The sequence below is a fragment of the Neisseria sp. HMSC061H08 genome (genome assembly GCF_001836795.1).
In the GTDB taxonomy this organism is placed as follows: domain Bacteria; phylum Pseudomonadota; class Gammaproteobacteria; order Burkholderiales; family Neisseriaceae; genus Neisseria; species Neisseria subflava_A.
Genome location: NZ_KV830588.1, coordinates 215,676 through 305,004, shown reverse-complemented (window position 1 = coordinate 305,004; position 89,329 = coordinate 215,676). Strand labels below are relative to the sequence as shown.

Here is an 89,329-nt window from a genome sequence, read left to right as displayed (position 1 = left end):
GGCGCGAACAGCAAATCGCACCGATTTTGCCCGCTTTCAATTCAGGCAGGCTCTCCAGCGCGTCAAAGTCCACGCGGTATTTGAAGAAGCCTGCTTCGCCTTAAAAAAGGCCGTCTGAAACTTTATTTTGCGTTTCAGACGGCCTTATTTTTAGTTAAAACAAAGGGTTATTTATCCAGTTTGGCTTTGCGTTCTTCCAGCCAGTGTTCCAAGTAGTGGATGCTGACACCACCTTTTTGGAAACCTTGATCACTGAACAAGTCGCGGTGCAGCGGCGTATTGGTTTTGATGCCGGTAATCGCCAGCTCATCGAGGGCAACGCGCATTTTGGCCATGGCTTGGTCGCGGTCTTTACCGACGACACAGACTTTGCCGATCAGGCTGTCGTAGTAAGGAGGGATGCGGTAGCCTTGGTAAATATGGCTGTCAACGCGGACGCCGAAGCCGCCGGGCAGGTGGCAGCTTTCAATCAGGCCGGGGCTTGGAATGAAGTTGTACGGGTCTTCGGCGTTGATACGGCACTCAAACGCGTGGCCTTCGACTTGAATGTCTTCCTGTTTGTATTGCAAAGGCAGGCCGGATGCGATGCGTAATTGCTCTTGGACGATGTCTACGCCGGTGATGAGCTCGGTAACCGGATGCTCAACCTGAACGCGTGTGTTCATCTCGATAAAGAAGAATTCGCCGTCTTCGTACAGGAATTCAAACGTACCTGCGCCGCGATAGCCGATGCGTTTGCAAGCGTCGGCACAGGCTTTGCCGATTTTGGCGCGTTCTTCTTCAGTGATGAACGGAGCCGGTGCTTCTTCGATGACTTTTTGGTGGCGGCGCTGCATGGAGCAGTCGCGCTCGGCGAGGTAGATGGCGTTGCCGTGTTCGTCGGCAATCACTTGGATTTCGACGTGGCGCGGACGTTGCAGATAGCGTTCCATGTAAACCATCGGGTTGCCGAATGCCGCGCCTGCTTCGGCTTTGGTCATTTCGACAGACTGGAGGAGGTCTTCTTTTTTCTCGACGACGCGCATACCGCGACCGCCGCCGCCGCCGGAGGCTTTGATAATGACGGGATAACCGACTTTATCGGCGATTTTGAGGATTTCTTCGCCATCGTCCGGCAATGCGCCGTCAGAACCGGGAACGCAAGGCACGCCGGCTTCGATCATGGCGTGTTTGGCGGATACTTTGTCGCCCATCAGACGGATGGTGTCGGCTTTCGGGCCGATGAAGACAAAGCCGGATTGTTCGACTTGTTCGGCAAAATTGGCGTTTTCGGCGAGGAAGCCGTAACCTGGGTGGATGCCGTCGGCTTCGGTTACTTCGGCGGCAGCAATGAGGGCGGGAATGTTGAGGTAGCTTTGTGCAGATGCGGCAGGGCCGATGCACACGGATTCGTCGGCGAGTTTGACGTGCAGGCTGTCTTTGTCGGCTTCGGAATGGACGGCGACGGTGGCGATGCCCATTTCACGGCAGGCACGCAGGACGCGCAGGGCGATTTCGCCCCGGTTGGCGATCAATACTTTTTTCAGCATGATAATCTTTCCGGATGGTTCAGACGGCCTCAGCGGCCGCCTAATGCGTTGCGGATTTTTTGGTCGGTTTTGTATTGGCTCAAGGCGTAAACCGACCACATGGCTGCCGGTATCCAGCCAACCAGCGTACACTGCAGAATCAGACAGATGATGCCTGCAAACGGACGGCCGATGGTGAAAAACTGAAGCCATGGCAAGAAAATAGCCAAAATCAGACGCATGGTTTGTCCTTAATGAACAGAAAAAGGAATTTCAGACGGCCTTGAAGATAAAGGCCGTCTGAAAAAGCGGATTATTCAATGATAAAGAGCGGCTCGCCGTATTCGACTGGGGTACCGTTTTCAACCAGAATTTCTTTAACGACACCGGATTTCTCGGCTTCGATTTCATTCATCAGCTTCATGGCTTCGATAATGCACAAAGTATCGCCGGCTTTTACTTGTTTACCTACTTCAACGAAAGCTGCGGCGTTCGGGCCGGGAGCGCGATAGAACGTACCTACCATAGGCGATTTTTGCGCGTTGGACAAATCGCGAGCGGCAGGGGCGGCGGCCGGAGCGGCTGCGGCCGGAGCAGCAGGGGCGGCAACCGGAGCGGCTGCGGCAGGTGCCGGAGCAGCATAAATAGGCGCTGCGGCGGCAGTGGTACGCGTAATGCGGACTTTTTCTTCGCCTTCGGTAACTTCAATTTCTGCAATGCCTGATTCTTCGACCAAATCAATCAGTTTTTTTAATTTACGCAAATCCATTGCTTTTCCTTTTTAGCGCGGCATAAAGTGCATATTGGGTATGCGCCGCTGTGGTTTTAGATGATTTCCTGAGACGTCGGAAGGTAGGTTTGCCATCCGGCGTTTAAATAATGTCGGAACAGGGCGGAGCCTGAGAAATGAATCTGGTTATTTTCCCGAACTTGTCGGTAAATGTCCAGTAAAAGATAGAAAAAAGGCGTTTTTCGGCGAAAAAAGAAAGGAACGCTGATTTTCGTTAAAAAGTGATTTTTTCAAGAGCGTTTATTCTAATTTATTGGTTTTTCGACAAAACATGCCGTCTGAAAACCAACTTTGCGCGTATAATGGCGCCTGTTTTTTTAAAGTATGCACGACAATGGATATTTCCGATTTTGATTTTGAATTGCCCGAAAAACTGATTGCTCAGCATCCTCCGGAAGTGCGCGGCAGTAGCAGGCTTCTGGTTGCCTTGCCTACATTGCCGATTGAAGACAAACATTTCGGCGATTTACCCGATTATGTCGCACCGGGCGATGTGCTGGTGTTTAACAATACCAAAGTGATGAAGGCACGCCTGTTCGGCCAAAAAGCCAGTGGCGGAAAAATCGAAGCCCTGATTGAGCGGGTATTGGACGCGCATACCGCATTGGCGCATATCCGTTCGTCCAAATCGCCGAAACCGGGTACAGAATTGATTTTTGAAGGCGATATCCGCGCCGTCATGCTGGAGCGTGCGGAAGAATTGTTTTGCCTGAAATTTGAAGGCGAGCAAACCGTTTACGAACTTTTAGAGCAAAACGGCCATCTGCCCTTGCCGCCTTATATCGAACGCGCGGCCGATGATGAAGACGACAGCCGCTATCAGACCGTGTACGCAAAATATCAAGGCGCAGTGGCCGCGCCGACGGCAGGCTTGCACTTTACCGATGAATTATTGGGTCGTCTGAAAGCCAAAGGCGTAGAAACCGCAGAAGTAACCCTGCACGTCGGTGCCGGCACATTCCAACCCGTGCGCGTCGATAAAATTGAAGAACACAAAATGCACAGCGAGTGGTTTGACGTACCGGCCGAGACCGTTGCCGCCGTTGAAGCCGCCAAAGTACGCGGCAATAAAGTGTGGGCAGTGGGCACAACCTCCATGCGCGCCTTGGAATCCGCCGCACGCGAAACAGGCCGTCTGAAAGCAGGTCGCGGCGATACCGATATTTTCATTACGCCGGGCTACCGCTTCAATGTTGCCGACCGATTGATTACCAACTTCCACCTGCCCAAATCAACCTTGCTGATGCTTGTCAGCGCGTTTTCGGGCATGGAGCATATCCGCAGCGTTTACCGTCATGCCGTGGAACAGGAATACCGCTTTTTCAGCTATGGCGATGCGATGATTTTAGGGAAAGCGGAATAAATCGGAAATGGATTGGAGCGTTTCAAACAGGGTATTTGGGATTGTCCCGAATCCGAATCAGTTGGAACGCTCTACTAAAATACGTGAAGTTGTTGGAATTTGAGTTGTAAGAAATAAAGTACAAAAACAAAAAGGCCGTCTGAAAATCGTTTTTCAGACGGCCTTTTATCTTTCCATGCTTAGGCGTCGATGTTTTGTGCCAGCAGGGCGTTGTTTTCAATGAAGGCGCGGCGCGGTTCGACTTCGTCGCCCATCAGGGTGACGAACACTTCGTCGGCGGCGATGGCGTCTTCGATGCGGACTTTCAGGAGGCGGCGGACGGTAGGGTCCATCGTGGTTTCCCAAAGTTGTTCCGGGTTCATCTCGCCCAAGCCTTTGTATCGTTGGATGGACATACCTTTTTGGGCAACGCTCATCAAGATGTCCAAAGCGGCTTCAAAGCTGTCGATGTCGTATTCGTTGTCGCCTTTGTAGAGCTTCGCCCCTTTGCCGACCATGCCTTTGAGTGCGGCGGCGGTTTGGGTAAGGGTTTGATAGGCTTTGCTGTTGAGGAACTTAGGCTCGAGGTAGCTCACCATCACATTGCCGTGCAGCTTGCGTGTGATTTTGATGAACTGGTGTCCTTCGTGGCCTTCGATGCGTTCGAGTGCGACTTCTTTTTCGTCCAAGAGGCCGCTCAATTCGGCAACGGCACGGTCTGCGCTTTCTGCCGTGCTGAGGTCGACCGGCGAAGCGTGCAGCATGGCATGCAGGACGAGTTCGTCAATAATGCGGCTTTCTTGCTCGATGACGGTTTTGGCCAACAGGAATTGTTTGGCGGTATTGGCAAGCTCTTCGCCTTCGATGGTGCGGCCGTCTGAAACGATTTTGGCTTTTTCCAAGGCCAAACCGAGCAGCCATTGGTCTTTTTCCAATTCGTCTTTGAGATAGCGCTCTTGTTTGCCGTATTTGGCTTTGTACAAAGGCGGCTGGGCGATGTAGATGTAGCCGCGTTCGACCAGCTCGGGCATTTGGCGGTAGAAGAAGGTCAGGAGCAGGGTGCGGATGTGCGCGCCGTCCACGTCGGCATCGGTCATGATGATGATGCGGTGGTAGCGCAGTTTTTCGGCATTGAATTCTTCTTTGCCGATGCCTGCACCTAGAGCGGTAATCAGCGTGGCAACTTCTTGGCTGGCCAGCATTTTTTCAAAACGTGCTTTTTCGACGTTCAAAATTTTACCTTTGAGCGGCAAAATCGCTTGGAATTTGCGGTCGCGGCCTTGCATGGCGGAGCCGCCTGCGGAGTCGCCCTCGACGAGGTAGAGTTCGGACAGGGCAGGGTCTTTTTCTTGGCAATCGGCGAGTTTGCCCGGCAGGCCCAAACCGTCCATCACGCCTTTGCGGCGGGTGATTTCGCGGGCTTTTCGTGCGGCTTCGCGCGCGCGCGCGGCATCGACGATTTTGCTGGTGATGATTTTGGCTTCGGTCGGGTTTTCTTCAAGGAAGTCGGTCAGGGCTTGGTTGATGACTTCGTTGACGACGGGGCCGATTTCGCTGGAAACCAGTTTGTCTTTGGTTTGCGATGAGAATTTCGGGTCGGGCAGTTTGACGGACAAAACGCAGGTCAGGCCTTCACGCATATCGTCGCCGGCGGTTTCGACTTTGGCTTTTTTGGCTACTTCGTTGGCTTCGATATAGTTGTTGATGGTGCGGGTCATCACTTGGCGCAGCGCGGTCAGGTGCGTACCGCCGTCGCGTTGCGGAATGTTGTTGGTGAAACATTGCACGCTTTCTTGGTAGCTGTCGTTCCACTGCATCGCGCATTCGACGCTCATGCCGTCTTTTTCGCCGAACGCGTAGAAGATTTTTTCGTGCAACGGCGTTTTTTTGCGGTTCATGTATTGCACGAAGCCGGCCACGCCGCCGGAGAGGGCGAAGCTTTCGTGTTTGCCGTCGCGTTCGTCGGTCAGCTCGATGTCCACGCCGTTATTCAGGAAGGAAAGTTCGCGGATGCGTTTGGCGAGGATGTCGAAGCTATATTCGACATTGCCGAAGGTTTCCGCGCTGGCGAGGAAGCGCACGGTCGTGCCTTTTTTGTCGGAATCGCCGACAACCTTCAACGGCTCTTCGGTTTCGCCGCGTACGAAGCGGACGAAGTGTTCTTTACCGTCGCGGTAGATGGTCAGCGTTACCCAGTCGGACAGTGCGTTGACGACGGATACGCCCACGCCGTGCAGGCCGCCGGAGATTTTGTAGCTGTTGTTGTCGAATTTGCCGCCTGCGTGCAGGACGGTCATGATGACTTCGGCGGCGGAGCGGCCTTCTTTCGGGTGGATGCCGGTCGGCATGCCGCGGCCGTTGTCGGCCACGCTGACGGAATTGTCGGCATGGATGGTTACGGTGATTTTGTCGCAATGTCCGGCGAGCGCTTCGTCAATGGCGTTGTCGAGCACCTCGAACACCATGTGGTGCAGGCCGCTGCCGTCCTGCGTGTCGCCGATATACATACCGGGGCGTTTGCGTACCGCTTCCAAGCCTTCCAGCACTTGTATGCTGTCGGCGCCGTATTCTTCGTGTTTTTGGTCAGTCATGGTCTTTTCTTGCTGAATTTCAAGGAATTTTTCCGTGCGCGCGATGAAATGTCAAACGGGCGCGGCGGATGTGTTCCGAAAGGTCAAAATAATAGGCAATTATACCTGATTTTGCTGGAATATTCAGCGTTTTAAGTGCAAAAAGGCCGTCTGAAAGCTTAAATTTCAGACGGCCTTTGTATCGGAAAACAGCTTTAGCGTTTGACGCCGCTCAATCGCGCCCAGCCTTCTTCGATTTCGGCAGGCTCGATGTCGAACCATTGGCTGTAAATGCCGCTGAGTTCTTCGACTTGTTCGTCCAAAAGGCCGGACAAAACAATGCGGCCGCCTTGTTTGGTACGCGCGGCAAGCATTTCGCCGAGCATACGCAGGGGATTGGCCAAAATGTTGGCGACAACGACATCAAATTGGCCTTGCGGCAGGCCGTCCGGCAGGTAGAACTGCGCGTCGACGTTGTTTTGCGCGGCATTGTCTTTGCTGGCACGGATGGCTTGTTCGTCAATATCTACGCCGATGGCGGAGCCTGCGCCGAGTTTGAGGGCGGCAATGGCCAAAATGCCTGAACCGCAGCCGTAGTCCAACACGCTTTCGCTGCCTTTGAGCTGCGTGTCGAGCCATTTGAGGCAGAGGCGGGTGGTCGGATGGCTGCCGGTGCCGAAGGCAAGGCCCGGGTCGAGTTGCAGGTTGACGGCGTTGCCGTTGGGCGCTTCGTGCCAAGACGGGGTAATCCACAGGCGGTCGGAAATTTGAATCGGGTCGAATTGCGCTTGGGTCAGGCGTACCCAGTCTTGATCTTCAAGGATTTCGCCGGTGTATTTCAAATCGTTCAAACCGCATTCCTGCGCGGCGGCTTCGATAATGGAAGCGGCGTCGTCGCTTTCGCCGAAAAGGGCGATAACTTTGCTTTGTTGCCAGATTTGCTCGGTCGGCATGCCCGGCTCGCCGAAAATGGCCTGCTCGTTTTCTGTACCGGCGTAGGCATCTTCAATGGCGGCGGACAATGCGCCGTGTTCCATCAGCGCGTCGGCAAGGCGTTCGGCGACGGCATCGTTGACGTTGATGGTAATTTGTTGATAGGACATGGTGGGGCTTTCTTTTTAATAAGGCCGTCTGAAAATCGACGTTGTGCTTTCAGACGGCCTTGTCAGGGATGAAACCTGATGATGCGGGTTTATCGGTTTTTCAAACCCAGTACGTCTTGCATATCGTACAGGCCTTTTTTGCCGTTTGCCCAAACTGCGGCGCGTACGGCACCGGCGGCAAAGGTCATGCGGCTGCTGGCTTTGTGGGTGATTTCCACGCGCTCGCCGTCGGTGGCGAAGAGGGCGGTGTGGTCGCCGACGATGTCGCCTGCGCGGACGGTGGCAAAACCGATGGTGGATGGATCGCGCGGGCCGGTGTGGCCTTCGCGGCCGTAAACGGCGCATTCTTTGAGGTCGCGGCCGAGGGCGTCGGCAATGACTTCACCCATGTGCAACGCGGTACCGCTTGGGGCATCGACTTTGTGGCGGTGGTGGCCTTCGATGATTTCGATGTCGTAGCCTTCGTTTAACACGCGGGCGACGGTGTCGAGGATGTGGAAGGTCAGGTTGACGCCGACGCTGAAGTTGGCGGCGAAGACAACGCCTATTTTCTCGCCTGCGGCTTGGATAGCGGCTTTGCCTGCGTCGTCAAAACCGGTCGTGCCGATGATGATGTTGACGCCTTTTTCCACGCATTTTTGCAGGTGTTTCAGGGTTGGTTCGGGGCGGGTAAAGTCGATAAGGACATCGCTTTGAGCCAGTACGGCATCCACGTCGTCTGAAATGGCAACGCCGGTTTTGAGGCCGGAGGCGAAGCCTGCATCCAAACCTAATACTTCCGAGCCGGAATGCTCGAGTGCGCCGGAGAGGACGGCATCGGGATGGTTGTTGACTGCTTCAACCAAAACGCGCCCCATGCGGCCGTTGACGCCGGCAATGGCGATTTTCAATGCGCTCATGGGGCTTCCTTATTTCGGCTTGGTTTCGGTGGTCGGAACGATGTTTTGTCCGGCTTGAACCGCTTCGATGGATTTTTGAATGGCATCGCCTTCGGCGCGTGCGAGGACGTCGTTTTCAAAGTACAGGGTCAGGTTGCTTTGTTCTTTGATGATGCCGTTGCGGCTGGTGTTGAAAGTGTAATCCCAGCGGTCGGCATGGAATGCGTCGCGCAGGAGCGGCGTACCGAGCAGCAGTTGGACTTGGTCGCGGGTCATACCTTGGCGCAGGGAAACCACGGCGCGGGGATTGAGCTCGTTACCTTGAATGATTTTGAGTTTGTAGGATGGAAAGTTGGATACGCGCTCGGCACTGCATGAGGCCAGACCTAAAATAGCGGCGATGGCAAGGCATAAGGCTTTATTCACGGGCTTACCTTTCTGTGTCATTTCGGGAAAGATGTTTATCATCGCTTGAATATTTTCAAAAAGCAAACGATAATCATCTTCTTAATTTTTCTTTTCGCCGATTTTCAATTGCAAGACCGGCGGCAGATTGCCGCCCTTTAACGGCCCAATAGTGGGCAAACGGGCGGAAAGTGCGTATTATAACGGTTATTACCTTACAGGGATATTGAATATTATGGAAAAATTCAGCAACATTGCGCAATTGAAAGACAGCGGTTTGAAAGTTACGGGTCCACGTTTGAAAATTTTGGACTTGTTCGAGACTCATGCCGAGGAGCATTTGAGTGCGGAAGATGTGTACCGTATCCTGTTGGAAGAGGGCGTGGAAATCGGCGTGGCGACGATTTACCGTGTGCTGACCCAGTTTGAACAGGCCGGCATTTTGCAACGCCACCATTTTGAAACCGGTAAAGCGGTTTACGAATTGGACAAAGGCGATCACCACGACCACATCGTCTGCGTAAAATGCGGCGAAGTAACCGAATTCCACAATCCGGAAATCGAAGCGCTGCAAGACAAAATCGCCGAAGAAAACGGCTACCGCATTGTCGACCACGCATTGTATATGTACGGCGTATGCGGCGAATGCCAAACCAAAACCAAACGTTAATCAGTTTGTATGTTGATTTTTCAGACGGCCTTGGGCATTTTCAGCCTGAGGCCGTCTGAAACTTTATGGGCTTTGCGATGAAGATTCCTTTACTTGCGCCACGGGATTATCGTTTCCCCGACCCGTCTTACGCTTTGGCAGAATGCGACGGCTTGGTCGGCGTCAGCGGCGATTTGGATACGGGGCGGCTGTTGTCGGCGTATGGGCAGGGGATTTTTCCGTGGTTTAGCCGCGACGGTTGGTTTTTCTGGTATGCGGTTGCGCCGCGTGCCGTGATTGTGCCGGAAAGCCTGCATATCGGCCGATCGCTCGCCAAAACTTTGCGCAACAAGCCGTATCGGGTAACGGTCAACCGCTGCTTTGAAAAAGTGATTGCCCATTGCGCCGATGTGCCGCGTCCGGAACAGGACGGAACGTGGATAGAACCTGCGTTTCAGACGGCCTATTTGAAGCTGCACCATCAGGGGCATGCGCATTCGTTTGAATGTTGGCTGCCAGATAAGCAAGGCGAAATGCAGTTGGCTGGCGGGTTTTACGGCGTGCAAATCGGCTGCGTGTTTTATGGCGAGTCGATGTTTGCTTTGCGTCCCGATGCATCCAAGATTGCGTTTGCCTGCGCCGTACCGTTTTTGGCGGATTTGGGCGTTGCGCTGATAGACTGTCAGCAGGATACCGAACATATGCGCCGTTTCGGTTCACAGTTGATGGATTTTGCCGATTTTCAGATGGCCTTGAAGGATTGGAACGCGAAACCGTTAAAGCGGAATATCGAATGCGGCGCGGTGGCTGAAAATCTGCTGCAAAAGATTGGCGGTAATTGATTTATCGGCACGGCGTGTCGGCAGAATCGACAGTCTGTATATCTTAGCTGGAAAATTAGTTAGAAAATAAATGCGATTCAATTCATTTGAACAGGCCGTCTGAAAACCTTGGCTTAGCCGAAATCCGGTCGTGTAACGCTCGGCGCTCATCATGTTAATAGCTGACGAAATCGCTTTTACATGGCAAAATAACGAGTTAAATATTTGTAATAGGGTGGCCTGAATAGGTTTCAGACGGCCCTGATCTCTTGAAGGAATCAACATGTCTTTGCAAAACATCATTGAAACGGCTTTTGAAAACCGTGCCGAAATCAATCCGAATACCGTTACCCCGGAAGTGCGTGAAGCGGTTTTGGAAACCATTCATCAACTCGACTCCGGCAAACTGCGCGTTGCTGAGCGTTTGGGCGTGGGCGAATGGAAAGTCAACGAATGGGCGAAAAAAGCCGTATTGCTGTCTTTCCGCATTCAGGACAATGAAATCCTCAACGACGGTGTGAACAAATACTTTGACAAAGTGCCGACTAAATTTGCCGACTGGTCTGAAGACGAATTCCGCAGCGCAGGTTTCCGCGCAGTTCCGGGTGCGGTTGCCCGCCGCGGCAGCTTTGTAGCGAAAAATGTCGTGTTGATGCCTTCTTATGTCAACATCGGCGCATACGTTGACGAAGGTGCGATGGTCGATACATGGGCGACTGTCGGCTCTTGCGCGCAAATCGGTAAAAACGTGCACTTGAGCGGCGGCGTCGGCATCGGCGGCGTACTCGAACCTCTGCAAGCCAGCCCGACCATTATTGAAGACAACTGCTTCATCGGCGCGCGTTCTGAAATTGTCGAAGGTGTGATTGTCGAAGAAGGCAGCGTGATTTCTATGGGCGTGTTCATCGGTCAATCCACCAAAATCCTCGACCGTACTACCGGCGAAATCTATCAAGGCCGCGTACCGGCAGGTTCGGTTGTCGTATCCGGCAGTATGCCTTCCAAAGACGGCAGCCACAGCCTCTATTGCGCGGTTATCGTCAAACGTGTGGACGCGCAAACCCGTGCGAAAACCAGCGTGAATGAATTGTTGCGCGGTATTTAATCGGATAACGATGACGCCGACTGAGGGTGGATGGAAAAGCCTGCTTTACGGTCGGGTTTGAACAAAAAACAGGCAGAATGTTCTGCCTGTTTTTTTATGGCTTAAAGGCCGTCTGAAACGATTTCAGACGGCCTTTTGTTTTTAATGATGGGTTGTTTAAGAGTCATCGAAGGAGAGGGGCTTTGCCTGAAATTATGCTTTCGGCCAGTCGGCGCAATAGTATTGCCAATAGATTTCGATAAAAGGAATCTCGCCATAATCGCACAACCACGGTTTGGCGCGTGTGGTGTAGTGGATAACGGGCGGAACGGTGTCGGGTTTGGGGAATACTTCGCTGAGGTTTCGTTTTTGGAAGTATTCGACTGCGCCGGTTTGGAAGTTCCAAGATTCTTCTAGTTGCAGCCAGTTTTTTTGAAATACGGTGTTTAGAAAGCATTGGTCGCCGTAGGGAACGGATTTGTCAATGGTGGTAGCAGTTTGCAGCAGTTGCGCCGCGATATTCTGTTCCCGCCATTGCGCCAGGTCGACCAACAACATACCGGAATTGAAATAGGGCGTGGTGTGCAGGCCGGTCGGGTGGTTCCAATCGGTACGGGCAAGAAAGGAATCTTGTACTGCCGCAACGGGATAGCCGCGCATATCGAGGTTGAACAAATCGTGCAGGGATTGGGTAACCACCATATCGCTGTCGAGATAAAGGGCGCGGTCGACGGGCAGGTGCTGCATCATCAGGCGGAAAAATGCGGCATCCGAAATATGGGACAGGCGGCGATATTGGCTGAAGTCCATTTCGATTTTGACATCATTCAGACGGCTGCCGCTGGCGGCGAGTTTTTGGTTGGTATAGTTGATCCATTCTTTCCTGAAGGTGTTGTGCATAAGGTAGAAATTGACACCTGTATTGTGCGTACAGACGGACTTCATCAGGGTATGAACCTGCTCGGCGTAGCCGGTATCGGCGGCAAGGACGATGGTGATGTTGCTCATTGGTTAAATTCCCTTTATTTGCAATGTCTTAAATTTTGTCAGTCATTTTCTTGGTCTTGTGCGGTCGGCAAGGCGGCATGGTCTTCAGTTTCTGACACGGCCTTTTCTACTAAATCCCGTTGCAGCTGTTTGCCGGCTTTGATGCCCAATTTGCGCAGTTTTTCGGTGCTGCTGATGAGGTTGCCCCTGCCGGAAACCAAGCGGCCATAGGCCGTCTGAAACTGAGATTGAGCCTGACCGAGCGCTTTATTGATGCCGTCCATGCTTTCGACAAAGCCGACAAATTTATCATAGAGTTTGCTGCCGGCTTCGGCAATCGCCAGCGCGTTTTGGTTTTGCTGCTCGTTGCGCCAGATATTGGCAACGGTGCGCAGGGTGGCGAGCAGGGTGCTGGGGCCGGTCAGCATGATGCGTTTGTCGAAACACTCTTGGAAGAGGTTCGGATCGTGTTGCAGGGCGAGGAGGTAGGCTGGTTCGACAGGGACGAACATAAAGACGAAGTCCAGCGTTTTGACGCCCTCAAGGTCGGTGTAATCTTTCGCGGCCAAGCTTTTGATGTGGGCGCGAATACTGGCGACGTGGTTGGCAAGCTCGCGCTCTGCTTCTGCGCCGGTGCTTTGCGTATAGCGGACGTAGGCGGTAAGCGATACTTTGGAGTCGATAACGATTTGTTTGTTGTCGGGCAGATTGATGAGGACGTCAGGCTGGAGGCGGCGTTGGGTGCCATCTGCTTCATGGCGGATGCTGGAAGCTTGGACGATGTATTCGCGACCTTTTTGTAGGCCGGAATTTTCCAATACGCTTTCCAAAATCATCTCGCCCCAGTTGCCTTGGGTTTTGTTTTGCGTGCCGGTCAGCGCGGTGGTCAGCGCTTTGGCATCGTGGTGGAGCTGGGTGTTGAGGGTTTGCAGGCGTTTGAGCTCGTTTTCGATGGTCAGGCGTTCTTTGGCTTCTTTTTCATAAGTCTGTTGAACCAGCTCGCTGAAGCCGTGTATGCGTTCGTTGAGCGGATTAAGCAGTTGCTGAAGGTGGTCGTGGTTTTGCTCGGTAAAGCGGCGGCTTTTCTCTTCCAGAATAGTGTTGGCGAGGTTTTGGAACTGGTCGCTCAGGTTTTTACGTGCATCTGCCAGCAGGGACAGCTTTTCTTCGGCAGCCTGACGGTCTTTTTCCGATTGGGTGTTGAGGCGCTCGTTTTGTACTTGAAGCGCGTGGTTTTGCTCCAAAAGGGCGGCGTATTCTTGTTTCAGACGGCCTTTTTCGGCTTCCTGTTGCTGTAAAAGGCTGTTTTTGTCGTCGATATTGGCTTTTTCTTGCGTCAGTTGTGTGGAGAGGCGTTCGTTTTGGACTTGCAGCGCATGGTTTTGCTCCAACAGCGTGTCGTAGTCTTGTTTCAGACGGCCTTTTTCCGCTTCTTGTTGTTGCAAAAGCGTATTTTTATCCGCACTCAATGCCTGCTCTTGAACCAGCTGCGTGTTTAGGCGCTCATTGTTGATTTGCAGGTTTTGCGCGCTTTGCTGCCATTTTGCACATTCGTGTTTTAAAGCTTCGGCTTCTGCCTCGCAATCTTGCAGATAGGCAATCTGTTTTTCGGCTGCGGCAAAGCGGTTGCCTGTCTCCTGCAATTCGTCTTGCAATTCTTGCACGGTATGGCGGCTTTGCGCCAAGTCCGCCGCAGTTTGAGCCTGCACCTGTTCAGCAAACTCATGCAGGCGGCGGCTTTCGGTCAATTCTTGCAAAACAATAAAGTGTCGGCTTTGGGCTTGGTAGCGTGTTATCAGCCAAGCAAACAGCGCGCCGATAAAAAATGCGGCCGCTCCGGTCAGGATTAGGGTGGTGTTCATGCTGGAAATAGTCAATACGCAGAATGTTTCACTATATCATATATTTGCAACGCATTTTATGGTCGGATATGCGCTAGAAACGTGTGTTTTCTTTAAAAGAAGCTATTAAAGGTATTGGTTTTGACTAATTGAATATTTTTGTGGTAATAAATATAAATTTATAAGATATTGAATTTTAAAATGTATTTTATTTAGAGTGCAATTTTGCAACAAAAAAAGCGCGATTTTATGGGGGAAATGAAACACATTTGTAGTGCGTATGTAATCAAGACATCGGTGTCATTTGGTAAGACATCGGTGTCATTTTCAAAACATAATGTAAATTAACAAAAAATATCTTTATGTTTGATTTTTGCGCTATATATTTACGATTAATCTGCATTAGTTTACATTTAAAACGGTATGATTCGCCCTGTCGGTAGCGCAGATGCCGATGAAAAAATGTGTATGTTGTTAAATAACATTTTGTTTCTATGAAAAAGGATTAATGAAAATGGGACATTTAATAACGCTTGCTGCCGCTTCTTTAATCGGTATGTCCGGAATATCCGCTTCTGCCATCGGCATCTCCCGTAATATTGAAACGGCCGTACACAAATAATTCAATTATAAACGAATCAATTATAATACCTTAGAAAACGCAACTTAGGCCGTTTTTCGGCCGACAGACAAGAAAGTGAGACAAACAATGAAAACTTTAATCAAACTGGCTGCAGCCTCTTTAATTGGCATGTCCGGCCTGACCGTCGGCGCAACCAATATCGCACACAATATGGCTGATGCCGACAAATAAAAAATACACAACACACCCTTAAATACACAGAAAAGAGTTAAAATGAAAACATTAATCAAAATGGCAGCGGCTTCTTTGATCGGTATGTCCGGTTTGACAGTTGGCGCAACCAAAATCGCAAAAAATATGGCAGAAGCTGCCAATAAATAAACGCAAGTGAAATTAAGCTTGTTTTGGTGATAAAAAAGGCCGTCTGAACATTCAGACGGCCTTTGTCTTTGATGGTAAACCGTTTTATTTGCCGATACAGAAGCGCGAGAAAATCACGCCCAGCAAATCGTCGGCGGTGAATTCGCCGGTGATTTCGCTGCAGGCGTTTTGGGCGAGGCGCAGGTGTTCGGCGAAAAGCTCGATTTGGTTGTTGTTGCAGAGTGCGGCGTTTTCCAGCTCGGCTTCGGCTTCGTGCAGGGCGTTGAGATGGCGGCTGCGGGCGAGGAACAGGCTTTCGCTTTCGCCCTGCCAGCCGACTTCCTGCAACAGTGCGTGTTTGAGCAAATCGAGGCCTGCGCCGGTTTTGGCGGATAGGCTGATGACACTTTCCGCGCCGGTTTGCGCGATGCCGTCTGAACGCACGGCGACGGGTTCGCCGGTCAGGTCGGCTTTGTTGTGGATTTCGATTTTTTTCAAACCTTCGGGCAGGCTGTTCAAAATGGCTTGGGTTTTGGCGTTCACACCTTCGCGCGGGTCAATCAGAATCAGGGCGACATCGGCTTCGGAGACGGCTTTGCGGCTGCGTTCGATGCCGATTTGTTCGACCACGTCGTCGGTTTCGCGCAGGCCGGCGGTGTCGATGATGTGGACGGGCACGCCGTCGAGGGTGATTTGTTCGCGCACGGTGTCGCGGGTGGTGCCGGCGATGTCGGTTACGATGGCGATGTCGTCGCCCGCCAAGGCGTTGAGCAGGCTGGATTTGCCGACGTTGGGCGCGCCGACGAGGACGACGTTCATGCCTTCGCGCAAAATCGCGCCTTGTTCTGCGCTGGCGAGTACGGTTTTCAGACGGCCTTGCAGGGCTTGGAGCTTGCCGCGCGCGTCGGCGGCTTCGAGAAAGTCGATGTCTTCTTCGGGGAAGTCCAGCGTGGCTTCAACTAGCATCCGCAAAGTAATAAGGTCGTCTACCAGCTCGTGTATGTGTTGGGAAAACGCACCTTTGAGCGAACGCAACGCCATGCGTGCGGCGGACTTGCTGGAGGCGTCGATAAGGTCGGCGACGCTTTCGGCTTGGGCAAGGTCGAGTTTGTTGTTGAGGAAGGCGCGTTTGGTAAATTCGCCCGGCTCGGCCATGCGTGCGCCCAGTTCGAGGCAGCGCGAAAGCAGCATGTCCATCACCACGGGGCCGCCGTGTCCCTGCAACTCAATCACGTCTTCGCCGGTAAAGCTGGCGGGGGCGGCGAAGTAGAGCAGGATGCCGTTGTCTATCGGCTGCCCGTCGCCGCCGAGAAAGTCGGTGTAAAGCGCGGTGCGCGGTTTGGGCGTTTTGCCACCGCTGAGGGTTTGCGCCAAAGGCAGCAGGTTTTTGCCGGAAAGACGGATGACGCCGACGCCGCCGCGTCCGGGTGCGGTGGCGATGGCGGCGATGGTGGGTTGGGTTGCGGACATGAGAACTCGCGTATAGATAAATTTAATGTGCGTATTATAGCAAAAGGCCGTCTGAAACTTTGGGTTTTGGGGTTTCAGACGACCTTTTTAGCAGATTGGCAATGTGGGTGTACTACTTGAATGGTTCAAGTATTTTTAATTTCCAAATCATCCGGCAGTAAGTCGTGTACGGAACAGTTTAAAGCAGAAGACAGTTGATATAGTTTATCAACCGTTATGTTGACCTCCCCCCTTTCTATTCTACCCATATAGCTTCTGTCTATATCGGCAAGTAAGGCTAAGCTTTCTTGGTTGATATTGGACTGTTTGCGGATTTCTCGGATTTTTATACCTATCAAAACACTGATTTTACTCATGAGATTTGTCTTCACAAATCTCAAAATATCCAATTTTGACGTTTATTTATCCACGGATTATAATCCGTATTTTTAGAAAATATCTAATGTGGAGAACGTCAAATGGTAAGTTATGTTGAAAACTCTTTAGGGCGGAATGAACGTATTGTTTATAAAGCGCAAGTATCGTGGTTTTCCCAATTCTGGAGGATTTTTTTCGGTATCCTGCTGTTGATGTGGGTAATCGGTATCGTATTTATAGTGTTCGCGGTATTGAATGTAATGACAACCGAGCTTGCTTTAACTAACAAAAGGGTTATCGCTAAGTTTGGCTTTATCCGCCGGCAAACAATTGAGATAAATATCAACCGTATCGAAAGTATTTCGGTAAATCAAGGTTTTTGGGGCAGGATTTTCAATTATGGCTCCGTAGTGGTCAGAGGGACGGGCGGCAGTCATGCTCCAATTCCTTATATCGCCCGACCAATGGAGTTCCGTCAACAATTCAATGATTTTATAGATAACGAAATTGGTGGTGGCTCGAAAAATCAAATTGAATTAAAACCGCCTGCCGTTTGAGGTGGGTGGAAACGGGGGTTTTTGTTTTATATAGCCCAATTACTTTATTTTCGATACGCAATACCTATTGCCGTCATTTCCGCGCAGGTGGGACTGACGAGGTTGGAAGCCTTGAAATATCGGAAGTTAGTTATGTTTGCTATAGCAAAATTGTAATTAAATATTTATTTCTATCGATCCGAATATGAAAAGGCCGTCTGAAACTTTGGGTTTCAGACGGCCTTTAAATTGAGACGATTAAACAGCGGCGACGGTAAAGCGTTCAAACAAATGCGCTTTGTTTTCCACATCGTCGGCGATGGCGACTGCCAAATCAGCCACGCTGATGCCTGCCGGAATTTCACCGTCCATCAGCAAATCGTCTTTGCCCAAGCGGTATTTGCCGGTTTTGTCTTCGCTGAAACCGCCGGTCGCACCCAGTCGTGCAGGAGGGGAAACGAAAGACCAGTTTACATCGCGGCGCGGCAGGAGTTCTGCCAAGAGATGGCGTGCGGCATTGGCGCCGTCGAAAATTTCTTTTGGGAAGTCAGGCGTATCGATAACTTGCAAACCGGGTGCCACATACAGGCTGCCCGCGCCGCCGACGACCAACAAATAAGGCACTTGCGCTGCTTTTGCCGCTTCGACGATGCTGTTTGCGCCGCGTGTGAAATCCGCGCCGATGTTCGGATTGGTCCAGCCCGGGTTGAACGCGCTGACCACGGCATCAAAACCGGCCAGTTTGTCGGCAAAATCTGCTGCGTTGACATCTGCGGAGACTGCGGCAACATTTTGCGCTTGGAATACTTTGTCCGTATTGCGGGCGAAAGCGGTCACTTCATGACCGCGGCCTGCCAATTCTTGAACGACTGCGTTGCCGACATAACCTGTTGCACCGATAACTGCGATTTTCATGTTTGACTCCTTGTGGGGATGTGATTGATTAGATGAGTGCATTGTAAGGCCGTCTGAAACGCTTGATAACCCCTGATTTACTGTTATGATTGTGAAGTTTAACTAAACAATCAAAGCAGAATGCAAGACATCAAACCCTTACTTGTTTTTGCCGCCGTCCTCGAGCACAGCAGCATGAATGCCGCCGCTGCCGCGCTGGGCATGACTCCGTCTGCCGTCAGCCAGCACATCAACCGCCTCGAAACCTTGCACGGCATCAAGCTGTTAAACCGCAGCACGCGTAGCCTTGCGCCTACCGATGCCGGCAGAGCCTTGGGCGAATACTGCCGCCGCCTTGCCACGACTGTTGCCGATACGCATACCGTTATCGACAACCTCAAAACCGAACCCGTCGGCGAATTGCGTATTTCCCTGACTTCCACCGTCATCGAGTCCCGCGCTTTTCAGACGGCCTTTTCGCGATTGCAAGCCGAGTTCCCAAAAATCCGCCCTGTCCTCAATTTCAGCGATACTTTGGACGACCTGCAACATAATCAGACCGACATCGCCATACGCGGCGGCGACCGGGCTTTAGACGATCCCAATTTGGTTGCGCGCCATCTCGTGACGTGGCCGTATATGATTTGCGCTGCGTCCGATTATCTCGACCGGCATCCGTCCATTACCCATCCCTCGCAGCTTCACTCCCACCGCTGGCTGCATTTTTTACCTGTCCGCACGACCTTGCAAAATGGTGAAGAAAGCTATTTCCTCGACATCGCCGACAGCATTGCCTGCACGCATCTTGCCGCCGTGTGCAGACTGACCGAAAGCGGTTTCGGGTTGTCTTTACAAGTGGGCGGCGAAGTGAGGGAGAAAATTGCACAAGGCCGTCTGAAAGCGGTTTTGCCTGAATGGACATTGCCGCCGGTCAGCCTTTATTTGGTCACGCCTTATCGTGTGCAGTCTGCCAAAACCGAGGTTGCCGTGCGCATTTTTACCGAGAGTTTTGCCAAGGAAGGGGATTTATGAACGCGGAAAATTGGAGCGTTTACCTGATTTTGTGCGAAAACGGCGCGTTTTATTGCGGCATCAGCAACCGTCCGCAAGAGCGATTTGCGGCGCATTTGTCAGGAAAAGGCGCGAAATACACGAGGTTGAACAAGCCTGTCGAGATGCGCATCGTTTCAGACGGCCTGAACAAAAGTGAAGCGCTGAAACGGGAAATCGGCATTAAGAAATTGACGGCAGAGCAGAAGCGGGGATTGTGGGTTGAAGCTGAAACATTGGCAAAAGGTTAATGGCGGTACTGGATTAAATCGTAGTCGGGATATGAATAACCACATAAATAGATAAGCCTGCTGGTGTCTTTTGCATAGCCAAGCGGCAAATATTTATTAACATGATTCAAAAAGGCCGTCTGAAACCTGATTTGGGTTCAGACGGCCTTTTTAGGATAAGAGTCGGTTTAATGCTTATTGTATTATCTTGAAAGTTTGTAAAAAGTTGAATTTAAAAAGAAACTTTAAAAATTAAGAGGATAACTGGTTGAACAATAAAATGAAAATTATTACACTAAATGACAAATGGGCGTGAATTTCTATCTGAGTAGAGGTGTGGTGTCAATATGTTTTTCCTGTTTTTGTGACAAAATCTGATTTATGCCAATATTTATTATAGTGTAGGTCGAAGGTATTAGTTTCTATGCTAGAATTTTTAAGCTGTTTATATAAAACAGTGATTTAAACTAAAACTAAGGAAAGACAGAACATGAACAAATTACTGATTGCCGTAATGATGATGGCTGGTTTGACAGCTTGTTCCCAAGAGGCTAAACAGGAGACACAAGAGACTGCTCAAGCCGTTGCATCTGAAGTGAAAAACGAAGCCGCTTCTGCTGCCGATGCGACTGCATCTGCCGCTCAAGAAGCAGCCGATAAGGTTGAAGCTGCTGCCAGCAAAGCAGAGGAAGCCGCCAAACCTGAAGAAGCCGCCAAGCCCGAAGAGAAAGCCGAAGCGCCTGCCGCTGAAGCCAAGCCTGCCGAATCCGCCAAAGTGGACGGCAAAGCTGTTTTTGAAGCGAACTGTAAAGCATGCCACGGCGGCTTGATTCCCGGTGCTCCGGCCGTAGGCAAAAAAGAAGACTGGGCGCCTCGCATTAAACAAGGCAAAGACACCTTGCACAAACACGCCCTCGAAGGCTTTAATTCCATGCCTGCCAAAGGCGGCAACAGCAGCTTAAGCGACGACGAAGTGAAAGCCGCAGTTGACTACATGGCCAACGAATCCGGCGCTAAATTCTAAATCATGCCGATTGAAACGCACCTTGCCGCAAGGTGCGTTTTTTATGGGCAGGCGGATGAAAGTTGAAATAGGGCCGATAAACAGGCAAAGGCCGTCTGAAACATTTTATTTTGAAGCGCAATCGGCTAAAATCAGGCGAATGATTTTATGCAGGAGCAAACCATGAGCAATCAACACGACAACGTAGATGCCGGCGAAATCGCCAAGTTCAGCCAAATCGCCGACAAATGGTGGGATAAAAACGGCGAATTCAAGCCCCTGCATGACATCAATCCCTTGCGCCTCGACTATATCGACGGCTATGCCGGATTGGCAGGCAAACGCGTGCTGGATGTAGGCTGCGGCGGCGGTATTTTGTCGGAGAGCATGGCCAAACGCGGCGCAGAACACGTTACCGGCATCGATATGGCGGAAAAATCCCTGCAAACCGCCGCTGCCCATGCGGCCGCCCAACACGTTGCCAATATCGATTACCGCTGCATCCGCGTCGAAGACCTCGCCGCCGAGCAGCCGCACAGCTTCGATGTGGTAACGTGTATGGAAATGATGGAACACGTTCCCGATCCGGCCGCCATCGTTCAAGCCTGCGCGAAACTGGTCAAACCCGACGGCATGGTGTTTTTCTCCACCATCAACCGCAATCCCAAATCTTATCTGCATCTGATTGTCGGTGCGGAATATCTGTTGAAATTCGTCCCCAAAGGCACGCACGACTGGAAAAAATTCATCACGCCGGCAGAACTTGCGCGCATGTGCCGCCAAGCCAGATTGGATACCGTCGGCAGCAAGGGCATGACCTACAATTTGTTGAGCGGCCGTTATTCCTTATGCGACTCGACCGAAGTCAACTACATGGTTGCCTGTCGTCCGGCGTAAGGTTACACGGATAAAACACACGGACTTGCCCGATATTTGAAACGGTATGTCAAAAGCAGCTCGATGCAAATATCGGTAAGGCAAATCAGGCCGTCTGAAAAGAAAAAAGGCATGTGCGATACATGCCTTTTTTGTATGTGGGTCGTACTCGTTATTCCGTCCAAGACGAATACGGATGTTTGCTTAAATACGCATTAGTAAATTTTCCGTCTGCCGTGATTTCCTTGCCCAACCAAGACGGTTTGGGGAACTCGGTATCTTCAGACGGCAATTCGATTTCCGCCACAATCAAGGGCGCATTGTCGCCGAAATATTCGTCGATTTCATACACAAAGCCTTCAAATTCGACACGATAGCGGTATTTTTCCATTTTAAACGGGCACATATCCGCCATCATCGCCTGCGCATGAGCCAGCGGGATTTCGTATTCAAACTCGCTGCGCGTCATGTCGGAAATATAGCCTTTCAGGGTCAGCCAGGCTTGCGAACCGATAATCCGCACACGGATGGTGCGCTCTTTTTCCACGCTCAAATAACCTTGTTGCAACACCAGCGGCTCGCCTGCCGCTTCGCGCCAACTGTCATCCGCTAGCAAAAAGCGGCGTTCGATTTCAACCGTCATGAATTCTTTCCTTATTTACCAAACAGGCCGTCTGAAAATTAAAACGGCTTGAAAACCACCATATAAAGCGCGGCCACCATCATCAAAACGGGGAGTTCGTTGAATACCCGATACCAGCGGTGCGAATACACATTGCTGCCGTTTTGAAAACGGCGCAGCAACAGGCCGCAATAAAGCTGGTAAGCCAAGAGCAACAGGCCGCACAATAATTTAACCGCCAGCCAGCCGTTGCCCCACCAATTGTTGACAAAGCCGATGGCCGCGCCGAATATCAGCGTTCCCCAGCCCAAAGGCGACATAAAGCGGTACAGCCGCCGCGACATATCTGTCAGCCGTACATATTCCGCGCTGCCGGGTTCTAATTGCGCCAGATTCACATAAATCCGCGGCAGATAAAACAGTCCTGCAAACCAAGAAATCACAAAAAATATGTGCAACAGTTTAAACCACAAATACATTTCAGACGGCCTCAACACCTAAAACCGTTATTTTATCCGCAATGCGGCCCAAGCCGAAACAAAATAGTCAAAACAATCCGACAGGGTGCACCGCAACAATGTGTTGCAGGCATGATTTTACCCAAAAGCCAAATTGTAAATTCCGCAATAATATGCACGTTGAGATATGCACAATGCAAAAAACTTGCTAGAATCCTATGCTATTTAACTATAAAAGCATTATGGACGGAAAACATGAAACAATTTGAAATCAGCAGCAGCGTCAGAAAAGCGCTTTGCGACTACCTGAATACGCACAATCTAAACCTCAAAGCCGCCATGGACAATGAAACAACCAATGGCGAAGTCGCGGCCATCGTTTACGCAGGATTGCCGGCGATGATTCGGAAAATCTATTCTTTGGAAAAAATGAAATCCTTTTTCTGGACGAAAAAAGATTTGATGATGGAATTTATCAATATGCGTTTGGCCGCCGGCGATAAAAAGGGCAAAAACTAATTTTAGCGATGGCAGGGGAGATAGGAGTTTGAAATGCGGACTTCTGTTTTTCTCGAAGTCTTGTTAGGGATAGGGCTTGCTCATTGTTCCTAATAAGTTTTGACAACCGAAAGGCCGTCTGAAATTCAAATGATAGGGCATGGGGAACATGCCCTGTTTTTATGGGCGGTTTGTTTGCATTGGGAAAATATTGAGCTTGGCAAACGCTGCGGCGTTCTGCACTGGGTGGTTTTATCGGCTGAATATTTTTATATTTGTTTTGCTGAACATATTGAATGGATTATAAAAAGGCCGTCTGAAACATTTCAGACGGCCTTTAGCGTTGAATCAGCAATTAAAACGGCGGGTTTTCAAATCAAGCTGCGTTGTCGAAACCGCTGTGGCGGAGCAGGGCATCCAGGCTTGGTTCGCGGCCGCGGAAGGCTTTGAAGGATTCGGCTGCGCTGCGCGAACCGCCGACGGCCAGTATTTCTTCCCAGAAGCGGCGGCCGGTTTCGGCAACGTCGTCGCTTTCTTCAAAAGCGGCGTAAGCGTCTGCACTCAAAACTTCCGCCCATGCGTAGCTGTAATAGCCTGCGGAGTAGCCGCCGGCGAAGATGTGGCTGAAGCTCAAGGCAAAGCGGTTGTATGCCGGCGGTTGGGTTACGGCGACTTCTTGACGCACTTTGTCCAAGATTTGCGGCCATTCTTTCAGACGGCCTTCATCTTCCTGATGGTAGATTCCCATGTCGAAGAGGGCAAATTCCATTTGACGGACGAGGAACATACCGCGTTGGAAGTTTTTAGCCGCGTGCATTTTGTCGAACAGCTCTTTCGGCAATACCGCGCCGGTTTCTTCGTGCGAAGACATTTGCGCCAATACGTCGTATTCCCAGACGAAGTTTTCCATGAATTGGCTAGGCAGCTCGACCGCGTCCCATTCGACGCCGTTGATGCCGGATACGCCCACTTCGTCAACCTGGGTCAACAAGTGGTGCAGACCGTGGCCGGTTTCGTGGAAGAGTGTGATGATTTCGTCGTGGCTCAAACGCGCTTCTTTGTCGCCAACAGGCGGAGTGAAGTTGCAGACGAGGTAGGCGGTCGGCAGTTGCAGCGTACCGTCGGCGAAACGGCGGCGGCTTTTGTAGCCGTCCATCCATGCGCCGCCGCGTTTGCCTTCGCGTGCGTACAAGTCCATGTAAACGCCGCCGATGGTTTGGCCGTCTTGTTTCAGCTCGAAATAGCGCACGTCTTTGTGCCAAACGGGGACGGTTTTTTCAGCCAGTTCGATGCCGTAGAGTTTTTTGATTTGGGCAAACAGGCCTGCCAATACTTTGCTGATAGGGAAGTATTTTTTCACTTCGGTTTCGCTGAAGGCGTATTTGGCTTGGCGCAGTTTTTCGGCGGCGTAGCTCAAATCCCAAGATTGCGGATCTTCGATATTCAGGTTTTCTCGCGCAAAAGCTTTGATTTCGGCAAAGTCTTTTTCGGCAAACGGTTTGGCGCGGCGGGCAAGGTCGTGCAGGAAGTTTAAAACCTGTTCGGGCGTATCCGCCATTTTGGTTGCCAGCGACAGCTCGGCGTAGGTTTTGAAGCCGAGCAGTTTGGCGGTTTTCAGCGCGTTTGCAAGCGTTTGTTCGACGTTGGCCGTGTTGTCGAATTTGCCTTCGTCAGACAATTCGCTGGCACGGGTAACGTAGGCGCGGTAGATTTGTTCGCGCAGTTCGCGGTTGTCGGCGTATTGGATAACGGCGAGGTAGTGCGGAATCTGCAGGCCGATTTTGTAGCCTGTTTTGCCTTCGCTTTGCGCGGCGGCGGCAAACATGGCGATGGAGTCTTCGGGGATGCCGGCAAGCGGCGCGGCATCGTCAAAGTAAATGCCGAAAGCGTCGGTCGCGTCTTGGACGTTTTGTGCGAATTTGGCACCCAGTTGCGCGCCTTCGGTTTGCAGTTGCGCCAGTTCTGCCTGCTGTTCGGGCGGCAATTCGGCACCGCTGAGGACGAAGTCGCGCAAGTCGTGGTTGAGCTTGGTTTGCTGCGCTTGGGAGAGGGTGTCGAATTCGGCAGAATTTTTGATGATTTTGAAGCGGTTGTACAACTCGATGTCTTGACCGATTTCGGTGAAGAAAATGGTGATTTCAGGCATCAGTTCGTTGTATACGGCACGCAGCTCGGGCGTATCGACCACGGAGTTGAGATGGGAAACCACGCTCCAAATGCGGCCGACGCGTTCGGTAATGTCGGTCAGTTTTTCGACGGTGTTGGCCCAATCGGTGTGCGTTTGCGCTTTGATGGCGGCGATTTGTTCGCGCGCTTCGGCGATGGCGGTTTGCAGGGCGGGTTTGATGTCTTCGGTTTTGATTTGGTCGAAACGGGGTTCTTCGCCCAAGTGGAGTAGGACGTTGTCGCTCATATGGTTTCTCCTGAATAAGATGGATTCAGACGGCCTTGTGGCCGTCTGAAAAGAAAACGATAGGCGTTATATGGTGGCAGACAGATAGAATTAAAGTGTCTTGTCTGCCTGTCGGCCAATTTTATTCTGCGCCACGCGGATTGGCGTGTAATGGCGCAGCCAGCTCGAGGCGCATCGGTGTGCCTTTCGGAGCGAATACGGCATTGGCAACATTAGTTTGCAGGGATTCAGCAAATGAGCCGCAATACACTTTTGCACCTTGGTGGGTCAGGTTGGATTGTACATCGACGTACACTTCGCCGCCGATTTGACGCCAGAGGTGGCAGAAGGTGTAATCTTCGGACAGGTAGCGTTTGCTTTCAGGATCAACCATGCAGTCGAAGAAGCGGTAGTGCAGGCCTTTGTTTTCCGGGCTGTAGTCGCTGTCGGACACGTAGTTCAACTCGGGATAGGCCTCTATCATTTTTTCAAATACGCTGCGCTTGATAACCATGAAACCGGTTGGCGCGTCATGAACTTTCATAAAACCGTCTTCATCGACTTTCAGTACGATTTCACCGTTTTCATTTTTTTCGCTGGTGTTGACGGTATAAGAAGTGTACATGCGCTCGAAGTCGGCTTGAGTCGTGCCGGCCGGAACACCTTCTTCAGGCCAGTTGTCGCGTTTGAGCGGGTAAATGCCTGCCACAACGTCTTTGTCGGCCAAAAGCAGACGGTAGAATGAATCGGGAGAGAAGCCGATATCGGAGTCAATCCAAAATAAATGCGTCCATTCTTTGTTTTCTAAGAATGTGGCCACGCAGTTGTTGCGCGCGCGCGTAATCAGGCTTTCGCCGCGCTGCATCATCACTTGAAGCGGCAGGCCGTGTGCGGCATTGGTGTGGACGATGTTCAGAAGTGAGAGGGTGTAGTTGTGGAAATATTTGCCGTCATGGCTGGGGGTCATGATTACAGGGTACATTTCGGCAAGGGCTGATTCGGGCAACATGACTTTTCCTTATTGTTTATTGTGAACCTCGGTATTGTAAGGTATTTGATAGTATATATAAACTGGACTATTTTAACTTATTGATTAATCGGCATTGCGTGCGTAAGAATTCGTCCAAAACCGCCTGTTGGATTTCCAAGCGTTTGGCCACGGGTGAGGCAAAGCGCACGATGATGTTGTACACTTTGTCATCATGTGGCACTCGGGATACACGCGGCTGGGCGGCGGGCGTGATAAACAATTTTTGGGTTTGCACGTTTTCCAAATGCTGCTTGATGGCAGGGACATAAGGCTCGCACAATGGCTCAAGAACATCTTTCAGACGGCCTATGATTTCGTCCGAATCCAAATGAATCGGTACGGGGATTTCCACCGTATGAATCACATAATCGCCCAAAATATTGTCGCGGCGCACGGTATGGCTCAAAAGCAGGCTGTTGGGAAACGAGAGCGTTTTGCCGGAAAGCTGGCCGATCAACGGATTAGGGCCGATTTGCATCATCAGCGTGTTCAGCATATTGATATCGACCACCCGTCCGCGCAGGCCGTTGATTTCGATGTAGTCGCCGATGGAGTATTGTTTGGTTACCGAACGCAGGATGCTGCCGGACAAACACATAATCAGCTCTTTGGTTGCCACCACAATCGCCGCGGCCACTGCAAACATCGACAAGGCCAAAGTTTGAATCTGCGCCGCCCAAATCATCGCCAGCCCGAGCAGGATCAGCAGCATGGTTACGTTGCGGCTGAACACCAGCGAGCGGCGTTTGTTTTCGATGCTCAAATCCGGATGGCTGCGAAAATGCGCCGAGAGCAAAATGCTGCGCCCGGCAATAACGGCCACAATCATCAATACCGACATCAATGTCGATTTAATGATTTCTTCACTGACAGGCAAAGCGTTCAGCCATTCATGCATGGTGTTCCACATAATCCTGTTTCCTTTCCCTTCTTAGGCCGTCTGAAAACCCACGCGTTCAAAAATTTCTGCCGCACACGTTTCCGATACCGCAAACAAAGTCGCCACGCTGCCCAAAGCCCGTTGCGCCGCCGCACTCAAATCGTCGCGGCACACTTCGCCCAGCCACTCAACCGGCCGCACCAGCGACATTTTTTCATCGTCCCATTGCGGACAATGTACCGCGCCGCCCGTAATCCTGCCGACCCGATAACGGCGCAGGGCAGGCGAGTAGGTCAATACGGCATCTCCATCGGCCAACTCGTTGACAAACCGCCACATCTGAGCTGCCCCCGATTGCGCCGTTCTCAACTTCACATCCGGCACGGCCGAACGGTAAATATCCGTTAGTTCCTCACGGCCAAAACCCTTGGCCGCCGCTTCGGCCAGCATAGGCCAGGCCAACGCCGCCACACCGCGTTCAAAAAATACGTCATAAAGCGCACCTTGCGTGCTGCGAACCATATAAAGTCTGGCTTGTTTTCCCATTGCAGTACCTGTTTGTTTGAAGAACCCATCCCTTTGTTTCCATGTTACCTGTTACGGCTGAAAAATTCGATATTTTACATTGCCGGAAGGGTTTGAAGTTCTCGCTGAAAATAAATGAATTATAGATGAAAGGCCGTCTGAAAAATAAAATAGGCTTATATATCAACAGATGATATATCGTAACAATATATTAATAACTGTAAAATTTTTTACGTTTGTATCAAAAAAAAGATAAAATGAAAGAATCAATCGCGAAAAATTGCTATTCACTGAACATTAGGAGAGAAAAAATGACCTGCAAAACCCACGAACATCATGACCACGTCCACGGCGCAAACTGCGGCCACACTGCCATCAAACATGAAGGCCACGTCGATTATCTGCACGACGGCCACCTGCACCATGAACACAACGGCCATTACGACGAGCACGCCCTGAGCGTTAATGAAACCAACCCTGACGGCTGCCATCCGGTTGACACCTGCCACGGCCACGTTCACGGCGAAGGTTGCGGCCACGAAGCCGTACCGCACGGCGATCACGTCGACTACATCGTCAACGGCCGTCTGCACCACCAACACGGCGACCACTGCGACGACCACGGCCCGGTTGAAATCGTTAAATAAAACTGTTTTTCAGACGACCTTTAATATGGGGCATTTGTAGAAAAAGGGGGGGTGTATTTTCCCCCCCCCTTTGCTTGGTTTGCCCTGTATTTCAAACTGCTGCGGCTTACCGCCTCAAAATCTGTACTGAACCAATGTATTTACTGGGTGCTTGGCATGATTTCGGGATTGTCGCTTACCTTTGTTTTGGGCTACCTTTACCTATTGGCCAAAAGCTTTTTGCAGTAAACTTTTCAGATAATCTCTCTATACAATAAGGCCGTCTGAGAAGGGGTAAGTTTTATTGGCAGAAAAAGCCGTTTGGGTAAAGCGGTTTGTTGTATGAACGAAGCCGTCTTTCAGACGGTTTTTTTATTTCTGTATAATGGGTAGGCCTTCAGTAAATCTTATTGATTTTATGATACAATTTCGCCTCGTTTTTATTAACGGTAGGACTTTTGCAACGTGGACTGGATGAACAATCTGTTTTTGCTCGGCGGGGCGTTATTGTTTTTAAGCGTGGTTTCGACCACTTTGTCGGCAAGGCTGGGGATGCCGCTTTTGTTAGTGTTTCTGGCGGTTGGAATGTTGGCGGGTGAGGACGGTATCGGGCGCATCGATTTTGACAATTTCGTTTTGGCCAACGTCATCAGCCAGCTTGCGTTAGCCGTCATTTTGCTTGACGGCGGGTTGCGGACCCAGCTTTCAAGTTTCCGAATTGCATTGAAGCCTTCTGCGGTATTGGCGACATGGGGCGTGTTTGCCACCGTGTTGCCTTTAGGATTGTTCGCCACGTTCTATTTGGGTTTGGATTGGAAATTCGGTGTACTGATGGCGGCGATTGTCGGCTCAACCGATGCGGGGGCCGTGTTCAGTCTGCTGCGCCACAGCGGCGTGCGCCTGAATGACAGGGTACAGGCGACTTTGGAAATCGAATCCGGTGCGAACGATCCGATGGCGATTTTTTTAGTTACTGCCCTGATTACCATGATTACCAACCCCGAACAATCAGGTGTGTTGGCGTTTTTATGGATGCTGCTGCTCCAAATCGGCTTCGGCCTGCTGATGGGGTGGGCGGGCGGAATGGTGTTGGCGAAACTCGTACGTCGTCTGAACCTTGCGGAAGGATTGTACGCGCTGATGATTGTGTCAGGCGGCCTGTGGGTATTCGCATTTACCAATACCATCGGTGGCAGCGGCTTCTTGGCGGTTTATCTGGCAGGGATTATCGTCGGCAACCAGCATACCCGCGCAACCGAACACGTTTGGCGCGTGATGGACGGCCTGGCGTGGCTGGCGCAGGCGACTTTGTTCGTCGTACTGGGTTTGTTGGTAACGCCCAGCAGCGTTTGGGAAAAAAGCGTCGATGCCTTGGTTATCGCCGTATTCCTCATGCTGGTCGCCCGTCCGCTTGCCGTTTTCAGCGGCTTGTGGAAATTCGGATACAGTGTGCGTGAAAAAGCCTACATCAGTTGGCTCGGGTTGCGCGGCGCAGTACCGATTTCTTTGGCGATGATGCCTTTAGTCATGGGCGTGCCGAATTCTGAACTGTTGTTCGATGTCGCCTTTGCCGTCGTCGTACTTTCCCTGCTGATTCAAGGAACGACGATACCCGTCATGGCGCGTCTGCTCAAGGTCGCCATGCCGCCCAAACCCGAGCCGGAAGGAATGCACGACATTTGGCTGTCGGAACGCGAAGCTGTGGCTTTGTTTTCTTTCAAGGTAACGAAGGAATCTGAGGCGGAAGGCAAGCATCCCGATGCCGTTGCCCCCATTTCGGAATCGTTTGACTTGCGCTGTTTCGCGCTGATACGTGACGGGCGGAAAATCGAAATGCAGAATGATACGGTTTTGAGGGAAGGCGATACGGCTTGGTATATCCTGCCTGACAGCCAAGTGGACAAAATGGCGAAATACTTCAGTGAAACCGGGCAGAATGTGCGCGAAAATTTCGATTTCTTCGGCGAATTTGCTGTCGACCCGTATGTCAATACCGGCGATTTGGCAGCGGCGTACGGGTTGAAGCTGGAAGACGGCGAAGCCGGTATGAGCCTGCTCGAATGGTTTCAATCCAGAGGAGGCAGCGCGCAGCCCGTCGAGGGCGACCGCATTGTCGTTGACGGGTTTTCATTGACGGTTAAAGAAACCGATCAGAACGGTGTCGTGAAGAGTATGGGGTTGAAAGTACCACGTCGGGAAAGCTAGGCTATGTCGTGATTTCTACACAAAAAACCAAACGACGACAGATTTTTTGTATATTGGTGCTTGCAACATTTATTGCAGTGATGGTATAGCCTTATGTTTGGGCACAATATTTTGATTTAGGAATGAATACGCCGGATAGAATTTGTTAAAACTACAGGGTATTTATTTTATGGCAATACTTTCATTCTAGAAAAATCATAAAGGAAAATAGCTTTTGTAATGAAATTGAAAAAGGCCGTCTGAACGTATGGTTTCAGACGGCCTTTAGTGTTACCAATTCACGCGGACTGCCCTGCTGCCGAGCAGTGTTTCCAGTTCTTCAAACAAGGCGGTGCTTGGCGTTACCATCCATTTGGGCGCAATTTTCAATTTGCCCGATGCTTTGCCGTTGCTGTACGACAGTTGCAGCGGGATGTGCGCCGTATCGGGCAGGCGGTGGGCGGTGAGGATGGCGGCGAGGCGTTCGATGTCGTGGCCGGGGGCGAGGGCGAGGGCGAGGCTGCGGGCGTAGCGTTCGCGCGCCATTTGCAGGGTCATGACTTGGTTTGCCATGATGCGCAGCCCGTCGCCGCCGCCGTAGTCGTCGCGGCTGACTTTGGATTCGATAATCAGCACTTGGTCGGATTTGAGGTAGTCGGCGCAGTTTTCCAGCGTCTGGCCGCTGACCATGATTTCAATCTGCCCGCTCAAATCTTCGAGGCTGACGAAGGCGATTTTGCCGCGCTTGCCCATCATGGTGCGCACGGCGGTCACGAATCCGGCGAGGCGCACGCTGTCTTGCGGTTTCAGACGGCCTAATTTGGTCGGGGCGATTTGGCGGACTTCTTGGGCATACGGGCCGAACGGGTGGCCGGACAGGTAAAAGCCGATGACGGTTTTCTCTTCGGCGAGTTTTTCCGATTCGCTCCACATGGGCGCGTCGATGAGCTGCACCGGTTCGATGGCGTCTTCCATCATGTCGAAAAGCCCGCCCTGATTGGCGTTGGCGGCTTTTTGGTCGGCGTTGTTCATGGCAAGGTCGATGTTAGCCAAGAGCATGGCGCGGTTGGGTTCGATGCTGTCGAACGCGCCGCCGCGTATCAGGGCTTCGAGGGTGCGGCGGTTCATGTGTTCTTTGCCGACGCGCTCGCAGAAGTCCAAGAGGCCGGTAAACTTGCCGCCGCTTTGCCGCGCGGCGATGATGGATTCGACGGCGGCTTCGCCCGTGCCTTTAATCGCGCCGAGTGCGTAGCGGATTTTCATGTTCGGATACGGCGTGAAGCGGTAGTCGGATTCGTTGATGTCGGGCGGCAGGAACTCGATGCCGTTGGCGCGGCAGTCGTCGTAGAAATGTTTGAGCTGGTCGGTGTTGTCCAATTCAGACGACATGGTTGCCGCCATAAATTCGGCAGGATAATGGGCTTTGAGCCATGCGGTCTGGTAGGAAATCAGGGCGTAGGCGGCGGCGTGGGATTTGTTGAAACCGTAGCCGGCGAATTTTTCCATGTAGTTAAAGATTTCGTCGGATTTTTCGCGCGAAATCCCTTGTTTGGCCGCGCCTTCAGCGAAGATTTCGCGGTGTTTCACCATTTCTTCGGGTTTTTTCTTACCCATGGCGCGGCGCAACAAGTCTGCACCACCGAGTGAGTAGCCGCCGATAATCTGCGCCGCCTGCATCACTTGTTCCTGATACACCATAATCCCGTAAGTCGGCGCAAGGATGCCTTCGAGCAGCGGGTGGATGTATTGGAATTCCTGTCCCTTCATACGCGCGACGAAGTCGGGGATGTTGTCCATCGGGCCGGGGCGGTAGAGCGATACGAAGGCGATGAGTTCTTCAAACTTGGTCGTGTGCGCCGTTTTCAGCATTTTTTTCATGCCGGTCGACTCGAACTGGAAGACGGCGGTGGTGTTCGCATCGCGGAAGATTTGGTAGGCGGCCTGGTCGTCAAGCGGAATCTTGCCAACATCGACGATATCGCCGGTGGTGTTTTTGATGTTGTTCTGTGCCATTTCGATAATGGTTAAGTTGCGCAGACCCAAAAAGTCGAATTTCACCAAACCCACGTCTTCCACGTCGCCCTTGTCGTACATGGATACGGGCGAGGCGGATTCGTCCGCTTGATACACGGGGCTGTAATCGGAAATCTTGCCCGGTGCAATCAACACGCCGCCTGCGTGCATACCCAAACCGCGTGTCAAATCTTCCAGCTTTTTCGCCAGCGTAATCAGTTCGTCTGCTTCTTCCGCTTCGATTAATTCCTGAATTTGCGGTTCGGCCTCCATGGCTTTTTCCAAACTCAGGGGTTTGTTGGCTTCTAACGGAATCAGCTTGGACAGTTTGTCGCACAGCATGAACGGCAGTTCCAGCACGCGTCCCACGTCGCGGATGACCGCTTTGGACGACATCGTGCCGAAGGTGACAATCTGGCTGACCGCCTCCGCGCCGTATTTCTCGCGCACATATTCAATCACGCGGCCGCGGTTTGCCTGACAGAAGTCGACGTCAAAGTCGGGCATGGAAACGCGTTCGGGGTTTAAGAAACGTTCGAACAGCAGCGCGTATTTGAGCGGATCAAGGTCGGTAATCTTCAATGAATACGCTACCAGTGAGCCTGCACCCGAACCACGGCCCGGCCCGACCGGACAGCCGTGCGTTTTCGCCCAGTTGATAAAGTCTTGTACGATAAGGAAATAGCCGGGGAATTTCATCTGGATGATGATGTTCAGCTCAAAATCCAAACGTTCCTGATATTCCGGCATTTTTGCCGCACGCTCCGCCTCGTCGGGATAAAGCTGAACCATGCGTTCCTGCAAACCCTCATTGGACAGTTTCACCAAATAATCATCCAGCGACAGACCGTCCGGAGTAGGGAAGAGCGGTAGGAAGTTTTTGCCCAATGTGATGTGCAGATTGCAGCGTTTGGCAATTTCCACCGTGTTTTCCAAGGCTTCAGGTAAATCGGAGAAACGTTCGGCCATCGTTTCCGGCGGAATGAAAAACTGGCTCGGCGTAAAATCGCGCGGACGTTTCTTGTCCGTCAGTACCCAACCGCCCGCGATGCACACCCGCGCCTCGTGCGCGTTGAAATCATCGCTGCTCATAAACTGGGTTGGATGCGTTGCCACTACCGGTAAGCCCAATTCTTCCGCCAGTTTCACGCTGCCCGAAACGCAGGCTTCCCATTCAGGGCGTTCGGGCAGGCGTTGCAGCTCTAAATAAAACGCATTGGGGAACCACGCCGCATATTTCAACGCCGCCGCACGCGCCACGTCTTCATTGCCGTTCAACAGATTCACGCCCACTTCGCCGTAATGTGCGCCGCTCAAACAAATCAAGCCGCTGTTGTCGCCGTTTTCCAGCCATTCGGGATTGAGTTCCGCATGATGGATATTGCGGTCTTTGCCGACATAAGCCGCCGTCAAAAGCTCGCTCAAGCGCAGATAGCCCGCATCGTTGCGGATAATCAGCATGGCGCGGAACGGCTTGTCGGGCGCATTCGGATTGCCTATCCATACATCCGCCGCGCCGATGGGCTTAATCCCTGCACCGCGGCAGGCTTTATAGAATTTCACCAAGCCGAATTCGTTCATCAAATCGCTGATACCCAAAGCAGGCAAACCGTATTCCTGCGCTTTGGCAATCAGTTTTTTAATCCGCACCATACCGTCGGTAATCGAGAATTCGGTATGCAGGCGCAGGGGGATATAGGTCGGCTCGGTCATGGCAAAATCGGCGTGAACAATAAAAGGCGTATTGTAGCAGGGTTGGCAGCTAAAGGCCGTCTGAAAACCAAATGTAATGGGGTTGGATAAAGCAAATAAAACAGAAGAGGCTTTCTTTCAGACGGCCATGTTAAAATATCGCCATTATTGAAAAGGATTGAATGATGGAAGCAACAGTCTATCTTGAAGACAACGAATACATCGCTTTATGCGACCTGTTGAAATTGGCCGGCCTTGCCGAAAGTGGCGGACAGGCAAAAGCGTTTATCGCCGAAGGGCTGGTGTTGCGCAACGGCGAAACCGAAACCCGTAAGACCGCCAAAATACGCGGCGGCGAAGTGATTGAATTTGACGGCGCACGCTTGGAAATTGCCGATGGATACGACCCTGAAGAATAAAGCCGAAGCCATCTTGGGCGAACCGCTTTTAGACGAACCCGTCCGCCCCGAGTCGTGGGAATGTTGCGGCAGTGAATGCGGCGATGCCTGTATCCAGACAATGTATTGGGCGGAAAAAGCACGTTATGATGCGCAACAGAGGAAATTGAAAGAAGCGGGTTGGGTAGGCGGCAAAGATAGTGCAAAGGCCGTCTGAAAACGATTGGCTTGATGTAAATCGTGTTTTAAATAATGCTGCATTAAAGCCAATGCCGTCTGAAAGTTTCAGACGGCATTGGCTTTTTTAAAGTTTAAATTAAGATTTTGTTACCTCGGAAGTGGTTGCATTTTCAGGTGTGTCAGGTGCAGCATCGGCAGGAGCCTGATAATCTGTATTTTGCGATGAAGAGGGTTCGGTATTGTCATAGTTATCATGTTTATGATGCTTATCATGTTTACCAAAGTGTCGTTTGTCTTGATCGTCATCTTGTGTTACTGCCAATACTTTGCCGTTTTGAGCATCAACTAAAGCTTCGTATTCGACGCTATCTTTCAAGATTTCTACTTTGTAACGACCTCCCAAATGTTGTTTGTATTTGTAATCGACATCTTTAACGACGCCGCCCACTTCTGCTACTGCTGCTGCGGCTGCTTGCTGGCCGGAAACCTTTGCAAACATACCTTCTTTGAAAGCCATGGTACCTGCCGCACCGGCAACGCCCAAACTTGAAGCAATAATACCGGCAATGATGAGTTTTTTTGAAATAAAAGCGTTAATGCGTTTCATGATTTTCTTTCCTACTGTGTTGTTGAACGATGAATGCATTCTATGTCTCAACAATTAGCTGAATATGAGCAAAACGCTAAGATGTGTAATTGGTGACAATACTAAAATTAACATTTTAATAATAATGGAGAACGAAGCCGCGCTTTCAGACGGCCTTGCTGATATGTTGTGATGGCATATTTGGCGGAGATTGTGGTTTGCGTGTGAAAACAAAAAAAGCGTGATGAAAAAAAGGCATGTGTGAGACATGCCCCCGAATTAAATGGTAAACGCGATGGCGAGAAAACAAATGACGGAATAAGATTTGCGGTTGGTCAATTCATCTTATTCCGCCTTGTTTTACAATTACTCAGGCGATGTTTCGCCTGCAAGATTCTCGATTTCTTCGCGATGCGCGTCAAACCATGAACCGACCACTTGATTGACTTCGTCCATGCCTTGTTTTTTCAGGCTGGAGAACAGTTGAACGCTGATTTTTTGACGCTCGGTGTAGGGTTTGAGTGATTTTTTTACCGCCGCCAAAGTTTTAATCTGGTCGTTTTTAGACAGCTTGTCTGCTTTTGACAGCAGGATATGCACAGGGCGACCAGTGATGTGGAAAAAGTCCAGCATTTGAATGTCTAAAGCCTTAAGCGGATGGCGTGAGTCCATAATCAAAATCAGGCCGATCAGTTGGCGACGTTGTTGCAGGTAGTCGCCCAAGAGTTTGACCCAGTGCGCACGAATGGCCTCCGGTACTTGCGCGTAGCCGTAGCCGGGCAAGTCGACCATGAAATTGCCGTTTTCCAGTTCAAAGAAATTAATGTGTTGGGTGCGGCCCGGTGTTTTGGAAACGTAGGCAAGACGCACATGATTGGTTAAAGTATTGATAGCGCTGGATTTGCCGGCATTGCTTCGGCCGACAAAGGCAATCTCGGCCGGCGTGTCGGGCAGGTCTTTCAGATGGTTGACCGTTGTAAAGAATTTGGCGTTTTGAAAAAGGTTCATCAGTATTTCCTTGCATGGAAACAAAACTGCAACATCATAATTTGTATCGGGCATTTATGTTGCAGCAGTTTGGTAATTTGAGTAGTAATTTAATGTAAACTTGGTATAGAATAGCACGTTTATAGAATTATCGGTTTTAATCGGGAAAATTCCCCGGTATTTGAGTATAAAAAAGGCATTGACGCGGTACGCAATGCTGTAATCAGGAGCACTCCATGAAACGATTGACTTTATTGGCCTTGGTATTGGCTGCCGGTGCGGTTTCCGCTGCCCCTAAAGCAGATGCTGAAAAAGGCAAACAGGTAGCGACTACTATCTGTGCGGCGTGTCACGCAGCCGATGGTAACAGCGGTATCGCAACTTATCCTAAACTGGCAGGTCAGGCTGCGGCCTACACCTACGGTCAAACCATGGCCATCAAAGACGGTACCCGTACGCACGGTGCTGCCGGCGTAATGAAACCGATGGTGATGAACTTGTCCGAACAAGACATCCGCGACGCTGCCGCCTACTATGCCAAACAACAAGGCAAACCGGGCGAAGCCAATCCTAAAGAAAACCCAGAGCTGGGCGCAAAAATCTATCGCGGCGGCCTGAGCGCTAAAAAACTGCCGGCATGTATGTCTTGCCACGGTCCTAGTGGCGCAGGTATCCCTGGCGGCGGTACTGAAATCCAAGCCTATCCTCGTCTGGGCGGCCAACACAAAGCTTACGTTGTCGAGCAAATGAAAGCTTACCAATCCGGCCAACGCAAAAACGCCATCATGGCCGATATTGCCAACCGTCTGAGCGAAGAAGAGTTGAACGCAGTAGCCAACTTCATCCAAGGTTTGCACTAATTTCGTTTTGAAACGAGCTTATTGATACAGGCCGTCTGAAAACCCTTCAGACGGCCTTAGCCAATATAGGCCGATAAGCCTGATTGGTTTTTTCAAATAGCGACAGCAAGATTTTTACTACAATATGCAGTATTCTTCCTTTCGCATCATAACGTCCATCGCAGCCCGATTGATTGGGTTGTTCAAAGCCGACAGTTGAAACATGAGTAAATCTTCATCATCCGTCCCACTCATCCGCAGACCTTGGTTTGCCTTTTTCAGCTCCATGCGTTTTGCCGTCGCCCTGCTTAGCCTGTTGGGCGTGGCTTCGATTATCGGTACGGTCTTGCAGCAAAACCAGCCACAAGTCGATTATTTGGTGAAATTCGGCCCGTTTTGGTCGCAGATTTTCGGCTTTTTGGGCTTGTACGACGTGTACGCCTCGGCGTGGTTCGTTGTCATCATGATGTTTTTGGTGATTTCCACCGGATTGTGCCTGATTCGCAATGTTCCGCCGTTTTTGCGCGAGATTCGTTCGTTCCGTGAAAACGCGAAGGAAAAATCGCTGGCGGCAATGCGCCATTCCATCGTTTTAGACGGACAGGTGACGCCTGAAGTTGCGCAACGTTATTTGGAAGTACAAGGCTACGGCTGCAAAACCGTTACGCGTGAAGACGGTTCGGTTTTGGTGGCGGCGAAAAAAGGCGCGATGAACAAATGGGGCTATATCTTTGCCCATGCCGCGCTGATTGTGATTTGTTTGGGCGGTTTGATAGACAGCAATATCCTGCTGAAAATCGGTATGCTTACCGGCCAAGTCGTGCCGGACAATACGGCGGTTTATGCCAAAGACTTTAAGCCCGAAAGCGTGTTGGGAGAATCCAACCTGTCGTTTAGGGGCAACGTCAATATCGCGGAAGGGCAGAGCGCGGACGTGGTGTTTCTGAATGCGGATAACGGCATGCTGGTGCAAGACTTGCCGTTTTCCGTCAAATTGAAGAAATTCCATATCGACTTTTACGATACCGGTATGCCGCGCGATTTCGCCAGCGACTTGGAAGTCACAGACAAAGCGACCGGCAAAGTCAGCGAACACACCATCCGCGTCAATCATCCTTTGACGCTGCACGGTATTACGGTTTATCAGGCAAGTTTTGCCGACGGCGGTTCGGACTTGACGTTTAAAGCGTGGAATCTGGCTGATGCCGACCGTACGCCGGTCAAACTTAAAGCGACTTCCATGCGTGAGTTTCCGCTGGATTTGGGCAAGACCTCTTATAAACTGGAATTCGACCAGTTTACTTCGATGAACGTCGAAGACATGAGCGAGCCGTCTGAAAAAGAGCAGAACCTGAAATCCGCCATTAACGATGTTCGCTCCGTCCGTCAAGAAGGCAAAAAATACACCAACATCGGCCCGTCTATCGTTTACCGCATCCGCGACAAAGCAGGGCAGGCGGTCGAATATAAAAACTATATGTTGCCGGTAAAACAAGATGAAGACTATTTCTTCATTACCGGCACACGCAGCGGCTTGGCGCAGCAATACCGCTGGTTGCGCATTCCGATAGATAAAAACGGTAAAATCGATACCTTTATGGCTTTGCGCCAATATTTGAAAGACGATGCGGCACGCCGTAAAACCGTTGTCAACGCCGTTAAAGGCGCGCCTGCCGAAATTCGTGAGCAATTCATGGCGGCGGCAGAAAACACTTTGTCGATTTTTGCCAAAGGCGGCTATTTGGCTTTAGACGAATTTGTTACCACCAATATTCCGAAAGATCAGCAGGAAAAAATGCAGGGCTATTTCTATGAGATGCTCTATGGCGTGATGAATGCCACTTTGGAAGATACGATCAGCACATACAACCTGCCGGCTTGGCCGCAAGATGAAAAACGCAACCGCTTCCTGCTGCATGCAATGGATGCTTACACCGGTTTGACCGAATATCCCGCGCCGATGATGCTGCAACTGGAAAGTTTTACCGAAGTGCGCTCTTCCGGCCTGCAGATGACCCGCTCGCCGGGTGCATTCCTGGTGTATTTGGGTTCGGTATTGCTGGTGTTGGGTACGGTGTTTATGTTCTATATTCGTGAAAAACGTGCTTGGCTGCTGTTTTCAGACGGCCGTATCCGTTTTGCCATGTCTTCCAGCCGCAACGAACGCGACTTGCAGAAAGAATTTCCGCAACACACACGGCAATTGCAGCAGCTTGCCAAGGATTTGAACCATGAATAACAAACATCAGGCCTTGCCCGAGCATGAGCTTCTGACACACAAATCATTTATCCGAAACCTCAACCTTTTCGACTGGGCATTTGCGCTGCTGATTGCAGTCGGTGCGTTTATTGCCCAAACCCAGTCCGGTCTGCACATGGACATCTACGAAATGGTAATTTTGTGGGCGAGTGCCGGTATTGCCGTTTTTCTGGGTTGGTTTTTCAAACCGATGCGCTGGTTTATCCCTGTGGGCGTGTGCTTGGCGTATTTGGCCGTTGATTTGTATGGCGGCGACATCAAACGCGCAGACGGCTTCCTGCTCAAATACCTGTTAAGCAGCCAGTCGGCGATTATGTGGCAATGCGCGTTTGTGTTCTTCGCCTTGTTTGCCTATATCATCGGCGCGATAGCGGCGGTGCGCAAAAATGTGCCGTCCAATACGCTTTTGGGCATGGGTACCGTGTTTGCGTGGGTTTCCGCGATGGCGGGCTTTGTCGGTTTGCTGGTGCGCTGGCATGAAAGCTATCTGCTGCGTCCCGATGCCGGCCATATTCCGGTTTCCAACCTTTATGAAGTATTTATCTTGTTCTTGGTCATTACGGCGCTGATGTATCTCTATTACGAAGGCCGTTTTGCCGTACAAAAACTGGGCGGATTTGTCTTCAGCTTTATGGCGGTCGTAGTCGGATTTGTCTTGTGGTACAGCGTTTCGCGCGAGGCGCATACCATTCAGCCGCTGATTCCTGCTTTGCAGTCTTGGTGGATGAAAATCCACGTTCCGGCCAACTTTATCGGCTACGGCGCATTCTGTATCGCCGCCATGCTGGGTATTGCCGAACTGTTGGCGCTCAGAAAAGAAGATGCGGGCAAAAAATCATGGCTGCCGCAATCTCAAGTTATTGAAGAAGTCATGTACAAAGCGATTGCCGTCGGTTTCCTATTCTTCACCATTGCCACCATTCTCGGCGCATTGTGGGCGGCCGACGCGTGGGGCCGCTATTGGAGCTGGGACCCGAAAGAGACTTGGGCATTCATCGTTTGGCTGAATTACGCGGTCTGGTTGCATTTGCGGCTGGTGGCAGGCTGGCGCGGCAAAGTGTTGGCTTGGTGGGCGGTCATCGGCCTGGTCATTACCGCCTTTGCCTTTATCGGCGTGAATATGTTCTTAAGCGGCCTGCATTCTTACGGCACTTTGTAAACCGCTTATTCCGCACTTTATTTCAGACGGCCTTTTTCCGTTTTCGGAGAAAACGCCGTCTGAATCGTTTTTAATCATTTTTTCAGACGGCCTCAAACCATGTTGGTATTAGGAATTGAATCATCTTGCGACGAAACCGGCGTTGCGCTCTACGATACCGAGCGCGGCCTGTTGGCGCATCATTTGCACACACAAATGGCGATGCACGCCGAATACGGCGGCGTTGTCCCCGAATTGGCCAGCCGCGACCATATCCGCCGTGTGGTGCCGTTGACGCAAGGTTGCTTGAAGGAAGCAGGCGTAGGCTATGCCGACATCGACGCGGTTGCCTTTACGCAAGGCCCGGGCTTGGGCGGCGCATTGCTGGCCGGTTCGGGCTTCGCCAATGCGTTGGCATTTGCCATCGGTAAGCCCGTTATCCCCGTCCACCATCTTGAAGGCCATTTGCTCTCGCCCTTGTTGGCAGACGACAAGCCCGAGTTTCCATTTGTCGCTTTGCTGGTGTCGGGCGGACATACGCAATTTATGGCTGTACGCGGTATCGGCGATTACACCTTGCTGGGTGAGAGCGTGGATGATGCGGCAGGCGAGGCGTTCGATAAAACGGCCAAGCTGTTGGGTTTGCCTTATCCCGGCGGTGCCAAATTATCCGAGCTGGCCAAACTCGGTACGCCTGATGCTTTCACATTCCCACGCCCCATGCTCCATTCGCACGATTTGCAGATGAGCTTTTCTGGTTTGAAAACCGCCGTTTTGACCGCTGTCGAAAAAGTCCGTGCCGAAACCGGCAGCGATGAAATTCCCGAACAGACGCGTAACGACATTTGCCGCGCTTTCCAAGATGCGGTAGTCGATGTGTTGGCGGCCAAAGCCAAAAAAGCGTTGTTGGATACAGGCTTCAGAACTTTGGTGGTTGCCGGCGGTGTGGGAGCAAACTGGAAACTGCGTGATGAGTTTTCACGGTTGACCGTCAAAATGCCGTTTGAAAAAGGCAAACCTAAACCGCAGGAAGAAAAAATCAATGTTTATTTCCCGCCGATGGCATACTGTACCGACAACGGCGCAATGATTGCCTTTGCCGGTGCGATGCGTCTTGCCGAGCGTCAGGCTGTCGGTGCATTCAATGTCAAACCGCGTTGGCCGCTGTCGGATATTGTGAAGCAGGGCTGATGTATTAGACTGCTTCGATGCAATGAAAGGCCGTCTGAAAACCTGAAGATATGGTTTTCAGACGGCCTTTAATGAAACGGATGTTTGCGGTACAACTTCATTCAAAAAGATGAGTAATTTTTTCATCCGTTTTTTCTACAATATTAACTTTGATTGATTGCAAAAGGCAGTCTGAAATGACGAATTTATCCAAAGGTTTGCTGGCTGCGATAGCGTCCAATTTGTTGTTTGCCATGCTGTTTCTGTACGGCGTATGGATGCAGCCGATGAGTGGCACAGAAATTTTCGCGTGGCGTATGGTGGCGATGTTGTCGGCTTTATGCGTGCTGATGACGATGGTCAACGGTTGGCGGGCGGCGGCGCGGTTTGCGAGCAATATCGGCCGCGATTGGAAGCGGTGGCTATTGATTGTATTGCCGACGCCGATATTTGCCAGCCAGTTGTGGCTGTTTGTCTGGGGGCCGGTCAACGGGGAAGGGGTAAACATCGCCATGGGTTATTTCCTGTTTCCTTTGGCGATGATGCTGGGCGGACGGATTTGGTTTAAAGAGCGTTTAAACCGATTGCAGACGGTTTCCGTTGCGTTGGCGTGTGCAGGCGTGGCATGTGAATTGGTACGGTCGGGTGCGTTTTCGTGGACGACTGTATGGGTGTTCGGCACCTATCCGTTTTATTATCTGCCACGCCGAAAACTGGGTGTGCCTTCTTTAATCGGTCTGACTTTTGATTTGATGATGATTACGCCATTTGCGTTGGCGTATATTATATTTGCAACGGATACGCCGGCGATGATTGCGGCCAAACCGGTTTTAATTTTCTTTATTGTGTTGCTAGGCTTCAATAGCGCAATATCTATGCATTTGAATTTGAAGGCGAGTCAGTTGTTGCAGGTTGCGGTGTTCGGCATGTTGAGCTATTTGGAGCCTGTATTGCTTTTTATTGTGTCGATTGTATGGCTGGGTGAGCCGGTGCAAAAAGGCGCATTGATCGGCTATGGCCTGATTTGGTCGGGATTGTGCGTGATGATTGTCAATGGCTTGTTGGGAATGAAGAAAGAAAAGAAATTGGCTAAAGCTTGATGATAGATTAAGGCCGTCTGAAAACTGAGTTGGTCAATATTTTCAGACGGCCTTTGATATTGAAAGGGACGTATCGGATACGCCCCTTTTGTTTTACCAGCTTTGGGCGACACGGTCGGCTTCTTGCATGCGTTCGACTGTGCCGACGTCCAACCAAAGGCCGTTGTGGTGTTCGCCGCTGATTTGGCTTTGGCTCATGGCTTGACGCAACAGAGGGGCAAGTTTGGCAGCCTGATGCGCCGGGGTATCTTTGAAAAGTGCGGGATGATAAACGCCCACGCCGCTGAAAGTCAGGGCTTGGCCGTCTGCAGATGAGGCGGATACCAGGCCGTCTGAAAGCAGGCTGAAGTCGCCTTCGGGATGATGGGGCGGATTATCCACCAGCCACAAATGGGCGAGAAGGTTGTGTTCCTGCATACGCTGGGCAGCCAGTCGTGCAGCTTGGAAATCAATGTCAGTCAACACATCGCCATTGACGACCAAAAACGGCTCGTCGCCCAAAAGAGGCAGGGCGGTGGCAATGCCACCGGCGGTTTCCAGGCCTCCGGCGAGTTCTGGAGAATAGGCAATGCACACGCCGTAGTCCGAACCATCTTTCAAGGTGTCTTCAATTTGTTGGCCAAGCCAGGCGTGGTTGATGACGATTTCATTGAATCCGGCCTGCTGCAGGCGGCGCAAGTGCCAGCCGATAAGCGGCGTGCCTGCTACTTCGAGTAAGGGTTTGGGCGTATGGTCGGTCAGAGGGCGCATGCGTTCGCCACGACCGGCGGCCAGTATCATTGCTTTCATGGGTGTGCCTATAATGTGTGAAACAGAAAAGGTCTCAGGCCGTCTGAAAAATGAAACCGATGTTTCAGACGGCCTGAGACCTTTATTTATGCCAAAGATTTGAATTGTCTACGGAAATACAGCAATGCCGGCGCTTGCGTGTCGGTATTGCGGATTTCGTTGAGCTGAACGAAAAAGACGTAATGCGTGCCGATTTCGTGTTGATCGACAATGCTGCCGTGCAGGTGCGCCAGCGCGCCTTCGACTTCGAGCTGTCCGGTTTGTCCTCTATGCCAAATATGGTATTCGAAGCGTTCTTCGGGCGAGAGGTCGGCCAGTCCGGCAAAATGTTCGGCAACATCCTGCTGGCTGTCGTTGAGCGTGTTGATACACAAATCACGGTTGCCTTGCAGGATGGGAATGATGGCGGATTGGCGGTTGATGCACAGCATGACCGTCGGCGGCTCATCGGTAACGGCAGTTACGGCAGTCATAGTAATGCCATAGCGTCCCGTTTCGCCGTCTGTCGTGATAACGTGTACGCCGGCGGCACAGGAGGCCATGGCATCTCGAAATGGTCCCTTGAGTGTGTGTGTTGAGTCTGTCATCCGGCTTTCTTTATTTTAATGCCTGTTCGATTTTTGCCAGCTCTGCCAAGAGTTCTTTGAGTTGTGCCATTTTTTCTTTGGACAGAACTTTTTCAATCGCATCGTAGCGTTCGTCAACCAATGCACCGATGGATTCATAGAGTTTCTCACCTTCGGGCGTTAGTTTCAGATAAACACGGCGTTGGTCGTTGGAAGGCTTCAGGCGAACGGCCAAACCTGCTTTTTCCAGGCGAGTCAGAATGCCGGTCAGGCTGGGGCGAAGGATGCAGGCCTGATTGGCCAAATCTTGAAAGTCGAGTGTGCCGTTTTCCGCTAAGAGCCGGATGATACGCCATTGCTGGTCAGTGATATTGGCTTGGTTCAGAATAGGGCGGAATTGGGTCATCAATGCTTCCCGTGCCTGAATCAGACCGATATTGATAGATGCATGTTTAGATTGGTTGGGCATTACTAAGTCTCCGGTGTTATCAAAAATCAAACCGTTGAAGCGTGAGGTAGATTGATAAAGGCGAATATTGCTGTTTTTTTAATGCTGCCGTCGGCAGCCGGGTTTATGGGAACAAAAGCATCACTGCCACAATATTAGATGAGAATCTCTAACAGTTTGTTTTGATAATAATGTTTCCAATTGTTCTTATGGTTATATCTTAGTCTATTTTCTTTATAATCTCAACAAAATGATATGTTATTGGGAAAGCGATAGTTTATTTATTTATGAAATTGAATTGTTTGAATGTATTCAGGTGAAATTATTCTTTAGATTTCCTATTTTTAGTGGATTTTCAATGAATTTAGCTGAAGATATTTGCCAAGTAAATTCTGATTTTTAATCCGATATAACTGGAAAGTCCGGATGTGTGATGAATCATTTTGCCATCTTTTAATATGATAATGGTTGGTGTGACGGCTATGTTCCATTTTTGAGCCATCAGGCCGTCTGAATCGTTGAAGTTTGGAAAGGATAGATTGTTTTGTTGCATATGGTGGGCAATGTCCGCGTCACTTCCGGAGCGCAAGGCTACGCCCAATGTTGGGATATTGTCTTGGTGCAGTTTTTCTATGGTTGATGATGTGTATGAACAAATACGACACCAGCTGCCCCAAAAATAAACGACGGCAACCCGATTTTGGCTGAAGGATTGGAGGGAAGTGGTTTGACCATTGGTTAAAGTCAGTGTTTGTGCTGCCGACTGCAAAGGTTGGTCAGGCTTGCGCACCCAGTCGACAATCAGGGATAAGAAGATGAAGAGAATCACAGCCTGAAGCAATGATTTGGCGTAGTGGAGCAGGGTTTTCATCATATATTGCGGGGATATTGGATTATTGTTTGATAAATGAAAAAAGCCTTGCAAAGCAAGGCTTTTTGATTCGATTCTGAAAACGTATTAACGTTTGGAGAATTGTTTTGCGCGACGTGCTTTGCGCAAACCAGGTTTTTTACGTTCAACTTCACGAGCATCGCGAGTAACGAAGCCTGCTTGAGACAGGGCTAGTTTCAGAGCTGCATCGAAGTCGATCAGTGCACGGGTGATGCCGTGACGGATGGCGCCGGATTGACCAGTTTCGCCACCACCGGTTACGTTAACTTTGATGTCGAAAGATTCGGCATTTTCAGTCAGAACCAGAGGTTGACGTACAACCATGCGGCTGGTTTCACGTGCGAAAAATTCGTCAACGGGGCGGCCGTTTACGATGATTTGGCCGGTACCTTTAGTCAAGAATACACGAGCCACTGAACTTTTGCGGCGGCCTGTGCCGTAGTAGTATTTACCGTTCATGTCGTGTCCTTATTATTTCAGTTCCAAAACTTTAGGTTGTTGTGCAGCGTGGCCGTGTTCGGCGCCGGCGTACACTTTCAGTTTTTTGATCATGGCGTAGCCCAGAGGACCTTTAGGCAACATGCCTTTTACGGCTTGTTCCAAAGCGCGGCCAGGGAATTGCTCTTGCATTTCACGGAAAGTACGCTCGTAGATGCCGCCTGGGAAACCAGAGTGACGGAAGTATTTTTTGTCTTCGAATTTAGCACCGGTCACGCGCAGTTTGTCTGCGTTGATGACGATGATGTAGTCGCCGGTATCAACGTGAGGGGTGTATTCGGGTTTGTGTTTGCCGCGCAGACGGTGTGCGACTTCGGCTGCGACACGACCCAGAACTTTGTCTTCTGCGTCAATGACGAACCATTCGCGCTTCACCTCGTGGGGTTTTGCAGAGAAGGTTTTCATGGTTGGAATCCAGATATATATAGAAAGTTATGGATTTTAAAGAGGAGATTGGTTTTTGTCAATCTTAATCGAACGTGTTTGATGCATGAATATGCGGTTTTTTCAGACGGCCGGAAATCTTTACGAAAGTCTTTACTTGGAAAGGGAAAAGCCACACCTGTCGGTATGGCTTTTTTAGGGAATCCCCACGAGTGCCGTTTAGGCTGAATCCGCTTGAACCTTGCTGACAAGGCGGTCACCTCGGGTAGTTTCGGGTGCGTCCGATAAACGGACGCTCGCGCCCACTACAGCTCCCGGCAACCTAAAGCGAACGTATTGGTTCAAAGGAATGTATGCCTTCGCGAACACCGCAGGGAAAAGGGGAAAATCAGTTTTACTCCAAGCGCGCCAGTGCTTTTTGGCACGCGTTGTTCATGTCGGTTATTCTACGCTCAAATTCACCGATTGCCAAATCGTCGTTGAGGGTAGCTTTCAAGAGGTCGTGTACAACGTTGAGGGCTGCCATGACGACGATTTTGTCCGTGCCGACGATGCGGCCGCTTTCTTTAATCGCATCGCTTTTTTTGTTTAGCATTTCAACGGCTTGCAGGAGGGTGGCTTTTTCTTCACTCGGCGTGTTGATGGTGAAGTTGACATTCATGATGTCGAGATTGACTTGTTCGATACTCACGGGGCGTCCTTTTATTGTTGTGTTTCTTGGGGCAATCGGGCAATGAGGCTGCGGATTTGGTCTGCACTTTGGGCCAGCGCGTTGCGGTAGTTTTCTTTTTCGGCAGTCAGGTTGTCAATTTTGCTTTGCAGGTCTTCTTTGAGTTTGCCGACTTGAACCAGCAAGGCTTCGCTGAGTTCGTCAATAGCTGCGTCGTGTTGGCGTTTTTGTTGCTCTTGCTCGAGTTTGAGTCTGTCGATTTCTTCGTTGAGGCGGCGGTTTTCTGAAACCAGTGTTTCAAATTTTTGGACAAGTTGGTAAACGTTGATTTCCAGATTGTTCAGTGATTGGTTCATGTGTTTCCCTTCAGACGGCCTTATGGCCGTCATATTGTGCGTCAGGCCGTCTGAATGGCAGACGGCGCGACAGTTTATTCGAAGCGCGCGCTTCGTTCCATCAGTCGTTCAACGACTTGCTGCGGGGTCATTTCTTTGCGGATGAGTTGCAGCAGGGTTTGAGTGATGGGCATATCGATTTGGTATTTGGCGGCGGTATTGAAGACTTCTTCAATGGTGCTGACGCCTTCGGAAACGTGGCCGATTTCGACAAGCACTTGATGCAACTCTTTACCCTCTGCGAGGCCGAGGCCGACGCGGCGGTTGCGCGAGAGTGCGCCGGTACAGGTCAGGATAAGGTCGCCGATGCCTGCCAAGCCCATCATGGTTTTGGGTTGCGCGCCCATGGCGATGGCAAGGCGGGTGATTTCGGCAAGGCCGCGTGTTACTAAGGCTGCGCGTGCATTGAGGCCGTATTCGAGGCCGTCTGAAAGGCCGGTGGCAATCGCCATGACGTTTTTAACGGCACCGCCCACAGCGACGCCGATGACGTCGGTGCTGCCGTACAGACGCATCACGTTGGTGTTCAGTTGGGCAGTGGTTTCCTCCACCCAGTCTTTGTTTTCGGAAGCAAGCACGACGGCGCAAGGTAGTTGGGCTGCAAGTTCTTGGGCAAAGCTCGGACCTGAGAGAACGCCGATTTTTTTATTGTTAGGCAGGACTTCTTTCAGTACTTGGAAAGTCAGAAGGCCGGTATCTTGTTCAAAACCTTTGCAGGCGGCGAGAACGGGAATATCGGCGGCGTTATGCTGTTTGAGCAGCTCGGCGCTGCTTCTGAGTCCGGCTACGGAGGTGACGATCAGGGCAAGTTGGCTGTCTTTCAGCGCTTCGCCCAAATCGGCATGAGCGGTCAGGGACTCAGGGAAAGGGAAGCCGGGCAGGCCGCGTTTGTTTTGGCGTTCTGCTTGCAGGGTGCGGATTTGGTCGGGATTGCGTGTCCAAAGGGCAACTTCATTGTTGTGGTGCGCAAAGTGCAACGCGAGAGCTGTACCCCACGAACCTGCGCCGATGACGGTAATTTTCATGTTTCTCTTCCATATGGGAACGGGGCTTACTTTAAAACAAACGGCTTTGGGGTGCAAGGGCGGCGTTTGTGAAAAATTTTTTGTGCCGTTTAAAAAGCCTTAGGCCGTCTGAAAGTTCAGACGGCCTGCTTCGGTTTATGATTTATTGTTACCGGAATGGTAGGCATCGTAGGCGTAGTAGTCGTAGCTGTTGTTGGCTTCGCGCTTCATGCCGTTGAGGACGACACCTTTGATATTGATGTGGTTTTGTTTGAGGCGTTCGACGCTGGCCTCAAGCTCTCGTACACGCGTGTGCGCATAACGGCTGATCATCAGGACGGTGCCTGCATGTTGGCCGATGATGACGGCGTCGGTCACGGCCAATACGGGCGGCGTATCCAGTACAACGTAATCGTAGCGTTGGCCGGCGTTGGCGAGCAACTCGTTGAAACGGTTGTCCATCAAAAGCTCGGACGGATTGCTAGGATAGCTGCCGCTGCTGATGAGGTGGAGGTTTTCAATGCCGGTTTCTTGTACGGCTTTGGCCGGAGCGGCTTTGCCGTTGAGGATATCAGACAAGCCGAACTCGGGGGTAAGGCCGAAGAGTCGGTCGAGGTAGCCTTTGCGCATATCGGTATCGATAAGCAGAACGCGTTTGCCTGACTGCGCCATTACGGTGGCGAGGTTTGCGGAGATAAAGGATTTACCTGCTTCAGGCGCGGCACCGGTAATCATGAGGACGTTGTTAGGCGCGTCCAGCATGGAGAAGTAGATATTGGTGCGCAGGGCGCGGATGGCTTCGACGGCAGTATCGGCTCGGTCTTCGCTGGCCAACAGATAGTTGGAACGGCCGCCGGTTTTCTTGAATTTGCTTTTGAAGAAGTCGCGTTTTTGCTGGGTTTTGGAGTGCGGAACAAGAGCGACGACTTCCAAATTGAGGTTTTCGATTTCTGCAGATGAAGTAATGCCGTTTTTCATGCGGTTGCCGATCATGAGCCACAAAGCAGTCAATGAACCTGCGGCAAGTGCGCTCAGGAGTGTGATGACGGCTTTGCGCGGGGCAACGGGGTTTTCAGGAACATAGGCATAATCGACGATGCGTACATTACCTTGCGCACTGGCTTTCATGATGTTGAGTTCTTGTTGTTTGCTCAACAGTTGGACGTAGGTAGCCTGGTTGGTTTCTACGTCGCGGGTCAGGCGGATAACTTCTTGTTGGGTATTCGGCAACTCGGCAATTTGTTGGTTGATTTTGTTTTTAGCGCGCTCGAGAACGGCAAGTTTGTCCAATACGGCTTTATAGGAAGGGTGTTCCGGTGTGTACAGCTCGGCCAAACCTGCTTCTTCGGTTTTGAGCAGGGTAATTTGGGTTTCGATGCCGGTCAGGCTTTCCAATGCGCCTTTGGACTCGAGCGGAATGTCGAGAGAGCCTGATTGTTGGCGGTAGGCATTGAGTTTGTTTTCAGCGTCTTGCAAGGTTTCTTTCAAGCGTGGCAATTCTTCGCTGATGAAAGCCAAACCGCTGGATGCAACTTGAACGTCGCGTTCACGGTTTTGCGCAACGTAGTTGTCGGCAATGCTGTTGAGGATGACGCTGGTACGCTTAGGGTCGGTGCCGGTAAAGGCAAGGTTGATGATGGGGCTGGTTTTACCTTTGCTGATAACAGCCAGTTTGTTTTGGATGTTTTCGATGGCGCTGATGCGGGAGAACTTGGTCAACGCAAATTCTTGACCCGGATTGGCCAGTATTTGATCGATTTTGAGGGTGGTGTGATTGTTGATTTTCAGAGGCACGCCGACCTTGCCTTCGACGACGCGTTTGTCAGGCAGGGTAAGGGTATAGGCCTTGTTGCTTTTGGTGGTCAGCGTGAAGGTTTTGTTGAACCATTCGTCTTGTACGGTAAAGCTGCCGACGGTCAATTTAGGATCGGGGTCGCCGCTGATGTTGTGCATCAGGCTGCCGATAACGGGTGTGTATTTGGCTTTGACTTCTTGGTCAAGCTGAAGGTCATCGACGGTTTTACCCAGCACCAGGCGTGATTGAACCAGCTCGACTTCTGCTTCAGACGGCGTGGTTTGGTTGTTGAAGATGCTGTTGATTTCGGTCAGGATTTGGTTTTGTCGCGTTTCAATTTCCAGCATGGCATCGGCACGGTATTGCGGAGTGGATGCCAGGCTGAAGGCTGCGCCAAGAACGCCGCCTGCAAGCAGGGCAGCGAGGATTTTGTATTTATTTGTCCAAATTACGCGCAGCTGTTGGCCGAAGTCGATGTCGTCGTTGTCTGCGCTGTAAGGTATGTAGGTCGTTTTTTTCATTGCTTGCTTTCTTGTTCATGCCGGTTTTATACCGGTTGAGTTTTTCCGTTTAGTTTGGTTTTCCAAGTGTCTGCGGCAGCATTGAGCTGTTCAAAAACGGCTTCAAACATTTCGCTGCTTTGTTTGTATGGGTCAGGTACGGTTTTTTTAGGTAACCATTGGGCAAACAGCATGGTTTTGCTGCGTGCCGGCGAATGGATGTCGGCCACCATATCGATTTGACTGGGCTCCATCACAAGAATCAAATCGGCCTGCTCGCACATTTGGGCGGTCAGCTGGCGTGCCGTATGGCCTGCAACGATAACGCCGTGTTTGAGTGCGGTTTTAATGGCTTGGAAATCGGCATCCTTCCCTGCCAGTGCTTTTATGCCGGCGCTGCTGATTTGATGGCCGGGTAGTTTTTTCTGCATGATCCGCTCTGCTGTAGGGGAGCGGCAGATGTTGCCTAGGCAGACGATGAGTATGTTGTGGTACATGATATTGTTTTCGGTTTATGGTCTGAAAAAAGCGTGAGTCAGACTATAAGATACTGCTTTTCCGTTTGTGTGGTGTGTACGGCTTTTGTATGCCGTTTATGTAATTGGTTTGGATTGTGCGTAATTTTGTATCCTGCTGTCAAACGAGGGTCTGACAGCAGGAACCACTGTTTATTTAAATGTATTGTCGAGGGTGTTGACGTTGCTGATGGAGTTGGTAATTTGTGACATTACGCGGTTCCAACGGGTAACCGGGGCGGCGGTAACGTAAACGGTATCTTCCGAACGCAGTTTGAATTCGCTGCCCAGTGCATAAGAAGTCGCATCTTTCAGGTTGAGCTGATAGATGTGGATAGGTTTGGCCGCATCTTCTGGTGCGCGGCGGATCACGAATACGCCGGTTGCATCAGCATAGTTTTGGTTCATGCCGCCGACTTCGCCGAGCGCTTGGGTCAGGTTGAGGCCGTGATTGCCGATCGGCAGAGTGGCTTGTTTGCCGACTTCACCCATGATGTAGATTTTGTTGTTGCTGCTGTTAGGAACGTAAACGATGTCGCCATGGCTGAGAAGATGGTTTTGCGACATATCGCCGTATTGCAGCATGTCTTGCAGGGAGAGGGTGCGGTCGACGCCGTTGTGCGTCCATTTGATGTGTTGGGTGTCGGCACTTTGGGTGACGCCGCCTGCTTGGTTGATGGCATCCAAAATGGTCATCGGGATATTGGTAATCGGCAGCTGACCTGCTTGGTTGATGGCACCGGATACTGAAATACGTTGCGAACGGAATTCGGTAACGTTGATCGCTACTTGAGGATTTTTAATGTAGCGTTTCAGAAGGCTGGTTAGGGTGTTTTGCAATTCGTCCAAAGTTTTGCCTTTGGCTTGAATTTTGCCTGCCAATGGGTAAGTGATGTAGCCGCCCTCATCTACCCAGGCACCACGGCTGACTTGGTTGGTTTGCGGGTTGCTTTGCTGGATAGGGGAGTTGAGGTCGGAGTGCGCCCAAACCATGATATTGAGGACGTCGCCGCTGCCGATGCGGTAGCGGTAAGCACTTTTTCTTTGCTCCAAACCTTGGTTGTTTTGGGAAAGTACAGGCGGCTTGCGCATTTTTTCAATCAGGTTGGGCGTGATGGGGTAAACGGCAACGCGGCTGTCGAGGTTGGTGTCGGCTGCGGTGTCGGTATCGGTGTAAACAATGGTTTTGGTTCTGGTTTTGATGGTTGAACCAGGAATGACTGTCGTGCTGTTACAGGCAGTCAGTGCGAATAGAGTAAGCAGGGAGAGCGTTTTTTTCATGTAGTAGTCCTTGCGGGATGTTGTCCGGGCCGTCTGAAAATGTTCAGACGGCCTTATTGTCTTGTTGCCAAACCAAGTCGCAGATACCGTCTTTGGGTACAAAGCCTGTCGGTGCACGCAGCAGAAGCTGGCGCAGGCTGTCTTGGTCGCTTTTTAGGCAGGCAGTATGGAGTTCCGACAGTATGTCAGATAATTGCGTCCATGGAAGCATTACTTCACTGGCGGTCATAATACGGGGATGAGTGGTTTTTTGTACCTCGTCGCCGATGAGCAGTTCTTCATAAAGTTTCTCGCCCGGGCGCAGGCCGGTAATCTTGATTTCGATGTCGCCGTGGGGGTGTTGCTCGTCTTTTACTTTGAGGCCGCTGAGGACAATCATTTGGCGGGCAAGGTCGATGATTTTGACGGATTCGCCCATGTCGAGGACGAATACATCGCCGCCTTTACCCATTGCGCCGGCTTGGATAACCAGTTGCGCCGCTTCGGGAATGGTCATGAAGTAGCGGGTAATGTCTTGGTGGGTCAGGGTAATCGGGCCGCCTTCGGCAATTTGTTTTTCAAATACGGGGACAACGGAACCGGACGAACCCAATACATTGCCGAAACGTACCATGCAGAAGCGTGTTTTTTGTTCCGGCTCGGCGGCAAGGGCTTGCAGGCAGAGTTCGGCCATGCGTTTGCTGGCACCCATGGTGTTGGTCGGACGGACGGCTTTGTCGGTGGAAATCAAAACAAAGGTGGAAACACCTGCATCTACGGCGGCCTGTGCGCAGCAGAGTGTGCCGAACACGTTGTTTTGAATGCCTTCGATGGTGTTGAACTCGACCATAGGGACGTGTTTATAGGCTGCGGCATGATAGACGGTGTCGACGTGATAGGCCTTCATGATGCTGCTAAGGCGTTCTTTGTTTTGAACCGAACCCAAAAGCGGTACGACTTCGACTTGGCTGCCTTGCGCTGCTTGGGTTTCGCGCAATTCTTTGTCTATGCTGTACAGGGCAAATTCGGACAATTCAAATAACAGCAGTTTGCTCGGACGGCAGTTGAGAATCTGACGGCAAAGTTCGGAGCCGATAGAACCGCCTGCGCCGGTCACCATCACGACTTTGTCGCTGATGTCAGCACTCATCAATTCAGGGCGCGGTGCCACAGGGGCGCGGCCGAGCAAATCGACCACAGAGATTTTTTTCAATGAGCTGACGTTGATTTTGCCGTCCACCAAATCCTTCATGCCCGGAATGGTCAGGACTTCGCATTTGTATGCTTCGAGGCGGCGGATAATGTCTTTGCGTTCTTCAGGCGTAGAACTTGGAATCGCCAGCAGAATTTTGCGGACGCCGTAGCGGCTGATCAGCATCGGGATTTCGTTGGGGTTGTAGACGGCAAGGTCATAGATGACGGTGCGTTGGATTTTCGGGTTGTCATCGACAAAGGCAATGGCCGAGTATTCGTTAACCTGTTTGATGGCTTCCAACAACTGGCGGCCGGATTGGCCTGCGCCGTAGATGATGACAGGGGTCATCTGTTTGCGGTGATGGTCGGTCAGAATCGCACGCAGGATCATGCGCGAGCTGGTGACGCCGACCACCAAGACCAAGAAATAGACGATGGGCAGGGCAAGGTGTAGTTTTTGTTCAAAAATCAGGGTGGTCAGGCAGAACAAGACTGCTGAAATGATGCTGCCGAATGCGGCGGCGGTCAGGACGCGGATGCTGACGAAGCGCGTGACGGCGCGATAGAGGCCGATACGGATGAAAAGGATGATGGTCAGCACAGCGGTGCTGCCGAAAGCCAGCCAGTTGGCGATACTCAACCATTCGTCGGAATATTGCACTTTGAGGCTTTGGGCAAACCAAAACGCCACGAATATCATCAAGATATCGTGGATGACGAAGAAGGTTTTTTTAAGGTTGCGCGGCAGAGCCAGCAGGGTTTCCAAGTTCATTTTATATTTCTTGTGTCTGAGTGTTGTAATGTGGCTTGGTACGGATTGTTTGAAGCAGGCTGTTTTATTTTTTCAGACGGCCTGAAGTTTCAGGCCGTCTGAAAATGATTATGCCGTGGCTTCAGTCAATACGGCTTCGATGTTTTCTTTGCAGAACGCAATTTCTTCATCGGTCAGGGTTGGGTGCACCAAGAACATCAGGCTGGTGTCGCCCAACTCGACAGCGTTTTTCAAACGCTCTTTCGGACGCCAAGGTGTGTTGTCGAAGGCTTTTTCCAAATACACTTCGGAGCAGCTGCCTTGATAGCATGGGACTTTGCGCGCGTTCAGTTCATTGACGATGCGGTCGCGCGTCCAGCCGTCTTTCAGGTGTTCGGGTTTGACGAAAACGTAGAACTTGTATTGCGCGTGTTCGATGTAATCGGCCACTTCGACCAAACGGATGCTGGCGAATTTGCCCAAACTTTCTGCCAGTTTGGCGGCGTTTTCTTGGCGGCGCGCCGTCCATTCGGGCATGCGTTTGAGCTGGATGCGGCCGATGACAGCCTGCATTTCCAACATGCGCCAGTTGGTACCGAAGCTTTCGTGCAGCCAGCGGAAACCGGGTGCGTGTTCGCGGTGGTACACGGCATCGTAACTTTTGCCGTGGTCTTTGTACGACCACATTTTGCTCCACAGCTCTTTGTCGTTGGTGGTTACCATGCCGCCTTCGCCACCGGTGGTCATGATTTTGTCTTGGCAGAACGACCAAGCGCCGACATGGCCGATGGAGCCGACGGATTTGCCTTTGTATTTCGCACCGTGCGCTTGGGCGCAGTCTTCGATAACCCACAAGTTATGTTCTTTAGCCAAAGCCATGATGTTGTCCATTTCGGCAGGCATACCGGCAAGGTGAACCACGATGATGGCTTTGGTGTTTGGCGTCAAAGCGGCTTTGATGGTTTCGGCGCTGATGTTTTGGCTGTTCAAATCGACATCGGCGAACACCGGATTTGCGCCGGCGGTCACGATGCAGGACGCTGAAGCCAAGAAAGTGCGCGAAGTGACAATCACATCATCGCCTTGGCCGATGCCCATTGCTTTGAGGGCTACGTCCAAAGCCAACGTACCGTTGGAAAGGGCGACGGCGTATTGCGTGCCGACAAAAGCAGCAAATTCTTTTTCAAATTCGCGACATTCCGTACCTGTCCAGTAGTTGACTTTGTTGGACAGCAGGACTTTGGAAACAGCATCGGCTTCTTCTTGAGTAAAGCTTGGCCATGGGGAGAGTGATATATTAAGCATTTGTTTTTCCTGCAAAAAGACTGGTTGAGCCTTTGGGGGCGATTTCTTCCAGCAGTTGGCGGTTGATCAGGGTGTATTTCTGACCGTTGATTTCGACGTATGCGCCGTCGTAAGGAGGGAACCAGAAGGCGCGGATTTTCTTCTCGATATTGTCGCCGTCGCGGATTTGCTTCATGGCTTCCATTTCGTCACGGCTGACGTAGCGGCCACCGATGTTTGGCGTGGTCGGCAATTTGGTTTTCGACTCGATGGCGCGGGTGATGATGCGTCGTGCGAAATCTTCCAATGCCTGCATGGTTTTGCGTTCGAGCGATTGGGCGGTTTCTGTTTCAGCGTCAATAGGGAAGCGGTCCACCTCGATGATTTCGCCGGTATCGATGGAAGCATCGACGTAGTGGGCGGTATTGCCCCATTCGTTCAACTCGTCCATGATGGCCAGATTGTAGCCGCCAGTACCTTTGTATTCGGGCAACAGCGCAGGGTGGAAGTTGATCGTGCCTAAAGTCGGAATGCTCAGGAATTCATCACGCAGCTTGCGCCAGTAAAGGACAGACAAGCCCAAATCGTATTTCAGACGGCCTTCTCGCATTGCTTCCAAAGCCGTATCGAAGGTGTACAGGGGCAAGCCCAATTCCTGTGCGGCAGCCGTGGTCGGCGAGCCTTGCAGATGGCTGTCGGTCAAGACACCGACGATTTCGATATGGTCTTGTTTGGTCAAAAAACGAAGCAGGTTGGCGGAAACCTGTTTACGACCCATAAATAAGATTTTCATGGAGAAATGTCCCTTATGCATTTGCTTTTTCGGTGGCGGAAGTTGTCAGTGTAGTCAATTCTTCCAGGGTGTTTATCCAAAGGGTGGGCTGGTATTCACGACCGTATTGCTCGGGCTCGGCTTGATGAATATTGTGCGGCTTAGGCATGATGCCTATGGAGAGCCAACCCAATTTGTTGGGTGCGACAAAATCTTTTTTGATGTTGTCGCCGATGTAGATGAAACGTTTTGCAGCCGGATATTTGTTTTGCAGGAAGACAAAACGCTTATCGTCGGGTTTTTCCGATTGCATGGCTTCCGAAATCAAAATGTCGTCAAACAAATCGGTCAAACCCAAGGCCTGTATTTTCAAACGCTGTGTCAGACTGCGGCCGTCTGTAATCAGGGCGCGTGCGGCAAAAGGGCGCATCAGCTTCCGTAAAAAAGACGGTTCGACATAGGGTCGGATAACAGGCCTGTGTAGGCGATATTGCCACAAAAGTGATTGTTTCTCTAGTTCGTTTAATTTGCAATGATGACACAAATTGTCGAGCCAGTCTTTACTTTTATTGTCTGCAATTTCATTTAGTACGTCGGCATCGTATTGTGGGTAAAGCGACGTAATTGTCCCTACAACTGCCTGTATTCCCGAGCATTTGTAGTCGTACTCAGAGTAAAGCGTATCGTCAAGATCGAAGACGATGACGGATTCTTCCGGTTTAATCATGTTCTCTTACCAAAATCTTAGCATCATAACGAAGCATGATTAAATTGTTTTCCCAGTCGTCGGAGAAAGGGATGTCTTGGCCGCCGATGTATTCTTGAATCAGCCAGCCCGGATAGTTGCCGCCTGCGGCGTAAGTCAGCGGGAAACCACCGCCGAAACGAGGGTTGATTTCCACACCGTAGGTCGTGCTGTCGGTTTTGCTGACGAAGAATTGCGCGGTAATGCAACCGCGTGCGCCTTCCAATACGGCCATTTTTTCAACCAGCTCTTTATACAGGGCATTGCGTCGGGTTGCGCCTTTGCTGACTTCGCCGGTGCGCACTTCCAAACGTTCGCGAGGAATGGCGCATTTCAGACGGCCTTGACGGTCGTAATACATATCGACGGTAAATTCGGAAAAAGTATTCTCAATATCGATGTATTGGGTGAACATCATTTTCGGGTCTTCGGTAATGTCGACAGTCAAATCAGCCAGTGTGTTGATTTTTTTCGCACCGATGGCGCGGCTGCCGTCATAAGGCTTAGTAAAACATGGGAAAACCAGGTGGTCCCGTTCGTAAATTTCAGGGGAACGGATGCTGTATTGTGCAAACAGGCCTGAGGTCAAGTGCTTGTCACGGCACAGGGTAATCAACTTTGCATCGGAAATGACAATATGTATTCCTTCAGCTTCAAAACGGTCACGTGCTTCGGCCAGTTTGAGCAGCTCGGTATCGATGGTTGGCACAATCAGACCGATGTCGTGTTGTTTGGCCAGCTCGAAAATGCTGTCAATGTATTCGGCTGCATCGATACGCGGCACGCTGAAAGCGCGGTCGGCAACATGGCAGGCAGAAGACATGTGGGGGTTGAGGTCAGTGGCAAAAACGCCGATGCCGTCTGAAAAACGTGCGGCTTCGGTTTGAAAGTCCTGCACCAATTCGACACGGCGACCTGCCGACAGAATCAGTATATTATTTTTTTTCATCAGTTTTGTTACCCGTGAAATAAGGCATTGTGGCTTCTCCTTCGGCTGAGATGCCTTCTTTGACGAAGACTTTTTTAACTGTCAGGAACAAAATTTTTATATCCAGCCAAAAGCTAAAGTTGTCGATGTACCAAACATCATGGGCGAATTTTTCATCCCATGAAATGGCGTTGCGGCCATTGACTTGAGCCCAACCGGTCACGCCTGGTTTCATTTCGTGGCGGCGGTTTTGAAAGTCGTTGTACAACGGCAGGTAGTGCATCAGCAGCGGACGAGGGCCAACTAGACTCATCTCACCTTTTAAGACATTCCATAATTCAGGAAGTTCGTCCAAACTGGTGGCACGTAATTTTTTGCCGAAATCGGTCAGGCGTTCGCTGTCCGGTAGTGGGTTGCCGTCTTTATCGAGTGCATCGCGCATGGAGCGGAATTTAATCATTTTAAACGGCTTGCCATCTTTGCCCGGCCGCTCTTGGATGAAGAACACGGGCGAGCCTAGGTTTTTGCGGATGAGGTACACCAAAATCAAAAACACAGGCGACAGGATAATCAGTCCTGAAGCGGAGGCAACAATGTCAAACAGGCGTTTGAAAAATTTATTCATGAGCTAATCTTTCAATCAGGTTGACGATTTTTTGATAGGCAACGTCGCGCTTGAAACGGCGGACGATTTCTTCGGACTGAACAGGATCGCTTTTGCGCTTCAAAATATCTTTGGCGGCTTGAACGAAACCGTCCACATCGCCGGAACGGTAGTTCGCATGCGGCAGCAGGGTAAGGACTTCGGCAACTTCGTTGTTGACCTGGCTGTTCAGAATCGGTTTTTGCAAAGCCATATAGTCGGAGAGTTTGTTGGTAATCGATGCCATTGAATAGGACTGGATGGCGTTGATGGCAATGTCGCAGCCCTTGGCAACCGACATCATTTCTGCATAGGGAATGTAGCCGTAAAACTTGATGTCGTCGCAGGCGTATTGTTTGAGCCTGTCCAAATCAGGGCCGCCGCCCATGATGTGCAACTCGACGTTTTCGCCGGCGTCCAACAGCTTGAGAACGCCTTTGCACACGGTTTCCACGTCATAGCTGTAACTGAGCGTGCCCAAGTAGAAAAAGCGGGTTTTGTCGTCACCAAAATCTTTGGCAGGCGCGGCATCGAGTTTCGGAAAGTCGGCACCGATATAGACGACTTCGCCGGGTACGTTCGGATTGGCTTCTTTGGCGCGGTCGAGATAAGTCTGCGATACGGCAACCAGCGCGTCGGCGTAGCGGTAGGCTTGGTTGGCGCGTGAAGCAAAGGGCAGCAGGTTGTGCGGTACTTTTTTCAAAAACGGTACGACTGAGGAGAAAGACTCCGGCCATACGTCCTGCACATCGACAATCAGTTTGTAGCCCAAACGCGCTTTGTGTTTGCCCAACAGCAGGTTGGTGGCAATCAGCGGATAGGCAGAAAAGACGACGTCTTGTTCGCCCGGACGGCAGTTTTCCAACCATTGTTCAAAATGTTTGACGAAGTGGTGATGGCTGGCCAAGCGTCCTAAAGACACGTTTTTGCTGTATCCACTTTCTTCCAACAGCATGACTTTCAGACGGCCTTGTGAGGCGGCCTCGGCATCTTCGGGCCGTCTGAAAGATTTGTTATAGTGCTTGAAGTTGCTGGTAATCAGTAACACGTCATGCGACTGCGACAACAGCTCGGCAAGATACCAGAAGCGGTTGAAATGCGGCTCGGAAGGCAGTGAGCAATAAGGGGCGACGATGGTAATGTTCATGTTTCAGACGGCCTTACATTTCGTACGCAGCCATGGTGGTGCGGTAGATTTCGTCGTCGGAGCATAAGGTTTCGACGTGTTTGTGCAGGGCTTTACCCATTTGACTGCGCAACTCTGGATGCTTGATGAGTGTATCGACGGCTTCGATAAATGCTTCGTCGTCGCCGAAAGGAATGCAGTAGCCGGTTTGGCCGGTAATGACCATTTCCGAAATGCCCGCCATGTTGTAGGTCACGACAGGCGTGTCGTAAAGACCGGCTTCCAAAATATTGTTGCCGACACCTGCGCCGTGGTCGCCCACGCAATGCGGTGTGTTCACCAAAATATCGACTTCTTTGAAGTAGCCGGTCAAGTCGCGGACGCCGCCGAGGAAGGTGACTTTGTCTTCAATGCCTAAACGTTTGGCTTGGGCTTTGAGGTTGTCCATTTCTTCGCCGATACCTGCAACGTTGAGGCGTACAGGCATACTGCGGTCAACCATTTTCTTCAAAATATCCAACATCAGATGCACGGCGCGGACGGTGTCCAAACGGGAAAGCGTGCCCAGTTGGACATAGTCTTTGGCTGTTTTTTCAGGAATGAAATCTGCTTTGTGCAGGGCATTGTAGGTGTAGGTGATGCGGTTGGCAGGGAAACCGTAGCGGATGAGTTTTTCACGTTCGTGTTTGCAGTTGCCGATGATGTACACGCCCAGCTTGTCGAAAAGCTTGGCAATTTTCGGATAAGTTTCCGGATCAAGGCCGCGCGCGTGGTAGAACACTTTGGTTTTCGGCGAGGCAAACTTGGCCGCAATGGCGCAGGCCGGAACGATACGCGCCATTTGGCAGTGAATCACATCGGGCTTCTCTTTTTTCAGCAGTTTCATATAGGCAAACATGCCTTTGACGTAACCCCAAAGACCGCCTTGGTAAAAATCAATCGGCTGCCAACGGATGCCCAATGCTTGCGCTTCCTGAATCAAAGGGCCGTCTGAAGAGGCCAATACGATATCGTGTCCGCGTTGTTTGAGCAGGCGGCCGAGGCGGAAAGTGGCGTTTTCAGTGCCCCCGAGGCCAGACATGGAGGTAGTCAGGATGATTTTCATGATATTCCCTTTGTTTTAGATGGGGTATAGCTATATGTGTAAGCGGCCTGATTTTGTAATTTGGATGCGACAAATGCGCTGTAAATGTAAATCAGCAGGCAGGGTAGCCAGATGAAGGGCATACGCAAAATGGTGGACGGAATAAAACCTGCCAACAAGAAAATGCCCAAAGTTACCCAAGCCAGTACGCGTGATTTGTTGGTTAGTGCACGGCTTGAGGTAGTGTAGAGGAAATAAAACGCTACAAATGCAATAAAACCGAGCAGGGAAATTATGCCGAAACCCAAATACAGTTCGATGATGAAACTGTGCGGATTTTCAAAACCCAGGCTGTTACTCAAGTGGCCGCCAAAATAGTCGCGAAAATTTTTTGGTCCGTAGCCGGTTAGCAACAGGGGCGGATTATTCCAAAAATAGTTGTAAATCTCCTGACGGTAGGACACAGAGTTGTCGCTGTCTAAATCGAATAGAAAAAGGTACACGCGGCTGGAAAAACGTTCAAGAAAAGGGTTGCCGTTAAGTGACAGCAAAAATTCCGCGATGACACGGGATGGAATCATCGATAATGTTAACGCGAGCAGTCCTGTGGCAATAACGGTAATAAAACCATTTTTACGATAAGCTATATAAATGAGTGAAATCAAAAGGTAGCAGGCAATAGCTGTGCGTGATACGCAAACAAAAATGGCCATACCTAGTAGTAAATATAATCCCCAGCCCAGTAGTTTCTCTTTGTGTTTGCGTCCTTGCAGTTGAAAGAAAAATAGGATGGCGGGTGCGAGGCAAACGGCAGTGGCAGCAAGGTTGTTGGGGTTGAAAAACAGCCCTTTGAGCGAACCTTCTTTAATGGCCAGTTCATCACTGGCACTGACAAACTGAATGCCGGTAATCAATTCCACAAATGGTGGAACGGCAACATAAAGGGCAAAGACCAATAAAAACTTCTGAATAACGCCCAATGGATCTTCAGCGCGCATAAGCACTTGGTAAAACAAGTAGAAAAAAACCGGCACCGCCATAAAAAACAAGATGTCCATATATTGAGTCGGTATCAGCGATGTAATGCCCATGTGGATGGCCGGCCAAATACACATGGCAGCCAGGGCGCAGAGCATGACAAAAATTTTGCGTGGAATATGCTTGCCCTCCAAAAAGAATACGGCAAGGCCAATCAATACAAACAACAACGATAAAGGATTATCGATGCGCGGTACGCCGATTTTAAAAGACAGCGCAGGCCCCAGCATATAAGCTGTAAACATGATGTATAGGATATAAGTGTATAAGTTCAGACGTTTTATTTTCATAGTCGTGCTGTTGTTATCGTAGAGACATGAATCTTAAGTTGGCTATTTTGCCGAACGGTTTAATTTGGCTTTGATTTTTTCGGTTGCGGCAAATAGTGCGTGTTTGTATTTTAGGAACAGGAAACCCAGTCCGACTGCCCATGCCAGCGCAAACCAAATGTAGTTGTCGCGCGTACCAAGCCAAGTGTAGGTAAGGCAGATTATCAGGCAGAGCGTTGAGTTGGTATAAATCTTCAGGCGCGGCAGAGGCTGCCACAGGCGTGAAGAGAATTCGGTTTTCAAGATGAAAAACAGCCAAAAAGCCGTTGCGCTGGCCATAGCCGCACCTTTTGCACCAAATTTTGGTACCAACAGATAGAGTAGGGCGGTATTGGCGAGAAAGGCAACGATGTTGATGACGGTAATCAGCCAAGTCGAGCGGACGACGTTCAAACCGATGCCGCTGACTTCGGTCAGCGTGTAAAACAGGGGGAAGAGCATACACGAGAGCAGGATAAATTGAACCTGCGTGTATTTTTCCGGCAGTATCCAGGTCACCATCGGCGAGAAAATTCCGATAAGGCAAATCATTGCGCTGATGAGGACGGTCATGGAAAGCGTGATATTGCCGATTTTGTCCAGATTGGTTTTTTCTTCTACCCATTTGAACACCAAAGGCGCCCAAATGGTGGAGAACACGCTTTGGAAAATCAGGGCGACGGCACCAAAGCTGACCGCCATCGAATAAATACCCAACTCATCCAAGCCTGAGATGTTTTTGAGGACAAAACGGTCAATCGAAGTCAGACCCCAATAGGCCAAGTTGCCGAATGCCAGCGGCAGGCCGTAGAGCAGGCCGTCCCGATGCAGCTCGGACGACCATTTTGCATGGGAAACGGCTTGCAAGTCTTGGCGCAGCTGATATATCAACAGCACAACGGTCAGCACTTGGGCGGCGGTGTAGGTAAAAACCAGCGAAGTAGTATTGGTAGGTAAGCCGGAAGCAATCACGGCAAAAACCAACACCAAAATCAAGAATTTCGGCGCAAGCTGGCTGACGGAAAAAGCCAGTGCTTGCTCTTTCATCCGCAAAATCAAGGCTAAAAAACGGATAATCAGCGTGGTGGCTAAGAAAATCAGGAAGAGAATCCCCAAATTCGCACTGGGGATGTCGAAAATGATTTCAGACGGCCATGATGCGTTTATCAGCAACACTAAAACCACAACCGCCACCGTCAGAATCAATGGCGATAAAAAAACGGATTTGAACAGCGCGGCCTTGTCTTTAACGGCGTAATAGTCGCGAATATAGGATTGGTCCAGCCCCAGGCCCAGCAACAGGATGCTCAGTCCGGCAATGGTCTGCAAGAGTACGATACGGCCGATGTCTTCCGCAGGGAAGTACCATGAGATGAGCGGCAGGGAAAGCAGGCCGAAAGCGGCGCTTCCTATCGGGCCCAATGCGTAGCCGAGGATTTTTTTCGCGTTCATATTATTTGTTTTCAGACGGCCGGAAGTTCGAGCTGAGCGTTTTTCGTAAGAGATGCGTTGTTACCGTTGCCGGTTTCCCAAGGCCGTCTGAAAAAACAAATGGCCTTGGGAAACCGGCCGCCGTCCTGGTCGGGGAAACCGGAGGCAGCCGGATGCGTCTGAAGCAAGATTATGCTTTGATGACTTTAGGATTTTTCACTGGGAATTTGCCGCGCGTATCGACAATCAGTTTGGCATGTTCGGTAATCATGTCATAGTCGAATTTGTCGTGATCGGTGGTTAGAACCACGCAGTCGTATTGGGCGACAGTTTCAGGGGTCAGCGCTTCACTCTTCAAGTCAAAGTAGTGGTGGCCTGGGATGTGTGGGAACTCTGGAACGTGCGGGTCGGAGTAGGAAACCACTGCGCCCAGTTTGTGCAGGCGGTCCATCACTTCCACAGACGGGCTTTCACGCATATCGTCCACGTTTTTCTTGTAGGCGATACCCAATACCAAGATTTTGCTGTCTTTGATGGAACGGTTGTGGTCGTTCAAAGCCAGGCCGACTTTTTCGATAACGTAGTCGGGCATGTGGGAGTTCACTTCGCCTGCCAGCTCGATGAAGCGGGTATTTACGCCGTATTCGCGGGCTTTCCAAGTCAGGTAGAACGGGTCGATAGGGATACAGTGGCCGCCCAAGCCAGGGCCCGGGTAATAAGCAACGAAGCCGAACGGTTTGGTTGCGGCGGCATTGATGACTTCGTGAATGTCGATGCCCATTTTGTCGGCAACGATTTTCATCTCGTTTACCAGGCCGATATTTACGGCGCGGTGGATGTTTTCCAAAAGTTTGGTCAGTTCGGCCGCTTTGGTGGAGCTTACCGGAACAACTTTATCGATGGCAGGTTGGTACAGTGCCAGGCCGACTTCCAAACAAGCAGGGGTATGGCCACCGATGACTTTGGGGATGGTACGGGTTTCGAAGTTAGGGTTGCCCGGGTCTTCACGCTCGGGAGAGTAAACCAAGAACACGTCTTGACCGACTTTCAAGCCGCCTTCTTCCATGCGTGGCAGCAATTCTTCTTCGGTAGTGCCGGGGTAGGTAGTAGATTCCAAAGACAGCACTTGACCGGCGCGCAGGTAAGGTTTGACCGCATCGGTAGTGTCAATCACAAAGCTCATGTCCGGCTCGCGGTATTTGTTCAGCGGAGTCGGTACGCACAAAATGACGGCTTCTACTTCGCCAATGCGGGAGAAGTCGGTCGTTGCTTCAAACAGGCTGTTGGAAGCAGCGGCAATTTTGTCGGAAGGGATATGCTCAATGTAGCTTTCGCCTTTGTTGAGCTTGTCGACTTTGTTGGTGTCAATGTCGAAACCCAAAACTTGGTAACCGATATCCACATAGCGCAACATCAGTGGTAAACCGACGTAGCCTAAGCCAACGATGCCGATTTTTGCGGTCTTATCGGCAAATTTTTGTATCGTAATGTTTTTCATGATGTCTTTCGTTTAATGAATGAGTAAATCGGGAGTGTTTTCCCGATGCCTGAGTTGTTTGCTGCAACCGCATAGCCATAGCCGGCTGCCGTATCGTGTGAAGCCTTAAAGCCATACTTATAATTCTATTAGACGAAATCATAAGCACTTATCTGATTCGTCTCAATCAAAAAAGTTTAACGGTCGTTTAGACGGCCTGTAAGGTATGAAAAAGGTATTTTTGAATATTGAATTTTTAGAAATTACACTCAACTAAATGTTTTAATTTTAAATATCTCTTTGTCAAATGCATGGTTCATGAAATTAAACTACCGTTTATGCCGTTTAAAACCCTCCTAGAATAAAAACTTTTAATAAATTTTCATGGCTTAACTTATCTTAATAATTCATTATTTCGTGATGAAAAAAAGGAAAATTTGTAGACAATCAGCTTGAGGATAGTTAACTCAAGTCAAAGTTTTAAATTGGAATACGTTATAGTCATTGTAATATATTGACGAAAAAGCACATTTATTGCTACATAAATGATAGATGGATTCTATTGAAATGGTTTAATTATTAAGTTGGGGCAATTAGGTGGATTTTTTCCGGAGGACCCATTTAATGTCCTGCCCGATGATTTCTACCGATTGACTTTGCCAGGGGCCGTCTGAAAGTAGGGCGGCCGGATTTTCAGGAAGGGAGAAAAGAGGTTTGCCTGCGCCTAACAGTTTCGGCGCTTGGTAGAGGACGATTTCATCTACCAAGTCATCCTTCAGGAAGGCTGAAGCAAGTGTTGAGCCGGCTTCTACCAGAACTTCGCCAAAGCCAAGCTCTGCCAGTTGCGGCATGAGGGAAAGAAGATTGATGCGGCCGTTGATGTGTTCAGACGGCCTGATGATGCGGATATGTTCAAATGCGCTTAGAGCCTGCAAACGTTGTTCGTCTGAGGAAAGGGTAACGATAACGGTCGGGCTGTTGGTATCGGTAACGAGGTGGCAGTCCAAAGGAATTTGCAGTCGGCTGTCTAAGACGATACGCGCAGGCTGGCGCAGGGTGGGGAAGCTGCGGACGTTGAGTTTCGGGTTGTCGGCAAGTACGGTACCGATACCGCTCAAAACGGCGCAACTTTCGGCACGGAGAATTTGTACGTCTTCGCGCGCCGCTTCGCCGGTAATCCAAAAGCTGCGGCCGTCTGAAAGGGCGGTTTTGCCGTCCAGACTGGTGGCGCATTTAAGGCGGACAAACGGTTTACTACGCTCAATACGCGACAGGAAACCGCGGTTGAGCTCGCGCGCCTGCGCTTCCAGCAAACCGCTTTCGGTACGGATTCCGGCGGCTTCCAGCATGGACAAACCTTTGCCTGCGACCAATGGATTAGGGTCGGTCATGGCGGCGACCACGCGTGCTACGCCGGAATGAATCAGCGCTTCGGCGCATGGCGGCGTGCGGCCGTAATGACTGCAAGGTTCCAGCGTGACATAGGCTGTTGCGCCTTTTGCCGCCGCTTGGGCCTGCCTCAATGCGTGAACTTCGGCGTGCGGCTCACCTGCTTTGACGTGGAAACCTTGTCCGACGATTTGGGCGCCGTGTGCAATCACGCAACCTACGCGGGGATTGGGGGAAGTAGAAAACCGCCCAAGCTTGGCCAGCTCGAGGGCGGTTTGCATCATTTGGGTATCAAGTGCGGAAAACATGGTTTCAGACGGCCTTATTTGGCTTTGCATTCGGCGATGACTTGGGTGAATTCGGAAACGTCTTTAAAGCTTTTATAGACGGACGCGAAGCGGACATAGGCAACTTGGTCGATTTTTGCCAGCTCCTCCATCGCCATTTCGCCGACGATGCGCGAAGCGACTTCTTTTTTGCCCAAACGGTAGAGGCGTTGCTCGATAAGGGCAACAGTTTCATCGATTTGTTCTTGCGTGACAGGGCGTTTGTGCAGCGCGCGCTCAAGGCTGGTCTGCAGTTTGTGCGCATTGAAGGGAACCCGTGTGCCGTTGGATTTGATGACTTGCGGCATCCGCATTTCAACGGTTTCAAAAGTGCTGAAGCGTTGTCCGCATTCCAAGCATTTGCGGCGACGGCGGATGCTGTTGGTGTCTTCCAACCATCGCGAATCGGTTACTTGAGTGTTGGGGTGTTGGCAAAACGGGCACTTCATCGGGTTTCCTTGTCATACGCTCGGCAAGGTCGCTAAGCAATTGAATTTATTGTTTGTGACCTATTATTGTAGCGGATTGCGTTATTTTCGTATAGTAAAGGCTTTGACTATGGATTAAGTATAAAAAGGCCGTCTGAAAGGGCAACTTGAGCGAAGTTGAGCCTTTCAGACGGCCTTGAGTTTTTCAGCCAATCAACCGTTAAACCGATACGCCGACGGCACGGGCGATTTCCAAACCTTCTTCCGCACTCATATAAACCGGATTTTCGGGGCGGTCGCTGAGGACAATGTCGCCGTCTTGAAACATCACCAATTCATTGACTGCCAATTGCGACCAGGTTTCATCTCGCGTCAGGGGCAGGGTGGCGATGACGGAAACTTTATCGTTCGGGGTGGTCACTTCAGAAAAATCGACCATGACATCATCGTCCAGCAGGCGTGCTTTGCCAAACGGGGCTTTGCGCACGATGTAGTGCAGCAAGGTGCTGGCATGGGCAAACAGGCAGTCGCCGTTGGACATGACGAAGTTGAACAAGCCGTAGCGGCGGATTTCATGGGTCAGGCCGGCGATGGCATCAAACAAAACTTCAGGTTCGGGTTTGGTGGTAAAGCGACTGCGCAGGCGGTTGAGAATAAAGCAGAATGCGCGTTCGGAATCGGTTGAACCGACGGCATGGTAGTACTCGCCCTGCTCGGGAAAAAAATCAATCAAATGGCCGTTGTGTGCAAACAGCCAATATTCGCCCCACATCTCACGCATAAAGGGATGAGTGTTCGCCAATGAGGTCTGGCCTTGTGAGGCCTTGCGGATATGGGCGATAACGTTTTCGGATTTGATTTGGTAGGCGCGTACCAAGTCGGCAACGGGAGAGTTGGCGCTGGGCTTGTCATCGTGAAACAAGCGCACGCCTTTGCCTTCAAAAAAGCCGATACCGAAACCATCGGCATGGTGGTCGGTAATGCCACCACGGCGGCGGAAGCCTTCAAAAGAAAACATGATGTCTGTGGGAGTGTTGCAATTCATGCCGAGCAGTTGGCACATGGTGTTAACCTTTATTCTGGGTATTTATAGGGTCATTATGGTGTATCGGGCAGGCAGTTTCAATATATTCTTTGCCATTGTTGGGTAGGTAATACAGGCTGTATCGAATTAAAAATAAAGAATTTCGCTTTGTAGGGGATTGTTAGGACATTTACTAATTCTGTGCTAACACTTCCCCTATAAAATGCTTTGCAGAACAAAAAGACCTCCTCACATAACGATATGTTCTACTCACAACGAAACATAATTTCCCTCACCATCGTTTTACCTCAAGGAGTGTTCAATGAAACTGAATCTGCAAAAAACCACCGCTGCTGTTTTGGCTGTTGTATTCAGTGCAGGCGCATTTGCCGCCAACAATTACTACAACCCATTTGATTATGGTTACCAAAACTACAAATATGGCAAAAAATGGGGCAAGCCTGCATCTGAAGCTGAAGGCGAAAAAGTGATGAAACACGCTGCTTACCGTTCAGGCGTGTACTACACCAACGTAAACCGTATGCCTGGCAATGCAGACCGCAATGGCGTGAAAACCGTACAGGTTAACGACGCATATACCCGTCAAAACCTCGGCCGCTATGCGTTCAACACCATTAAGAGCGGTGACTCTGAAGTATACTACGGCGAGTGGGTCGGCAAAGAATACGCCAAAGGCACCAACCGCGGCGTTTTCTACTCCGGCGACAAACGCGCTACCTCTATGCCTGTATCCGGTGTAGCCAACTACGCAGTTAAAGGTATCAACAACTACACCGGCAACAACCCGATGGTTGGTACTTTGCGCGCAGACTTCGGTCAACGCGGTTTGACTGGTTCTATGAAAAATAACGCTGTACAGATGGACATCCATTCCCGCATCAAGCCATCCAGCGCATCATTTGAAGGCTACGCTCGCGCCAACGGCCACTTCGGTAAAACCGAAGGCCACTTCTTCGGCAACGGTGCAAGCGCGTTGGCTGGTGTTGCCAAATTTAAGACCGACCGCAACTTGGATACAGCATACGGCGGCGTAAAACGCTAAAATCCGTCTTTAAGTAAAATAAAGCCTGCCATCTGCAGGCTTTTTTAAACACTTGCCTCCAAATCTCTCAAGGTCGTCTGAAACTTGCGACCGGAAAGCCGACACCATGTACAAACCGTCTGCCTGCCTGATTCTGCTTCTTTCTGCTCCCGTCCTTGCCGCGCCACGTTCTGACTTTTCAGACGACCGTACCGCGCAACGCCTGTGGCAGAGCACCCGCCAAACCATGCAGGAACAGGAACAAAAAGTGCGCGAATATCATCTCGATATTTCTGCTCCGCATATCAGGCAGACAGCTGAAACAGATCCCGAAGCCGACCAAGGCGAAGCCCTGTTTAACGCCGTCAACCACAGCGATTGGCAAACCGTTCGCCCGCTGCTGGAGCGTTATACCCAGCAAAAAGAATACGATCCCGATATCGCTTCGTTTGCCCGCGCCTCATTGGCTCGAGGCGAAGGTAAGTGGAAAACAGCCAAACAAGAATACGAAACCCTGCTGCAACGCCACCCCGACTTCACACGCGGACGGCTTGATTACGCACGCCTGCTTTTTGAAGGCCGTCTGAACCGCGAAGCCTCTTCTGAATTTGCACGCCTTCAAAACGAAGACTTGCCCGAAGCCGTCAAAGAAAACATCACCCATTTCCAAGATGCTTTGAACCAACGTCAAAGCTGGAAGGGCAGCCTTTCCGTCGGTGCCGTCCACAACAGCAACATCAATGAAGGCAGCGGCAAAGTGTGGTGTAAAACCGAAATCGACGGCGAATGCTGGGAAGAATTTTCCGGCGACAAACCCATTTCCGCCAACGGCATCAAATACGAAGCCGCCGCCGTCCGCCGCTGGCAGATTAAAGGACACCACGGCATCGCTGCCCGAGCGCTCGGCTACGGCCGCTTCTACCGCGATCATCGGGACTTTAACGAACACACGCTCAACTTCAGCGCAGGCTACCAGTTTGAAAACCACCGCCACACCTTTGCCCTCGCCCCGCTCGTCGAATGGAACGGCAGCGGCGGCAAAACCCTCAACCGCGCCTACGGCGTACGCAGCGAGTGGAACCTCGACAAAGGCAGCTGGACGTGGAACACCGAAGCCGAGTGGAAACACCTCTCCTATTCCGACAAAACCCGTTTGCTCGACGGCAGCCTCCTCTCCGTTTACAACACCTTGTCTTATTTTCCGCGCAATGACCTCATGCTCTACGGCGGCATAGACTGGCAACAACGCAAAACGAAAGATCCTGTGGACAGCTATCGCCAAATTTCTGCACGGTTGGGTGCGGCAAAAATATTTGAGGCCGGTTTCGATGCTTCAATTTCTGCGACTTTCGGTATCCGCAGCCATAGGGAAGAGAATGCCGTCCTCGAACAACGCCGCCGCGACAAAGAACAAACCTACCGCCTCAGCATAGGCGCTGACCGCTGGAAATTCGCCGGCCTCAAGCCCGTCCTCAGTTATAAATACCGCCGCGTCAACGGCAACACCGACTGGTTGTACAGCTACAAACAAAACGAAGTCGGTTTGTCGCTGGTGAGGTCGTTTTAACTTGCGGTAAACAGGCATAAAAATGAAAAGGCCGTCTGAAAGTATTTTTCAGACGGCCTGATTTATAATGGAAACGCTGATTTTAAGAATATTGAACTTTAGCTGAATGGAAACAGGTTGCTTAAAAACTAGGGGCTGTATTTTCGTTTTGAAAATTTAGAAAAATTCAGACGGCCTTAAAGTGTTTCCAGACAGGACGGCATTGTTCGGGTAAGTCGGGGCAGGCGCCGAGTATGCCGCCGCTGAAGTCGTTGGGGCGGTGGAAGTCACTGCCTGCGCTGGCGAGAAAGTCGAAACGGTCGGCAAGCAGGGCATAGTTGAGGCGGTCGTTTTTACAGCAGTTACCGCTGTGCACTTCAATTCCTGCGCCGCCGAGATTTTTAAACTCTTGAAACAGGTTTCGTTTGGCGGTGGCGGATAATTCATAGCGCATCGGGTGGGCGATAATGGCCATGCCGCCCGCGCCTGTAATCGCGGCTACGCAGTCTTCCAATGTGGCCCATTCATGTCTGACGGAACAGGATCTGCCGTCGCCCAGATATTTGGTAAATGCCTGCTGTTTGTTTTTGACATGGCCTTCGCGGATGAGGAATTCGGCAATGTGGGTGCGGCTGGCCATTTCTTTGTTGGCAGCCAATGCGAGTGCGCCTTCATACGCGCCTGTTATGCCTTTTTTCTCCAGCTTGGCCGCGATGGCTTCCAATCGTTTCAGACGGCCTTTGCGGACTTCTGCAAGCAGGTTTTGCAGGGCTTCGTTGTGTTCGTCAAAGTCCAAGCCGACAACGTGGATGGTGCGGCCGCGCCAAGTGACGGATATTTCCACGCCGTTGACGAAGGGGAGGCCGAGGGTATCGGCTTCGGCACGTGCTTCGGCAAGTCCGCCGGTATGGTCGTGGTCGGTTAGGGCGAGCAGGGTGCAACCGTTTTGACGGGCGAGTCGGACAACTTCGGTTGGAGACAACATGCCGTCTGAAACGGTTGAATGGCAGTGTAAATCAATCATGGTTTTGCTTTGAATTTTCTCAAAAAAGGCCGTCTGAACGTTTCAGACGGCCTTGCTTTAGAACATTAGAACAGAGAGTCCAGTTGTTGTTTGTTATTGTTGCCGGTATTGCTTGGCAGAACTGGGGTTTCGTCTAATTCTTCACGGGCTGGCGCAGTGTTGCTCTCGGCACGGCGGCGGTTTTCATTCGGAACCGCGCGACGGGCAGATTGAGCGGGATGCGGAGCAACGCCGCTGTTGTCCAAGGCCAGGTCGGAGCTAGTGGTCATGCGTTCGCGCATATACACTTCGCCACCGTTCGAAACCACGCCCTCAGGAGCTTTCATCGGTTTGACGCTGGTACCTTTCAGGGCGAAGCGCATATATTCTACCCAAACCGGTACGGCGATTGTACCACCATAGCCTGCACGACCCATGCTGCGCGGTTTGTCAAAGCCGATATAGACGGCAGTCACAACGCTAGGGTTGAAGCCGACAAACCATGCGTCTTTGTTGTCGTTGGTGGTACCGGTTTTACCGGCGATGTCGGCGCGGCCGAGTGCGGCTGCACCGCGTGCGGTACCGACACGGACAACGTCTTGCATGATTTTGTACATGATGTAGGCGTTGCGCGGGTCAATGGCCTGAGGTGCGTTCTCACCGGCTACCAAAGGTTGCATTTGCGCTCTCAGACGGCCTTGGCTGTCGTAGATTTTGTCGATGACGTGGGCAGATACTTTGTAACCGCCGTTGGCAAAGACGCTGTAACCTTCTGCAATACGCAACGGCGTGGTTTCGCCTGTACCCAAAGCCATAGACAGGCTGGCAGGAATTTCAGACGGCTTGAAGCCGAAGCGTTGGATGTATTGTTGCGCGTAACCGATACCGATAGACATTAGGATGCGGATGGACACCATGTTTTTCGAAGCGGTCAAAGCCTGGCGCAGCGTGATGTAACCGGAATAGCGGCCGTCTGAATTTTTCGGGTTCCACACTTTGCCATTTGCACCTTTGCCCGGCAGGGAAATCGGCGCATCGTTAATCATGGTGGAAGCAGTCATGCCTTTTGCCAAAGCGGCGGAATAAACGAACGGTTTGAACGTAGAGCCGGGTTGGCGCATGGCTTGAGTTGCGCGGTTGAAGGTTTTGCTGTGGTAGTCGTAGCCGCCGACCAATGCGCGGACTGCGCCCGTTTTCGCATCTAAAGACACCAATGCGCCTTGTAGCAAAGGCTCTTGAACAACGGTAAAGGTATCGCCGCTGCCTTTAACGCGAATGACGGAGCCGCGACGGATGCGGTCATCCCCCATTTTTTCGTTGTTGACGGCACGGGCGGCAAAGCCTAAAGCGTGGCTGTTCAGCGTCACTTTACGGCCGCTTGGCAACTGAATCTGTACACCTTTACGGGAGGCTTCCAATACAACTGCCGGAATCATTTTATCGACGGTGTAAAGCGTAGAAAGGTATTGGCTGACAGTTTCTTCTACGTTGTCGCTTTTGCTCAGGTCGATGTAGTTTTCTGCACCGCGGTAGCTGCTGCCGCGGTCGAAATTGCGCAGAACTTTACGCAGGGCTTCAGTGGCCACGCGCTGGTGTGCGGTGTCGACGGTGGTATATACCTTGAAGCCTTGAGTGTAGGCATCTTCGCCGTATTTCTCAAACAGCTCTTGACGCACCATTTCGGCAACGTACAGGGCGCTTTGATCGATGTTTTGTACAAAACGCTCGTAATGCAACTCTTCTTTCAAAGCCTGATCGCGTTGCTGCAGGGTAATCATGCCTTCTTCCAGCATATTGTTCAGAATATAAGCCTGACGCAGTTTGGCACGCTCAGGGTTCACAATCGGATTGTAGGCGGAAGGGGCTTTGGGCAAGCCAGCCAGCATGGCGGCTTCGGCCAATGTTAATTCGTTAACATTTTTATTGAAATAAATTTGAGCGGCAGATGCAAAACCATAAGCGCGTTGACCCAAATAGATTTGGTTGAAGTACAGCTCCAAAATCTTGTCTTTGCTTAAAGACTGCTCGATTTTGTAGGCCAACAGTGCTTCGTTGAATTTACGGGTGAACGAGCGCTCGCTGCTCAGGTAAAAGTTTTTAGCAACCTGTTGCGTAATCGTACTGGCACCGGATTGGACGCCGCCAGCCATGACGTTGCCGATCGTGGCGCGCGCCACACCCCAAACGTCCACGCCCCAGTGGTCATAGAAGCGTTTGTCTTCGGCGGCAATCACGGCATTTTTCAAAACTTTGGGAAAGTCCCCGATTTTGGTGAATTCACGCCGTTGCTCGCCGTAAACGCCAATCACTTGGCCGTCTGAAGAATAAATCGTCAGCGGCATTTTGGGTTTGTAGTGTTGTAAAGTGTCCAAAGACGGCAGCTTCGGATAGGTGACCAAAATTGCAATTGCAATCAGCCCCACGCCGAAAAGAGCCAGTCCTAATAAGAGACCCATGCAGGTCGTTATAATCTTTTTAATCATGACTAGGTAATAATTTTGCCATTAATGGCGATAAATAAAGTAAAATGGGAAACGATTTCTATCAGCCACAGTCAATACTGTGTAAAGAATAAGAAGTCCTTTACGGATAACGAAACAGTTACTCACTCCTAAATGATACAGGGAAGTCAAATCATGCGCTTATTTAAAAGCACGAAAGATACCAAAACAGGCAAGGCTTCTAGCGGATTGAACAACCGCTCTGCCATCGGCGTCGACATCAGCCAACATGCCATTAAGATGGTACAACTGACAGGCCGTAGTTTAAACCAAATTCAGCTGGAAAAATACGTTATTACCAAATTGCCTAAAAATATTGTCAAAGGCAACAAAATTCAAGACTACGATCAGCTTGCTACTTACATCCAACATACTTACACACAATTACGCAGTTCTTGCAAAAATATTGTTGCTGCTGTGCCACAAAATTTGGCGACAGTTGAGCAAATTATTTACAACCCGCGTGATACCGATTTGGACTTGGAAGAGTTTATCGAGGCGGAAGTCGGCCAATTTGCGCCTATTGAAGAAATGAACTACGACTTTCAAGCTGAAGAAGTCGGTTCAAGCCAGCATGTTTTAGCTGTTGCCGCCAAAAAAGACGATGTCGAGCCGCGCATTGAAATGTTTGAAAATGCCGGCCTGCCTTTGTCCGCTTTGGATTTGGACTCGCTGGCGCAACGCAATGCCTTCGTCTATTGGATGAATACGCATGCTCCCGAAATGGCAGAGGAAAAAGTTGCCGTGTTCGGCATTCATGCGACTCAAATGTATGCCCTGATTCTGCAAAACGGCCGTATTCTCTACAAGCAGGAAACGCCGGTCAGTACAGAGCAGCTCAATCAGCTGATTCAGCGTACTTATCAGGTAACGGAAGAAAAAGCCGCTCAAATGATGGCTTCCCAAAACAAGCCTTCCGACTACCAGTCTCAGATTGCCGACCGTTTTAATGTGCAGGTTGCACAAGAAGTTCAGCGTGTTCTGCAATTTTACTATACCACGCAGGCCACTGATTCTTTTCACAATATCAAACACATCCTGCTGACCGGCTTTACCGCGCAGCAGGCAGGTTTGGCAGAAAGCATTTTCTCGCAAACCAATACGCCAACAGAATATCTGCATCCGATTTCATATGTGGAACGCAGTGCAAAAGTAGAATTGCCGCAGTTTCAAATTGATGCGCCGTCACTGACTTTGGCGTTCGGATTGGCATTAAGGGGACTTTGAGAACATGATCGAATTAACCAGAATCAACCTTCTTCCGTATCGGGAAGAGATTAAACAGCGCAAGCAGCAGCAATTCAAAATATTGATGCTTGGCGCTTTTGCCGTGGGTTTGGGCTTGGCGGCCGCAACTTATCTCGGTATTGACAACGCCATCAGTAATCAAGAAGGGCGCAACAACTTCCTGCAAACCGAAATCGACAGACTCGATAGGGAATTGGGCGAAATTGATAAACTTCAGCAAGAAAAAGAAGCCTTCTTGGCTAAAAAGCTGAAAGTGGAAGAATTGCAGGAAAAACGCTATCAAGCGGCCTATATCCTTGATTCTTTGAATACGCTTACGCCCGATAATACTTATTTGACCGCGTTGGAAGCCGAAAGCCCGACCAGCTATAAAATCAGCGGCCATGCCATCAGCGACAATAAAATCGCCGTTATGATGCGCTCCCTGCCAAGTACAGGTATTTTCTTGCAGCCTGAATTGTTGAGCATTAAAAAAGTAGATAACTACCAAGAATTTACTTTGAAATCTTCAATCAATCAGGTGAATACGCCGGCTCCCGCACCGACTGCTCAAAGCAGCGGTGAAGTGGCCGAACCTGTGGCCGAACCTGCTCCGGAGGCTCAATAATGGCATCTAAAAACCTGAAACAATTGGACGTACAAAACCTGTATCTGCTCAATATGCCTTCAAAACTTTTGCTGGCAGGTTTATTGATTGTCGGCATGTTGGCTTTGGGCTATGTCGGCGTCTTTAAAGATCAGATTGAAACCTTGAATACGCAGGAAGCCAAAGAAGATGAGCTGAAGGAAACCTTTACGCGTAAAAGCATTCAGGCGGCGAGCTTGAACAATTTGAAGGCTGAATTGGCTTCGATCCGTTCTGCATTCGACGTTTTGTTGAAACAATTGCCGACCGATGCGGAAATTCCGAACCTGATTCAAGAATTGCATCAGGCAGGCTCAACCAACGGATTGCGTTTGGATAGCGTTGCACCGCTCCAACCTGAAAACGATGGTCCGATTCAAAAACTGCCGTATCAGATTTCCATCACAGGCAAATACTCACAGATCAGCCAATTTACCCGTGATGTAGGCGATTTGTCGCGCATTATTACTTTAGATTCTTTGAAACTTGTGAACGCAGGCGAGGACAAAGAAGGCAAAGGCAATAAAGGCGAGTTGACATTGAGCGCGATTGCGACGACTTACAAAGCCCGTCCGGCCGAAGAGATTGCTGCTGAATTGGCTGCGCAACAGGAACAAGAAGAAGGCAAACCTGCCGAGAATGAGCAAAAATAAAAGAATAGGGAAATCATGAAAAAAATCATCTTACTCTTAAGTCTTCTTCCCTTGGCAGCCTGTACGCAAAGCTATGAAGATTTGACTCAATGGATGACGCAAACCCGTCAGGAAGCAAAATCCAAGATTATTCCGTTTGAAGAGCCGACGGTTACATTGCCTAAGCCGTATAGCCCGCCGAACTTTAAAGGCATGAATGCGTTTGATTCACGCCGTTTGGACACTGCGCCTAAAGGCGGCAATGCGCCGGATGTGAACCGTCCGAAAGAAACATTGGAAGCCTTCAGTTTGGAAAATATGGCCTTTGTCGGAACGCTGCAAAGCGGCGGCAAAGTTTCCGGATTTATCAAGGTTAACGACCATGTTTATACCGTTTATCCCGGAAACTACATCGGTCAGAATTACGGCAGAATCCAAAGTATTACCGAAGACAAAATTATCTTGACCGAGCAAGTTGAAGACAGCTACGGCAACTGGGTGTACCGGAAGGCCGAATTGCCATTGAGCAGTAAAGAGGCGGATTCTTCCAATAGCTCCGATAGTTCGAATTCAAATTAATTTAGGGGTCTCACTCGATTATGAAAACCAAGCACATGACAAAATTATTTGCCGGCTTCAGCGTTGCCCTCGCTGTTCAGACGGCCTTTGCAGGCAATATTACCGATATCAACGTTTCCACTTTGCCTGACAACCAAAAAATCATCAAAATCCGTTTCGACAAAGACGTCACTACACCTCATGGTTTTGTAACATCTACTCCGGCGCGTATCGCATTGGATTTTGCCAACACCAATATCCGTTTGCCTCAGCCTGTTTTGGAATATGCCGACCCATTGCTGCATCAAATTACTGCGGCACAAAACAATGACCGTGCACGCGTGGTTTTGGGTTTGAACAAAATCAGCCAATACAATACTGAGATTCGCGGCAACGAAGTTTGGGTATTTGTAAATGAATCTACTGATCAAACCAATGCTGCCATTGCCAATGAACGTGCGGCTACGCCGTCTACCGCGCGTGCTGCTCAGACTTATCAAGCCGTTTCAGCAGCCAATATCGATTTCCGCAAAGGCGCACGCAATTCCGGCATTATTGAATTGTCCGCCCCAGGTTTTAGCGGACAGCCGGACATTAAACAGCAGCGCGACCGCGTGGTTGTGACATTGAAAAACCATACGCTGCCGACACAAGCGCAACGCAGTTTGGATGTGGCTGACTTCAATACCCCTGTACAAAACGTTACGCTCAAACGTATCGGCAATTCTACCCAGCTCATTATCCGCAACAATAATGCGAATTGGGACATCAATACCAAAGCTTCTTCAGGCCGTTTTGTATTTGAAGTATCGCCTAAAGCCGCCAATACCGAATCCGGCGGCTTGAACCACAATGCGAACAAATCGTTCAAAGGCCGTAAAATTTCTTTGGATTTCCAAGATGTAGAAGTTCGTACCATCTTGCAGATTTTGGCGAAAGAATCCGGCGTGAATATTGTTGCCAGCGATACCGTCAAAGGCACCATGACTTTGTCCTTGAAAGATGTACCTTGGGATCAGGCTTTGGATTTGGTCATGCAGGCGCGCAATTTGGATATGCGCCGTCAAGGCAACATTATCAATATCGCCCCCCGCGATGAATTGTTGGCAAAAGACAAAGCCTTCTTGCAGGCTGAAAAAGAGATTGCCGAATTGGGTCCGCTGTATTCTCAAACCTTCCAGTTGAAATACAAAAACGTGGAAGAATTCCGCAAAATTCTGCGCTTGGAAGAATACGACAGCAATAATTCCAATACCCGCAATACTCTGTTGAGCAACCGAGGCAGCGCCTTAATCGATCCGGCTACCAATACGCTGATCGTGACCGACAACCGCGGCGTGATTGAGAAATTCCGCAAACTGATTGATGAATTGGACGTTCCAACCCGTCAAGTGATGGTGGAAGCGCGCATTGTTGAAGCAGAAGATACCTTCTTCCGCAACTTGGGCGTTAAATTTGGTTCCGGTGGTGCAAGTGGCCGTAACGCATGGGGCAGCAACTGGAGCAATGCACAAACCAACTACAATACCAATGCCTCGTTTAACCGTGGTGATGTCCGCTATCCTACTTGGTCTTTGGATCCGAACGTCAGCCTGCCGACCGCAGCCGCAGTCAACAGCATTGCGCTGGTGCGTGCGTTCTCGTCCGGTGCATTGGGTTTGGAAATCAGCGCGTCTGAAGAACAAGGTAAGAGCAAAACCATTTCCAATCCGCGTGTGCTGACACAAGACCGCAAAGAAGCCAAAATCGAATCCGGTACGGAAATTCCTTACCAAGAAGCTTCTTCCAGCGGTGCGACTTCGATTACCTTCAAGAAAGCCGTTTTGGGCTTGACCGTAACGCCGAATATTACGCCTGACGGTCAAATCATCATGACTGTGAAGATTAATCGCGATACCCCGATCGACTGTACCGTGGATTCTCTGACAACCAAGTGTATCAACACCAAACACTTGAATACCCAAGCCATGGTTGAAGATGGCGGTACGCTGATTGTCGGCGGTATTTACGAAGAAGAAAGCACCAATGCAGTGAACAAAGTCCCTGTTTTGGGCGATATTCCTGTTGTCGGCAATCTGTTCAAATCACGCGGCAAGCGTGAAAATCGTCGTGAGCTGTTGATTTTCATCACGCCGCGCATTATGGATAATGTGGGTAACAATCTGCGTTATTGATTTTAGAATAACAAACAGGCATACCTGCAAAGGTATGCCTGTTTTCGTTTTCAGACGGCCTTTCGTTTCAGGCCGTCTGAAAAACCACGAACTTTTCCAAGAAACCGCCATATCGTATAAAATGACCCACATGGAAAAAATCAACGGTAATTTAATTTTAATCGGGCTGATGGGCGCGGGCAAAACCACTTTGGGCAAGCAGCTTGCCCAAATGTTTGAATGCCCGTTTTACGACAGTGACTACGAAATCTGCACTTCTTCGGGCGTATCCATTCCGACCATTTTTGAGATGGAAGGGGAGGAAGGCTTCCGCAACCGCGAGACCAATATGCTGAAAAAGCTCGCTTCCCGGCGCAACATCGTTTTATCGACCGGTGGCGGCTCCGTATTACGCAGTGAAAACAGACAGATTCTGCGCCAAAACGGCATGGTTGTTTATCTGCATGCCAGCCCCGAAACCTTGCTGGAGCGTACTCGTTACGACAGCAACCGGCCGCTGTTGCAAGTTGCCAACCCTTTGGCCAAACTGCAAGAGCTGTATGACCAACGCGATACGCTTTACCGTCAAACCGCCCATCTCGTCATTGAATCCGACAGCTGTCACAAAACGCTCAAACGCCTGATACAGGCTTTAGACGAATAAACACGCTTTGCAAAGGAACACCATGCGCACCATGACTGTCCAAACCCCGTCCCATCAATATCCCATCTTTATCGGGCATAAACTGATTGAGCAGGCCGATACGCTGCTTCAGACCTATTTAGGCAAAAAAGCAGCCATCATTACTAACGAAACCGTTGCGCCGCTTTATCTCAAACAGCTTCAGACGGCCTTAGACAGACTGGGCGTGCCGCATTTCAGCATCATCCTTCCCGACGGCGAAGAGTATAAAAACTGGCAGACGCTCAACCTGATTTACGATGGTCTGATGCAAAACCGTGCCGAACGCAAAACTACTTTAATCGCTTTGGGCGGCGGCGTGATAGGCGATATGGTCGGCTTTGCCGCGGCGACTTATCAGCGTGGCGCACCTTTTATCCAAGTACCGACCACATTGCTCAGCCAGGTCGATTCCTCGGTCGGTGGTAAAACTGCCATCAACCATCCGCTCGGTAAAAACATGATCGGCGCGTTCTACCAGCCGCAAGCCGTTTTGGCCGATTTGACCGCCCTGCAAACGCTGCCGCAACGCGAACTTTCCGCAGGTATGGCGGAAGTCATCAAATACGGCGCATTGGGCGATGCCGAATTTTTTGCCTGGTTAGAAGAAAATATGGCCGACCTGATGGCGCAACATCAAGAAAAAATGGCAGAAGCCGTTTACCATTGCTGCAAAATGAAGGCTGATATCGTTGCCCAAGACGAAACCGAGCAGGGCATCCGCGCATGGCTTAATCTCGGCCACACTTTCGGCCATGCCATCGAAGCCGAAATGGGCTACGGCGTATGGTTGCACGGTGAAGCCGTTGCCGCCGGTTGCGTCCTTGCTTCCCGTTTGTCGCAAATTTTGGGCAAAACCCAACAAGCCGATACCGACCGAATTGCCGCTTTAATGGAAGCTGCCTCCCTCCCGTCTGCGCCGCCTGTTTTCTCATTTGAAAAATGGATTGAACACATGAGCCACGACAAAAAAGTCAGCAGCGGCATCATGCGTTTTGTCGGTTTGGAATACTTGGGCAAAGCCAATATTACCGAAATTACCGATATGGAAATCCTCCGCCAAACCTTGCAGCCGTATTTGTGAGGAATGAATGAGGTTTGCTTTAAAATATAAAAAGGCCGTCTGAAAGTCATGTTCAGACGGCCTTTGGTTTTAAAGCGTTTTGATTCATCAGATTAAAGCTAGATAAACCAATTTGGGCGGGCCAATTATTTAAAGCGTCTTTTTATCCAACTCGGCAATAATCAGCAAGCCGCTGTCAAAGCGTCGGCTGTCGGCCAGTTTCAGACGGCCTTGATGGCGTTTGACAATGGTGTCTGCGATGGACAGGCCAAGTCCGGTGCCTTGTTGTTCGGTGCCGAGAATACGGTAGAAAGGGTCGATAACGCGTTGGCGTTCATTGGGGGGAATGCCGGGGCCGTTGTCTTCCACCCAGATGTTGAGGTATTCGGCGGTTTCGTCAAAGCCTAAATCGATGCGGCCGCCTTTGGGAGTATAGCGGATGGCGTTGTCGGTCAAGGTTTTGATGAGGGTGTAGATTTCGGTGTCGTCGGCGTGGATTTGGCAGTCGTTTTCGACGGCGACGCCGATGTCTTGACCTTTAGCCAGCGCCAGCGGCATGAGTTCCTGCAAGACGCGGCGGAACTGGTTTTGCAGGCTGATCAGGGTTTTGGGGCGTTGGGTTTCGGGCGCTTGGGCGCGTGCGAGGGAGAGGAGTTGCTCGAGCAGGTGGCGGTTGCGCTGTATGCTTTGTTGCAACAGGGCGGACTGCTCGCGTGCTTCGGCGGACAGCCGCATATTGTTGAGCCGCTCTGCCTGAAGGGAAAGGGCGGTCATGGGGCTGCGCAATTCGTGTGCGGCATCGGCAATAAAGCGTTGCTGTTGGCGGACGTTTTCATCGGTACGTTGCAACAGGTTGTTAATGGCGACGACAAAGCCTTGGATTTCGCTGGGAATGTCTTGCGTGTCCATCGGCGAGAGGTCGTTGATTTGGCGCTGCTCCAAATCGCTGGACAGGGTCTTGACGGAACGCATGGTGCGGTGGGTAATCCAGACAGTGAGCAGGATAATCAGGGGCAGGGCGAGGAGCATGGGGAGAATGCTCTGCACGGCAGCCATTTCGGCCAGCTCTTCGCGGTAGTCGCTTTCCTGCATGACGGCAATGCGGCCCTGTTTGGTGGTGCGGGTGTAAACGCGGTAGTAATCGTCGTCGTCATCGGCCTGAATGGTGTGCAGGCCGTCTGAAATCTTCTCAGGCAGGCTGACAATGGGGTTGGGCGTATTGGGAAATTGAACGGAAATCTTGTTGTCGTTGTCGAGCGAGTGTTTCTCGTCATCGGCATCGCTCGGGTCGAGATAGTTCGCGACTTGGCGCAACAGGTCGTCTTGAACCTCTTGGGTCTCGTGATAAGTATCGTAATATGAAAATATGCCTGCAAGAATGGAGAGGGGCAAGAGCATACAGATCAGGGCGAGGCTGATCCGGACTTGCAGGGATTGTTTGATGGTGTGGATAAGGCGTTGCATGGTTTGTGTGTTGATATTGTTTTGGTTTTTCAGACGGCCTGGTTGTTTTGTGCAACCAGCCAGCCGACCCCGCGGACGTTTTGAATCGCTTCTTTGCCGAGTTTTTTGCGTAAGGCGTGAATCAGGAAGTCAACGGCGTTGCTTTCGACTTCTTCGCCCCAGCCGTAGATTTTATCTTCCAAATCGCTGCGCGACAGAATCATGCCCGGACGCAGCAGCAGGGCTTGGAGGACGGCAAATTCTTTGTTGCTGAGCATGATGGCCTGCTCTTGCCCGACCACTTCTGCCTGATGGGTGGAAGGATTGAGCATGATGATGCCGTTGGTCAGCAGCGTTTGCGCCTGTCCGCCGTGTCGGCGCAATACGGCGCGCATACGGGCTTGCAGTTCCGCCATGTCGAAGGGTTTGACGATGTAGTCGTCTGCGCCGCCGTCTAGGCCGTTGAGCCGGCTGTGCAAATCATCGCGTGCGGTCACGATTAAGACGGGAACGGTACAGCCGCCGTTGCGGATTTGCGCCAATACGTCCAAACCGTCTTTGCCGGGCAAACCCAAATCCAAGAGTAGCAAATCGTATGCCTGCGCCGCCACTGCTGAGGCAACTTCCGAACCGAGGCTGACCCAATCGACAGCGTAGCCGGTGTCTTTCAGGTTGGCACTGACGGCTTGGGCAATCATGGCATCGTCTTCAACCAATAATACGCGCATGGAAGTTCTCCGGAGGATGGGTGGACAGTGATTATAACCGCACTCAATTAGTAAAAATTTAGGAAGGGTTGAAAAACTGATTTTTTGCAAAAGATGAGGCCGTCTGAAATTTCGTTTTTCAGACGGCCTGTATGCTTCAATTCCGATTATTTAGGGTTTTTCTCAATCAAGGCAACCAGTTGGTCGATATAGCCTTGAACAAAGCCGCGCGCAGATTCGATAAGCTGGCTGTTATCGTCAAACAGGGTAGGCGAGTTGCCGAGAAACACTTCCGGTTGGCCGGTCAATGGCATATCGAAATACGAAAGGGCAAGGCGCAGATTTTTTTGCGCGCTATAACCGCCCATTTTGCCGACAGAATGACTGATGATGCCGGCAGGTGTTTTTTTCCAGGCAACATCGGCATTGGGTTTGGAGCCGATGTCGATGGCGTTTTTCAGGCAGGCCGGTACGGTACGGTTGTTTTCGGAAGTCACGAATAATACGCCGGCAGAGGCTTTGATGGTTTCACGGAACTCGGTATAGCTGGATGGAGTGGGGAAGTCGGTAACGGCAGGATCGTCGTAGTCGAAGTTGTATAAAGGTAAATGGCCGATTTCGACGATTTGCGCTTCGTAGCCTTCGGGGAACATGGGAATGACGTTTTGTGCGACTTTTCGTGCGAACGAGCCTTTACGCAGGCTGCCGACCAAGATGCTGACTTTCTTTGACATGTTTTTCTCCTGTTTAATAATAAAAATGAAAACAATTCTAAATTTTAGTGTTATCTGGGGAAGCGGTCAAGGTTTCAGACGGCCTGTCAAAATGGTTTATGCTAAAATAACGGTTTCGCTGATATTTCAAATTATTATGCACGCTTCTGATTCGCAAGAGGACGCAACGGCACACGAATACTATGCCGACAATCCCGACTTTCCAGCTAAAACCATTGTCGCCACCTTATTCATCGGCGCATTTTTCGGCTATCTCAACGACACGCTGCTGAATGTCGCGCTTACGCCGATTATGAAAGATTTTGGTGTCGATAAGACCACGGTTCAATGGCTGACAACGGGCTTTTTGCTGGTTATGGGGGCATTTACGCCGATTACGGCAGGCGTGATTCAATGGTTTGAAACGCGCAAAATGGTGCTGTTTACGCAGGCAACGTTTTTAGCAGGATCGCTGATTTGCGCGTTTGCACCGACGTTTGGCGTATTAGTGGTCGGTCGGATGGTGCAGGCAGTGTCTGCCGCGTTCTTTGTTCCGCTTCTGTTTAACGGCGTGTTGTCGATTTTCCCGCCCAACAAGCGCGGAACGGCGATGGGTGTGATTACCATGATGTTTACCGCCGCGCCTGCAATGGGGCCGACGCTGTCGGGCATCATCATCGACCATACGCATTGGCGCGTGCTGTTCGGTTTTACCGCGCCGTTTATGTTGGCGGCGATGATGCTGGTGGGCAAATATTTGACGGTCAATTTGAGCAACATCAGCCGTCCGAAAATTGATATGTTGTCGGCTGTGCTGTCGATTGCGGGCTTCGGCGGGTTGGTTTATGCGAGCAGTAATTTTGCCCATATGCCGCTGCTGGAATTTATCCTGCTCTTTGCTGCTTCCGTTGTACTGGTGGGTTGGTTTGCGCACCGTCAGTTCCATTTGGCTACGCCGTTGTTGAACCTTCGTGCGTTTGAATACAAACAGTTCAGATATTGCGTTGTGATTTTGGCTGGTGCGATATTCCTGTTCTTGGGCTTGGAGTTGATGGTGCCGATGTACACGCAGCAAGTGTTGATGCTGACCGGTACGGCAACCGGCCTGATTCTGATGCCTGCCAGTATTGCCCAAGCGGTTGCCGCGCCTTTGTTCGGCAAATTGTTGGACAAAAAGGGCGGACGCTTTGTCGTTTTGCCGGCAACAGTGATGCTGGTGGTGTCGTTGGCGGTATTGTGGCTGTTTTTGCGGATTGATACGCAAGTGGTGATGTTGACGGCGATGTTTACGCTGTTGGCGCTTTCCGTGTCTGCTTGTGTAACCGGCGAAACTCATGGTCTGAACGCGTTGCCGAAAACGCTCAATCCGCACGGTGCGGCGATTCTGACCACCATCAACCCGATTGCCGGTGCCATCGGCGCGGCGTTTTTTGTCGGTGCAACCAATATCGGCGAGAAACTTTCCAGTGCAGATATGCCGCAACAGGCAATGTTGGATGGTATCCATTTGGCGATGGGTTGCGCTTTGGTTGTCGGTGTCGTGGTCGTCATGTTTGCTTTGCGTTTGAAAGCGCATCAGAAATAAATAAAAAGGCCGTCTGAAACGTTCAGACGGCCTAAGTACCTCGTAAGAATTTATAAGATTTTTGTAACACAATGAAGTTGAAAAGTATTTTATCAATCAGCCTGATGATGGCGGTTTGTCCGTCATGGGCTTTGGATTTCGGGCGTATTCCTGAAAATGAAATTTCCGTTTATGTGCAGGAATTGGACAGCGGCAAAGTGATTGCCGAACACCGTGCCGATGAATTGCGCAATCCTGCTTCGACCATGAAGCTGGTAACGGCGTTTACCGCGTTTCGTATGTTGGGTGGCGATTATCGTTGGAAAACCGAGTTTAAAACCAACGGCTCGATCAAAGGCGATACGTTGAAAGGCAATGTGTATTGGGTGGGGAGTGGCGATCCTGTGTTTGACCAGCATGATTTGGTGCAAATGCAGCAACAGATGCGCGATAAGGGCATACGCCATATTGACGGACATCTGATACTCGACCGCAGTCTGTGGGGCGATGTGAAGAATCCGGATGATTTTGCTTCCGATTCTGCCGAAAGCTTTATGACGCCGCCCGATCCCAATATGTTGGCGTATAAAACCGTTGAACTCCGTGCTGAAAAAGAAGAAGACGGAAGCTTGGTTATCCGTACCAATCCGCCGCTGCCAAATCTGAACATTCAAAACAAATTGACGCTTGAGAATAAAGAAGGGAAGTGCAGTGTTTTAAAAAACCACATGAAAACTTCCTATAAAAACAATACGCTGACCGTATCAGGCAAGCTTCCGGAAAGCTGCTTGGGCAAAGAGCTGTATCTGAATATGTACAGTATGAAAGAATATGTCGGCAAAAGTTTTGTGAACCAATGGCGCCAACAAGACGGTACGGTTTCAGACGGCCTGACAACAGGTGTCGCGCCTCATGATGCGCATGTGTTGGCAAGCCATCTATCCAAACCGCTTACCGATATCCTCACCGATATGAACAAGCATTCCAATAATCTGATTGCCCGTTTGGTTTTCCTTAAATTTGCCGGAAACATGTCTGATTACAAGCTGGCGCAGACTAAGGCCGCCTCTATCGTAAAAAGCGAGCTGGCGGTTGCCGGTATCAATACGGAAGATCTGGTGTTGGAAAACGGCTCAGGTCTGTCTCGCGTAGAACGGCTCAATGCGCGCATGATGGCGCAAATGTTGGAAAAAGCCTACTTCAGCCCGTTTAAAAACGAGTTTATCAGTACGCTGCCAATTGCCGGTAAAGACGGCACGCTTAAAACACGCTTGAAGCAGCCCGGTGAAAACCTACGCCTCAAAACCGGTACGCTTAAAGATGTTCGCGCACTGGCTGGGTATTGGTTGGGCGAAAAGCCGTTACTGGTTGTCGTCATTATCAACAGCCAAAAATCAACCGATTATTTACGCGACTTGGATAAGCTGGTGTCTAAAATTGTTCAGCCCGGTGGCGAACATTGGATTGATGCTAAGGCTTCCTGCATGATTAGGTATCAGACTTGATAAGCTAAAAAAGGCCGTCTGAAAATGTATTGACGTTTTCAGACGGCCTTTGTGTAAGATGGGAGGCAAGTATTTATGTCTATTTTGAAAGATGATTTAGGGATTTGATAAATAAGCGTTTGGTGTGAATCAGCTTGAGATGGATGGTTTTTAGGATTCAAACCATATGTCTGCTTTATTGTGTTGTCCTGTTTATACTATCTAAAAAGCTCGATTCTTTATAAATAGGTCATGCATGTGCCTTTGCCCTTGTTTTGCTGGGTCCGGGCAATTCGGTCGGCAGCCCTGTACTTTATTTTGGAGAGTTTCTAAGCCTGGCGGCAAAACCTATTGGGGCTGGGGGCGAATAGAGATGTAGGATATTTATTACGTCGGATTTTATTGCGCGGCCATGCGCGATTACAAAGGGGATGTACCAAATGGATTTTATGCTGGTTCTAATGTGGCTCAATCCGCTGCCAGTTACCTAAGTCCTATAAGTGGCGGCTTTATGGCTTCCGACCTATATCTTTTTGTCCGCTTCAACACCTACGGCACGCCGTTGCCCGTTTGGATTTTGCGCAGTGTCCAGCCTTCGCCGGACAAGCAAAACGGCCGCGATGGTTTTACTGCGTGTTTGCGCGGTAATACGGTAGCCGAATAAAAGATAAGGCCGTCTGAATAACACATTCAGACGGCCTTTATACCGTTTGTTTCTTTTTTATGCCGTTTGTTTTAGAATACATTATTTAAAATAAATATGGAGAATGAAATGGAAAACTATTACAAACTTCTTGGGATTATGTCATCTGCAACGGAAGAAGAGATTAAACGGGCTTTGAGGCGCGCTGCGGGGCGACAGGAGCTGGAATTGGATGAGATAAGATGGTGTCGCGAGTATTTGCTGAATCCGGCGGCAAAGGCGGAATACGATAAAATCCTCCATGCCGAAAATCCCGATCTTGCTAAAGAAGAAAGCGAAAAAGCGAAGGAAAGAGAAAAGCTCAGACGGAAAAATAAAAAAAGCGAAGGGTCTGATTTCTTTAAATTGATCGGCACCGGGATTCTGGTTTCCATCCCGATACTTTGGTTTACATTCAAAAACGGCGGTACGTCATCTAAGCCGAGCGTATATCAGGCGCAATCAGCCTGCGAAAGCGCGGTAACAGGTATTTTAAAATCGCCTTCTTCGGCTGATTTCGGAGGGTGGCAACGACGTGAAAATGCTGATGGGTCGTTTGAAATAAGCGGATATGTCGATTCGCAAAACAGTCTCGGGGCTATGCTGCGTGCGCGATTTAGCTGCTCCGTCGATGCAAGTGGCAGTCAGGCGAAAATTACTTATTTCCGCTGAAATTAATAAAACAAAATAGAAACAAGCAAGTGGGTGCAACTATGCCAAGCCCCGATTTTCGGGGCTTTTGTTTTAATTGGGTTTTAAAAACCAAATTAAAAAGAAAGGCCGTCTGAAATGTTTGAAAGGCATAGGGTACAGACGAAAAAAATACCGGTAAAAACCGGTATTTTTATTTTTAACTTGATGGCGCGGCGGACGGGGCTCGAACCCGCGACCCCCGGCGTGACAGGCCGGTACTCTAACCAACTGAGCTACCACCGCGCATCCATTGTCAGGGACAATGAAAAGGAAAGTGGTGGGTGATGACGGAGTCGAACCGCCGACATTCTGCTTGTAAGGCAGACGCTCTACCAACTGAGCTAATCACCCGTAAAAGGAAGATACTGAAAAATCAGTATTTTTAAATAATGGCGCGGCGGACGGGGCTCG

General features: G+C 50.5%; 84 protein-coding genes, 2 tRNA genes, 1 other RNA gene and 1 pseudogene. 32 read left to right on the top strand and 56 right to left on the bottom strand.

Annotated elements, in window-relative coordinates:
• From HMPREF2675_RS11320 to accB, 4 genes and pseudogenes are all read right to left on the bottom strand, one after another.
• A pseudogene (locus tag HMPREF2675_RS11320) lies at nucleotides 1–100 on the bottom strand (valine--pyruvate aminotransferase); the annotation flags it as partial.
• 67 nt (nucleotides 101–167) lie between these two features.
• Nucleotides 168–1,529, bottom strand: coding sequence for an acetyl-CoA carboxylase biotin carboxylase subunit (gene accC / locus HMPREF2675_RS10470; protein ID WP_036492667.1), 1,362 nt, complete (start codon nucleotides 1,527–1,529; stop codon nucleotides 168–170).
• A gap of 29 nt (nucleotides 1,530–1,558) precedes the next feature.
• Nucleotides 1,559–1,750 (bottom strand): YqaE/Pmp3 family membrane protein, encoded by a 192-nt coding sequence (locus tag HMPREF2675_RS10465; RefSeq protein WP_003680299.1) that lies wholly within the window; start codon nucleotides 1,748–1,750, stop codon nucleotides 1,559–1,561.
• Between the two features lie 71 nt (nucleotides 1,751–1,821).
• Nucleotides 1,822–2,277, bottom strand: coding sequence for an acetyl-CoA carboxylase biotin carboxyl carrier protein (accB, locus tag HMPREF2675_RS10460; RefSeq protein WP_070584624.1), 456 nt, complete (start codon nucleotides 2,275–2,277; stop codon nucleotides 1,822–1,824).
• Between the two features lie 355 nt (nucleotides 2,278–2,632).
• On the opposite strand from accB, the gene queA reads away from it, so the two are divergent.
• Entirely contained in the window at nucleotides 2,633–3,661 is a 1,029-nt protein-coding gene (gene queA, locus HMPREF2675_RS10455) for a tRNA preQ1(34) S-adenosylmethionine ribosyltransferase-isomerase QueA (RefSeq protein ID WP_070815018.1), read from the top strand.
• A gap of 179 nt (nucleotides 3,662–3,840) precedes the next feature.
• Here queA and gyrB read toward each other — a convergent pair whose 3' ends face one another.
• The 4 genes from gyrB to HMPREF2675_RS10435 form a co-directional block, all read right to left on the bottom strand.
• Entirely contained in the window at nucleotides 3,841–6,231 is a 2,391-nt protein-coding gene (gene gyrB, locus HMPREF2675_RS10450) for a DNA topoisomerase (ATP-hydrolyzing) subunit B (protein WP_003749083.1), read from the bottom strand.
• Between the two features lie 194 nt (nucleotides 6,232–6,425).
• Nucleotides 6,426–7,313 carry a 50S ribosomal protein L11 methyltransferase gene (gene prmA, locus HMPREF2675_RS10445; protein ID WP_070815017.1) on the bottom strand — a complete coding sequence of 296 codons (888 nt, stop codon included), beginning with the start codon at nucleotides 7,311–7,313 and terminating at the stop codon, nucleotides 6,426–6,428.
• Between the two features lie 89 nt (nucleotides 7,314–7,402).
• A complete protein-coding gene (dapB, locus tag HMPREF2675_RS10440) occupies nucleotides 7,403–8,212 on the bottom strand; it encodes a 4-hydroxy-tetrahydrodipicolinate reductase (protein WP_070815016.1) in 810 nt (269 codons plus the stop codon).
• Between the two features lie 9 nt (nucleotides 8,213–8,221).
• On the bottom strand, nucleotides 8,222–8,617 hold the full coding sequence (locus tag HMPREF2675_RS10435) for an outer membrane protein assembly factor BamE (protein WP_003749079.1): 396 nt from the start codon (nucleotides 8,615–8,617) through the stop codon (nucleotides 8,222–8,224).
• A gap of 151 nt (nucleotides 8,618–8,768) precedes the next feature.
• On the opposite strand from HMPREF2675_RS10435, the gene fur reads away from it, so the two are divergent.
• The 3 genes from fur to dapD all read left to right on the top strand — a co-directional run bounded on the left by fur (nucleotide 8,769) and on the right by dapD (nucleotide 11,171).
• Complete coding sequence (fur, locus tag HMPREF2675_RS10430; protein WP_003682812.1) at nucleotides 8,769–9,266, top strand: ferric iron uptake transcriptional regulator; 498 nt, start codon at nucleotides 8,769–8,771, stop codon at nucleotides 9,264–9,266.
• Between the two features lie 77 nt (nucleotides 9,267–9,343).
• Nucleotides 9,344–10,087, top strand: a complete 744-nt coding sequence (gene aat, locus HMPREF2675_RS10425) for a leucyl/phenylalanyl-tRNA--protein transferase (RefSeq protein WP_070815030.1) — start codon at nucleotides 9,344–9,346, stop codon at nucleotides 10,085–10,087.
• A gap of 262 nt (nucleotides 10,088–10,349) precedes the next feature.
• On the top strand, nucleotides 10,350–11,171 hold the full coding sequence (gene dapD, locus HMPREF2675_RS10420) for a 2,3,4,5-tetrahydropyridine-2,6-dicarboxylate N-succinyltransferase (protein ID WP_003749076.1): 822 nt from the start codon (nucleotides 10,350–10,352) through the stop codon (nucleotides 11,169–11,171).
• A 192-nt stretch (nucleotides 11,172–11,363) separates the two neighbouring features.
• On the opposite strand, the gene HMPREF2675_RS10415 is transcribed toward dapD, so the two are convergent.
• The 4 genes from HMPREF2675_RS10415 to HMPREF2675_RS10400 all read right to left on the bottom strand — a co-directional run bounded on the left by HMPREF2675_RS10415 (nucleotide 11,364) and on the right by HMPREF2675_RS10400 (nucleotide 16,747).
• Nucleotides 11,364–12,158: a glycosyltransferase family 8 protein gene (locus HMPREF2675_RS10415; protein ID WP_070815015.1), complete on the bottom strand. Its 795-nt coding sequence runs from the start codon at nucleotides 12,156–12,158 to the stop codon at nucleotides 11,364–11,366.
• A 38-nt stretch (nucleotides 12,159–12,196) separates the two neighbouring features.
• Nucleotides 12,197–13,999, bottom strand: a complete 1,803-nt coding sequence (rmuC, locus tag HMPREF2675_RS10410) for a DNA recombination protein RmuC (RefSeq protein WP_070815014.1) — start codon at nucleotides 13,997–13,999, stop codon at nucleotides 12,197–12,199.
• Between the two features lie 1,027 nt (nucleotides 14,000–15,026).
• Nucleotides 15,027–16,391, bottom strand: coding sequence for a tRNA uridine-5-carboxymethylaminomethyl(34) synthesis GTPase MnmE (gene mnmE, locus HMPREF2675_RS10405; protein WP_070815013.1), 1,365 nt, complete (start codon nucleotides 16,389–16,391; stop codon nucleotides 15,027–15,029).
• Nucleotides 16,392–16,516: 125 nt separating this feature from the next.
• Entirely contained in the window at nucleotides 16,517–16,747 is a 231-nt protein-coding gene (locus tag HMPREF2675_RS10400; RefSeq protein ID WP_049344313.1) for a helix-turn-helix domain-containing protein, read from the bottom strand.
• 102 nt (nucleotides 16,748–16,849) lie between these two features.
• Between HMPREF2675_RS10400 and HMPREF2675_RS10395 the strand changes: the two genes are divergently transcribed.
• Complete coding sequence (locus tag HMPREF2675_RS10395) at nucleotides 16,850–17,305, top strand: PH domain-containing protein (protein WP_070815012.1); 456 nt, start codon at nucleotides 16,850–16,852, stop codon at nucleotides 17,303–17,305.
• 237 nt (nucleotides 17,306–17,542) lie between these two features.
• On the opposite strand, the gene HMPREF2675_RS10390 is transcribed toward HMPREF2675_RS10395, so the two are convergent.
• Nucleotides 17,543–18,199 (bottom strand): NAD(P)-dependent oxidoreductase, encoded by a 657-nt coding sequence (locus HMPREF2675_RS10390; RefSeq protein WP_070815011.1) that lies wholly within the window; start codon nucleotides 18,197–18,199, stop codon nucleotides 17,543–17,545.
• 120 nt (nucleotides 18,200–18,319) lie between these two features.
• On the opposite strand from HMPREF2675_RS10390, the gene HMPREF2675_RS10385 reads away from it, so the two are divergent.
• The 4 genes from HMPREF2675_RS10385 to ubiG all read left to right on the top strand — a co-directional run bounded on the left by HMPREF2675_RS10385 (nucleotide 18,320) and on the right by ubiG (nucleotide 21,358).
• Nucleotides 18,320–19,210 carry a LysR family transcriptional regulator gene (locus HMPREF2675_RS10385; protein ID WP_070815010.1) on the top strand — a complete coding sequence of 297 codons (891 nt, stop codon included), beginning with the start codon at nucleotides 18,320–18,322 and terminating at the stop codon, nucleotides 19,208–19,210.
• Nucleotides 19,207–19,479 carry a GIY-YIG nuclease family protein gene (locus tag HMPREF2675_RS10380; RefSeq protein ID WP_070815009.1) on the top strand — a complete coding sequence of 91 codons (273 nt, stop codon included), beginning with the start codon at nucleotides 19,207–19,209 and terminating at the stop codon, nucleotides 19,477–19,479. The genes HMPREF2675_RS10385 and HMPREF2675_RS10380 overlap by 4 nt, the downstream gene beginning before the upstream one ends.
• 469 nt (nucleotides 19,480–19,948) lie before the next feature.
• Nucleotides 19,949–20,482 (top strand): c-type cytochrome, encoded by a 534-nt coding sequence (locus tag HMPREF2675_RS10375; RefSeq protein ID WP_070815008.1) that lies wholly within the window; start codon nucleotides 19,949–19,951, stop codon nucleotides 20,480–20,482.
• 162 nt (nucleotides 20,483–20,644) lie between these two features.
• A complete protein-coding gene (gene ubiG / locus HMPREF2675_RS10370; protein ID WP_210399861.1) occupies nucleotides 20,645–21,358 on the top strand; it encodes a bifunctional 2-polyprenyl-6-hydroxyphenol methylase/3-demethylubiquinol 3-O-methyltransferase UbiG in 714 nt (237 codons plus the stop codon).
• 151 nt (nucleotides 21,359–21,509) lie between these two features.
• On the opposite strand, the gene HMPREF2675_RS10365 is transcribed toward ubiG, so the two are convergent.
• Both HMPREF2675_RS10365 and HMPREF2675_RS10360 read right to left on the bottom strand, forming a co-directional pair.
• A complete protein-coding gene (locus tag HMPREF2675_RS10365; RefSeq protein WP_004520907.1) occupies nucleotides 21,510–21,980 on the bottom strand; it encodes a CYTH domain-containing protein in 471 nt (156 codons plus the stop codon).
• 38 nt (nucleotides 21,981–22,018) lie between these two features.
• Complete coding sequence (locus HMPREF2675_RS10360; RefSeq protein ID WP_036492713.1) at nucleotides 22,019–22,438, bottom strand: CopD family protein; 420 nt, start codon at nucleotides 22,436–22,438, stop codon at nucleotides 22,019–22,021.
• A gap of 234 nt (nucleotides 22,439–22,672) precedes the next feature.
• On the opposite strand from HMPREF2675_RS10360, the gene HMPREF2675_RS10355 reads away from it, so the two are divergent.
• Nucleotides 22,673–22,936, top strand: coding sequence for a hypothetical protein (locus tag HMPREF2675_RS10355; RefSeq protein ID WP_070815006.1), 264 nt, complete (start codon nucleotides 22,673–22,675; stop codon nucleotides 22,934–22,936).
• Nucleotides 22,937–23,291: 355 nt separating this feature from the next.
• On the opposite strand, the gene HMPREF2675_RS10350 is transcribed toward HMPREF2675_RS10355, so the two are convergent.
• The 4 genes from HMPREF2675_RS10350 to HMPREF2675_RS10335 form a co-directional block, all read right to left on the bottom strand.
• Nucleotides 23,292–25,328, bottom strand: coding sequence for a M3 family metallopeptidase (locus tag HMPREF2675_RS10350; RefSeq protein ID WP_070815005.1), 2,037 nt, complete (start codon nucleotides 25,326–25,328; stop codon nucleotides 23,292–23,294).
• A 121-nt stretch (nucleotides 25,329–25,449) separates the two neighbouring features.
• Entirely contained in the window at nucleotides 25,450–26,316 is an 867-nt protein-coding gene (locus HMPREF2675_RS10345; protein WP_070815004.1) for a hypothetical protein, read from the bottom strand.
• A gap of 67 nt (nucleotides 26,317–26,383) precedes the next feature.
• Nucleotides 26,384–27,247 carry a mechanosensitive ion channel family protein gene (locus HMPREF2675_RS10340; protein ID WP_070815003.1) on the bottom strand — a complete coding sequence of 288 codons (864 nt, stop codon included), beginning with the start codon at nucleotides 27,245–27,247 and terminating at the stop codon, nucleotides 26,384–26,386.
• Between the two features lie 21 nt (nucleotides 27,248–27,268).
• Nucleotides 27,269–27,763 (bottom strand): restriction endonuclease, encoded by a 495-nt coding sequence (locus HMPREF2675_RS10335; protein ID WP_070815002.1) that lies wholly within the window; start codon nucleotides 27,761–27,763, stop codon nucleotides 27,269–27,271.
• 290 nt (nucleotides 27,764–28,053) lie between these two features.
• Here HMPREF2675_RS10335 and HMPREF2675_RS10330 point away from each other — a divergent pair, with 290 nt between their 5' ends.
• Together HMPREF2675_RS10330 and HMPREF2675_RS10325 are read left to right on the top strand one after the other, a co-directional pair.
• Nucleotides 28,054–28,389 carry a hypothetical protein gene (locus HMPREF2675_RS10330; RefSeq protein ID WP_003684489.1) on the top strand — a complete coding sequence of 112 codons (336 nt, stop codon included), beginning with the start codon at nucleotides 28,054–28,056 and terminating at the stop codon, nucleotides 28,387–28,389.
• Between the two features lie 444 nt (nucleotides 28,390–28,833).
• Nucleotides 28,834–30,573 carry a potassium/proton antiporter gene (locus HMPREF2675_RS10325; protein WP_070815001.1) on the top strand — a complete coding sequence of 580 codons (1,740 nt, stop codon included), beginning with the start codon at nucleotides 28,834–28,836 and terminating at the stop codon, nucleotides 30,571–30,573.
• 270 nt (nucleotides 30,574–30,843) lie between these two features.
• Here HMPREF2675_RS10325 and dnaE read toward each other — a convergent pair whose 3' ends face one another.
• Nucleotides 30,844–34,278, bottom strand: coding sequence for a DNA polymerase III subunit alpha (gene dnaE / locus HMPREF2675_RS10320; protein ID WP_070815000.1), 3,435 nt, complete (start codon nucleotides 34,276–34,278; stop codon nucleotides 30,844–30,846).
• Between the two features lie 164 nt (nucleotides 34,279–34,442).
• Between dnaE and HMPREF2675_RS10315 the strand changes: the two genes are divergently transcribed.
• Together HMPREF2675_RS10315 and HMPREF2675_RS10310 are read left to right on the top strand one after the other, a co-directional pair.
• The gene (locus HMPREF2675_RS10315; RefSeq protein WP_002221492.1) at nucleotides 34,443–34,676 is read left to right on the top strand and encodes an RNA-binding S4 domain-containing protein; all 234 of its coding nucleotides are present in this window, start codon (nucleotides 34,443–34,445) and stop codon (nucleotides 34,674–34,676) included.
• Nucleotides 34,654–34,872 (top strand): hypothetical protein, encoded by a 219-nt coding sequence (locus HMPREF2675_RS10310; RefSeq protein ID WP_070814999.1) that lies wholly within the window; start codon nucleotides 34,654–34,656, stop codon nucleotides 34,870–34,872. The genes HMPREF2675_RS10315 and HMPREF2675_RS10310 overlap by 23 nt, the downstream gene beginning before the upstream one ends.
• A 99-nt stretch (nucleotides 34,873–34,971) precedes the next feature.
• Here HMPREF2675_RS10310 and HMPREF2675_RS10305 read toward each other — a convergent pair whose 3' ends face one another.
• Both HMPREF2675_RS10305 and yihA read right to left on the bottom strand, forming a co-directional pair.
• Nucleotides 34,972–35,442, bottom strand: coding sequence for a PepSY domain-containing protein (locus HMPREF2675_RS10305; RefSeq protein ID WP_283127824.1), 471 nt, complete (start codon nucleotides 35,440–35,442; stop codon nucleotides 34,972–34,974).
• A gap of 345 nt (nucleotides 35,443–35,787) precedes the next feature.
• A complete protein-coding gene (yihA, locus tag HMPREF2675_RS10300) occupies nucleotides 35,788–36,429 on the bottom strand; it encodes a ribosome biogenesis GTP-binding protein YihA/YsxC (RefSeq protein WP_049336942.1) in 642 nt (213 codons plus the stop codon).
• A 215-nt stretch (nucleotides 36,430–36,644) separates the two neighbouring features.
• On the opposite strand from yihA, the gene HMPREF2675_RS10295 reads away from it, so the two are divergent.
• The 5 genes from HMPREF2675_RS10295 (at nucleotide 36,645) to rarD (ending at nucleotide 42,915) form a co-directional block, all read left to right on the top strand.
• Nucleotides 36,645–37,268 carry a c-type cytochrome gene (locus tag HMPREF2675_RS10295; protein WP_003684518.1) on the top strand — a complete coding sequence of 208 codons (624 nt, stop codon included), beginning with the start codon at nucleotides 36,645–36,647 and terminating at the stop codon, nucleotides 37,266–37,268.
• Between the two features lie 265 nt (nucleotides 37,269–37,533).
• Nucleotides 37,534–39,486, top strand: coding sequence for a cytochrome c biogenesis protein ResB (locus HMPREF2675_RS10290; RefSeq protein WP_070814997.1), 1,953 nt, complete (start codon nucleotides 37,534–37,536; stop codon nucleotides 39,484–39,486).
• Nucleotides 39,479–40,666: a c-type cytochrome biogenesis protein CcsB gene (gene ccsB / locus HMPREF2675_RS10285; protein ID WP_070814996.1), complete on the top strand. Its 1,188-nt coding sequence runs from the start codon at nucleotides 39,479–39,481 to the stop codon at nucleotides 40,664–40,666. The genes HMPREF2675_RS10290 and ccsB overlap by 8 nt, the downstream gene beginning before the upstream one ends.
• A 99-nt stretch (nucleotides 40,667–40,765) precedes the next feature.
• On the top strand, nucleotides 40,766–41,836 hold the full coding sequence (gene tsaD, locus HMPREF2675_RS10280; RefSeq protein ID WP_070814995.1) for a tRNA (adenosine(37)-N6)-threonylcarbamoyltransferase complex transferase subunit TsaD: 1,071 nt from the start codon (nucleotides 40,766–40,768) through the stop codon (nucleotides 41,834–41,836).
• Nucleotides 41,837–42,012: 176 nt separating this feature from the next.
• Nucleotides 42,013–42,915, top strand: coding sequence for an EamA family transporter RarD (rarD, locus tag HMPREF2675_RS10275; protein WP_070814994.1), 903 nt, complete (start codon nucleotides 42,013–42,015; stop codon nucleotides 42,913–42,915).
• Nucleotides 42,916–43,008: 93 nt separating this feature from the next.
• On the opposite strand, the gene murU is transcribed toward rarD, so the two are convergent.
• The 27 genes from murU to HMPREF2675_RS10140 form a co-directional block, all read right to left on the bottom strand.
• Nucleotides 43,009–43,704 (bottom strand): N-acetylmuramate alpha-1-phosphate uridylyltransferase MurU, encoded by a 696-nt coding sequence (gene murU / locus HMPREF2675_RS10270; protein ID WP_070814993.1) that lies wholly within the window; start codon nucleotides 43,702–43,704, stop codon nucleotides 43,009–43,011.
• Nucleotides 43,705–43,790: 86 nt separating this feature from the next.
• Complete coding sequence (hpaC, locus tag HMPREF2675_RS10265; protein ID WP_070814992.1) at nucleotides 43,791–44,291, bottom strand: 4-hydroxyphenylacetate 3-monooxygenase, reductase component; 501 nt, start codon at nucleotides 44,289–44,291, stop codon at nucleotides 43,791–43,793.
• Between the two features lie 10 nt (nucleotides 44,292–44,301).
• Nucleotides 44,302–44,739 carry a homoprotocatechuate degradation operon regulator HpaR gene (gene hpaR / locus HMPREF2675_RS10260; protein ID WP_003684610.1) on the bottom strand — a complete coding sequence of 146 codons (438 nt, stop codon included), beginning with the start codon at nucleotides 44,737–44,739 and terminating at the stop codon, nucleotides 44,302–44,304.
• A 343-nt stretch (nucleotides 44,740–45,082) separates the two neighbouring features.
• Nucleotides 45,083–45,589: a protein disulfide oxidoreductase gene (locus HMPREF2675_RS10255; protein WP_070460484.1), complete on the bottom strand. Its 507-nt coding sequence runs from the start codon at nucleotides 45,587–45,589 to the stop codon at nucleotides 45,083–45,085.
• 87 nt (nucleotides 45,590–45,676) lie between these two features.
• Nucleotides 45,677–46,069: a 30S ribosomal protein S9 gene (gene rpsI, locus HMPREF2675_RS10250; protein ID WP_070814991.1), complete on the bottom strand. Its 393-nt coding sequence runs from the start codon at nucleotides 46,067–46,069 to the stop codon at nucleotides 45,677–45,679.
• 12 nt (nucleotides 46,070–46,081) lie between these two features.
• Entirely contained in the window at nucleotides 46,082–46,513 is a 432-nt protein-coding gene (rplM, locus tag HMPREF2675_RS10245) for a 50S ribosomal protein L13 (RefSeq protein WP_003684605.1), read from the bottom strand.
• 178 nt (nucleotides 46,514–46,691) lie between these two features.
• Nucleotides 46,692–46,872, bottom strand: a non-coding RNA gene (gene ssrS / locus HMPREF2675_RS10240) — 6S RNA.
• 14 nt (nucleotides 46,873–46,886) lie between these two features.
• Nucleotides 46,887–47,183 (bottom strand): cell division protein ZapA, encoded by a 297-nt coding sequence (zapA, locus tag HMPREF2675_RS10235; protein ID WP_070460483.1) that lies wholly within the window; start codon nucleotides 47,181–47,183, stop codon nucleotides 46,887–46,889.
• 11 nt (nucleotides 47,184–47,194) lie between these two features.
• Nucleotides 47,195–47,518 (bottom strand): hypothetical protein, encoded by a 324-nt coding sequence (locus HMPREF2675_RS10230; RefSeq protein WP_036494022.1) that lies wholly within the window; start codon nucleotides 47,516–47,518, stop codon nucleotides 47,195–47,197.
• Between the two features lie 74 nt (nucleotides 47,519–47,592).
• The gene (locus tag HMPREF2675_RS10225; RefSeq protein WP_070584687.1) at nucleotides 47,593–48,582 is read right to left on the bottom strand and encodes an NAD(P)H-dependent glycerol-3-phosphate dehydrogenase; all 990 of its coding nucleotides are present in this window, start codon (nucleotides 48,580–48,582) and stop codon (nucleotides 47,593–47,595) included.
• A gap of 135 nt (nucleotides 48,583–48,717) precedes the next feature.
• Nucleotides 48,718–50,877, bottom strand: a complete 2,160-nt coding sequence (locus tag HMPREF2675_RS10220; protein ID WP_070814990.1) for a polysaccharide biosynthesis tyrosine autokinase — start codon at nucleotides 50,875–50,877, stop codon at nucleotides 48,718–48,720.
• 26 nt (nucleotides 50,878–50,903) lie between these two features.
• Nucleotides 50,904–51,353, bottom strand: coding sequence for a low molecular weight protein-tyrosine-phosphatase (locus HMPREF2675_RS10215; protein ID WP_070584690.1), 450 nt, complete (start codon nucleotides 51,351–51,353; stop codon nucleotides 50,904–50,906).
• Nucleotides 51,354–51,524: 171 nt separating this feature from the next.
• Nucleotides 51,525–52,652 carry a polysaccharide export protein gene (locus HMPREF2675_RS10210; protein WP_070814989.1) on the bottom strand — a complete coding sequence of 376 codons (1,128 nt, stop codon included), beginning with the start codon at nucleotides 52,650–52,652 and terminating at the stop codon, nucleotides 51,525–51,527.
• Between the two features lie 43 nt (nucleotides 52,653–52,695).
• Nucleotides 52,696–54,597 carry a polysaccharide biosynthesis protein gene (locus tag HMPREF2675_RS10205; RefSeq protein WP_070814988.1) on the bottom strand — a complete coding sequence of 634 codons (1,902 nt, stop codon included), beginning with the start codon at nucleotides 54,595–54,597 and terminating at the stop codon, nucleotides 52,696–52,698.
• A gap of 108 nt (nucleotides 54,598–54,705) precedes the next feature.
• Nucleotides 54,706–55,881, bottom strand: coding sequence for a DegT/DnrJ/EryC1/StrS family aminotransferase (locus HMPREF2675_RS10200; RefSeq protein ID WP_070814987.1), 1,176 nt, complete (start codon nucleotides 55,879–55,881; stop codon nucleotides 54,706–54,708).
• Nucleotides 55,874–56,653 carry a methionyl-tRNA formyltransferase gene (locus HMPREF2675_RS10195; RefSeq protein ID WP_070814986.1) on the bottom strand — a complete coding sequence of 260 codons (780 nt, stop codon included), beginning with the start codon at nucleotides 56,651–56,653 and terminating at the stop codon, nucleotides 55,874–55,876. The genes HMPREF2675_RS10200 and HMPREF2675_RS10195 overlap by 8 nt, the downstream gene beginning before the upstream one ends.
• A 13-nt stretch (nucleotides 56,654–56,666) precedes the next feature.
• Nucleotides 56,667–57,359, bottom strand: coding sequence for an HAD family hydrolase (locus tag HMPREF2675_RS10190; RefSeq protein ID WP_070814985.1), 693 nt, complete (start codon nucleotides 57,357–57,359; stop codon nucleotides 56,667–56,669).
• Complete coding sequence (locus HMPREF2675_RS10185) at nucleotides 57,352–58,326, bottom strand: ATP-grasp domain-containing protein (RefSeq protein ID WP_070814984.1); 975 nt, start codon at nucleotides 58,324–58,326, stop codon at nucleotides 57,352–57,354. Before HMPREF2675_RS10185 ends, HMPREF2675_RS10190 begins: the two co-directional genes overlap by 8 nt.
• Nucleotides 58,313–58,930 carry a sugar transferase gene (locus tag HMPREF2675_RS10180; protein WP_070814983.1) on the bottom strand — a complete coding sequence of 206 codons (618 nt, stop codon included), beginning with the start codon at nucleotides 58,928–58,930 and terminating at the stop codon, nucleotides 58,313–58,315. The genes HMPREF2675_RS10185 and HMPREF2675_RS10180 overlap by 14 nt, the downstream gene beginning before the upstream one ends.
• Complete coding sequence (locus tag HMPREF2675_RS10175) at nucleotides 58,923–60,095, bottom strand: glycosyltransferase (RefSeq protein ID WP_070814982.1); 1,173 nt, start codon at nucleotides 60,093–60,095, stop codon at nucleotides 58,923–58,925. Before HMPREF2675_RS10175 ends, HMPREF2675_RS10180 begins: the two co-directional genes overlap by 8 nt.
• A gap of 13 nt (nucleotides 60,096–60,108) precedes the next feature.
• Nucleotides 60,109–61,179: a glycosyltransferase family 4 protein gene (locus HMPREF2675_RS10170; protein WP_070814981.1), complete on the bottom strand. Its 1,071-nt coding sequence runs from the start codon at nucleotides 61,177–61,179 to the stop codon at nucleotides 60,109–60,111.
• Nucleotides 61,176–62,486: an O-antigen ligase family protein gene (locus tag HMPREF2675_RS10165; protein ID WP_070814980.1), complete on the bottom strand. Its 1,311-nt coding sequence runs from the start codon at nucleotides 62,484–62,486 to the stop codon at nucleotides 61,176–61,178. Before HMPREF2675_RS10165 ends, HMPREF2675_RS10170 begins: the two co-directional genes overlap by 4 nt.
• A gap of 42 nt (nucleotides 62,487–62,528) precedes the next feature.
• Nucleotides 62,529–63,956, bottom strand: a complete 1,428-nt coding sequence (locus tag HMPREF2675_RS10160) for an oligosaccharide flippase family protein (RefSeq protein ID WP_070814979.1) — start codon at nucleotides 63,954–63,956, stop codon at nucleotides 62,529–62,531.
• Between the two features lie 169 nt (nucleotides 63,957–64,125).
• Nucleotides 64,126–65,433: a nucleotide sugar dehydrogenase gene (locus HMPREF2675_RS10155; protein WP_004520865.1), complete on the bottom strand. Its 1,308-nt coding sequence runs from the start codon at nucleotides 65,431–65,433 to the stop codon at nucleotides 64,126–64,128.
• Nucleotides 65,434–66,005: 572 nt separating this feature from the next.
• Nucleotides 66,006–67,109: a bifunctional diaminohydroxyphosphoribosylaminopyrimidine deaminase/5-amino-6-(5-phosphoribosylamino)uracil reductase RibD gene (gene ribD, locus HMPREF2675_RS10150; RefSeq protein WP_070814978.1), complete on the bottom strand. Its 1,104-nt coding sequence runs from the start codon at nucleotides 67,107–67,109 to the stop codon at nucleotides 66,006–66,008.
• A 14-nt stretch (nucleotides 67,110–67,123) separates the two neighbouring features.
• Nucleotides 67,124–67,576, bottom strand: a complete 453-nt coding sequence (gene nrdR / locus HMPREF2675_RS10145; RefSeq protein WP_070607152.1) for a transcriptional regulator NrdR — start codon at nucleotides 67,574–67,576, stop codon at nucleotides 67,124–67,126.
• A gap of 199 nt (nucleotides 67,577–67,775) precedes the next feature.
• Nucleotides 67,776–68,618 carry a class II glutamine amidotransferase gene (locus HMPREF2675_RS10140; protein ID WP_070814977.1) on the bottom strand — a complete coding sequence of 281 codons (843 nt, stop codon included), beginning with the start codon at nucleotides 68,616–68,618 and terminating at the stop codon, nucleotides 67,776–67,778.
• A 283-nt stretch (nucleotides 68,619–68,901) separates the two neighbouring features.
• On the opposite strand from HMPREF2675_RS10140, the gene HMPREF2675_RS10135 reads away from it, so the two are divergent.
• Nucleotides 68,902–69,642, top strand: a complete 741-nt coding sequence (locus HMPREF2675_RS10135) for a Slam-dependent surface lipoprotein (protein ID WP_070814976.1) — start codon at nucleotides 68,902–68,904, stop codon at nucleotides 69,640–69,642.
• Between the two features lie 106 nt (nucleotides 69,643–69,748).
• Nucleotides 69,749–71,188: a porin family protein gene (locus HMPREF2675_RS10130; RefSeq protein ID WP_070814975.1), complete on the top strand. Its 1,440-nt coding sequence runs from the start codon at nucleotides 69,749–69,751 to the stop codon at nucleotides 71,186–71,188.
• 166 nt (nucleotides 71,189–71,354) lie between these two features.
• On the opposite strand, the gene HMPREF2675_RS10125 is transcribed toward HMPREF2675_RS10130, so the two are convergent.
• Nucleotides 71,355–72,191 carry a PHP domain-containing protein gene (locus HMPREF2675_RS10125; protein WP_070814974.1) on the bottom strand — a complete coding sequence of 279 codons (837 nt, stop codon included), beginning with the start codon at nucleotides 72,189–72,191 and terminating at the stop codon, nucleotides 71,355–71,357.
• Nucleotides 72,192–72,256: 65 nt separating this feature from the next.
• The gene (locus HMPREF2675_RS10120; RefSeq protein WP_070814973.1) at nucleotides 72,257–74,653 is read right to left on the bottom strand and encodes a penicillin-binding protein 1A; all 2,397 of its coding nucleotides are present in this window, start codon (nucleotides 74,651–74,653) and stop codon (nucleotides 72,257–72,259) included.
• Between the two features lie 153 nt (nucleotides 74,654–74,806).
• Here HMPREF2675_RS10120 and pilM point away from each other — a divergent pair, with 153 nt between their 5' ends.
• The 7 genes from pilM (at nucleotide 74,807) to aroB (ending at nucleotide 81,653) form a co-directional block, all read left to right on the top strand.
• Nucleotides 74,807–75,898, top strand: a complete 1,092-nt coding sequence (pilM, locus tag HMPREF2675_RS10115) for a type IV pilus biogenesis protein PilM (protein ID WP_049322605.1) — start codon at nucleotides 74,807–74,809, stop codon at nucleotides 75,896–75,898.
• Nucleotides 75,899–75,902: 4 nt separating this feature from the next.
• The gene (locus tag HMPREF2675_RS10110; protein WP_049322604.1) at nucleotides 75,903–76,526 is read left to right on the top strand and encodes a PilN domain-containing protein; all 624 of its coding nucleotides are present in this window, start codon (nucleotides 75,903–75,905) and stop codon (nucleotides 76,524–76,526) included.
• Nucleotides 76,526–77,197, top strand: coding sequence for a type IV pilus inner membrane component PilO (gene pilO, locus HMPREF2675_RS10105; RefSeq protein ID WP_049322603.1), 672 nt, complete (start codon nucleotides 76,526–76,528; stop codon nucleotides 77,195–77,197). Before HMPREF2675_RS10110 ends, pilO begins: the two co-directional genes overlap by 1 nt.
• Nucleotides 77,198–77,212: 15 nt before the next feature.
• Entirely contained in the window at nucleotides 77,213–77,755 is a 543-nt protein-coding gene (locus tag HMPREF2675_RS10100; protein WP_003684527.1) for a pilus assembly protein PilP, read from the top strand.
• 20 nt (nucleotides 77,756–77,775) lie between these two features.
• The gene (pilQ, locus tag HMPREF2675_RS10095) at nucleotides 77,776–79,908 is read left to right on the top strand and encodes a type IV pilus secretin PilQ (protein WP_049344275.1); all 2,133 of its coding nucleotides are present in this window, start codon (nucleotides 77,776–77,778) and stop codon (nucleotides 79,906–79,908) included.
• Between the two features lie 121 nt (nucleotides 79,909–80,029).
• A complete protein-coding gene (locus HMPREF2675_RS10090; RefSeq protein ID WP_083323923.1) occupies nucleotides 80,030–80,551 on the top strand; it encodes a shikimate kinase in 522 nt (173 codons plus the stop codon).
• Between the two features lie 22 nt (nucleotides 80,552–80,573).
• Nucleotides 80,574–81,653, top strand: coding sequence for a 3-dehydroquinate synthase (gene aroB / locus HMPREF2675_RS10085; RefSeq protein ID WP_070814972.1), 1,080 nt, complete (start codon nucleotides 80,574–80,576; stop codon nucleotides 81,651–81,653).
• Between the two features lie 129 nt (nucleotides 81,654–81,782).
• On the opposite strand, the gene HMPREF2675_RS10080 is transcribed toward aroB, so the two are convergent.
• The 3 genes from HMPREF2675_RS10080 to HMPREF2675_RS10070 all read right to left on the bottom strand — a co-directional run bounded on the left by HMPREF2675_RS10080 (nucleotide 81,783) and on the right by HMPREF2675_RS10070 (nucleotide 84,516).
• A complete protein-coding gene (locus tag HMPREF2675_RS10080; RefSeq protein WP_004520850.1) occupies nucleotides 81,783–83,096 on the bottom strand; it encodes a sensor histidine kinase in 1,314 nt (437 codons plus the stop codon).
• Nucleotides 83,097–83,125: 29 nt separating this feature from the next.
• A complete protein-coding gene (locus HMPREF2675_RS10075; RefSeq protein ID WP_070814971.1) occupies nucleotides 83,126–83,803 on the bottom strand; it encodes a response regulator in 678 nt (225 codons plus the stop codon).
• A 146-nt stretch (nucleotides 83,804–83,949) separates the two neighbouring features.
• Nucleotides 83,950–84,516 (bottom strand): NADPH-dependent FMN reductase, encoded by a 567-nt coding sequence (locus HMPREF2675_RS10070; protein ID WP_004520847.1) that lies wholly within the window; start codon nucleotides 84,514–84,516, stop codon nucleotides 83,950–83,952.
• 136 nt (nucleotides 84,517–84,652) lie between these two features.
• On the opposite strand from HMPREF2675_RS10070, the gene HMPREF2675_RS10065 reads away from it, so the two are divergent.
• The 4 genes from HMPREF2675_RS10065 to HMPREF2675_RS10055 all read left to right on the top strand — a co-directional run bounded on the left by HMPREF2675_RS10065 (nucleotide 84,653) and on the right by HMPREF2675_RS10055 (nucleotide 88,897).
• The gene (locus HMPREF2675_RS10065; RefSeq protein WP_070815028.1) at nucleotides 84,653–86,080 is read left to right on the top strand and encodes an MFS transporter; all 1,428 of its coding nucleotides are present in this window, start codon (nucleotides 84,653–84,655) and stop codon (nucleotides 86,078–86,080) included.
• Nucleotides 86,081–86,151: 71 nt separating this feature from the next.
• Nucleotides 86,152–87,564 (top strand): D-alanyl-D-alanine carboxypeptidase/D-alanyl-D-alanine endopeptidase, encoded by a 1,413-nt coding sequence (gene dacB / locus HMPREF2675_RS10060; protein WP_070814970.1) that lies wholly within the window; start codon nucleotides 86,152–86,154, stop codon nucleotides 87,562–87,564.
• Nucleotides 87,565–87,955: 391 nt separating this feature from the next.
• Nucleotides 87,956–88,207, top strand: a complete 252-nt coding sequence (locus HMPREF2675_RS11315; RefSeq protein WP_141759975.1) for a hypothetical protein — start codon at nucleotides 87,956–87,958, stop codon at nucleotides 88,205–88,207.
• 108 nt (nucleotides 88,208–88,315) lie between these two features.
• A complete protein-coding gene (locus HMPREF2675_RS10055) occupies nucleotides 88,316–88,897 on the top strand; it encodes a J domain-containing protein (RefSeq protein ID WP_070814969.1) in 582 nt (193 codons plus the stop codon).
• A 187-nt stretch (nucleotides 88,898–89,084) separates the two neighbouring features.
• Here HMPREF2675_RS10055 and HMPREF2675_RS10050 read toward each other — a convergent pair.
• Nucleotides 89,085–89,161, bottom strand: a tRNA-Asp gene (locus HMPREF2675_RS10050).
• A 32-nt stretch (nucleotides 89,162–89,193) separates the two neighbouring features.
• Nucleotides 89,194–89,269 (bottom strand) — tRNA-Val (locus HMPREF2675_RS10045).
• Nucleotides 89,270–89,329 lie beyond the last annotated feature (60 nt).

Bases quoted from the DNA above. Each gene is read 5' to 3' on its own strand.
- HMPREF2675_RS10255 (WP_070460484.1), bottom strand. From the start codon at position 45,589: ATGAAAACCCTGCTCCACTACGCCAAATCATTGCTTCAGGCTGTGATT.
- HMPREF2675_RS10400 (WP_049344313.1), bottom strand. From the start codon at position 16,747: ATGAGTAAAATCAGTGTTTTGATAGGTATAAAAATCCGAGAAATCCGC.
- HMPREF2675_RS10350 (WP_070815005.1), bottom strand. From the start codon at position 25,328: ATGAGCGACAACGTCCTACTCCACTTGGGCGAAGAACCCCGTTTCGAC.
- HMPREF2675_RS10205 (WP_070814988.1), bottom strand. From the start codon at position 54,597: ATGAACTTGGAAACCCTGCTGGCTCTGCCGCGCAACCTTAAAAAAACC.
- rarD (WP_070814994.1), top strand. From the start codon at position 42,013: ATGACGAATTTATCCAAAGGTTTGCTGGCTGCGATAGCGTCCAATTTG.
- HMPREF2675_RS10335 (WP_070815002.1), bottom strand. From the start codon at position 27,763: ATGGGAAAACAAGCCAGACTTTATATGGTTCGCAGCACGCAAGGTGCG.
- tsaD (WP_070814995.1), top strand. From the start codon at position 40,766: ATGTTGGTATTAGGAATTGAATCATCTTGCGACGAAACCGGCGTTGCG.
- pilQ (WP_049344275.1), top strand. From the start codon at position 77,776: ATGAAAACCAAGCACATGACAAAATTATTTGCCGGCTTCAGCGTTGCC.
- accB (WP_070584624.1), bottom strand. From the start codon at position 2,277: ATGGATTTGCGTAAATTAAAAAAACTGATTGATTTGGTCGAAGAATCA.
- dacB (WP_070814970.1), top strand. From the start codon at position 86,152: ATGAAGTTGAAAAGTATTTTATCAATCAGCCTGATGATGGCGGTTTGT.
- HMPREF2675_RS10100 (WP_003684527.1), top strand. From the start codon at position 77,213: ATGAAAAAAATCATCTTACTCTTAAGTCTTCTTCCCTTGGCAGCCTGT.
- dnaE (WP_070815000.1), bottom strand. From the start codon at position 34,278: ATGACCGAGCCGACCTATATCCCCCTGCGCCTGCATACCGAATTCTCG.
- HMPREF2675_RS10135 (WP_070814976.1), top strand. From the start codon at position 68,902: ATGAAACTGAATCTGCAAAAAACCACCGCTGCTGTTTTGGCTGTTGTA.
- HMPREF2675_RS10355 (WP_070815006.1), top strand. From the start codon at position 22,673: ATGAAACAATTTGAAATCAGCAGCAGCGTCAGAAAAGCGCTTTGCGAC.
- gyrB (WP_003749083.1), bottom strand. From the start codon at position 6,231: ATGACTGACCAAAAACACGAAGAATACGGCGCCGACAGCATACAAGTG.
- mnmE (WP_070815013.1), bottom strand. From the start codon at position 16,391: ATGTCCGCAACCCAACCCACCATCGCCGCCATCGCCACCGCACCCGGA.
- ubiG (WP_210399861.1), top strand. From the start codon at position 20,645: ATGAGCAATCAACACGACAACGTAGATGCCGGCGAAATCGCCAAGTTC.
- HMPREF2675_RS10365 (WP_004520907.1), bottom strand. From the start codon at position 21,980: ATGACGGTTGAAATCGAACGCCGCTTTTTGCTAGCGGATGACAGTTGG.
- HMPREF2675_RS10180 (WP_070814983.1), bottom strand. From the start codon at position 58,930: ATGAATAAATTTTTCAAACGCCTGTTTGACATTGTTGCCTCCGCTTCA.
- HMPREF2675_RS10175 (WP_070814982.1), bottom strand. From the start codon at position 60,095: ATGAACATTACCATCGTCGCCCCTTATTGCTCACTGCCTTCCGAGCCG.
- queA (WP_070815018.1), top strand. From the start codon at position 2,633: ATGGATATTTCCGATTTTGATTTTGAATTGCCCGAAAAACTGATTGCT.
- HMPREF2675_RS10070 (WP_004520847.1), bottom strand. From the start codon at position 84,516: ATGTCAAAGAAAGTCAGCATCTTGGTCGGCAGCCTGCGTAAAGGCTCG.
- HMPREF2675_RS10120 (WP_070814973.1), bottom strand. From the start codon at position 74,653: ATGATTAAAAAGATTATAACGACCTGCATGGGTCTCTTATTAGGACTG.
- HMPREF2675_RS10290 (WP_070814997.1), top strand. From the start codon at position 37,534: ATGCGTTTTGCCGTCGCCCTGCTTAGCCTGTTGGGCGTGGCTTCGATT.
- HMPREF2675_RS10165 (WP_070814980.1), bottom strand. From the start codon at position 62,486: ATGAAAATAAAACGTCTGAACTTATACACTTATATCCTATACATCATG.
- HMPREF2675_RS10395 (WP_070815012.1), top strand. From the start codon at position 16,850: ATGGTAAGTTATGTTGAAAACTCTTTAGGGCGGAATGAACGTATTGTT.
- HMPREF2675_RS10080 (WP_004520850.1), bottom strand. From the start codon at position 83,096: ATGCAACGCCTTATCCACACCATCAAACAATCCCTGCAAGTCCGGATC.
- rplM (WP_003684605.1), bottom strand. From the start codon at position 46,513: ATGAAAACCTTCTCTGCAAAACCCCACGAGGTGAAGCGCGAATGGTTC.
- HMPREF2675_RS10110 (WP_049322604.1), top strand. From the start codon at position 75,903: ATGATCGAATTAACCAGAATCAACCTTCTTCCGTATCGGGAAGAGATT.
- ccsB (WP_070814996.1), top strand. From the start codon at position 39,479: ATGAATAACAAACATCAGGCCTTGCCCGAGCATGAGCTTCTGACACAC.
- HMPREF2675_RS10295 (WP_003684518.1), top strand. From the start codon at position 36,645: ATGAAACGATTGACTTTATTGGCCTTGGTATTGGCTGCCGGTGCGGTT.
- rpsI (WP_070814991.1), bottom strand. From the start codon at position 46,069: ATGAACGGTAAATACTACTACGGCACAGGCCGCCGCAAAAGTTCAGTG.
- HMPREF2675_RS10390 (WP_070815011.1), bottom strand. From the start codon at position 18,199: ATGAAAATCGCAGTTATCGGTGCAACAGGTTATGTCGGCAACGCAGTC.
- hpaC (WP_070814992.1), bottom strand. From the start codon at position 44,291: ATGACAGACTCAACACACACACTCAAGGGACCATTTCGAGATGCCATG.
- HMPREF2675_RS10140 (WP_070814977.1), bottom strand. From the start codon at position 68,618: ATGTGCCAACTGCTCGGCATGAATTGCAACACTCCCACAGACATCATG.
- nrdR (WP_070607152.1), bottom strand. From the start codon at position 67,576: ATGAAGTGCCCGTTTTGCCAACACCCCAACACTCAAGTAACCGATTCG.
- hpaR (WP_003684610.1), bottom strand. From the start codon at position 44,739: ATGCCCAACCAATCTAAACATGCATCTATCAATATCGGTCTGATTCAG.
- HMPREF2675_RS10330 (WP_003684489.1), top strand. From the start codon at position 28,054: ATGACCTGCAAAACCCACGAACATCATGACCACGTCCACGGCGCAAAC.
- HMPREF2675_RS10215 (WP_070584690.1), bottom strand. From the start codon at position 51,353: ATGTACCACAACATACTCATCGTCTGCCTAGGCAACATCTGCCGCTCC.
- HMPREF2675_RS10305 (WP_283127824.1), bottom strand. From the start codon at position 35,442: ATGAAACGCATTAACGCTTTTATTTCAAAAAAACTCATCATTGCCGGT.
- HMPREF2675_RS10465 (WP_003680299.1), bottom strand. From the start codon at position 1,750: ATGCGTCTGATTTTGGCTATTTTCTTGCCATGGCTTCAGTTTTTCACC.
- murU (WP_070814993.1), bottom strand. From the start codon at position 43,704: ATGAAAGCAATGATACTGGCCGCCGGTCGTGGCGAACGCATGCGCCCT.
- HMPREF2675_RS10360 (WP_036492713.1), bottom strand. From the start codon at position 22,438: ATGTATTTGTGGTTTAAACTGTTGCACATATTTTTTGTGATTTCTTGG.
- HMPREF2675_RS10375 (WP_070815008.1), top strand. From the start codon at position 19,949: ATGAACAAATTACTGATTGCCGTAATGATGATGGCTGGTTTGACAGCT.
- HMPREF2675_RS10385 (WP_070815010.1), top strand. From the start codon at position 18,320: ATGCAAGACATCAAACCCTTACTTGTTTTTGCCGCCGTCCTCGAGCAC.
- accC (WP_036492667.1), bottom strand. From the start codon at position 1,529: ATGCTGAAAAAAGTATTGATCGCCAACCGGGGCGAAATCGCCCTGCGC.
- ribD (WP_070814978.1), bottom strand. From the start codon at position 67,109: ATGTTTTCCGCACTTGATACCCAAATGATGCAAACCGCCCTCGAGCTG.
- HMPREF2675_RS11315 (WP_141759975.1), top strand. From the start codon at position 87,956: ATGCGCGATTACAAAGGGGATGTACCAAATGGATTTTATGCTGGTTCT.
- HMPREF2675_RS10220 (WP_070814990.1), bottom strand. From the start codon at position 50,877: ATGAAAAAAACGACCTACATACCTTACAGCGCAGACAACGACGACATC.
- HMPREF2675_RS10315 (WP_002221492.1), top strand. From the start codon at position 34,443: ATGGAAGCAACAGTCTATCTTGAAGACAACGAATACATCGCTTTATGC.
- HMPREF2675_RS10155 (WP_004520865.1), bottom strand. From the start codon at position 65,433: ATGAAAAACATTACGATACAAAAATTTGCCGATAAGACCGCAAAAATC.
- HMPREF2675_RS10170 (WP_070814981.1), bottom strand. From the start codon at position 61,179: ATGAAAATCATCCTGACTACCTCCATGTCTGGCCTCGGGGGCACTGAA.
- pilM (WP_049322605.1), top strand. From the start codon at position 74,807: ATGCGCTTATTTAAAAGCACGAAAGATACCAAAACAGGCAAGGCTTCT.
- HMPREF2675_RS10190 (WP_070814985.1), bottom strand. From the start codon at position 57,359: ATGATTAAACCGGAAGAATCCGTCATCGTCTTCGATCTTGACGATACG.
- HMPREF2675_RS10200 (WP_070814987.1), bottom strand. From the start codon at position 55,881: ATGCTTAATATATCACTCTCCCCATGGCCAAGCTTTACTCAAGAAGAA.
- dapD (WP_003749076.1), top strand. From the start codon at position 10,350: ATGTCTTTGCAAAACATCATTGAAACGGCTTTTGAAAACCGTGCCGAA.
- aat (WP_070815030.1), top strand. From the start codon at position 9,344: ATGAAGATTCCTTTACTTGCGCCACGGGATTATCGTTTCCCCGACCCG.
- HMPREF2675_RS10075 (WP_070814971.1), bottom strand. From the start codon at position 83,803: ATGCGCGTATTATTGGTTGAAGACGATGCCATGATTGCCCAAGCCGTC.
- dapB (WP_070815016.1), bottom strand. From the start codon at position 8,212: ATGAGCGCATTGAAAATCGCCATTGCCGGCGTCAACGGCCGCATGGGG.
- HMPREF2675_RS10160 (WP_070814979.1), bottom strand. From the start codon at position 63,956: ATGAACGCGAAAAAAATCCTCGGCTACGCATTGGGCCCGATAGGAAGC.
- HMPREF2675_RS10125 (WP_070814974.1), bottom strand. From the start codon at position 72,191: ATGATTGATTTACACTGCCATTCAACCGTTTCAGACGGCATGTTGTCT.
- HMPREF2675_RS10380 (WP_070815009.1), top strand. From the start codon at position 19,207: ATGAACGCGGAAAATTGGAGCGTTTACCTGATTTTGTGCGAAAACGGC.
- HMPREF2675_RS10225 (WP_070584687.1), bottom strand. From the start codon at position 48,582: ATGAAAATTACCGTCATCGGCGCAGGTTCGTGGGGTACAGCTCTCGCG.
- HMPREF2675_RS10090 (WP_083323923.1), top strand. From the start codon at position 80,030: ATGACCCACATGGAAAAAATCAACGGTAATTTAATTTTAATCGGGCTG.
- HMPREF2675_RS10195 (WP_070814986.1), bottom strand. From the start codon at position 56,653: ATGAAAATCTTATTTATGGGTCGTAAACAGGTTTCCGCCAACCTGCTT.
- HMPREF2675_RS10310 (WP_070814999.1), top strand. From the start codon at position 34,654: ATGGATACGACCCTGAAGAATAAAGCCGAAGCCATCTTGGGCGAACCG.
- aroB (WP_070814972.1), top strand. From the start codon at position 80,574: ATGCGCACCATGACTGTCCAAACCCCGTCCCATCAATATCCCATCTTT.
- HMPREF2675_RS10210 (WP_070814989.1), bottom strand. From the start codon at position 52,652: ATGAAAAAAACGCTCTCCCTGCTTACTCTATTCGCACTGACTGCCTGT.
- HMPREF2675_RS10340 (WP_070815003.1), bottom strand. From the start codon at position 27,247: ATGTGGAACACCATGCATGAATGGCTGAACGCTTTGCCTGTCAGTGAA.
- prmA (WP_070815017.1), bottom strand. From the start codon at position 7,313: ATGTCCTATCAACAAATTACCATCAACGTCAACGATGCCGTCGCCGAA.
- HMPREF2675_RS10415 (WP_070815015.1), bottom strand. From the start codon at position 12,158: ATGAGCAACATCACCATCGTCCTTGCCGCCGATACCGGCTACGCCGAG.
- HMPREF2675_RS10185 (WP_070814984.1), bottom strand. From the start codon at position 58,326: ATGAAAAAAAATAATATACTGATTCTGTCGGCAGGTCGCCGTGTCGAA.
- HMPREF2675_RS10055 (WP_070814969.1), top strand. From the start codon at position 88,316: ATGGAAAACTATTACAAACTTCTTGGGATTATGTCATCTGCAACGGAA.
- pilO (WP_049322603.1), top strand. From the start codon at position 76,526: ATGGCATCTAAAAACCTGAAACAATTGGACGTACAAAACCTGTATCTG.
- HMPREF2675_RS10230 (WP_036494022.1), bottom strand. From the start codon at position 47,518: ATGAACCAATCACTGAACAATCTGGAAATCAACGTTTACCAACTTGTC.
- HMPREF2675_RS10345 (WP_070815004.1), bottom strand. From the start codon at position 26,316: ATGTTGCCCGAATCAGCCCTTGCCGAAATGTACCCTGTAATCATGACC.
- HMPREF2675_RS10130 (WP_070814975.1), top strand. From the start codon at position 69,749: ATGTACAAACCGTCTGCCTGCCTGATTCTGCTTCTTTCTGCTCCCGTC.
- rmuC (WP_070815014.1), bottom strand. From the start codon at position 13,999: ATGAACACCACCCTAATCCTGACCGGAGCGGCCGCATTTTTTATCGGC.
- yihA (WP_049336942.1), bottom strand. From the start codon at position 36,429: ATGAACCTTTTTCAAAACGCCAAATTCTTTACAACGGTCAACCATCTG.
- HMPREF2675_RS10065 (WP_070815028.1), top strand. From the start codon at position 84,653: ATGCACGCTTCTGATTCGCAAGAGGACGCAACGGCACACGAATACTAT.